General features: G+C 61.7%; 100 protein-coding genes. 49 read left to right on the top strand and 51 right to left on the bottom strand.

The genetic code is table 11. The features are described from left to right. Nucleotides 1-47: 47 nt before the first annotated feature. From abiEi to IE079_RS18555, 3 genes are all read left to right on the top strand, one after another. On the top strand, nucleotides 48-599 hold the full coding sequence (abiEi, locus tag IE079_RS19125; RefSeq protein ID WP_189578572.1) for a type IV toxin-antitoxin system AbiEi family antitoxin: 552 nt from the start codon (nucleotides 48-50) through the stop codon (nucleotides 597-599). Nucleotides 600-769: 170 nt separating this feature from the next. Then, the gene (locus tag IE079_RS18560) at nucleotides 770-1,261 is read left to right on the top strand and encodes a hypothetical protein (RefSeq protein ID WP_189578570.1); all 492 of its coding nucleotides are present in this window, start codon (nucleotides 770-772) and stop codon (nucleotides 1,259-1,261) included. A gap of 20 nt (nucleotides 1,262-1,281) precedes the next feature. Further along, nucleotides 1,282-1,635 carry a hypothetical protein gene (locus IE079_RS18555; protein WP_189578568.1) on the top strand — a complete coding sequence of 118 codons (354 nt, stop codon included), beginning with the start codon at nucleotides 1,282-1,284 and terminating at the stop codon, nucleotides 1,633-1,635. 187 nt (nucleotides 1,636-1,822) lie between these two features. Here the strand turns inward: IE079_RS18555 and IE079_RS18920 are convergent, their stop codons facing one another. From IE079_RS18920 to IE079_RS18520, 7 genes are all read right to left on the bottom strand, one after another. Continuing rightward, a complete protein-coding gene (locus IE079_RS18920; protein ID WP_227712612.1) occupies nucleotides 1,823-2,686 on the bottom strand; it encodes an HNH endonuclease in 864 nt (287 codons plus the stop codon). Between the two features lie 99 nt (nucleotides 2,687-2,785). After that, nucleotides 2,786-3,178, bottom strand: coding sequence for a hypothetical protein (locus IE079_RS18545; RefSeq protein ID WP_189578566.1), 393 nt, complete (start codon nucleotides 3,176-3,178; stop codon nucleotides 2,786-2,788). Nucleotides 3,179-3,524: 346 nt separating this feature from the next. Then, entirely contained in the window at nucleotides 3,525-4,298 is a 774-nt protein-coding gene (locus tag IE079_RS18540; protein ID WP_189578564.1) for an SDR family oxidoreductase, read from the bottom strand. 62 nt (nucleotides 4,299-4,360) lie between these two features. Next, nucleotides 4,361-5,509 carry an acyl-CoA dehydrogenase family protein gene (locus IE079_RS18535; RefSeq protein ID WP_189578562.1) on the bottom strand — a complete coding sequence of 383 codons (1,149 nt, stop codon included), beginning with the start codon at nucleotides 5,507-5,509 and terminating at the stop codon, nucleotides 4,361-4,363. Between the two features lie 10 nt (nucleotides 5,510-5,519). After that, a complete protein-coding gene (locus IE079_RS18530) occupies nucleotides 5,520-6,707 on the bottom strand; it encodes an acyl-CoA dehydrogenase family protein (protein WP_189578560.1) in 1,188 nt (395 codons plus the stop codon). Nucleotides 6,708-6,804: 97 nt separating this feature from the next. After that, the gene (locus IE079_RS18525) at nucleotides 6,805-7,983 is read right to left on the bottom strand and encodes an acetyl-CoA C-acyltransferase (protein ID WP_189578558.1); all 1,179 of its coding nucleotides are present in this window, start codon (nucleotides 7,981-7,983) and stop codon (nucleotides 6,805-6,807) included. A gap of 75 nt (nucleotides 7,984-8,058) precedes the next feature. Beyond that, the gene (locus IE079_RS18520) at nucleotides 8,059-10,152 is read right to left on the bottom strand and encodes a 3-hydroxyacyl-CoA dehydrogenase NAD-binding domain-containing protein (protein WP_189578556.1); all 2,094 of its coding nucleotides are present in this window, start codon (nucleotides 10,150-10,152) and stop codon (nucleotides 8,059-8,061) included. Nucleotides 10,153-10,391: 239 nt separating this feature from the next. Here IE079_RS18520 and IE079_RS18515 point away from each other — a divergent pair, with 239 nt between their 5' ends. Then, the gene (locus IE079_RS18515; protein WP_189578554.1) at nucleotides 10,392-11,012 is read left to right on the top strand and encodes a TetR/AcrR family transcriptional regulator; all 621 of its coding nucleotides are present in this window, start codon (nucleotides 10,392-10,394) and stop codon (nucleotides 11,010-11,012) included. Here the strand turns inward: IE079_RS18515 and IE079_RS18510 are convergent. The 4 genes from IE079_RS18510 to IE079_RS18495 form a co-directional block, all read right to left on the bottom strand. Continuing rightward, nucleotides 11,009-11,878, bottom strand: coding sequence for an alpha/beta fold hydrolase (locus IE079_RS18510; protein WP_189578552.1), 870 nt, complete (start codon nucleotides 11,876-11,878; stop codon nucleotides 11,009-11,011). The two genes, IE079_RS18515 and IE079_RS18510, sit on opposite strands and share 4 nt — an antisense overlap. Nucleotides 11,879-12,060: 182 nt before the next feature. Further along, a complete protein-coding gene (gene mep72 / locus IE079_RS18505) occupies nucleotides 12,061-13,911 on the bottom strand; it encodes a biofilm-associated metzincin protease Mep72 (protein ID WP_189578550.1) in 1,851 nt (616 codons plus the stop codon). 119 nt (nucleotides 13,912-14,030) lie between these two features. Further along, nucleotides 14,031-14,768 carry a biofilm-associated metzincin protease inhibitor BamI gene (gene bamI / locus IE079_RS18500; protein WP_189578548.1) on the bottom strand — a complete coding sequence of 246 codons (738 nt, stop codon included), beginning with the start codon at nucleotides 14,766-14,768 and terminating at the stop codon, nucleotides 14,031-14,033. A gap of 223 nt (nucleotides 14,769-14,991) precedes the next feature. Then, the gene (locus IE079_RS18495) at nucleotides 14,992-15,879 is read right to left on the bottom strand and encodes a DMT family transporter (RefSeq protein ID WP_189578546.1); all 888 of its coding nucleotides are present in this window, start codon (nucleotides 15,877-15,879) and stop codon (nucleotides 14,992-14,994) included. A 102-nt stretch (nucleotides 15,880-15,981) separates the two neighbouring features. Between IE079_RS18495 and IE079_RS18490 the strand changes: the two genes are divergently transcribed. From IE079_RS18490 to IE079_RS18480, 3 genes are all read left to right on the top strand, one after another. Continuing rightward, a complete protein-coding gene (locus tag IE079_RS18490; RefSeq protein WP_189578544.1) occupies nucleotides 15,982-16,908 on the top strand; it encodes a LysR substrate-binding domain-containing protein in 927 nt (308 codons plus the stop codon). Further along, complete coding sequence (locus tag IE079_RS18485) at nucleotides 16,905-17,516, top strand: exopolysaccharide biosynthesis protein (RefSeq protein ID WP_189578523.1); 612 nt, start codon at nucleotides 16,905-16,907, stop codon at nucleotides 17,514-17,516. Before IE079_RS18490 ends, IE079_RS18485 begins: the two co-directional genes overlap by 4 nt. Before the next feature lie 69 nt (nucleotides 17,517-17,585). After that, nucleotides 17,586-18,260 carry a histidine phosphatase family protein gene (locus IE079_RS18480; RefSeq protein WP_189578521.1) on the top strand — a complete coding sequence of 225 codons (675 nt, stop codon included), beginning with the start codon at nucleotides 17,586-17,588 and terminating at the stop codon, nucleotides 18,258-18,260. Between the two features lie 194 nt (nucleotides 18,261-18,454). On the opposite strand, the gene IE079_RS18475 is transcribed toward IE079_RS18480, so the two are convergent. Next, nucleotides 18,455-20,977, bottom strand: coding sequence for an acyl-CoA dehydrogenase (locus IE079_RS18475; RefSeq protein ID WP_189578519.1), 2,523 nt, complete (start codon nucleotides 20,975-20,977; stop codon nucleotides 18,455-18,457). A gap of 207 nt (nucleotides 20,978-21,184) precedes the next feature. Between IE079_RS18475 and ftsH the strand changes: the two genes are divergently transcribed. After that, nucleotides 21,185-23,071 carry an ATP-dependent zinc metalloprotease FtsH gene (gene ftsH, locus IE079_RS18470; protein WP_189578517.1) on the top strand — a complete coding sequence of 629 codons (1,887 nt, stop codon included), beginning with the start codon at nucleotides 21,185-21,187 and terminating at the stop codon, nucleotides 23,069-23,071. Here ftsH and IE079_RS18465 read toward each other — a convergent pair. Beyond that, entirely contained in the window at nucleotides 23,062-23,949 is an 888-nt protein-coding gene (locus tag IE079_RS18465; RefSeq protein WP_189578515.1) for an AEC family transporter, read from the bottom strand. The genes ftsH and IE079_RS18465 overlap by 10 nt on opposite strands. Nucleotides 23,950-24,115: 166 nt before the next feature. Between IE079_RS18465 and IE079_RS18460 the strand changes: the two genes are divergently transcribed. Together IE079_RS18460 and IE079_RS18455 are read left to right on the top strand one after the other, a co-directional pair. Beyond that, the gene (locus tag IE079_RS18460) at nucleotides 24,116-25,288 is read left to right on the top strand and encodes a MalY/PatB family protein (protein ID WP_189578512.1); all 1,173 of its coding nucleotides are present in this window, start codon (nucleotides 24,116-24,118) and stop codon (nucleotides 25,286-25,288) included. Between the two features lie 14 nt (nucleotides 25,289-25,302). After that, on the top strand, nucleotides 25,303-25,854 hold the full coding sequence (locus tag IE079_RS18455) for a macro domain-containing protein (RefSeq protein ID WP_189578510.1): 552 nt from the start codon (nucleotides 25,303-25,305) through the stop codon (nucleotides 25,852-25,854). On the opposite strand, the gene IE079_RS18450 is transcribed toward IE079_RS18455, so the two are convergent. The 3 genes from IE079_RS18450 to IE079_RS18440 form a co-directional block, all read right to left on the bottom strand. Further along, complete coding sequence (locus IE079_RS18450) at nucleotides 25,842-26,768, bottom strand: DMT family transporter (protein WP_189578508.1); 927 nt, start codon at nucleotides 26,766-26,768, stop codon at nucleotides 25,842-25,844. The two genes, IE079_RS18455 and IE079_RS18450, sit on opposite strands and share 13 nt — an antisense overlap. A gap of 66 nt (nucleotides 26,769-26,834) precedes the next feature. Next, entirely contained in the window at nucleotides 26,835-28,241 is a 1,407-nt protein-coding gene (locus IE079_RS18445; protein ID WP_227712611.1) for a succinylglutamate desuccinylase/aspartoacylase family protein, read from the bottom strand. Between the two features lie 135 nt (nucleotides 28,242-28,376). After that, complete coding sequence (locus IE079_RS18440) at nucleotides 28,377-30,023, bottom strand: MBL fold metallo-hydrolase (RefSeq protein ID WP_189578506.1); 1,647 nt, start codon at nucleotides 30,021-30,023, stop codon at nucleotides 28,377-28,379. 144 nt (nucleotides 30,024-30,167) lie between these two features. On the opposite strand from IE079_RS18440, the gene IE079_RS18435 reads away from it, so the two are divergent. Then, nucleotides 30,168-30,593, top strand: a complete 426-nt coding sequence (locus tag IE079_RS18435; protein ID WP_189578504.1) for an acyl-CoA thioesterase — start codon at nucleotides 30,168-30,170, stop codon at nucleotides 30,591-30,593. 16 nt (nucleotides 30,594-30,609) lie between these two features. On the opposite strand, the gene IE079_RS18430 is transcribed toward IE079_RS18435, so the two are convergent. Together IE079_RS18430 and IE079_RS18425 are read right to left on the bottom strand one after the other, a co-directional pair. Next, nucleotides 30,610-31,899, bottom strand: a complete 1,290-nt coding sequence (locus IE079_RS18430) for an MATE family efflux transporter (RefSeq protein WP_189578605.1) — start codon at nucleotides 31,897-31,899, stop codon at nucleotides 30,610-30,612. Nucleotides 31,900-32,067: 168 nt separating this feature from the next. Beyond that, nucleotides 32,068-33,669 carry a class I adenylate-forming enzyme family protein gene (locus tag IE079_RS18425; RefSeq protein ID WP_189578502.1) on the bottom strand — a complete coding sequence of 534 codons (1,602 nt, stop codon included), beginning with the start codon at nucleotides 33,667-33,669 and terminating at the stop codon, nucleotides 32,068-32,070. A gap of 269 nt (nucleotides 33,670-33,938) precedes the next feature. Here IE079_RS18425 and IE079_RS18420 point away from each other — a divergent pair, with 269 nt between their 5' ends. The 12 genes from IE079_RS18420 (at nucleotide 33,939) to IE079_RS18365 (ending at nucleotide 45,785) form a co-directional block, all read left to right on the top strand. Continuing rightward, nucleotides 33,939-34,727: an SDR family NAD(P)-dependent oxidoreductase gene (locus tag IE079_RS18420; protein ID WP_189578500.1), complete on the top strand. Its 789-nt coding sequence runs from the start codon at nucleotides 33,939-33,941 to the stop codon at nucleotides 34,725-34,727. Next, entirely contained in the window at nucleotides 34,727-35,173 is a 447-nt protein-coding gene (locus IE079_RS18415) for a PaaI family thioesterase (protein ID WP_189578498.1), read from the top strand. Before IE079_RS18420 ends, IE079_RS18415 begins: the two co-directional genes overlap by 1 nt. A gap of 41 nt (nucleotides 35,174-35,214) precedes the next feature. Beyond that, the gene (locus IE079_RS18410; RefSeq protein WP_227712609.1) at nucleotides 35,215-36,429 is read left to right on the top strand and encodes an acyl-CoA dehydrogenase family protein; all 1,215 of its coding nucleotides are present in this window, start codon (nucleotides 35,215-35,217) and stop codon (nucleotides 36,427-36,429) included. A gap of 15 nt (nucleotides 36,430-36,444) precedes the next feature. Continuing rightward, the gene (locus IE079_RS18405; RefSeq protein ID WP_189578496.1) at nucleotides 36,445-37,212 is read left to right on the top strand and encodes an SDR family NAD(P)-dependent oxidoreductase; all 768 of its coding nucleotides are present in this window, start codon (nucleotides 36,445-36,447) and stop codon (nucleotides 37,210-37,212) included. A gap of 7 nt (nucleotides 37,213-37,219) precedes the next feature. Beyond that, complete coding sequence (locus IE079_RS18400; protein ID WP_189578494.1) at nucleotides 37,220-38,293, top strand: phosphotransferase; 1,074 nt, start codon at nucleotides 37,220-37,222, stop codon at nucleotides 38,291-38,293. Then, nucleotides 38,290-39,081: a 5'/3'-nucleotidase SurE gene (gene surE / locus IE079_RS18395; protein ID WP_189578492.1), complete on the top strand. Its 792-nt coding sequence runs from the start codon at nucleotides 38,290-38,292 to the stop codon at nucleotides 39,079-39,081. The genes IE079_RS18400 and surE overlap by 4 nt, the downstream gene beginning before the upstream one ends. A gap of 89 nt (nucleotides 39,082-39,170) precedes the next feature. After that, on the top strand, nucleotides 39,171-40,835 hold the full coding sequence (locus IE079_RS18390; protein WP_189578490.1) for a long-chain fatty acid--CoA ligase: 1,665 nt from the start codon (nucleotides 39,171-39,173) through the stop codon (nucleotides 40,833-40,835). Nucleotides 40,836-41,211: 376 nt separating this feature from the next. Then, nucleotides 41,212-42,075, top strand: coding sequence for a branched-chain amino acid ABC transporter permease (locus IE079_RS18385; RefSeq protein WP_189578488.1), 864 nt, complete (start codon nucleotides 41,212-41,214; stop codon nucleotides 42,073-42,075). A gap of 2 nt (nucleotides 42,076-42,077) precedes the next feature. Further along, nucleotides 42,078-43,115 (top strand): branched-chain amino acid ABC transporter permease, encoded by a 1,038-nt coding sequence (locus tag IE079_RS18380; RefSeq protein ID WP_189578486.1) that lies wholly within the window; start codon nucleotides 42,078-42,080, stop codon nucleotides 43,113-43,115. Further along, a complete protein-coding gene (locus IE079_RS18375) occupies nucleotides 43,108-43,875 on the top strand; it encodes an ABC transporter ATP-binding protein (RefSeq protein ID WP_189578484.1) in 768 nt (255 codons plus the stop codon). Before IE079_RS18380 ends, IE079_RS18375 begins: the two co-directional genes overlap by 8 nt. Beyond that, nucleotides 43,862-44,569: an ABC transporter ATP-binding protein gene (locus tag IE079_RS18370; protein ID WP_189578482.1), complete on the top strand. Its 708-nt coding sequence runs from the start codon at nucleotides 43,862-43,864 to the stop codon at nucleotides 44,567-44,569. Before IE079_RS18375 ends, IE079_RS18370 begins: the two co-directional genes overlap by 14 nt. 73 nt (nucleotides 44,570-44,642) lie before the next feature. After that, nucleotides 44,643-45,785 carry an ABC transporter substrate-binding protein gene (locus IE079_RS18365; protein ID WP_189578480.1) on the top strand — a complete coding sequence of 381 codons (1,143 nt, stop codon included), beginning with the start codon at nucleotides 44,643-44,645 and terminating at the stop codon, nucleotides 45,783-45,785. 103 nt (nucleotides 45,786-45,888) lie between these two features. Here the strand turns inward: IE079_RS18365 and IE079_RS18360 are convergent, their stop codons facing one another. Next, entirely contained in the window at nucleotides 45,889-46,347 is a 459-nt protein-coding gene (locus IE079_RS18360; RefSeq protein WP_189578479.1) for a MaoC family dehydratase, read from the bottom strand. Nucleotides 46,348-46,453: 106 nt separating this feature from the next. Here IE079_RS18360 and curA point away from each other — a divergent pair, with 106 nt between their 5' ends. Continuing rightward, entirely contained in the window at nucleotides 46,454-47,467 is a 1,014-nt protein-coding gene (curA, locus tag IE079_RS18355; protein ID WP_189578601.1) for an NADPH-dependent curcumin/dihydrocurcumin reductase, read from the top strand. Nucleotides 47,468-47,513: 46 nt separating this feature from the next. Here the strand turns inward: curA and tpx are convergent, their stop codons facing one another. The 3 genes from tpx to IE079_RS18340 all read right to left on the bottom strand — a co-directional run bounded on the left by tpx (nucleotide 47,514) and on the right by IE079_RS18340 (nucleotide 50,348). Beyond that, on the bottom strand, nucleotides 47,514-48,011 hold the full coding sequence (gene tpx, locus IE079_RS18350; protein ID WP_189578477.1) for a thiol peroxidase: 498 nt from the start codon (nucleotides 48,009-48,011) through the stop codon (nucleotides 47,514-47,516). 121 nt (nucleotides 48,012-48,132) lie between these two features. Continuing rightward, a complete protein-coding gene (locus IE079_RS18345) occupies nucleotides 48,133-49,350 on the bottom strand; it encodes a Bcr/CflA family multidrug efflux MFS transporter (protein ID WP_189578475.1) in 1,218 nt (405 codons plus the stop codon). Between the two features lie 95 nt (nucleotides 49,351-49,445). Continuing rightward, nucleotides 49,446-50,348: a LysR family transcriptional regulator gene (locus tag IE079_RS18340; protein ID WP_189578473.1), complete on the bottom strand. Its 903-nt coding sequence runs from the start codon at nucleotides 50,346-50,348 to the stop codon at nucleotides 49,446-49,448. A gap of 96 nt (nucleotides 50,349-50,444) precedes the next feature. Here IE079_RS18340 and yihG point away from each other — a divergent pair, with 96 nt between their 5' ends. Beyond that, on the top strand, nucleotides 50,445-51,350 hold the full coding sequence (yihG, locus tag IE079_RS18335) for a 1-acylglycerol-3-phosphate O-acyltransferase, YihG family (protein WP_189578599.1): 906 nt from the start codon (nucleotides 50,445-50,447) through the stop codon (nucleotides 51,348-51,350). Between the two features lie 24 nt (nucleotides 51,351-51,374). Here yihG and IE079_RS18330 read toward each other — a convergent pair whose 3' ends face one another. Next, nucleotides 51,375-53,348, bottom strand: coding sequence for a ribonuclease R family protein (locus IE079_RS18330; RefSeq protein ID WP_189578471.1), 1,974 nt, complete (start codon nucleotides 53,346-53,348; stop codon nucleotides 51,375-51,377). Between the two features lie 146 nt (nucleotides 53,349-53,494). Here IE079_RS18330 and IE079_RS18325 point away from each other — a divergent pair, with 146 nt between their 5' ends. Beyond that, the gene (locus IE079_RS18325) at nucleotides 53,495-54,484 is read left to right on the top strand and encodes an FAD:protein FMN transferase (RefSeq protein WP_227712607.1); all 990 of its coding nucleotides are present in this window, start codon (nucleotides 53,495-53,497) and stop codon (nucleotides 54,482-54,484) included. A gap of 57 nt (nucleotides 54,485-54,541) precedes the next feature. Here IE079_RS18325 and IE079_RS18320 read toward each other — a convergent pair whose 3' ends face one another. Genes IE079_RS18320 through IE079_RS18310 form a run of 3 tightly spaced genes read right to left on the bottom strand, consistent with a single transcriptional unit; the run spans nucleotide 54,542 to nucleotide 59,907 of the window. Further along, nucleotides 54,542-56,104 (bottom strand): general secretion pathway protein GspF, encoded by a 1,563-nt coding sequence (locus tag IE079_RS18320; RefSeq protein ID WP_189578469.1) that lies wholly within the window; start codon nucleotides 56,102-56,104, stop codon nucleotides 54,542-54,544. A 27-nt stretch (nucleotides 56,105-56,131) separates the two neighbouring features. After that, a complete protein-coding gene (locus tag IE079_RS18315; RefSeq protein ID WP_189578467.1) occupies nucleotides 56,132-58,615 on the bottom strand; it encodes a LamG domain-containing protein in 2,484 nt (827 codons plus the stop codon). A gap of 26 nt (nucleotides 58,616-58,641) precedes the next feature. Further along, on the bottom strand, nucleotides 58,642-59,907 hold the full coding sequence (locus IE079_RS18310) for a hypothetical protein (protein ID WP_227712606.1): 1,266 nt from the start codon (nucleotides 59,905-59,907) through the stop codon (nucleotides 58,642-58,644). A 295-nt stretch (nucleotides 59,908-60,202) separates the two neighbouring features. Between IE079_RS18310 and IE079_RS18305 the strand changes: the two genes are divergently transcribed. The 14 genes from IE079_RS18305 to IE079_RS18240 are packed head-to-tail and all read left to right on the top strand — an operon-like array spanning nucleotide 60,203 to nucleotide 75,199. Further along, nucleotides 60,203-62,815 (top strand): HzsA-related protein, encoded by a 2,613-nt coding sequence (locus IE079_RS18305; protein WP_189578465.1) that lies wholly within the window; start codon nucleotides 60,203-60,205, stop codon nucleotides 62,813-62,815. After that, nucleotides 62,815-63,597, top strand: coding sequence for an SH3 domain-containing protein (locus tag IE079_RS18300; RefSeq protein WP_189578463.1), 783 nt, complete (start codon nucleotides 62,815-62,817; stop codon nucleotides 63,595-63,597). The genes IE079_RS18305 and IE079_RS18300 overlap by 1 nt, the downstream gene beginning before the upstream one ends. After that, on the top strand, nucleotides 63,567-64,229 hold the full coding sequence (locus IE079_RS18295; protein ID WP_189578461.1) for an outer membrane beta-barrel domain-containing protein: 663 nt from the start codon (nucleotides 63,567-63,569) through the stop codon (nucleotides 64,227-64,229). Before IE079_RS18300 ends, IE079_RS18295 begins: the two co-directional genes overlap by 31 nt. Before the next feature lie 52 nt (nucleotides 64,230-64,281). After that, entirely contained in the window at nucleotides 64,282-64,779 is a 498-nt protein-coding gene (locus IE079_RS18290) for a TlpA family protein disulfide reductase (protein ID WP_227712605.1), read from the top strand. 7 nt (nucleotides 64,780-64,786) lie between these two features. Then, nucleotides 64,787-65,026, top strand: coding sequence for a DUF4266 domain-containing protein (locus tag IE079_RS18285; RefSeq protein ID WP_189578459.1), 240 nt, complete (start codon nucleotides 64,787-64,789; stop codon nucleotides 65,024-65,026). Continuing rightward, complete coding sequence (locus IE079_RS18280; RefSeq protein WP_189578457.1) at nucleotides 65,013-66,164, top strand: DUF3570 domain-containing protein; 1,152 nt, start codon at nucleotides 65,013-65,015, stop codon at nucleotides 66,162-66,164. Before IE079_RS18285 ends, IE079_RS18280 begins: the two co-directional genes overlap by 14 nt. A gap of 53 nt (nucleotides 66,165-66,217) precedes the next feature. Further along, nucleotides 66,218-66,769: an AraC family transcriptional regulator gene (locus tag IE079_RS18275; RefSeq protein WP_189578455.1), complete on the top strand. Its 552-nt coding sequence runs from the start codon at nucleotides 66,218-66,220 to the stop codon at nucleotides 66,767-66,769. 14 nt (nucleotides 66,770-66,783) lie between these two features. Beyond that, entirely contained in the window at nucleotides 66,784-71,412 is a 4,629-nt protein-coding gene (locus IE079_RS18270) for a tetratricopeptide repeat protein (protein WP_189578453.1), read from the top strand. Then, complete coding sequence (locus IE079_RS18265) at nucleotides 71,399-71,977, top strand: tetratricopeptide repeat protein (RefSeq protein WP_189578451.1); 579 nt, start codon at nucleotides 71,399-71,401, stop codon at nucleotides 71,975-71,977. The genes IE079_RS18270 and IE079_RS18265 overlap by 14 nt, the downstream gene beginning before the upstream one ends. 8 nt (nucleotides 71,978-71,985) lie before the next feature. After that, complete coding sequence (locus IE079_RS18260; protein WP_227712604.1) at nucleotides 71,986-72,360, top strand: hypothetical protein; 375 nt, start codon at nucleotides 71,986-71,988, stop codon at nucleotides 72,358-72,360. 6 nt (nucleotides 72,361-72,366) lie between these two features. Further along, entirely contained in the window at nucleotides 72,367-73,068 is a 702-nt protein-coding gene (locus IE079_RS18255) for a MotA/TolQ/ExbB proton channel family protein (protein ID WP_189578448.1), read from the top strand. 34 nt (nucleotides 73,069-73,102) lie between these two features. Next, the gene (locus IE079_RS18250) at nucleotides 73,103-73,624 is read left to right on the top strand and encodes an ExbD/TolR family protein (protein WP_189578446.1); all 522 of its coding nucleotides are present in this window, start codon (nucleotides 73,103-73,105) and stop codon (nucleotides 73,622-73,624) included. Continuing rightward, complete coding sequence (locus tag IE079_RS18245) at nucleotides 73,621-74,148, top strand: ExbD/TolR family protein (RefSeq protein ID WP_189578443.1); 528 nt, start codon at nucleotides 73,621-73,623, stop codon at nucleotides 74,146-74,148. Before IE079_RS18250 ends, IE079_RS18245 begins: the two co-directional genes overlap by 4 nt. A 1-nt stretch (nucleotide 74,149) precedes the next feature. Continuing rightward, the gene (locus tag IE079_RS18240) at nucleotides 74,150-75,199 is read left to right on the top strand and encodes an AgmX/PglI C-terminal domain-containing protein (protein ID WP_189578441.1); all 1,050 of its coding nucleotides are present in this window, start codon (nucleotides 74,150-74,152) and stop codon (nucleotides 75,197-75,199) included. Nucleotides 75,200-75,219: 20 nt separating this feature from the next. Here the strand turns inward: IE079_RS18240 and IE079_RS18235 are convergent, their stop codons facing one another. The 7 genes from IE079_RS18235 to IE079_RS18205 form a co-directional block, all read right to left on the bottom strand. After that, nucleotides 75,220-76,941: a diguanylate cyclase gene (locus tag IE079_RS18235; protein ID WP_189578439.1), complete on the bottom strand. Its 1,722-nt coding sequence runs from the start codon at nucleotides 76,939-76,941 to the stop codon at nucleotides 75,220-75,222. A gap of 204 nt (nucleotides 76,942-77,145) precedes the next feature. Further along, nucleotides 77,146-77,592 (bottom strand): DUF411 domain-containing protein, encoded by a 447-nt coding sequence (locus IE079_RS18230; RefSeq protein WP_189578430.1) that lies wholly within the window; start codon nucleotides 77,590-77,592, stop codon nucleotides 77,146-77,148. Between the two features lie 117 nt (nucleotides 77,593-77,709). Continuing rightward, nucleotides 77,710-80,499: a heavy metal translocating P-type ATPase gene (locus IE079_RS18225; protein WP_227712603.1), complete on the bottom strand. Its 2,790-nt coding sequence runs from the start codon at nucleotides 80,497-80,499 to the stop codon at nucleotides 77,710-77,712. Then, nucleotides 80,492-80,932: a MerR family transcriptional regulator gene (locus IE079_RS18220; protein ID WP_189578428.1), complete on the bottom strand. Its 441-nt coding sequence runs from the start codon at nucleotides 80,930-80,932 to the stop codon at nucleotides 80,492-80,494. The genes IE079_RS18225 and IE079_RS18220 overlap by 8 nt, the downstream gene beginning before the upstream one ends. A gap of 221 nt (nucleotides 80,933-81,153) precedes the next feature. Continuing rightward, a complete protein-coding gene (locus IE079_RS18215; RefSeq protein ID WP_189578426.1) occupies nucleotides 81,154-81,462 on the bottom strand; it encodes a hypothetical protein in 309 nt (102 codons plus the stop codon). Between the two features lie 78 nt (nucleotides 81,463-81,540). After that, entirely contained in the window at nucleotides 81,541-83,793 is a 2,253-nt protein-coding gene (locus tag IE079_RS18210; protein WP_227712602.1) for a putative bifunctional diguanylate cyclase/phosphodiesterase, read from the bottom strand. 173 nt (nucleotides 83,794-83,966) lie between these two features. Further along, a complete protein-coding gene (locus IE079_RS18205; RefSeq protein ID WP_189578424.1) occupies nucleotides 83,967-84,398 on the bottom strand; it encodes a CoA-binding protein in 432 nt (143 codons plus the stop codon). Nucleotides 84,399-84,607: 209 nt separating this feature from the next. On the opposite strand from IE079_RS18205, the gene IE079_RS18200 reads away from it, so the two are divergent. Then, a complete protein-coding gene (locus IE079_RS18200) occupies nucleotides 84,608-85,129 on the top strand; it encodes a 2-amino-4-hydroxy-6-hydroxymethyldihydropteridine diphosphokinase (protein WP_189578422.1) in 522 nt (173 codons plus the stop codon). Here the strand turns inward: IE079_RS18200 and IE079_RS18195 are convergent. Together IE079_RS18195 and folE are read right to left on the bottom strand one after the other, a co-directional pair. Next, on the bottom strand, nucleotides 85,016-85,741 hold the full coding sequence (locus tag IE079_RS18195; RefSeq protein WP_189578420.1) for an SDR family NAD(P)-dependent oxidoreductase: 726 nt from the start codon (nucleotides 85,739-85,741) through the stop codon (nucleotides 85,016-85,018). The genes IE079_RS18200 and IE079_RS18195 overlap by 114 nt on opposite strands. Nucleotides 85,742-85,745: 4 nt before the next feature. Then, entirely contained in the window at nucleotides 85,746-86,315 is a 570-nt protein-coding gene (folE, locus tag IE079_RS18190; RefSeq protein WP_189578418.1) for a GTP cyclohydrolase I FolE, read from the bottom strand. A gap of 239 nt (nucleotides 86,316-86,554) precedes the next feature. Here folE and IE079_RS18185 point away from each other — a divergent pair, with 239 nt between their 5' ends. After that, nucleotides 86,555-87,637 carry a patatin-like phospholipase family protein gene (locus tag IE079_RS18185; protein WP_189578416.1) on the top strand — a complete coding sequence of 361 codons (1,083 nt, stop codon included), beginning with the start codon at nucleotides 86,555-86,557 and terminating at the stop codon, nucleotides 87,635-87,637. A gap of 6 nt (nucleotides 87,638-87,643) precedes the next feature. Here the strand turns inward: IE079_RS18185 and IE079_RS18180 are convergent, their stop codons facing one another. From IE079_RS18180 to pilG, 12 genes are all read right to left on the bottom strand, one after another. After that, nucleotides 87,644-89,089: a CHASE domain-containing protein gene (locus IE079_RS18180; RefSeq protein WP_189578414.1), complete on the bottom strand. Its 1,446-nt coding sequence runs from the start codon at nucleotides 89,087-89,089 to the stop codon at nucleotides 87,644-87,646. A 121-nt stretch (nucleotides 89,090-89,210) separates the two neighbouring features. Continuing rightward, entirely contained in the window at nucleotides 89,211-90,023 is an 813-nt protein-coding gene (znuB, locus tag IE079_RS18175; RefSeq protein ID WP_189578412.1) for a zinc ABC transporter permease subunit ZnuB, read from the bottom strand. Further along, nucleotides 90,010-90,795, bottom strand: coding sequence for a zinc ABC transporter ATP-binding protein ZnuC (znuC, locus tag IE079_RS18170; RefSeq protein WP_189578410.1), 786 nt, complete (start codon nucleotides 90,793-90,795; stop codon nucleotides 90,010-90,012). The genes znuB and znuC overlap by 14 nt, the downstream gene beginning before the upstream one ends. Further along, complete coding sequence (locus tag IE079_RS18165) at nucleotides 90,792-91,283, bottom strand: Fur family transcriptional regulator (RefSeq protein WP_189578407.1); 492 nt, start codon at nucleotides 91,281-91,283, stop codon at nucleotides 90,792-90,794. The genes znuC and IE079_RS18165 overlap by 4 nt, the downstream gene beginning before the upstream one ends. 122 nt (nucleotides 91,284-91,405) lie before the next feature. After that, nucleotides 91,406-91,879 carry a chemotaxis protein CheW gene (locus IE079_RS18160; protein WP_189578405.1) on the bottom strand — a complete coding sequence of 158 codons (474 nt, stop codon included), beginning with the start codon at nucleotides 91,877-91,879 and terminating at the stop codon, nucleotides 91,406-91,408. A 12-nt stretch (nucleotides 91,880-91,891) separates the two neighbouring features. Further along, nucleotides 91,892-92,944, bottom strand: coding sequence for a chemotaxis protein CheB (locus tag IE079_RS18155; protein ID WP_189578403.1), 1,053 nt, complete (start codon nucleotides 92,942-92,944; stop codon nucleotides 91,892-91,894). Further along, nucleotides 92,944-100,788 (bottom strand): Hpt domain-containing protein, encoded by a 7,845-nt coding sequence (locus IE079_RS18150; RefSeq protein WP_189578401.1) that lies wholly within the window; start codon nucleotides 100,786-100,788, stop codon nucleotides 92,944-92,946. The genes IE079_RS18155 and IE079_RS18150 overlap by 1 nt, the downstream gene beginning before the upstream one ends. A gap of 11 nt (nucleotides 100,789-100,799) precedes the next feature. Continuing rightward, nucleotides 100,800-101,699 carry a CheR family methyltransferase gene (locus IE079_RS18145; protein ID WP_189578399.1) on the bottom strand — a complete coding sequence of 300 codons (900 nt, stop codon included), beginning with the start codon at nucleotides 101,697-101,699 and terminating at the stop codon, nucleotides 100,800-100,802. Between the two features lie 28 nt (nucleotides 101,700-101,727). Continuing rightward, nucleotides 101,728-103,806 (bottom strand): methyl-accepting chemotaxis protein, encoded by a 2,079-nt coding sequence (locus tag IE079_RS18140; RefSeq protein WP_189578397.1) that lies wholly within the window; start codon nucleotides 103,804-103,806, stop codon nucleotides 101,728-101,730. Between the two features lie 82 nt (nucleotides 103,807-103,888). Beyond that, nucleotides 103,889-104,434: a chemotaxis protein CheW gene (locus IE079_RS18135; protein WP_189578395.1), complete on the bottom strand. Its 546-nt coding sequence runs from the start codon at nucleotides 104,432-104,434 to the stop codon at nucleotides 103,889-103,891. 20 nt (nucleotides 104,435-104,454) lie between these two features. Next, the gene (gene pilH / locus IE079_RS18130) at nucleotides 104,455-104,817 is read right to left on the bottom strand and encodes a twitching motility response regulator PilH (protein ID WP_189578393.1); all 363 of its coding nucleotides are present in this window, start codon (nucleotides 104,815-104,817) and stop codon (nucleotides 104,455-104,457) included. A gap of 33 nt (nucleotides 104,818-104,850) precedes the next feature. Then, nucleotides 104,851-105,243 carry a twitching motility response regulator PilG gene (gene pilG / locus IE079_RS18125; RefSeq protein WP_189578391.1) on the bottom strand — a complete coding sequence of 131 codons (393 nt, stop codon included), beginning with the start codon at nucleotides 105,241-105,243 and terminating at the stop codon, nucleotides 104,851-104,853. 319 nt (nucleotides 105,244-105,562) lie between these two features. Here pilG and gshB point away from each other — a divergent pair, with 319 nt between their 5' ends. Genes gshB through IE079_RS18090 form a run of 7 tightly spaced genes read left to right on the top strand, consistent with a single transcriptional unit; the run spans nucleotide 105,563 to nucleotide 111,269 of the window. After that, nucleotides 105,563-106,510: a glutathione synthase gene (gene gshB, locus IE079_RS18120; RefSeq protein WP_189578389.1), complete on the top strand. Its 948-nt coding sequence runs from the start codon at nucleotides 105,563-105,565 to the stop codon at nucleotides 106,508-106,510. Nucleotides 106,511-106,562: 52 nt separating this feature from the next. After that, nucleotides 106,563-107,426: an energy transducer TonB gene (locus IE079_RS18115; RefSeq protein ID WP_189578387.1), complete on the top strand. Its 864-nt coding sequence runs from the start codon at nucleotides 106,563-106,565 to the stop codon at nucleotides 107,424-107,426. After that, on the top strand, nucleotides 107,423-107,989 hold the full coding sequence (locus IE079_RS18110) for a YqgE/AlgH family protein (RefSeq protein WP_189578385.1): 567 nt from the start codon (nucleotides 107,423-107,425) through the stop codon (nucleotides 107,987-107,989). Before IE079_RS18115 ends, IE079_RS18110 begins: the two co-directional genes overlap by 4 nt. After that, on the top strand, nucleotides 107,982-108,446 hold the full coding sequence (ruvX, locus tag IE079_RS18105) for a Holliday junction resolvase RuvX (protein ID WP_189578382.1): 465 nt from the start codon (nucleotides 107,982-107,984) through the stop codon (nucleotides 108,444-108,446). The genes IE079_RS18110 and ruvX overlap by 8 nt, the downstream gene beginning before the upstream one ends. 17 nt (nucleotides 108,447-108,463) lie before the next feature. Beyond that, nucleotides 108,464-108,973, top strand: coding sequence for a bifunctional pyr operon transcriptional regulator/uracil phosphoribosyltransferase PyrR (gene pyrR, locus IE079_RS18100; RefSeq protein ID WP_189578380.1), 510 nt, complete (start codon nucleotides 108,464-108,466; stop codon nucleotides 108,971-108,973). Further along, nucleotides 108,970-110,004: an aspartate carbamoyltransferase catalytic subunit gene (locus IE079_RS18095; protein ID WP_189578378.1), complete on the top strand. Its 1,035-nt coding sequence runs from the start codon at nucleotides 108,970-108,972 to the stop codon at nucleotides 110,002-110,004. Before pyrR ends, IE079_RS18095 begins: the two co-directional genes overlap by 4 nt. Beyond that, nucleotides 110,001-111,269 carry a dihydroorotase gene (locus tag IE079_RS18090; RefSeq protein WP_189578376.1) on the top strand — a complete coding sequence of 423 codons (1,269 nt, stop codon included), beginning with the start codon at nucleotides 110,001-110,003 and terminating at the stop codon, nucleotides 111,267-111,269. The genes IE079_RS18095 and IE079_RS18090 overlap by 4 nt, the downstream gene beginning before the upstream one ends. 75 nt (nucleotides 111,270-111,344) lie before the next feature. Here IE079_RS18090 and IE079_RS18085 read toward each other — a convergent pair whose 3' ends face one another. The 4 genes from IE079_RS18085 to yrfG all read right to left on the bottom strand — a co-directional run bounded on the left by IE079_RS18085 (nucleotide 111,345) and on the right by yrfG (nucleotide 115,158). Further along, a complete protein-coding gene (locus IE079_RS18085) occupies nucleotides 111,345-112,949 on the bottom strand; it encodes a phosphoenolpyruvate carboxykinase (protein WP_189578587.1) in 1,605 nt (534 codons plus the stop codon). A gap of 138 nt (nucleotides 112,950-113,087) precedes the next feature. Then, nucleotides 113,088-113,948, bottom strand: a complete 861-nt coding sequence (hslO, locus tag IE079_RS18080) for an Hsp33 family molecular chaperone HslO (RefSeq protein ID WP_189578374.1) — start codon at nucleotides 113,946-113,948, stop codon at nucleotides 113,088-113,090. 51 nt (nucleotides 113,949-113,999) lie between these two features. After that, nucleotides 114,000-114,413, bottom strand: coding sequence for a ribosome-associated heat shock protein Hsp15 (gene hslR / locus IE079_RS18075; protein WP_189578372.1), 414 nt, complete (start codon nucleotides 114,411-114,413; stop codon nucleotides 114,000-114,002). A 43-nt stretch (nucleotides 114,414-114,456) separates the two neighbouring features. After that, on the bottom strand, nucleotides 114,457-115,158 hold the full coding sequence (gene yrfG / locus IE079_RS18070; RefSeq protein WP_308427793.1) for a GMP/IMP nucleotidase: 702 nt from the start codon (nucleotides 115,156-115,158) through the stop codon (nucleotides 114,457-114,459). Nucleotides 115,159-115,343 lie beyond the last annotated feature (185 nt).

Raw genomic sequence — 115,343 nt, 5'->3', positions numbered from 1 at the left:
GGTCAGCGTTTTGTTATACTATCCATAACAAAGCGCGGAGCAAGACCATGCAACCCCTACAGCGCCTCGAGCGATGGCTCATCTCCTCCCAGGCAGAATCCGACGGCCGGCTTTACCCTGCTGCCGCTTTCCGCTCGTTGGTTCCAGATCTGAGTCCGGGGGCGTACCGTGCCCTACTCCACCGCGCCGAGCGGCGAGGGCTGCTTGAAAGGGTATGCCAGGGTGTCTACCAGTACCCCGGTGCCCCAGATCAAAGCGGCCTCATCCTTTTCCATGCTGCGGCCCTACTGCGTGCCCGGCATTTCAATTACATCAGCTTGGAGACGGTACTGAGCGAAGCGGGCCTCATCTCGCAGATGCCGATGTCCTGGATTACCGTGGTAAGCACCGGGCGATCTGCCAAAGTGAGCTGCGGCCGATATGGCACGATAGAGTTCATCCATACAGAACGCCGTATGTCCGACGTGGTAGAACACCTCCACTATGATTCCGCTCGCCACCTTTACAGAGCGGATAATGAGCTGGCCCTGGACGACATGCACCGATTTAACCGCCCGACCCTCGACCTGGTACAGGAGACAACCGATGGCAGTATTTGACGCTCTGGTAGACGAAGCGATTGTCACCTGGGACAGGCGGCCTGAAGCACTGTGTCTCGTGTCGCCTGATTTGAGTGAACATTAACTCTGTCACATCGCGGAACGTATTCTACGTTGCCGACTCTGTGCTATCTTCGGCTGACCAAGGAAACCAATGAAAGGGAGATTTCATGAGTAACCTCGATTGCATGGCTCAAGCCAAAGTAACCATCCTCGGCGCTGGTCTCACCATCAAAAATGCCCCGGTCGGTCTGAATGCCGGAACCGTAGCTTTACTTGGTATCCGGGCAAACAGGTCCGCCCCTACGATCACCTATGGAATCGCCAGTTTCTTCGACGCCGACAAGAACAACGGTTCAATTGTCATCGGGGGTGTTGCCACTGAGTGGTTCTACATCTCGGACGAATCCTTCAAGGCCCTTCAACTGAACAACCTCTCCGGCGAAGGCTACAAGCTGGACCTCAAGATCAAGGGTGTGCTGCTGACATCGGGTAAAGCAGACGTCGAAGCAACCCTTATCAACAGTGTCGGAATACCAACCAGCGTTATCGACTCCCGCGATATCAAGTGCTCCGGCCTTCAGGTATCCGAGACCATGGTCCGTGGCGAGTTGCGGATAATGCCCGGCGCACGCGAATCGGTAGCCAACTGTCAGCCATAGTCAGAGAGCGGGTAAACGAAATGGAAAAAGCAAAGCAGCATAATGGCAATCTGTTCCTCAGATATCTGACGCTGGTCGTCTCTTTACTGATTTGGGCAGGCGCTTGGTCGTTCCCGATTGTCGCTACCGAATGGGCGAGCTTGGCGAACTGCGCAAGCGGGCTCTGCGGAACGGTGACAGCGGTGTACGGCTCCCTGCTGTTCAAGGGGCTGGTAATCGGTGTGCTGGTACTACTGATCGCGAAGGAGTTTCTGGTGAGCGAGCACAGCATCAAGCTCAAGCTGAACCTGGCCTTTTTGCTGTTAGGCGTGGTGGTGACCGCCTTGTTCATCGCGGGGCTGAGTGTGCCTCTTTTGAGCGCTGAGCCTATTTAAAAACTTTCTCCAGCACATAATCTATCACATGGAGCAACTACTCTCTCTTTTTGAGGACAGTCACCTCATCACTATTACTGCCTACCGGAAACTGCCGCCAATAGACCGCTTGAGAGCCGTTGGTGCCTAGTCGAGTGCAAGAATTATCAGGCTTCTTTTGAGAGTGTGTGTCCCAGTCTTCCCCAATTTATTGGACGCCATAATGGAGCTTTCGGTGGCAATTAGGACAGACTGCAATTGCGTTTTTCACAGTGTCTTCGCCGCCTTCTGACAGCATTGCCCTGTGGTGAACTTCAAGATACGGCGTACCATCCTTGACTCTTTTGAAAGGAGCTTCTTTGCCACATTGCTCACACTTTCCCTTTGCTCTCAGAAGCACTTCGGCGATAACGTCAGGATTGCGCCTGAAACCTTTCGCAATGGTCTGAATGGCCTCTGGATATTTGGAGGCTGATTGCAACCTTTGTGTTCGTAATTCTTGTGAATCATTAAGTGACTCCACGACCTTTTGTTTTAAGTCTCGATGGACTGCTTCCTCCAGTGCCGTTTCACGCAACGAACCAACCCATTCCGGAAGTTCTTTAACATACGACCATCCGCCCGATCTACTTCTTGGTTTTAGAGGTTCGTTGTTTGACAGCTTTACGAAACTTGAAACTAGGATCGGTATTTGAAGCCGCTCGACATTTACCACGGAAATTAGGTTTATTGATGGTTTACCGTTGCCACCAACCATGTAGATTTCAGCTTCCCCGGGCTGGTGCTGCTTGATGTGCTGACTCAGTTCTGCGAGTCGCTCTGAGGGAATCGTCTCTTTGTTCTCCCAGCCAATAATTTCAGCTCGGTAAGACACGAATGGCAATGACGAAGTGAGTGAGGCGTACAGTGTAACCGGCTCGCTCTTGGTAGGGGGTGAATCTGCTAACCTAACGATTGTGTCTGATGCGTATGGCTGAAGGTAACACACAAGCTCAGGAACTGCCGCCTGTGCCTTACGAATTTCTTCTAATACGTCTTCATAGACACCATTGATATAAAGTGAGTAAGTCATATTTGAAATCTAACGCCAATATTAAGCGGCGCCCGACTAGGGCGTCCGGTGGACGTCGGCCAGGCCGGGAACGAACTTGAATGCATGGTTAGGCATTTGTCACTCCGGAGAATCAGACTCAGGGATTGCTACCTCTTTAATACCGGTAAAGATGCTTAGAACACCAGCGCCGATAATGAAGCCAAGCGCTAAATGCATAGAAACACTAAATAAAAATAGTGTGAGCGTGATCATTCCCAGCCCTATACCACACCAAGCTGCTATTGCCATTGCCTGCGGCGAGTGTGAAATGATGCGAAAACCCAATATTGACCGTGGCTCAATACGAAATTCAGATAGCCAAGCTCCCCCAATGCACAACGGCATACTGAGACCGAGCATCACGGCTATTCTTGAATGTTCGTCCCACCAATCTGGGGTGGTTGCCATTGTAAGAGTTGCTGCAAAGCACGCTCCGGCTACCGCATACGATATTTGTGCAACTCGCTTCATCCTGATGCGCAATCTCCGATCTCAAATGTGCCTAACAGGTATTAGACTGCGTTCCATATTATTGCGGAAAAAGAGGATTTCACATAACTCCGAGAAACGTCGGATCCTACCAAAAATAAATTGACGAATTATCAATATGTTATGCTACTCGGCCTCGATAACCCCGTAATCGCGTGCTTTCCACATTCTGTGTTTTCAATATACCACTTACAAAACGACATACCACCCCGTCTCGATCTCTGCGCACCACCCAAAGCCAAACACCACCCACAAAAAAGCCCGGTCCATCAACGATGGCCGGGCAAAGGACTGGCACTGGCACCCAGTGCAACCGAGAAGGGTTTTCTTACGAGGAGGTAGTACCACCATCCACAGCAATATTCTGCCCAGTAATATGACGGCCAGCTTCACTGGCGAGCAGCGCAGCCAGGCCTTTCATGTCTTCCTCACCACCAAAGCGGTTCAGGGGAATACGCTCGAGCATCTTCTCGCCCATGGCGTCCAGCAGGCCCTGGGACATCTTGGAGGGGAAGAAGCCGGGGCAGATGGAGTTCACGTTGATGTTGTAGTGGCCCCATTCCGCCGCCAGGGCCCGGGTGAAGTTTACGTTGGCGCCCTTGGAGGTGTTGTAGGCGATGGTCTTCATGTCCTCCGGGTTACCGGACAGGCCGGCGATGGAGGCGATGTTGATGACCTTGCCGTACTTGCGGGGAATCATGCAGCGCTTGGCCACTTCACGGGTGAGGAAGAACATGGCGTCCACGTTCAGGTTCATCACCTTGTCCCAGCCTTCGTCCGGGTAGTCTTCCGCCGGGGCACCCCAGGTGGCGCCAGCGTTGTTGATCAGGATGTCGATGTCGCCGAAGGCTTTGACGGCCTCGTCCACGAAGTCGGCGATTGTCTCGCGCTTGGACATGTCGGCGGTGATGGTTTTCACCTCGATACCCATGTCCTTCAGGTGCTTTTCCGCTTCGTCCAGCTCTTGCTGCTTGCGGGCGCTGATGATGACTTTGGCGCCCAGCTCGCCCAGGGATTCGGCCATCTGCAGGCCCAGACCACGGGAGCCGCCGGTGACGAGGGCGACCTTGCCGGTCAGATCGAATAGTTGTTTAACGCTCATTGGGGGAATCCTCTTGTTGTCGGGTGCCCGGCCATTGTACAGGCCGGGCACCGTTATTGGCTTTACGCGGTCTTGTCGAGCAGGTTATCGCTGACCTGGCCCAGGTGATAGTCCGCGTCACCGAACAGCAGGTTGATCAGGGTCAGCCGCTTGAACAGGTGGGCCGCGAACATCTCGTCGGTCACGCCCATGCCGCCGTGCAGCTGGACACCGATCTGGCCCACTTCCCGGGCACCCTGGCCGATCAGCAGCTTGGCCTGGGAGATGGCCTCGCGACGGGCGTCACGGTCATCGGAGTCGGCCTGGTCGGCCGCCAGAATGGCCATGGAACGGCCCTGCTGGGCGTGGATGAACATGTCGGCCATCTTGTGCTGCAGCACCTGGAACTTGGCGATAGGCACACCGAACTGCTTGCGGGTCTGGGTGTACTCCAGGGTGGCCTCGACCATGGCGTCCATGGTGCCCACGGCTTCCGCGCAGATGGCGGCAGTGCCCTGGTCGATGGCCTTCTCCAGGGCCGGGAAGCCCTTGTCGACCTCGCCCACGATGGCGTCGGCGGTGACCTTGACCTCCTTCAGGCTCACTTCGGCGGTACGGAAACCGTCGTGGGTGGCGAAGTCGTTGATGGTCACGCCGCTGGCGTCCGCGTCCACCAGGAACAGGGTGATGCCGTTCTGGTCACGGGTATCACCGCTGGTGCGGGCGGAAACAATCAGCTGGTTGGCCTGGCCTCCGTGGATGACGGCGGTCTTGGCGCCGTTGAGCACGTAGTCGCTGCCGCTGGCTTCCGCCCTGGTCTTCACGTTGGCCAGGTTGTAGCGGGCGCCGTTCTCGTAGGCGGCCAGGGCCATCAGCTTCTCGCCACTGGCAATGGCCGGCAGGATGGCCTGCTTCTGGGCATCGGAGCCGGCGTCGCGCACCAGGCCCCCGGCCAGTACCACGGTGGCCAGGTAGGGCTCGGTGACCAGGGCGCGGCCGAAGGACTCCATGACGATCATGGTGTCGATGCCGTTGCCGCCCAGGCCGTCGTAGTCCTCGGGGAAGGTGAAGGCCAGCAGGCCCATTTCCGCCAGGGCGTTCCAAGTGGTTTCGCTGGTGCCCTTGCCGGACGCTAGTACATCGCGGCGTTTATCAAAGGTGTACTCGTTGGCCAGGAAGCGGCGCAGCGAGTCCTGCAGCATTTGCTGCTCTTCCGTCAGTTCAAAATTCATGATCCGCTCCTTAAAGCCCCAGCACCAGCTTGGAAATGATGTTGCGCTGGATCTCGTTGGATCCACCGAAGATGGACAGTTTGCGCATGTTGAAGTAGTCACCGGCACCCGGCACGGCGTTGACGCTGCCTACCAGCGGACCAGTGTAGTCCGGCTCCAGGGCCTCCGGGATGTGGGTGATGGCATCCTGACCGGTGGCTTCCATGGCCAGTTCGAACATCCGCTGGCCGATTTCGGTGCCGCGGATCTTGAGGATCGAGGCTTCCGGACCCGGGCCTGAGGCGTTGGTCAGTACCCGCAGTACGGTCAGTTCCAGGGCACGCAGTTCGGCGTCCAGCTGGGCCAGGCGATCGCGGAAGCGGGGGTTCTCGATGATCGGCTTGCCGTCGTCCTGTTCCTGGCGGGCGATTTCCTTCATGCGGCGCATCATGGCTTTCCACTGGCCGACGTTGGCCAGGCCGGTGCGCTCGTGACCCAGCAGGAACTTGGCGTAGGTCCAGCCCTTGTCTTCCTCACCGATGCGGTTTTCCACCGGCACCTTGACGTTGTCGAAGAAGACGTCGTTAATCTCGTGCTCGCCATCAAGCATGATGATGGGCTTGACGTCGATGCCCGGGCTCTTCATGTCGATCAGCAGGAAGGAGATGCCTTCCTGGGACTTCACTTCCTTGTTGGTGCGTACCAGGCAGAAGATCCAGTCGCCGTGCTGACCCAGGGTGGTCCAGGTCTTCTGGCCGTTGACGATGTAGTGGTCGCCATCGCGCTCGGCGGTGGTGCGCAGGGAGGCGAGGTCGGAACCGGCACCGGGCTCGGAATAGCCCTGGGACCACCAGACGTCACCACTGAGAATGCCCGGCAGGTGGCGGTCTTTCTGCTCCTGGTTGCCGAACTTCATGATCACCGGGGCGACCATGCGCAGACCGAAATCCAGCTGGCGCGGTGCACCGGCCAGGGCGCACTCTTCCTCGAAAATCAGCTGTTCCACTTCGCTCCAGCCCGGGCCGCCGAATTCCTTCGGCCAGGTGGATCCACCCCAGCCCTGGGCGTGCAGGATCTGCTGCCAGCGCTGGACCATGTCCTTGGTCGGTCGCAGTCGTTTCTGTACCCGCTCCTGAATATCGGCGGGCAGCTTGTCTTTCAGGAACTGGCGTACTTCCTGGCGGAAGGCTTCCTGTTCCGGGGTGTAATTCAGGTCCATGGCTTGTTCTCGCTTTCGCTTCTGTTACGACGGGGCCCCTGAACGGTCGTCGGGGGCCCCGGATATGGAATCGTAATCGTGGTTACGACCGCGTGGATCAGGCGACCTCGAACAGGCCTGCCGCACCCATGCCGGTGCCGACACACATGGTGACGACCACGTATTTTACGCCGCGACGCTTGCCTTCGATCAGCGCATGACCTACCAGACGTGAGCCGGTGGTGCCGTAGGGGTGACCCACGGCAATGGCGCCGCCGTTAACGTTCAGGCGATCCATGGGGATGCCCAGTTCGCGCTGGCAGTAGAGTACCTGCACGGCGAAAGCTTCGTTGAGTTCCCACAGGCCGATGTCGTCGACGGTCAGGCCGGCGCGCTTGAGCAGCTTGGGTACGGCGTAGACCGGGCCGATGCCCATTTCGTCCGGCTCGCAACCGGCGACAGCGAAGCCGCGGAAGATGCCCAGCGGCTGTACGCCACGCTGTTCGGCGAGCTTGCCGTCCATCAGAACACAGGCAGAGGCACCGTCGGAGAACTGGCTGGCGTTGCCGGCGGTAACCACGCCACCTTCCATGGCGGAGCTGATCTTGCTGACGCCTTCCAGGTTGGTATCCGGGCGGATGCCCTCGTCCTGGGAGACGGTGACTTCCTTGCTCATCAGCTGGCCGGTGGCCTTGTCCGCCACACCGGCGGTGGTGGTGATGGGCACGATCTCGTCGTCGAACTTGCCGTCCTCACGGCCCTTGGCGGCGAGGGTCTGGCTGCGTACGCCGTACTCGTCCATGTCTTCTTTCTTGATCTTGTAGCGATCAGCCACGGTTTCGGCGGTCTGCAGCATGGACCAGTAAAGCTCCGGCTTGTTCTGCATCAGCCAGGGCTCGGCAAAATAGTTCTGGTTGACGGTGGCCTGCACGGTGGAGATGGACTCGACACCACCGGCGACCATGACGGGTACCCGGTCAACGGCAATATGCTGGGCGGCCATGGCAATGGCCTGCAGGCCGGACGAGCAGAACCGGTTGATGGTGGCACCGGCGACGGAGACCGGCAGGCCGGCGCGGATGGCGCCCATGCGAGCCACGTCGTTACCGGTGGAGCCTTCCGGCAGGGCACAGCCCATCAGTACGTCTTCGATTTCGGCGGGGTCGACCTTGGAACGCTCAACGGCGTGCTGGATGGCGTGGCCGGCCAGGGTGGCGCCGTGGGTCATGTTCAGGCCGCCGCGCCAGGATTTGGCCAGGGGCGTGCGGGCGGTGGATACGATGACAACATCATTCATAATCTTTCTCCTGTGTGCCGTGGCCCTCGCGGGCCCCGGCGATCAATTCGTTGGTTCCGGTGTCGCTCGCGCGTCTTACTGGTCGAACCCGCGGCCTTCAGCGGCGCATTTCGCCAGCAGATCGGCCGGTTCCCAGAAGCCCGGCTGGGTGTTGGGGTTCTCGGCAAAGGGCTCCATGTCGCGAACCACGTTGGCCAGGCCAACCTGCTCGGCGTAGTGCATGGGGCCACCGCGGAATACCGGGAAGCCGTAGCCGGTCAGGTACACCATGTCGATGTCGGAAGCGCGCTGGGCGATGCCTTCCTCGAGGATGCGGGCACCTTCGTTGACCAGGGCGTAGACACAACGCTGGACGATTTCCTGGTTGCTGATCTTGCGGGGGGTGATGCCCATTTCCTTGCGGCACTCTTCCACCACCTTGTCCACTTCCGGATCGTGCAGGGGCTTGCGGTTACCCGGCTCGTAACGGTAGAAGCCGGAACCGGTCTTCTGGCCGTAGCGGCCCATTTCGCACAGGCGGTCGGCGATCAGGTTCTTCTTCATGTCCGGGTTTTCCGCGTACAGGCGCTTGCGGATGGCCCAGCCGATGTCGCCGCCGGCCAGGTCGGCCATGCGCAGCGGGCCCATGGCGAAACCGAACTTCTCGATGGCCTTGTCGATCTGCTGCACGCTGGCGCCTTCTTCCAGCATGGTCAGGGCTTCACGGGAGTACTGGTTGATCATGCGGTTGCCGATGAAGCCATCGCACACGCCGGAGACCACGGCAGTCTTCTTGATGGTCTTGGCCAGCTTCATGGCGGTGGCCAGCACGTCCTTGGCGGTCTTGTCACCGCGTACCACTTCCAGCAGCTTCATGATGTTGGCGGGGCTGAAGAAGTGCAGGCCTACCACGTCTTCCGGACGTTTGGTGAAGCTGGCGATCTTGTTCAGGTCCAGGGTGGAGGTGTTGGAGGCCAGGATGGCGCCGGGCTTGCACACTTCGTCCAGCTTGGAGAAGACCTGCTCCTTGACGCCCATTTCCTCGAACACGGCCTCGATCACCAGGTCCACGTCTTTCAGGTCGTCATAGGTGAGGGACGGGGTCAGCAGGTCCATGCGGGCCTTGGCCTTTTCCTCGGTCATGCGGCCTTTCTTCACCTGGCCTTCAAAGGACTTGCGGATGGCTTCCACGCCGCGGTCCAGGCCTTCCTGCTTCATCTCGACGATGGTCACCGGAATGCCGGCGTTGAGGAAGTTGATGGAGATACCGGTACCCATGGTGCCGGCACCGATCATGCCCATTTTCTTTATGTCGCGGGTGGGGGTGTCGGACGGCACATCGGCAATCTTGCTGGTCTTGCGCTCGGCGAAGAAGGCATGGCGCAGGGCGGCGGACTCGGGTGTCTGCATCAGTTGCTTGATGCCTTCGCGCTCGACCTTCATGCCCTCGTCGAAGGGCTTCTTCACGGAGGCTTCCACGGCTTCCAGGCACTTCAGCGGGGCCGGGTAATTCTTGGCCATGGCGCCGATGGTGTTGCGGGCGAACATGAAGAAGCCTTCCGGGTTCGGGTGCTTCACCTTCAGGTCACGGACTTTCTTAAGCGGCATCTTGTCGGCGACCACCTTGCGGGCGAAAGCCAGGGCGGCTTCCATCAGGTCACCGTCAACAACCTCGTCCAGCAGCGGCGTGCCCTGGAACTGCTTGGCCGGTACCGGGGTGCCGGAGACGATCATGTTGAGGGCATGCTCGACGCCGATCACCCGCGGCAGGCGCTGGGTGCCGCCGGCGCCGGGGAGGATGCCGAGTTTCACTTCCGGCAGGGCCAGCTGGGCGTCGGGAGTGGACACCCGGTAGTTGCAGCCAAGGGCCAGTTCCAGGCCGCCGCCCATGCAGTTACCGCTGATAGCGGCGATAACCGGCTTCTTCGCCGTTTCCACATAGTGGATGGCGGTGGTAAGGATCGGCTCCTGCATGACCTTCGGGGTACCGAACTCGGTAATGTCGGCGCCGCCGGAGAAGGCTTTGTCGGAACCGGTAATAACGATGGCCTCGATGGCGCTGTCCTGCTCGGCCTTCTTGATGCCCTCGACAATGCCCTGGCGCAATTCCAGGCTGAGGCCGTTCACCGGCGGGTTGTCCAGTCGGATAACGGCGACGTTACCGTTGCTGTCGTAGTGTGCTGTGCTCATGCTGGCTCCTTTATGGGTCGCTCTGAGACGGCCCGGGGTAAGGCGTGGGGGCCGCCGGTGCACGTGACGAGACGCGCGAATCTTTTCCATACACTGGTGTCTGGGAGTTCCGTACAGTAATGTATGTGCACTGTGGAGGTCAACGACCCTGTGGTTACCGGTCGCTTTTTGTTTCCTGGCGCGTTGAACCCACTGACTTTATTCCTTCTTGAACCGTTCCTGAGGTCCAGCTCCGATTTATGCCGAAAACCTCCGCAAAAGCCCCGAGCCCATCAAAAGCCGCCACCGCGAAAGCCCAGCTGACCCGGGATGACTGGCTGGATGCGGCAGCCGGTGAGGTAGCGGCCGGCGGTTTCAGCAACCTGCGGGTACTCACCCTGGCCAAGCGCCTGGGAGTAACCCGGGGCAGCTTCTACTGGCACTTCCGGGACCATGAGGATCTGGTGGTCAGCTTCCTGGACCGCTGGCGGGACCGTCGCTTTGTCGAGCTGGACTATATGCGTCCGAAAGGAGAGCACCCCGAGCAGGAATTGCACCAGATCCTCCAGCTGCTGCTGACCGATGCGGCCCGCAACATCCGCCGGCTGCAGGTGGAACTGGCGGTGCGGGATTATGCCCGCCGCAACGAACACGCCGCCCACATTGTCGACGAGGTGGACCAGGCCCGGGTAGAGCAGAACAAGCTGCTGTTCCGCAACCTGGGTGTCACGGAAGACCAGGTGGATGACTTGGCCACGCTCATGTACATGGCCACGGTCGGCTCTCAGGTGGTGCAGGCCGGGCGCAAGGGCAACGAAGCGGCAGTGGAACGTATCGAGCAGCTGGTTGCCCGGGTGGCCCTGGGCCAACGACCGGATTAGGCCGTTTCCAGAAAGTTGTTCATGTGTCCGGCGACTTCCTCCGGCTTCTCTTCCTGCAGGAAATGCCCCGCATCCACCTCTTCCACCCGGATGGATTCAAAGCACTCTTCGATGTGGTTCAGGTATTCCGGCAGGATGACCTTGTCCTTGTTGCCGTAGATATACAGGGACGGCACCGTCCACTTGTGGTCTGACAGGGCGGACCAGCGTTTGGCGTCGTCGGAGAAGGCGCGATAGTAATTGGCGCCGGCAGCCGGGGTACCGGGGATCGAGTACATGCGCACGTATTCGGCAACGGCATCCTCGGGAATCGGTTTCACCGCGCCCGTGACAAAGTGCCCTATCCAGACGTCCTCCTTGCCCGGGATCATGCCTTCGGCCAGGCCCGGTTCCTGCTGGAAGTGCTGGTACCAGTAGGATTTGGTGCTGCCGGAGCGCACCTTCTGGATAACCTCCATGTTGCCCTTCAGGTTGTTGATGATGGCGATGTTCATGATGATCATCCGGCTGACCCGGTCGGGTATTGCCAGCGCCACTTCCTGGGCCACGATACCGCCCCAGTCATGGCCGATGAGCTGGAATTCCCTGATGCCAAGCTCATCCAGCATACTGACCACATCCAGTGCCAGTGCCTGCTTGGTGTAGTGCTCCCTGCCTTGGGTACGCTCACTGTCACCCAGCCCACGCAGGTCGGGGGCGATAACCCGCAGGCCATCTTTCAGGTGACGACCGACGTGCTCCCAGCAGTAGGAGCTTTCGGGCCAGCCGTGGATCATCACCACCGGGGCACCATTGGCGTCACCGCCTTCGCGCCAGGTAAACGTGCCGCGTGGGGTGGACAAGGTCTTGGGATCGCTGAGAAACATGAGGGGCTCCTGCCTTTATTGGACTTGATGGAATCAGGTTGCAAAACGAAACCTGATCGTAGACACCAGCGCGGTCGCTTGTCCAGTCAGTTCGTCGACTATAGAGAGGGTAGTACAGGCAGGGGCAGAAAAAAGGAGCACCCGGCCGAAAGGCCGGGTGCTCAACAGGTCGCTGAGTACTTCTACTGCAGACCGAGTGTGAAGTTGTCGATAATGATTCGGCTGGACGTATCCGCACCCATGATGTGGAGTCTCAGCTGGCTGATGGCCCCGGCGGGCTGAATGCTGAACTGGCTCTGGATGGAAGACCAGTTGTTGGTCGCCATCTGGCCCTGCCCCAGCTGTTGCCAGTGCGCGCCCTGGTCATCCACATACCAGGCCCAGAGCTGGGCGCTGTCGTTGGCCAGGCGGCGGTTGCTCAGCATGATGTCGAAGGAGGCATTGTAGGTCTTGCCGGCTTCGATCAGGCCGGAAGCTTCCATCGCCGGACCGGAGTAGATGCTCCTGCGGAACATGGAGGCCAGACCGAAGTTGCCCTCGCTGGCGGTGCGGGTACGGAATACCCAGCTGCCCATGAAACCGGACCAGCCGGTGCCGCCCTGCTCGAAGCCTTCCTCGAATACGATGGTGTTGCCGCCATTGCCGGTGTCACCGTCGTCGCCTTCGTCAGGTGCGTCGGACACTTTCACCAGACGGATCTCGTCGGCCACGAAGTCCACACCCTCGGCCGGGCCGGCGATCAGCAGGCGGGCCTGGCTGATGCCGCCTTCGCTGGATACGGTAAAGGTCTCGTCGTACTCGCTCAGTTCGTTGGCGGTGACGGACAGCTCCGGCAGGTTCTGGTAGCGGGTGCCTTCGTTGTCGGTCAGTTCGATGCTGGCACGGACCGCGTCACGGCCATCGGTGCCGGCGAGGGCCAGTTTGGCGGTTATCCGGTACCGGGCGCCAGCTTCCAGGCCGCCTTCGATGGTCTGTACCGGGCCGCCGTAGTATTCGGTGCGCTCGGTTGCCAGCAGCAGGTTATCGCGGCCACAGCCGGTGGTGATGCTTGCCGTGGTCAGCGTGGCGGCGTTGTTGAAGCTGCTCCAGGATGACAGGTCGTTGAAGTCGGGGCCGCTGATGAGGTTGTTCTCGGCCAGTTCCGGCTTGTCACATACCGGCAGGTCGGGGTCGTTGCCACCGTTGCCCGGGCTGTCACCATCATCGGGATCGCCGCCATTGTCCGGCTCTTCTTCCTCCGGGTCGCCATCATCGATCACCGCGGTGGGCATGAAATCGGCTACCTGGGAAGCCAGACGATTAACGGCGGTAACAGCGTCGGCGCCATTGCTGCGGTTGGCGTCCACGCCGCAGGGCTGACCCTCACAGCGGACCTGGTCCGGGCTGGCGAACTGTGCCAGGTGGTTGCGGGTGCCATAGGACTGTGGATAGGCCATGATGGTGCTGAACAGACCGGATACCCCGTGCCCCCGGCCCCAGGGGAATACCGAGCCGAACGAATTCTGGGCGTCGGAATGGCCCAGCGACATGTTATGGCCCAATTCGTGGACGAAGGTGTTGTAGCCGCAGTTCACGCCGGACATGCTGTAGCCATAGGCGGAGGCATTGGAGTAGAAGGTGCCGGCACCTTCGGAGCCGCCGGGCTGGTAGCCAACACCGCAGACGTAACCACCGGCCGTGCGTTGCGGTGTGCTGATCAGTGCCACAAGGTCCGCACCATATTCCCGCCGCTGGCGGGCGACGGTGCTATCGGAACGGAAGCGCCCGAGAACGTTGCCATCAACGCCGCCGTAGTTGCCCTGCACCCGTTCAGTGCCCACCAGGCGGAGCTGGATATCGATATCACTGTTGCGGTAGGCCTGATTGGCGTGCTCGACAAAGGATACAATGCGGGCATCAATGTCTTCGCCGGAGCTGGTGCCGGCCGCCTCGTCATTGTAATAGACCAGTACATCAATCTGGTTGGCCGCCAGGCAGACAGTGCTTCCCATGGCAAGGGAAAGCCCGGCAAGCCATTGTATGGAGTGTTTCATAACGTCGGTCCCTGATTCAGGATGAATTTTTACCACGGCGGGTACTCCTCTCGCCGTTCTTTACGAGTTACTGCCAGCCGCCACGGTATTGGCCGCCTTACTGCAGAGACTGCCGGGGCTCAGCCGGAAGGTGTGCCGGGCGGGGTCTGATTGACACCCGGTACCGGAATGGCGTCCTGCTCCCCTGCCAGATTGTCCTGAACGTCTTTTTCGCTGGTCAGCACCGCATCGCCGGTACGGTTGTCGATGACCGCCGAGTAGACACCCTCACGAGTGTTCACCACCACGTAGGTGGAGGTGTTGCCCCGGGTGACAATGACGTTGTCTTTTTTGTGGCCGCCGGTCACCGGGCCACGAAAGACCTCGATGTTGTTGAGCTGATTGTGAGTGGTGGTAAGCCGGGCTGTGACGGTGCGATTCAGATCCGGCACCTGCAGCGCTACCTGCTGTCCCACGTGAAGGCCGGCCAGGGCCTGCGGGTCGGCCTTCAGACGGGTGGCGGGGAAACCGTCGACTTCGGTCTTGGTGGGGTTGCTGCCGGCCTGCCAGAGAGACACCAACGGGCGGGCGTTGCGGGCCGGGTTGTCCGGTCTTGCCGGCAAAGCCGAGGTATCGTCCGGGTCCGGCCAGCGGGATACCGGTTCCGCGGGCTTGCTGCTCTGCTCCCCGGGGTTCTGGCCACTGACTGTGGCCTTGTTCGCAGCCGGAGCAGCACGCTCGCTGCCATTGCCGGAGCTGTCGGTTTCGGCCCCGTTGTCGGGGGTTCCGGTTTGCGGGTCAGAGTCGGGGGTAAACAGGACCAGCAGTACAACAATAATGACTGCGATACCTGTGACAAAGGCCAGGGCCCTGGACATGAGGCGCCTCCTGCGAAATGGGTCAGTTCCTTGATAGGGTCCCATCTTGCCCTTATCACCATGGCGACACTAAGTGACAAACCGTTAAATGTCTTAAATTGGGAACCGGTTCAAAATACTGATCGGTAGGAAATTCAGTCAGTTGCAATTGGCGGGTGGTTTTTCAGACTGCCTTGATCCGGCCGCTGGCATCGGAGCTCGCCCTGGCCCGGTCACTGGGACCTTAGCCGGCTCCCCGGGTCAGTGTATCCCGGTAGAGCAACCGGTATTTGCGGCGCTGATTCAGGCCGATCAGTACCAGCGGCACCACAATCATCAGGCTGCCGGTGGCAAACCACAGGTCCGGTATTTCGCCAAACATCAGCCAGCCGATGCCGATGGCCCAGATAAGCCCGGTGTACTCGGCACTGGTAACCTGGTTGGCGTCAACATGGTGGTAGGCCTTCAATACGCTGGCGTTGTACCCCAGGATGAACACTGCGGAGCCCACCGCACTGATAATGATCTCCCAGTGCCAGGGCGCACCCTCCCAGATGGCCAGGGCCAGGCTGGCCGGCAATACCAGCAGCGAGTTGAGGAACAGTTTGTGCAGCGTGGACTGCCGTTTGGGCAACTTGCGCACCATCAGTGCGGCTATCGCCAGGCAGAACGCGGTGCCCAGCGCCGACAGAGACGACAGGTCCAGGGCCACGGGCCGCAGGATGACCAGCACGCCGGCGAAGCCGCTGATTACCGCCAGAATACTCAGTGGCGAAAGCCGCTCCCTGAATAACACCACCGACATCACCATCACGATCACCGGTGCGGCGTAGAACACGGCATTGGCAGTCGCCAGGGGCAGGGTGGTCAGTGCCACCACCATGCAAAGCAGGCCGGCCAGCAGAACGTGAGACCGCACCGCGTGTACCGCGGCACCTTCAAACAGGCGGCGAAATTCGGCTTTTTTCAGCAGGGGCAGCAGCAGAGCAACGGTGATCAGGCTGCGCAGGAAGGCAAACTGGAATACCGGCGCCTGGGGCTCCATCAGCTTGATGAACACATCGGACACGATGGCCATGGCGTTACCGATGACCAGCAGCAGGATGGCGCTATTGATGGTCTTGCCTGACATTGGGTTGCCCTCCTTCGAGCTGATGGCCGGAGCAGGGAGTATAGGAAGCTTCAGGTATCCGATAAAATGATATTTGTTGTCGTGATATGAGATTATTGGATAATGAAACTACCTCCCCTGAAATCACTGCCGGTGTTCGAGGCGGTCGCCCGCCTCAACAGCTTCTCCCGTGCGGCTGACGAACTGAACGTCAGCCAGAGTGCGGTCAGCCATCAGATCAAGCAGCTGGAAACCTTCCTGGGCGAGCCATTGTTCCAGCGCCAGGGGCGGACGCTGGCGCTGACCCGGGAAGGGCAGGACTATCTGGAAGGTATCTCTTCCGCCCTGTTCCAGATCGACAAGGCCACTGGTCAGTTGCTGGGGCGGCAGGACAGCCGCTTGCGGCTGGCGGTGTTCAGCTCTTTCGCTGTGCGCTGGCTGGTGCCCCGGCTGCCGGACCTGCATCGGCAGCACCCCGAGGTTCAGCTGGTGCTGGAAATGACCGGCGAGCATCCGATACTGTCGGGGCGGGTGGCAGACAGTTTTATTACCGTCAATACGGATTCACCGGCGTTCAGTTACGATCTGTTGTACCGGGAACGGCTGTTTCCGGTCTGCAGTCGTCAGTACTGGCAGGACATGGCAACCGACAGCCTGAGCCATACGGATGTGGCCCGCCATCCGCTACTGTCCACGTTCAGCATCTATAATAGAACCTGCGGTGACTGGGAAGCCTGGTTTGCCGAGGTGGGTAGCCCGCTGCCGCCTTCCACACAGGTGCAACATTTCAGCCATATGCTGTTGGCACTGGAGGCGGCCCGGTACCATCAGGGTATTGCCCTGACCAATGACTACATGCTCAGCAACCGGGATGATGCCGGCGACTTCGTTCGCCTGCCGCTGCACAGTGTGGTCACCGGCGACAATTTCTATTTCGCCAGCAAGATCAGCCGTCGCCACGAACCCGGCCTGCGTGCCCTGAGGCAGTGGTTGCTGGCGCGGGCTGAAGACAGCGGATTGTTGTCCGCTGACGCCGGAGGGATACCATGAGCGAAACCCCTGACAAGCCCATACAGCACAAGAACGACGACCTCGATGCCGTGCTGGAACGGATACGTGCCACCGATGGCGATGGCACGGACGTATCGGTGCGAGACATCCTCACGGCGGCCGGCACACGCACCTTCGGGCCGGTGGTCGTGGTGGCCGGCCTGGTGGTGTTGGCGCCGTTGATCGGCGATATTCCCGGAGTGCCCACGCTGATGAGCATGCTGGTTCTGCTGACCGTGGGCCAGCTTCTGTTTCGTCGTCGTCACCTCTGGCTGCCCCGCTGGCTGAGTGAGCGCAAGGTGCCCCGGGACAAGCTGCACACCGGGGCACGATGGCTGCATAAGCCGGCCCGCTTCCTGGACCGGTTTACCCGGCCCCGCCTGACGGTACTCATGGACGGCGGCGGCAACCTGCTGCTGGCCCTGGCCTGCCTGCTGGTGGCTCTGGCGATGCCATTGATGGAAGTGGTGCCCTTCAGTGCCAACGGCGGCGGCCTGGCACTGATGGCGTTTGGCCTGGCGATGATCGCCCGGGATGGCGTGGTGGCGATTATTGCGCTGTTACTGACCGGCGGCACCCTGGGTTTTATCGCCTGGCAGCTGTTGTGAGGGGTGGTCAATCAGTGATGGCTGGGGCAGGATGTGTCCTTCGCAACCGACAACCGGATCAGGTATTCCATGGCAAAACTGTTTATCGTCCGACATGGCCAGGCGTCTTTTGGCGAGGCCAATTACGACCGACTTTCCGAGCTGGGCTGGCAACAGGCCCGCTGGCTGGGTGAATATTTCGCCGAACGGGAACTGGATTTCCACCGGATAGTGGCCGGCGACCTGCAGCGCCAGCAGGACACCGCCAGGGGGGTGCTTGAAGGCATGGCCGGGGCCGGCGCTGACGTGTCCACCCACCCCGGGTTAAACGAGTACGATGGCGAAATGATGTACCGTGCCTTTACCGGCCATGGTGACCAGCACCTGCACCAGAAGCGGGACTTCAAGGACTACTGGCGCACCTTCCGTTCCGCCTACGAAGCCTGGATTGACGATCGCCTGACCGACGTCAGCGAAACCTGGGGCGATTTCGGTAACCGCATTGACGACGCCATCAATCACGCCTGCGAGGGTGCCGGCCGGGATGATGCGGTGCTTGTGGTGACCTCTGGCGGGGTCATTGGCTCGGCTCTCACCAAGCTCATCGAAGGCCCCCAGCGGGGCGCCATCCATTTCAACTTCCAGTTCCGCAATACCGCGTTCTGCGAGGTGATCGTGGGCCGCAGCGCGCGCCGGGTACTGAACTTCAACAACGCTCCGCACCTTGAGCGGCCGGGGCGTCGCCACGCTCTGACGCACGTTTAGAGACGAGAGCCAGCAACGCCGTTAAACTCCCTCTCCCTTGAGGGGAGAGGGCTGGGGAGAGGGTGGAGCGGTTTGGCACTGTGGTTGGACCTGATAGCGCCCTGCGGGCGTCCCCCCTCACCCTGGCCCTCTCCCGCGTTGGGGAGAGGGGATGCAGGGCGCAGGCTCAGATAGCCGTTCCTATCACTGTGTCCCTACGCCTGATCATCAGGCTGGTCATCCCGGGGCGGGCGCTCCACCACCTTACGCTTGCCCTTGGCACAGCGGGCAAGGGCCTTCAGGCCCTCGTCATCGAAGGCATCCACGCGGATGACGTCGTACAGGGCGGTAAGCGCTTCCAGCAGTTTCTCTGATTCGTCCTCCTTGATTACACCCTGTTCAAGGGCCCAGTCCACCAGTTCCTTGCGCTGGTGTCCCAACAGCATGTCGATACCGCCCAGCTCATCCGGATCGCGGTTGCGCAGGGCCTCATGCAGGCGGGCCCGCAGGTCCCGGGTTTCATTGGCCAGCCGATAGGCGTTCATTACCCGGCCCAGCGGATCGTCCGGTTTTTCATTGACGTAGCAGCCCCGACTGATGCGCTGGCGTAACGGCGTGTCCTGAACGATAGTAGCGGCGACTTCTGCCCCCAACCGGTCATCGGGACCGTTCAGGCCGGTGGCCCCCAGCGGGAAGATCAGTATGCGCAACGGCCAGCGCAGCAACGGTACCGGGAAGTTGATCACCGCCTCGCGCATGGCCTTCTGCAGGTCCCGCAGGCAGGTTTGCAGGGACCATTCCACCAGCGGCCGCTGATCGTCCGGGTAGCCTTCCTCATGCCACTGTTTGATCACCGCGCTGGCGTAATAGAGATGCACCAGACAGTCCGACATGCGGCCGGACAGGCGCTGGCGTGCCTTGAGTCCGCCGCCGATGGACAGCAGGGTGACATCGGTCATCAGCGCAAAGGCCGAGGAGAACCGGGCCAGCTGGCGGTAGTGTTTCTGGATATTGCCTTCCCGTGGCACCGGCTCCGCCAGCCCCTGGGTCAGGCCCAGTAACAGTGCCCGCAGGGCATTGCGGGTGGTGTGGGCGATATGGCGGTAGAAGGTATCGTCAAACTTGCGCACCGCCTGTTTCTGGTCCTTCATGCCCGCGGCCTCGATCTCGTCCACAATGAACGGATGGCAGCGGATGGCACCCTGGCCGAACACCATCAGACTGCGGGTGAGGATGTTGGCTCCCTCCACCGTAATGCCGATGGGTACCGCCTGATAGGCCCGGGCCATGAAGTTGCGGGGGCCGGTGATCACGCCCCGGCCGGCCACCACGTCCATGGCGTGGTTGATGACTTCGCGCATCAGGTCGGTATTGCGATACTTGAGCAGGGCGGAGGGCACCGAGGGCCGTACCCCCCGGTCCAGCATGCCGACGGTCAGCAGGCGGGCGGAATCCATCATGTAGGTGTAGCCGGCGATGGGCTCCAGGGCTTCCTGAACGCCCTCGAACTGGCTGATGGAACGTCCGAACTGTTCCCGCACCAGGGAGTAGGAGCCGGTCGCCAGGCCAGCCAGCTTGCCGGCACCGGTGCCCAGGGCCGGCAGCGAGACGGAGCGGCCGATGGACAGGACCTCCAGCAGCATTTTCCAGCCCTTGCCGAGCATGTCCTGACCGCCGATGACCTGCTCCATGGGAATGAACACGTCGTTGCCCCAGGTAGGGCCGTTCATGAACACGGTGTTCATGGGCAGGTGGCGAGCACCGGCATGCACGCCTTCGGTGTCGCGGGGCACCATGACGCAGGTCACGCCGATATTGTCAGTGCCGCCGAGGAGCTTGTCCGGGTCGTAGACCTTGATGGCCAGGCCGATCAGCGTGGCCACCGGCGCCAGGGTGATGTAGCGCTTGTTCCAGGTCACCTTCAGGCCCAGTACTTCCTTGCCGTTCCACTGGCCCTTGCAGACGATACCCTTGTCCGGAATGGCGCCGGCATCGGAGCCGGCCACCGGGGACGTCAGGGCGAAACAGGGAATTTCCTCGCCGCCGGCGAGCCTTGGCAGGTAGTGTTGCTTCTGCTCGTCGGTGCCGTATTCCATCAGCAGCTCCGCCGGCCCCAGCGAGTTGGGCACCATCACGGTTACCGCCGCGGAGACACTGCGGGTGGAAATCTTCATCACGATTTCAGAATGGGCCGTGTTAGAGAAGCCCTTGCCGCCCTGTTCCTTCGGAATCATCAGGCCGAAGAAGCCGTTCTCGCGGATGAACTTCCAGGCCTTGTTGGGCAGGTCGTAATCTTCGTGGGTGATCTTCCAGTCGTCGAGCATGGCGCAGAGTTTTTCCACCGGGCCATCCAGGAACGCCTGTTCTTCACTGGTCAGGTGGGCCGGGCGGGCACCCAGCAGCTTCGACCACTGTGGCTGTCCGGAAAAGAGTTCACCGTCCCAGTCCACGGAGCCCGACTTGAGGGCTTCCTGCTCGGTATCCGAGAGCGTTGGCAACTGCCCGCGTACCCAGCCTAGCAGGGGCTTGCTCAGCTTGTCCCGGCGCAGGTCCCGGGCATGGAGGATGATCAGTGCGAGGGCCAGCAGGCCACCACCGAACAGGATGCTGAGTACGTGCCAGTTGTCCTGGGCCATACCGGCCAGGGTGGCGGCAATCAGCACCACCGTCGCAACGGTGCCGCCAAGTCCCAGATAAATCAGCACCAGGGCACTGATCACAAGAAGCAGAACGCTCATGGGAAGACCTCCATATCGGTGAACGGAATCGGGGATAACTCCGTTTACCATCGGCCAAACCTTGCATGGTTGCAAGTGCCTGGCGGTTCCCGGGGCTCCGGTGGTTGGTGCTAACCTGTTACTTTGACTGAAGTCACCCGTTAGCTTGCGATTGACAGGCTATACTGGGACCCGAAAAAATTCTGCCTTGCCAACAGGAAACGAAACATGCCCACGCCGAGCCCGGACAAGCGCACGCAGTATTCCATCTGGTATTTCGTTGCGGTGCTGCTGTTTCTGTTCCTGTTGCCGGACTGGCTTTCCTCCCAGCCGCAAACCATCCGTTACAGCGAGTTCCGGGCTCTGGCTCTGGCTGGCGAACTACAGGAAGTGACCGTGGCCACGGAGGAGGTCAAGGCCTCTGTGCGGGCGGATCAGCTGTCCCCCTATCTGTCATCGGAAGAGGTAAGCCGGTTGCGCCCATCCGGAGATGATACCGTTCGTATCCGCGCCATTCGTGTCGAGGACCCGGATCTGGTGCAGGTGCTGGAAGAGGCGGGCGTGTCCTATACCGGGGTGCGGGAAAATACCTGGCTCACCTCGATGTTGTCCTGGCTGCTGCCGCTGGCGGTGCTGGTGCTGGTCTGGAGTTTCCTGCTGCGGCGCATGAGCGGCATGGGCGGCGGTGGCAGTGGCAGTATGATGTCCATTGGCAAGAGCAAGGCCAAGATCTATATGGAGAAGGACACCAGGGTCACCTTTGACGATGTCGCCGGCGTGGATGAGGCCAAGGCGGAACTGCAGGAGGTGGTGGACTTTCTCAGGGACCCGGACAAGTACAGTCGGCTGGGCGCCCATATCCCCAAGGGTGTGCTGCTGGTGGGGCCGCCGGGCACCGGCAAGACCCTGATGGCCCGTGCCGTGGCCGGGCAGGCCTCAGTCCCCTTTCTGTCCATCAGTGGTTCCGAGTTTGTCGAGATGTTCGTGGGGGTTGGTGCCGCCCGCGTGCGGGATCTGTTCAACCAGGCCCGGGGCATGGCGCCGGCCATCATATTTATCGATGAACTGGACGCCCTGGGCCGGGCCAGGGGTGCCAACCCCATGATGAACAATGACGAAAAGGAACAGACCCTCAACCAGCTGCTGGTGGAGCTGGACGGGTTTGACCCCTCCAGCGGTCTGATCCTGCTGGCGGCCACCAACCGCCCGGAAATCCTGGATCAGGCGTTGCTGCGGGCCGGGCGTTTCGATCGCCAGGTACTGGTGGACCGCCCCGATCGCATCGGCCGGGCCCAGATCCTGAAAGTTCATATCCGCAAGATCAAGCTGGAACCGTCTATCGATATGGACAAGGTTGCCGCACTGACCCCGGGCTTTACCGGCGCCGACCTGGCCAATCTGGTCAACGAGGCCGCATTGCTGGCCACCCGCCGCAATGCCAATGTGGTCACGCTGGAGGACTTCAACGCGGCCATCGAACGCATCGTTGCCGGTCTGGAAAAGAAAAACCGTATTCTCAGCAAGAAGGAGCGGAGAACGGTGGCCTATCACGAACTGGGCCACGCTCTCGTGGCCATGTCGCTGGAAGGCGTGGACCCGGTGCAGAAGGTGTCTATCATTCCCCGGGGTATCAGTGCTCTTGGTTACACCCTCCAGCGTCCCACGGAGGACCGGTTTCTGCTCTCGGAGCAGGAGTTGCGCAATCGCATGACGGTTCTGCTCGGCGGGCGGGCCGCGGAGCAGCTGGTATTCAACGCCACCTCCACCGGTGCTGCCGATGATATCGAGAAGGCCACGGAAATTGCCCGGGATATGGTCACCCGGTTCGGCATGATTCCGGCACTGGGGCAGGTGACCTACGAGCAATCGTCTCAGAATCACATGCAGCAGCGCTGGCTGGGTAACAGCCGCCAGTATAGTGAAGCCACGGCAGAAGCCATTGATCAGGCCATTCGAGAACTCATCGATCAGGCCTTCAACCAGGCCACCGGGATTCTGGAATCCCACCGGGAGACACTTGAGAACGGCGCCAAACAGCTGCTGGAGGTGGAAGTGCTCAGTGGCGAGGCGCTGCAGAAACTGCTCGGGCAGGAGCAGCAGACGGTTCAGACGTAGCCGGCACTGAACACCAGGCCAAGCACCAGCGGCATCACCAGCAGACTGCCCAGGTTGCTGATCAGCACCAGTGAGGCAACCTTGTGGGGCTCCTGCCGGTACTGCTCTGCCACCATGTAGTTGAGCACCGCCGGTGGCAGAGCGGCGAACACCCACAGGCTGGCCACCTGCAGCCCCGGCAGGTCCAGCAGGGCGATCATCGGCCAGGCCAGGATCAGGCCGCTGGCGGGGCAGGCGATGGCCCCCAGCATGCCCAGTTTCCAGTCACTGAAGTCCACATCCAGCATGCGGATGCCCAGGGTGAACAGCATCAGCGGGATGCAGATGCCGCCGAGCATGTTGAGGGCTTCCATCAGCCAGCCGGGCAGGGCAACCCCACCGATATTGACCGCCAGCCCGGCAATCGTAGCCAGCACTACCGGCACCCGCAGCCTTTTCAGCAGCGACGTGAACGGGTCCAGCATGTACAGGCCCACCGAGAAGTGCAGCAGCATTTCCACGATGAACAGCACGATGGCCGCCGGCAGCGCTGCCTCCCCGAACGCCAGCACGATCAGTGGAATGCCCATGTTGCCGGAGTTGCTGAACATCATCGGTGGCAGGAAGGTTTTCAGGTTCAGCCCCAGGAGTTTCGCCACCGGCCACAGCAGCAGCCCCGACCCGAGCACGATCACGGCTGCCGCCGTTGCCAGCCAGGCATAGTCCGCCAGCGGTGCCTGCTGGTCGGCCAGTACCGCGAACACCAGCATGGGCACGAACAGTTCCATGTTGACGGCGTTCATGCTCTGGATGTCCGTTGACCGGTAGCGGCCGTACAGGGCGCCACATCCGGCAATGAGGAAGACCGGCAACAGGGTCGACAGGATCTGGCCTACCATGGAGTCTCCGGGGCTGACTGGAAAGCAGGGTAAACAGTAGGTCAGCGAATTAACCAAACGGGACACTAGTGTAGAGGATTGCGGGAACTGCCGTCACCTGGCCTTTGGCGCCATGTTAAGCTCGGAGTCGCGTTTTATTCATGTTTGCAGGGGGAAACCAGCGCCGATGAATTTTGATCAGTCGTTTTCCAGGGAAAATACCTGTGCGGTGAAATTTGATGCCCGCAAGGCGGTGTTCGGGCGGGAGGATGTGATTCCTCTCTGGGTGGCGGATACGGACTTTGCCGCGCCGGAGGTGGTAACCGAGGCCCTGGTAAGCCGCGCCCGGCATCCGGCGTACGGTTATACGCTGTTCCCGGACAGCCTGTACGAGGCCATGATTGACTGGTTCCGGGATCATCACCAGTGGACCATCCGGCGGGACTGGATTCGTATGGCCCCCGGGGTGGTGCCAAGCCTTCATGCAGCGGCCATGGCGTTTGCATCCGAAGGCGAGGGAGTGATCATCCAGCCACCGGTGTATCCGCCGTTCTTCAGCAGTATCCGCAAGGCGGGCCGCCGGGTTGTGGAGAACCCGCTGGTGGAACGTGATGGCGGTTACCAGATGGATCTGGAGCATCTTACAGACTGTGCCGCGGATCCGTCGGTGAAGGTGCTGTTCCTGTGTTCGCCCCATAACCCGGTGGGCCGGGTATGGTCGACCGCGGAGCTGGAAGCGGTGCTGGAGATTGCCCGCGCCCACGATGTGGTGGTGATTTCCGACGAGATTCACGCCGACCTGGTCTACCCGGACCGGCCGGGTCACCGCATGCTGGCGACCCTGTCGCGGCCGGACGATCCGTTGCTGACCACCGTGGCCCCGAGCAAGACCTTCAATATTCCCGGTATGGGGCTGTCGGCGGTGGTATCGGAGCGCCAGGATCTGTTACGCCAGCTCAACGACGTGTTCGATTCCCTGCATATGGTGCAGTGCAACCCGTTCAGTATCACGGCATTCGAGGCGGGTTACCGTTATGGCGCCGACTGGGTGGCGGCGATGATGGACTATGTTCGCGGCAACCGGGATTTTGTGCTTGGCTTTGTGGAGCAGCAGCTGCCGGAGATCCGGGTAACGGATCCGGAGGGCACTTATCTGCTGTGGCTGGATTGCCGGGCCCTGGGGCTGGACGACGCCGAACTCAAGCGGTTCATGGTGGAGCAGGCCGGGGTGGGGATGAATCCCGGAATCAGCTTTGGCAGCCAGGGCAGTGGGTTCATGCGGCTGAACCTGGGGTCGCCTTTGGCGGTGATCCAACAGGCGATGGCGCAGATCGAGGTGGCAGTAGCTGCCCGTCGATGACGTGGAGGGTCGTTATGAGCAAAACCGGTTACACGTTAAACGGCATTGAATTCGAATGCACGCAGGGCGATATTACCAATCAGCCGGATCTGGACGTGGTCGTGAATGCGGCCAACGCCCAGCTGATGCCCGGCGGTGGCGTGGCCGGGGCAATCCATCGCGCGGCCGGTCCGGATCTGGCCCGGGCCTGTGAAAAACTCGCCCCGATCCGGCCCGGGGAGGCGGTGATCACCGAGGGATTCGGGTTGCCCAATGCCCACATTATCCATTGTCTGGGTCCGGTCTACGGTGTGGATGAGCCGTCGGACAGACTGCTGGCGGATTGTTACCGCAACGGGGTGCAGCTGGCGGAAAAGCACGGGCTGTCATCCATTGGCTTTCCGGCGATGTCGACCGGCGCCTTCGGCTATCCCATGGAGGCTGCGGCGCGGGTCGCCTTTGCCACCCTGCAGGCCGAGGCGGCCAGTCTGTCTTCGGTGAAACGCATTCGCTTTGTGCTATTCAGCGACCGAGACGCCGAACTGCATCAGCGGGTGCTGGACGAGTCGGTGAATCAGGCGCCGTGATTCCGGGGTGCTGGTGGATTGCGGGTGGTGAGATACAGCCCCACCAGTATCAGTGCCCCGCCGGCCAGGTGATACCAGCCGAGCCGCTCACCCAGAAACAGCCACGCCAGCACTGAGGCGAACACGGGCACCAGGTACATGAAGATGGCGGCCCTGGCCGGTCCCACGGCCCAGACACCGTGATTCCAGAAGGCATAGGCAAGAATGCCGGGGAAGATGGCCACATAGAGCAACGGCGGGATGCTGGACGCCGACAGTGTGAAGCCACCGGACACCAGTAACAGATCGATCAGATACACTGGTATCAAGAGTACCGTGCCCAGGGCGATCTGAAGGGTCAGGAAGGTCATGGCGGACAGGGGAATCGACAGGCGCCGCAGAAGCACGGAAAAGATCCCCCAGCTGATTACCGCGGCCACCATGAACAGATCCCCCGGTGAAAAGGACAGGCTGATCAGCCGGCCTAGCGTGCCCTGGGCAATCACCATCAGCACACCGGCCAATGCCACGGCGATCCCGAGACGCTGAATGGGTCGTGTGCGCTCGCCCAGCAGCAGGAAGGCCAGCAACGCCACCATGATGGGAATGGTGGAATTGATCAGGGCGATGTTGATAGCTGTGGTAGTGGTGGCAGCCACGTAAAGCAGGGTATTGAACGAGGCCACGCTGAACAGGGCCAGCACCAGGATGCGAGGCCAGTGATCACGCACCACCGGCCATTCCCGGCGGACTTTGGGAAACGTCAGTGGCAGCAGGACCACCAGGGCGATGACCCAGCGCCAGAACGCCAGGGACACCGGCGGTATGCTGTCCACCACGCCGCGGGCCACCACGGCGTTGCCGGCCCAGAAAAGCGGGGTCAGCACCAGCCCGGTGTAGGCCAGTGCGAGGGATCGGTTTGCGTATCGTGCCACAGGTCGGCTCCAGACTGTCAGACTATCCCGTTCTTACCATTCGGATGACCCGAAAGGTACACCAGTCTACTCGGCCTGTTCTTCAGTTTCCGCCCTGGATCCCAGATGATAGGCCGCAAACCCGGCCATCACCACCTGATCCACCGCCATGCCGATGACCCGGCCATCGGCATCCGCCCGGATGTGGGACTGCTCGTTGGTAATCGGGTCCGATACCGTGCCCAGAATGGTGCCTTCGGTCACGTAGGCGCCCAGCTCCACGTCGCTGAACAGAATGCCGCCCTGATCAGCCCGTACCCAGTGCGACTGGTAATACACGGGTTCCGGGTCGCCCCACTGGAACAGGCGGGTCGTCATGCCCTGTTTTTCCATCAGGCTGACCAGGCTGTTGACGCCGGCCTTGATCTGCTCCTGCTGGATGCGCATGGACTCGCCCACTTCCATGGTCACCGTGGGAACGCCCGCCTCGGTGGCCGCGGTTCGCAGCATGCCGGGGCCGCCACTGCTGTGGACCACTGCCATCGAGTCGAAGCCCCTGGTCAGTTCGGCTACCCCGGGGTTATCCATGTCAGCGCGCAGCTGTGGCAGGTTGGTGCGCTTCAGGGAGCCGGTGTGAATATCCACCAGCATGTCGCAGTTGAGGATGACCTGCTCGAACAGTGAGTGGGCAATGCGGTGCGCCAGACTGCCGTCTTCGCTGCCGGGGAAGTAACGGTTCAGGTCGCGCCGGTCTGCCAGGTAGCGGCTGCCCTGCTGGAAGCCCTGCAGGTTGACGATGGGAACGCCCACCACGGTGCCGGACAGTTCACCCGGATCCAGGTCGTAGATGACCCGGCGAATGATCTCGATACCATTGAGCTCATCGCCATGGACCGCACCGGTCATGCACAGCGTGGGGCCGGGCAGGCTGCCGTTAACGACCAGCACCGGCGTGGGCTGGGACAGCCCCGAAATCTGGATGCCAGGTGACCAGCCCAGCCGGGCGGTAGTGCCGGGGAGCACTTCGCCGCTCAGCAGCCGGAAGGGCCGGGCCTGGGCGGGTCGGACTTCGGGGATCACCCGGTCAGGTGAGGCTTCCCTGTCGGCTACCTCGCCTTGCGGCTCTCCGTTATTGTCGGTGGCGGGTTTGTCCTTGCGGATGTCGGAGTCCGCAGCGGTAATATCTTCCACCGACTCATCCTCTGGCAGCTCGATCACCAGGGGGGCTTCCGCAGCGGGCCCCTGGCTCTCTGACGCCGAAGATGCACTGCTGCCCGCTGGCCCGGCAATGACCTGAGGCCCGTCATCGTTCAGCCTGACGGGAGCGTGGTCTTGCGTGGGATCGTCGCCAGCCGATCGGGCCGACATGCTGGGAGGCTGGGCGGCGCCCCCGGTGTCAACGGAACCGGTATCCCGGGCCCAGGTCTTGCCAGTGACAACAGCAACCGCCAGCAGGACCGGCAGTATCAGGCGGGACGTTGGACTCAGGCGCATCGGGTCTCCCATTGACAGCAATTGGTACGGCGCCACATGCGAATCAGAGGCGTATCCGTCTCGGCACGGGCCCGGCAAGGCTAACCGATAGCGGAATGCCCGGTACAGAGGCCTGACAAAGGTTTAACCGGGCTGTCACCCGGTTCCGGCGGAGGCCCAGACCTGACCGTTCTCCGTCGCCCGGTTCTCCTTTCGCAACTTGATCAGGTGGGCCAGCAGCGAGCGGGTGGCCAGGCCGTGGATGGCTGGCGGCACATCATCGTAGGCGTGCCTGACCAGTTCCTGAAGTGTGCCGGGGCCATGCTCGGCCAGCGTTCCGGCAATTTTCTTTTCCCGGGTCAGGCGATGGGTGATCAGCCAGTCAATCACCGACTCCACCCTGCCCATAAGGAAGCCGTGGGCCGGAGCAAACCACCGGATATCCTCGTGCAGCAGACGGTCCAGTGAGTCCAGGTAGTCTTTCATGTCGCCATCAGGCGGGTTAATCACCACCGTGGAGCCCTGCATGATGTGGTCACCGGCAAACAGCATTTTTTCCGGTTCCAGCAGAAAACAGAGGTGGTTGGAGGCGTGGCCGGGCGTAAACAGTACCTTCAGGGGGCCGGCGGCGGTATCGATCCGGTCGCCATCCACGGGAACCGAGTCGGGTCGGAAGTCATGGTCCTGGATGGGGTCCTGCTCCGGTGCCGGCATGCCCCGCAGGGGTGCGCCGGTGTGTTCGCGGAGCCAGCTGGCCCCTGGCGAGTGGTCCGGATGGGTGTGGGTGGTCAGCACCTGCTCGATCCGGCCGCCGGTAATCTCCAGGATACGATCCAGGTGGCTTTGCTCGGCGGGACCGGGATCAATCACCGTCCACGCCTGCCCGGGCTGGCCCAGCAGGTAGCTGTTGGTGCCGGGGCCGGTCATCGCGCCGGGGTTGGGACAGGTCAGGCGGGTTACCCCGGCCGCCACCTGTACCGGCTCACCCGGGACGATTTCCGCCAGCGCATGGCCATGCCCTTCCGGGTCCAGCTTGTGAACTTCGTCGAACGGACCGGTCCCGGGCTCCACGGACACCGGCTTGTCCTGCCGTCTGGCGGGCCAGGGCTTGTCCGGTGCCGGCTCTGGTGGCTGTGAGCGTGCGTGGCGGATGATGGCCTCGGTGGTATCGAAGCCGGCGATGATACGCAGGGTCCGCAGGGTGGGTGAGGCGAACAGCCGCGTTCCCTGGCGGTGTTCCTCCATGGCCTGTTGTGGTGTCAGCCAGATATGATCGATGGTTTCCACCCGGTCGTGGTCCGGTTGCTGGCCCTCGGGCATGGCGGCGACAAAAAACCGGGTATCGAAACGCCGCGGAGGTCCCGGTGGGGTAATCCAGTGGGCCAGATAGGCAACCCGGTCCAGGGGCAGGGTCAGACCGTGCTGGTGGCACAGGGCGGCCAGGGTCTGGTCACCGGCGATCATGCCGTCGCGTTCACGGAAAACCGGGTGTTCCGGTGGCAGCGTGTTGCCCTGCTCATCCAGTGCCAGCAGTACGCCGGCTTCCTCGAAGCTCTCCCGGATCGCGGCGATCATGTAATGGCTGCCGCCGATGCCGATACTCATGTCATGGCTGACGGAGCTGTCATCGCCGCCGGTCACGTAGGGCGCGCAGCGCTGGTCCGACTCATCCACGGCGCCACCCGGGAATACATAGAAGCCGGGCATGAAGCTGGCATCCCAGGTGCGCTGCATCAGCAGGACCTGGAGTCCTTCGTCGGAATCACGGGTGATGGCCAGGGTGGCAGCGGGACGGATATCCATGGGGGGCAGACCTTGTTCGGTTACAGTTTTTTGTGTTGCCTCCTAACATAACGGATGCTGCTCCGAGGCTCCAGATGATTTGGGGCGCGGAAGGGCGTATTATTCGCGTCCTTCTTTCTGATCCATCTTTCCGGTAGTTGTGTCATGGCCCGCGTCAAACTGTCTTTTCCCGATGAAGTCTTTGTATTTTCCACCACCATGCCGGTGCGTATCACCGACATCAATGGTGCCAACCACCTGGGTAACGATGCCCTGGTCTCCATGCTGTCGGAGGCCCGCGCCCAGTTCATGGTGAAAATGGGGCTGGAAGAGAAAATTGCCCGGGGAATCGGCATCATCGTTACCGACCTGGCGACCATGTACCAGTCCGAGTCCTTCTTTCCGGAGAGCCTCCGCTTCGAGGTGGGGGTGACCGACCTGAACAAGTATGGCGGCGACTATGTGTTCCGCGTGACCAAGGAAGCCAGTGGTCAGGCGGTGGCGCTGGCCAAGTACGGTTTCGTGTTCTTCGACTTCCAGCACAAGAAAGTGGTGGAGCTGCCGGACTATTTCCGCGAGCGGTTTTCCTGAGCGGGGCTGTTGCGTCTTATCCCGTTGCCGGAGCGTCTTGCCGCTGTAGATGGATCATGCCCTGCCGGTACAGAAGGTAGGCCATGATACCGGCCAGCAGGTTGCCGGCCAGGGCGCCGGACATCAGTCCGGGCAGGCCACCGAGCTGGCCGCCCAGCCACAACAGTGGCAGGTAGCAGGCGAACAGTCGCAGGGTGGAGATCAGCAGTGCCCGCATGGGCAGCCCCAGGGCATTGTTGACCGAGACCATCAGCATGCATACCCCCAGGCCGCTGTAGCTCAGCGGCACCCGCAACAGATAATCACCCAGCACGTCACTCACTTCCCGGTCGGCGGTGAACAGTTCCGCGACCAGACCCGACGCCGCCAGCCAGAGCAGTCCGATGGCCAGCTGCCAGAGCACCACAAAACGTACCGCCAGCCGAACCAGCTTGCGGATGGTGCCAATGTCCCCCTGACCCAGTAGCCGGCCCACCATGGGTGGCATGGACATGGTCAGTGCCAGTACCACCACGATGGAGAAGAACTCCAGCCGGGTACCCAGCCCCCAGGCAGCCACCGCGGCGGAACCAAAGGTGGCCACCAGCGCCGTGGCGAGCATGGCGGAGGCCGGTGGCATCAACTGGCTGACCATGGCTGGTGCCATGATACTGCCAAGCTGGCGGATGGACTTGCCCAGCTCCAGCTGCCCCAGGTCAAAGCCGAGCCACCCCCGTTTCAGCAGCGCCGGGTAGATCACCAGGCAGCCGACGCCGAAGGAGGTAATGGTGGCCAGCGGCGCCCCCGGCAGCCCCCAGCCGAAGACAAAGATATACAGCGGGTCCAGGGCGATATTCAGCAGGCTGGCGGCCATCATCATCAGCCCGGGCAGTTTGGTATCGCCATGGGAGCGGCAGATGCTGTAGCCAAAATACAGCACCGCGCCGGTCCAGGCGGCCACCAGCCAGGGCATCCAGTACAGGCGGATCAGCGGCAGCAGGGACTGCTCGGCTCCCAGCAGCGTCATGATAGTGTCGCGCAGCAACCACAGGCTGATCGCCAGCAGGCATACCAGTATGGCGCCGGTGGTGACGACCAGACCGGCCAGGCGCACGGCCCGCTGTTCATCACCGGCACCCAGGGTGCGGGAGATAATAGCGGTGGTGGCAATACCCAGGCCCACCTGCAGGCCGACAATCAGTTGCTGGATGGGCACGGTAAAGCCCAGGGCCGCAAGCGGATCCCGGCCCAGCTGGGCGATGAAAATGCTGTCAGCGAGCTGGAAGGTCATCAGTGACAGAACCCCGAACAGCATCGGCCAGGTCATGGCGAACAGCTGGCGGGGCAGAGTGGTCGGCTGGTCTGGGTTGTTCACGGGAATCCGTACGTCGATGACTGAAAAACGGGAGAAAGGATTCTAGCAGCCCGAAGGGATATCGGGCGCATGGAGATATCAGAAGCGACCAACTGGCCGCCCCTGAGTTTTCCGGGAAGGTTACTTCTTCTGGTCAGCCCAGTAGGGCTCCCGCAGTTCCCGCTTGAGCACCTTGCCGATGGTGGAGCGGGGCAGTTCGTCCCGGAATTCCACGCCTGCCAGGCGCTGGGTCTTGCCCAGTTTGCCGTTGGCGAAGCTGAGGATGTCTTCTTCCGTGGCGGTTTCGCCCGCCTTGCGCACCACCAGGCCCAGCGGCGTCTCGCCCCAGTGCTCGCTGGGGATGCCGATTACGGCTACATCGGCCACCGCGGGGTGCTCCAGCAGTACTTTTTCCAGATCCACCGCATAGATGTTGAAGCCGCCGGAGATGATCATGTCCTTGCGGCGGTCGAGTATATAAAGGAAGCCATCCTCATCCAGCTTGCCCATATCGCCACTGCGATAGAACACATGGCCCTCGGGGCTGGTCCACAGCATCTCGTTGGTTTGCTGCTCGCGGTGATAGTAGCCCCGCATCATGGAAATGGCACGACCGACGATTTCGCCGATCTCGCCCTGGGGCACTTCGTTGCCGTTGTCATCGATAATCCGTACTTCCGACCCTTCGGTAGGCACGCCGACGGAATCCCACTTGGTAGGGTTGGCGGCGCAGTCCAGGCTGGTGGAAATGCCGCCCTCGGTGAGGCCATACACTTCGCGGATGTTGCCGGGCCAGCGCTTCATGGCCTCGGCAATGACGTCGGACCGCAGCGGCGCGCTGGTGCACAGTTTGAGTTTGAAGCTGGACAGGTCGAAACGGTCGAAGTCCGGCTCGGCCATGATGCGGCTGTACTGCACCGGCACCAGCATGGCATGGGTCACCCGGTGCTCTTCCGCCAGTTCCAGGAAGCGACGGGCGTTGAACTTGCCCATCAACACCAGGGTGCCGCCATGGAACAGCGTGGGCAGGGCGGACACCAGGGTGGTGTTGGAGTAAAGTGGCGTGGAAACCAGATTGATAGCGTCGCCATCCAGGCCAAACCGGGCCAGGCGTTCGAACTGCCGCTGGCGAAACCGGTAATCGTGCAGTATACCTTTGGGAGTTCCGGTGGTTCCGGAACTGTAGATGATGTTGAAGGGATCGTCCGGGGTCACCTCGGCAGGGTTCGGCTCGTCGCTGATGTCGCCCAGCCAGGCATCCAGATCAAGACCGCTGTCGACGTCGGCGGTGTCAATGCCGATACGTTGTGCAGGCTCGACACGGTCGAGCTGATCGCGGATCTCGTTGAACAGGGGCAGGTTCTTTTCCGACACAAACAGGAAACGGCTTTCGCAGTCTTTCACCATCAGCGCCAGCGCTTCACCACTGGCCATACCGGACAGGGGCACCATGCAGCCGCCGGCAATCAGGGTGCCCAGGTAGAGACACATGTAGTCATTGCTGTTTTCCGACAGGCCGGCCACGGTATCGCCGGTCCGCAGGCCATCGGCTCGCAGGCGGTTGGCGATGCGGTTGGCGCGGCTCAGCATTTCCGCCCAGGTGAGAGTGCCCTTCTCGTCCGTCAGGGCGGGCTTGTCACCCTGGGAGCGGGCGAAACCCTGGATGTGGTGACCGATGGGATCCATGGTTTCATGGTCGATCGCTGGAGCGTAATTGGGCATCGCTGCAACGGTTTGTCTCATTTGGGGGCCTCTGTGGTTGTTGTGTTTTGACTAGTGAAATTTATTTCCGAATATATTGACTCAAAACTGGAAGGCGTGACAAATTAAACGCCCTGTTACGCCTTTTGAAAAGCACCCTAACTAGTTTTGAGTGCTCTTTTCACTCAGTTCCTTCGGAAAAAAATGATTCCGGATCAATCTGTTAAGCGTCACCATTACAATCATAAGAATCGGTAAGTCTGCGGCTTTGTTTCGCGCGGGCTTCCGGAAAGGTTAAAGGAGCATAGACTATGATGCGTTTCACTGAGCGGGTCGCCATTGTTACCGGCGCCGGCAGTGGTATCGGCCGTGCTACCGCCCTGAGGCTCGCCCGTGAAGGCGCCCGGGTGGTCCTCGCGGACTGGTCGGAAGAAGGTCTTCTGGAAACCGCCGCACAGATGCCCCCCGAAGCTACCCATATTGAGCGCAAACTGGATGTGTCCGATGAGGATGCCGTCAAGACGTTGGTGTCTGAAGTCAAGGAACAGTTTGGTCAGATCGATATCCTGGTCAACAACGCCGGTATCTCCGGTGGCAGCTATCCCCCCGTGACCGAGAACGAGAAGGCCGACTGGGAGAAGATACTGGGCGTCAACCTGATCGGCGCCATGCTGATGATCAAATACGTGGCGCCGCACATGCAGGAGCGCCAGCAGGGTGCCGTCGTGAATACCGCCTCGGTAGCCGGTATCCGTTCCGGTGCTGGCGGCAACCCCTATAGTGCTTCCAAGGCCGGGGTGATCAACCTGACCCAGACCGCGGCATGCGACCTGGGGGGCTTCAATATCCGCGTTAATGCGATATGCCCCGGGCTGGTGGAAACCGGCATGACCAAAGCAGTATTCGACTATGCCCGGGCCAATGAAAAGGAACACAAGCTGGGTGCCCGCTGCGAACTGCGCCGTTACGGCAAGCCGGAAGAACTGGCTGCGGCCATCTGCTTCCTGGCCTCGGATGACGCCAGCTACATCACCGGGCAGGCGCTGCCCGTGGACGGTGGCAACACCGCCTCACTGAACATGCCGGGAATGAAAGTGTAATGAGTGAAGCAGAACAGAACCTCCACATCACCGGTGGCAAGGATCTGCCCGGCTTTCACAACATGCTGGGATACCGGCAGGTGTCCTGGGAAGAAGACAAGGCCGTTATCGCTCTCGACCTGAGGCCGGAGCACCTGAATCTCGGGGGCGTGATCCACGGCGGGGTGCTCAGTTCCCTGCTGGATATTGTCATGGCAGAGGCCGGTACTCATTGTCCTTACCCGGGGCGGATGCGCAAGGCCATCACCCTGACAATGACCACCACATTTACCGGCCAGTGTTCCGCTGGCACCATTACCGTCACCGGCATCAAGCGTGCTGGCGGAACCCGTATTTTCAACAGCACCGGCGAGATCCACGATGACAAGGGCAACCTGCTTGCCATTGCCGAAGGTACGTTCAGGATCCGATCCGGCAGCGAAAAACCCGAGGGCGTTCCCATCTGAACGCGCGTCCCTCCAACCAATAAATACAGAGAGGCACAACGATGTTGTACGAACCGTCTGACCGAGCAAAGCAACTGCAGAAAGAACTCCACGAGTTCATGGATGCCTACGTCTACCCCAACGAGCACAAGTATCACGAGCAGGTAGAACAGGCGGAGAACCGCTGGGCGCCGACCCAGATCATGGAAGAGCTGAAGGCCAAGGCCAAGAGCAAGGGCCTGTGGAACCTGTTCCTGCCGGAGAGTGAGCGCGGCGCCGGCCTGACCAACCTGGAATACGCCCACCTGTGCGAAGTCATGGGCCGCTCCCACATGGCGCCGGAAGTGTTCAACTGTGCCGCGCCGGATACCGGCAACATGGAAACCATCGAGCGTTACGGTAGCGAAGAGCACAAGGAGAAGTGGCTGAAGCCCCTGCTGGAAGGCGAGATCCGCTCATGCTTCTCCATGACCGAGCCGAATGTAGCGTCTTCCGACGCCACCAATATCGGCACCGAGATTCGTCGTGAGGGCGACGAGTACGTCATCAACGGCAAGAAGTGGTGGTCCTCCGGTGCCATGACCACCACCAGCAAGATCGCCATCGTGATGGGCAAGACCGATCCCGGTGCCGAGAAGCACAAGCAGCAGTCCATGATCTTGGTGCCGCTGGACGCGCCGGGTGTGGAAATTGTTCGTGCCCTGCACGTGTTTGGCTATGATCACGCGCCCCACGGTCACGCCGAAGTGCATTACAACAACGTACGGGTGCCGGCATCCAACATCCTGCTGGGTGAGGGCCGTGGTTTTGAAATTGCCCAGGGTCGCCTCGGGCCAGGCCGTATCCACCACTGCATGCGCACCATCGGCGTAGCCGAGCGTGCCCTGGAACTGATGTGCGAACGTGCCAATGCCCGTGAGGCCTTTGGTCGTCCGCTGGTGGAATTCGACTCTATCCGCAAGGACATCGCCCGTTCACGCCTGGAAATTGAACAGGCTCGCCTGATGACCCTGAAAGCGGCCCACATGATGGACACCGTGGGTAACAAGGTGGCCCGTCAGGAAATCGCCATGATCAAGGTCATCGCACCGAGCATGGCGCTGAAAGTGCTGGATCGTGCCATCCAGGTTCACGGTGGTGCCGGCGTCAGCCAGGACACCTTCCTGGCCGCGGCCTGGGCCAACGTGCGGACCCTGCGTCTGGCCGACGGTCCGGATGAGGTGCACCTGGATTCCATCGCCAAGCTGGAACTGAAGAACTATCCGCGCACCCACTGATCCCGGAGCCGATTCATGACAAACCCATTGTTTGATATGACCGGCAAGGTGGCCCTGATTACAGGGTCCACCAAGGGTATCGGTCGGTCCATCGCCGAAGAGATGGCCCGCCTGGGGGCAAAAGTGGTGATCTCCAGCCGCAAGGCGGACGTCTGTGAGCAGGTGGCCGGTGAGCTCAAGGAGCAGGGCTTCGAGGCCATCGCCATTCCCTGTCATGTGGGCAAGAAGGATCAGCTCCAGAACCTGGTGGACAAGACCATTGAAGCCTGGGGCCGGATCGATGTGCTGGTGTGCAACGCGGCCACCAACCCGGTCTACGGCACCACGGCGGAGATGACCGACGAAGCCTGGGACAAGATCATGGAAACCAACGTCAAGGGCACCTTCTGGCTCGCCAATATGGTGCTGCCGGGCATGGCCGAGCGTGGCGAAGGGGCCGTGGTGCTACTGTCCTCCATTGCCGGCATCCGCGGCAACACCACCATCGGCACCTACGGCGTGTCCAAGGCGGCGGAAGCGGCCCTTGCCCGTAATCTGGCGGTGGAGTGGGGGCCGAAGGGTATCCGCATCAACAGCATTGCCCCGGGCATCATCAAGACCGACTTCGCCAAGGCGTTGTGGGAAGACCCGGTGCGCATCAAGCGCGCCGAGGAAAAAACCCCGCTACGCCGTATTGGCGACCCGGTCGATATCGCCGGTCTGGCGGTGTTCCTGTCCACCAAGGCCAGCGCCTACATCACCGGTCAGGTGATCGTGGCGGATGGCGGCGAAACCATTTGCTGAGGTTTTTATGAGTACTGGACCCAACCTGGTGGACGTCCTCGACGCCCACCGGTTTGACGAGGCAGCCCTGCTGAAGTGGCTGCAGAAGGAAATTCCGGAGTTTGGCGACGACCTGCAGGTCAAGCAGTTCCAGGGTGGTCAGTCCAACCCCACCTTCCTGCTGACGTCCGGCGGTAATCGCTACGTGCTGCGCAAGAAGCCACCCGGCAAGACGCTGCCTTCTGCCCACATGGTGGAGCGGGAGTACAAGGTCATCCGTGCCCTGTCCGACCATACTGATGTGCCGGTGCCAAAGGCCCGGGTGCTGTGTGAAGACAGCGACCTGATCGGTACGCCATTCTATGTCATGGACTTCATGGAAGGCCGTGTGCTGAGCCACCCGGCGCTGCCGGATCTGGACAAGGCGGAACGTCGCCCGGTGCACGAGGCCGCCATCGATACCATGGCAAAGATGCACGCGGTGGACGTCAATAAGGTCGGCCTGGGGGACTTCGGTCGCCCGGAAGGCTATGTGGCCCGTCAGGTCGCCCGCTGGTCCAAGCAGTATGAGGCCTCCAAGACCGACGATATGCCGGCGATGGATAACCTGATGAAGTGGCTGCCGGAGAACCTGCCCCGGCACGACGAGACGGCCATTGCCCATGGCGACTACCGTCTGGGTAACCTGATGCTGGCGCCGGACAAGCCGGAAGTCATTGCCATTCTGGACTGGGAACTGTCCACCCTGGGCCACCCGCTGGCGGATCTGGCCTATTACTGCCTGCCCTATCACCTGAGTTCCGGGTTCGAGGGTATGCGTGGTGTTGTTGGTGAGGACCTGGACGAGATTGGCATTCCCACCGAGCAGGAAGCCATTGAACGTTACTGCAAGGCGTCCGGCCGGGACGGCATCGACGACTGGCATGTATTCGTGTCCTTCTCCCTGTTCCGGCTGGCGGCCATCGTGCAGGGCGTCTACGCCCGTGCGCTGGCAGGTAATGCCAGTAACTCCGATGCCCTGGAAGTGGGCAAGCGCGCCAGCATCCTGGCGGAAGCTGGCTGGTCCGTGGCCCAGAAGGGCAGCAAGGGCATAAAGGTATGAGTCAGGTTGTCGCGGCGGACCCGATGGTCCGCCGCATTCTGATCACCAACGATGACGGGGTCGCGGCGCCGGGGCTGAAGGTCCTGGTGGACATCGCCCGCCGTCTGGCCGAGGAAGTCTGGGTCGTCGCCCCCGAGCATGATCGCAGCGGTGCCGGGCAGAGCATTTCCCTGCATGATCCGCTGCGGGTGTACCGGCATGGCGAACGGCATTTCGCCGTGTCGGGCACGCCTGCGGACTGTGTGCTATATGCGCTGGCGGAGTGGTTTGGCGAGACCCCGCCGGACCTGGTGCTGTCCGGTATCAACGCCGGCGCCAACATCGGCGATTCGGTGCAGTATTCCGGCACCGTGGGTGCGGTGCTCAGCGCCGAGCACCTGGGGATCCCGGCCATCGCCCTGAGCCAGGCATTCGCCAACCGTGAGCAGATTGACTGGTCACCGGTGATGGAATTGGGTGAGGCTGCCATTCGCGCGCTGTGGCCTGCTGCCGGAGACGGTAAGTGCTGCTGGAATGTGAATTTCCCCGCCTGCGATGTGGGCCAGGTCAGCCACATGGAGTATGCCGGGCAGTCGGCCGGGTCCATTGCCAGACCCAGGCTGTTGCCGGGGCAGGACAGCCGGGGGCTTTCGTATTGGTGGCTGGGATTCGACCGTCACACCGATCACGACGTGCCGGACGATTCCGATGTCGCCGTGCTTCGGCGTCGTGGCGTCGCGGCCTCACCCCTACGGGGTGACCAGGGGTTGCCGGGCAACCGGACGTCCGTCCCCCTGCGGAAGACATGACAGAACCGTCCGGGCAAGCCCTGCTGTTCAAGGTAAAGGGTCTGCCCGGACGGTTGCCGTCTGCAAGTTTGTTAACGGGAGAGCACTGAATGTTTACAAGACACCATACGGTCTGGCCCCGAGAGCTGCCAAAGACCATGACCTTGCCGCAAACCAGCCTGGTCACCAACCTGGACATTTCGGCCCTGCGGTATCCGGATCATACCGCCATCATTTACTACGATACCAGGATCACCTATCAGGAACTGCTGGATGAAGTGGAAGCCCTGGCGGGCTGGCTGCAGGAAAACGGGGTCGGCAAGGGCGATCGCGTACTCCTTTACATGCAGAACTCTCCCCAGTACGTGATCAGCTACTACGCCATATTGCGGGCGGATGCCGTGGTGATCCCGGTTAACCCCATGAACCGGGCGTCCGAGCTGGAGCACTATATCTCCGATACCGGTTCCACGGTGTGTCTGGCGGGCATGGAGCTGGCAGGGTTCATCGCCCCTCTGGTGGGCAAAACCTACCTGGAGCATGTCGTGGTCGCGGCCTATGGCAACTATGTGCGCGAGCCCACTGACCTGAACCTGCCCGCGGAAGTGGCGGCTGAACCGAAGCCTCTCGAGGCGCCGGGAATGATCTCCTGGGAAGATGCCCTGAATGCTGGCCACGCTCCGGCTCCGCATACCGCAGGGCCGGACGACCTGGCGGTGATTCCCTACAGCTCCGGCACCACCGGCCAGCCCAAGGGGTGTATGCACGTTCACCGGGGGCCCATGGCCACCGCGGTCCATCGCGCCTTCTGGAATATCAGCGCCAGCGACTCGGTGCAGTTGTGCACTCTGCCGTTCTTCCACGTGACCGGTATGACCGGCTCCATGAACAGCCCCATCTATGCCGGATCCACCATGGTCATCATGACCCGCTGGGACCGGGATGTCGCCGGAAAGCTCATCGAGCGGTACAAGGTCACTGGCTGGACCAACATCGTCACCATGGCGGTGGACTTCCTGTCCAACCCGGATCTCGATAAGTATGACATCAGCTCCCTGGTCACCATCGGTGGTGGCGGTGCCGCCATGCCGCAAGCGGTGGCCAGCAAACTGAAGAAGCTGACCGGTCTGGACTATATCGAGGGCTACGGCCTCTCCGAAACCATGGCGGCCACCCATATCAATCCGCCCAACGATCCCAAGGCCCAGTGTCTGGGTATTCCGGTCTTTGATGTGGACTCCCGCATTATCGACGTGGAAACCCTGGAAGAGAAAGGTCCGGGCGAGGTGGGCGAGATTGTCTCCAACGGGCCCCAGGTCACCGTGGGCTACTGGAACCGGCCGGCGGAGACCGAGGCCGCCTTCGTGGAACTCGACGGCAAGAAGTTCTTCCGTACCGGCGACCTGGCCTATTACGACGAGGATGGCTACTTCTTCATGGTCGACCGGGTCAAGCGGATGATCAACGCGTCCGGTTTCAAGGTATGGCCGTCGGAAGTGGAAAGCATGATGTACCAGAACCCCGCCATCCATGAGGTCTGCATCATCTCCGCGCCCCACGAAAAACGGGGCGAGACCGTCAAGGCGGTTGTGGTGCTGACGCCCGAGGCGGATGGCACCACCACCGAGGAAGACATCATCGACTGGTGCAAGGACCAGATGGCCGCCTACAAGATTCCTTCTGTTGTAGAGTTCGTTGATGAACTGCCCAAGTCGCCCACCGGCAAGCTGATGTGGCGTTCGCTCCAGGATGAGGAGTGGAAGAAAGAGGGTTGATGCTGGCGTTCCGTCTGACTAACGAATTCGTCAGACGGGACACTGGTGACTGCTCCACTGGCTACCCTGGTCAGTGGGGTGCCTGACCCGGTGCCGGGTCCCGTCCTATCATGGGGCGATTCGGAAACCGGCCACGATTTCATTTTAACCATTGAAATTGCCAATCAGGTCCGCATGGCGAAATCACATTCTGTCTATTGACAGTATATGCTCGCAGTGTACTCTTGTGCATCGGCGTGAGGCGTTCTGCCAATACGTCTGAATACAAAAGAAAACCAAAAAAGCAAAACACGATAAACGAAACCCAATAAGATCAATGACAGTGTTGCGGTAACGGCAACTCTACAAAAACAACGTCGCCACGGGAGGGGCCGGTTTGACTACATTTCTCCAACAGGTTTTCAACGGGTTGACCCTGGGCAGCATCTACGGTCTCGTAGCGCTCGGTCTGACCCTTGTTTACGGGATTCTTCACATCCCGAACTTCGCACATGGTGCGCTCTACATGGTAGGCGCGTTCATGTCGTACTTCTTCATGGTGGACATGGGTGTTCACTACTGGATTGCCATGGCGGGTTCCGCCGTGGTTGTGGCCGTACTGGGCATCATCTGCGAGCGTCTGGTTTTCCACCAGCTGAGAAACTCCCCTCCGATTCACGACAAGATTGCTGCCATCGGTATTCTTCTGTTCCTGGAGGCCATGGTGCACATGTTCTGGGGGTCCGAATTCCGCCGCATGTCGTCGCCATTCGGCGGGGTGATGAATCTCGATGGTGTATACCTGCGTGAACAGGGCATCCTGATTATCGCCTCTACCGTGGTGCTGGTGGTCGCCCTCAACCTGTTCCTGCGCAAGACCATGGTGGGCGCGACGATTATCGCCATGGCGCAGAATCGTGAAGGGGCCTTTCTGGTGGGCATTGATGCCAACCGGGTCGCCATGATGACCTTTGCCATCTCCGGCGGACTCGCGGCTATCGCTGCAACCCTTTACGCGCCCCTCAACCTGGTTTACCCGGCCATGGGTCACCTGGTGATCATGAAGGCCTTCGTCATCATCATTCTGGGCGGAATGGGCAGTATCCCGGGGGCCATTGTCGGCGGCATGATCATTGGTTTTGCCGAAGCCTTTGGTGGCTACTATATCTCCACCGCCTATAAGGACGTGATCGCCTTCAGTCTGCTCGTGGTGATCCTGTCTATTCGTCCACAAGGTCTGTTCGCCAAGGGGGCCCACTGATCATGATGTTCAAACTTGGAGCTCTGCTAATGCACCCGGCCAGCAAGTACGTGCTGCTGGCCGTCGCCCTGCTGTTCCCGGCACTGGCCTCGAACGAATACCAGGTCTATGTGATGGCGACTGCCTTCGTCTGGGCCATCGCGGTCTACGGTTTCAACGTCATCACCGGGTTTTGCGGCCAGCTTAATCTGGCTCACGGTGGCTTCTTTGCCATCGGTGCCTACACCGTAGGGCTGCTGACATCCGATGCCGGCTGGAATTTCTGGCCTGCCTTTATTGCTGCCCTGTTCATGACGGCCATTCTCGGCTTTCTGGTGGGCGCGGTGTCATTGCGCCTGAAGGAACACTACTTTGCCATTTTCACCCTGTGTGTCGGCTTTATCATCTACCTGCTGCTGGACAAGTGGGAAGAGCTGACCCACGGCGCAGTGGGTGTGCGGAACATTGCCGCCCCGGACGGGTTTGGCCTGGTGAACTTCCGCGAGACCATGCCGGTTTACTATCTGGTGCTGTTCTTCCTGGTGTTTATCATCTGGTTCACTGGTCGTATCCAGAAATCGCTGGTGGGTCGTACCTTTATCGCCATCCGCAATGGTGACGAACTGGCCGAGTCCCTGGGTATCAACCTGATGAAAACCAAGATCCTGGCATTCGTCATTTCCACCACCTATGCGGGCCTTGCCGGCGCGCTTTATGCGGGCATGATCCGTTTCGTGGGTCCGGAAGATGGCAATATCCTGCTCACTTTCAACATGATCATGTACATGCTGGTGGGTGGTATTGGTACCCTGTTCGGACCGCTGATCGGCACCGTCGGTATCGTGTGGCTTACCCAGTCGCTGCAGTTCCTGGAAGAGTACCGGATGATTATCTTCGGTCCGCTGCTGGTGCTGCTGGTGATCTTCTTCCCGCTGGGTGTCTGTGGCTCGTTCCTGACCTGGATGCATCGCAAGGCGCAGGCTCTGGGCCTGGGGCCGAAGAAGGCGAAATCGGAAAGCAAGGTGACCACGAGCGATCAGGAGGCCAAAAACAATGCTTAAGGTAGAACATCTCACCAAAATGTTCGGCGGCCTGGCTGCGGTCAATGACGTGTCCGTGGACTTCGGCGCGAACCAGGTGAACGCGATTATCGGCCCCAACGGGGCCGGAAAGAGTACCTTCTTCAACCTGATTTCAGGAATGTACCAGCCAACGTCCGGCAGAATTCTGCTGGATGACAAAGACGTGACGTCGATGCGGTGTGACGATGTCGCCAGACTGGGCGTGGGTCGTACCTTCCAGACAACCAACCTGTTCGAGACAGCAACGGTTCTTGACAACCTGATCGTGGGTTATCGGCTGCGTACCCGGTCCGGTCTGTGGGATGTGCTGATCAATTCCAAACGGTTGCAGGCGGAAGAGAAAGCTGCCCGCGAAAAGGCCCGCGAGGCGCTGGATTTTGTCGGCCTGAACCATGCCGAAAATCGATATATCGCGGACTGCACCCAGGAAGAGCGCAAGCGCGTGGCCTTCGCCCTGGCCCTTGCCACAGACCCCAAGATTGTGCTGCTGGACGAGCCTGCGGCAGGTGTTAACCCGGAAGAGACCGAAGGTCTGGCTGACCTGATGAGGAAGATGGTCAAGCACGGCCTGACGGTGTGTCTGATCGAGCACAAGATGGACATGATCATGGGCATTGCTGACAAGATCATGGTTCTTGATCATGGCGAGAAGATTGCCGAGGGCACACCGCAAGAAGTGAAAAACAATCCGCTGGTCATCGAAGCCTATCTGGGGAGTGATCACGATGCTGCAGCTTAAGAACGTCGACGGCCATTACGGTAGCTTCAAGGCCCTGAACAACATCAACATGACCGTTGATACCGGCGGGCTGGTGGTTCTGCTTGGTGCCAATGGTGCCGGCAAATCTACCCTGTTCAACACCATCAGCGGCCTGATCAAGCCTACAGCCGGGAGTGTCGAGTTCGAGGACAAGATCCTCAACGGTATGAGGCCCAGCGAGGTGGTGAATTCCGGTGTGGTCCAGTGTGCGGAGGGGCGTCAGCTTTTCCCGCAGATGAGCGTCCACGATAACCTGATGCTGGGTGCCTACGTGCACCGGCGGGATAAGGAAGGTAACCGGAAGCGCCTGAACGAGGTTCTGGAATTGTTCCCGATCCTTGAAGAGAAATCTCACCAGCCGGCAGGTTCCCTGTCCGGTGGGCAGCAGCAGATGGTGGCCATCGGCCGGGCCATGATGAGCCGACCGCGCCTGCTGATGCTGGACGAGCCATCACTGGGTCTGGCACCTTTGGTGGTCAAGCAGATGTTTCAGACCATCCAACAGATCAACAGCCTGGGCACCACGGTGCTGCTGGCTGAACAGAATGCCTTTGCGGCACTGAAAATTGCCACCTACGCATACGTCATGGAGAATGGTCAGCTCGTCATGGACGGTGACAGCAAGGCGATGCTGGGTAATGAAGAAGTGCGCAAAGCATACATCGGGGCCTGATGGTCCCGGCTCGCTTGTAAAGAGACCTGACAAGCGTCTGCCTTGCAGACGAAACAAAAACCAGGAGAAAACAATGAAAACAGCGAAGAAACTTGGACTGGCAGTTGCTGTAGCAACCACAATGGGAATGAGTTCCGCGGCGATGGCCGAGGAAGTGAACATTGGCTTCTCGGGCCCGCTTTCCGGCGGTGCTGCGCTTTACGGTGAAAACGTACTGTCCGGTCTGCGTATGGCAGCCGACGAAATCAATGCTGCCGGTGGTTTCGATATTGATGGTGAAAACCATACCATCAACATTGAGGCGCTGGATGACCAGTATTCGCCGGCCCAGGCTGCGACCAACGCCAAGCGTCTGGTTCAGGAATCCAACGTTCCGGCCATCTTCATCCCGCATTCCGGCGGCATTTTTGCGCTGATGGACTTCAACGTTGAGGATGACTTCCTCATCATGGCCTACACCAGTGTGCCGACCATCACGGAGCAGGGTAACCCGCTGACCGTACGTATTCCGCCGACCTTTGACGGTTACGTCAATGCATTCACCGACTACGCCATCGAAAACTGGGGCACCAAGCTCGCCATGGGCGGTGCGACTCACGAGTATGCCAAGATCTGGGCGTCCATGATCGAGAAGGCCTGGACTGCCAAGGGTGGTGAAGTGGTCGCCAAGAATCCGATGGACTATAACAAGTCTGCGGACTTCTTCACCGGGGTCAGCCGTCTGGTCTCTGAAGAGCCCGATGTCATGTTCGTCGGTGGTGCCTCCGAGCCTACCGGCCTGGTCATGCAGCAGGCCCGTCAGCTTGGCTATGAAGGTGCCTTCATCATGATGGACCAGGCCAAGATCGGCGAAGCTGCCAATGTTGTCGGTGGTCTTGAGCTGCTGGAAGACACTGTTGGTGTTATGCCCCTGGGTGCCTATCAAACCGATGCTGCCCAGAACTTCATCAAGCGATATGAAGAGGAATACGGCAAGACACCGGGCTCTGAGGCGGCCTTCAACTACCTGGCATTACACGGTCTGGTAGAGGCGATGGAAGAGGCGGACAGCATGGATCCGACTGTCGTTCGTGCCGCTCTGGGTGACGCCATTGGCAATATGGATGTCGGCAAGAATCCTTACGAAGTCGAGGGTGTTGATGAAAAGGGCGGTTTCATTACCGCGCCGACCATGGCGATCGTCAAAGACGGCGAGATCGTGGAAAAAGAATTCTGATTCCGAGAATTCCAAACCACGCATGAAAAGGGGGCTTCGGCCCCCTTTTTCGTTCTGGCTCAAAAGTTAAGCAGCATGAGCCACGTCCAGTCTGTACGGAAACTCAGGGCTTGACGTACATGGCCAGGTTTTCCGCCACAACGGCCGGTTTATCCTCACCCTTGATCTCGATAACCGTCTTGTAGGTGGCCAGCACCCGCTTTTCGTCCACGTCCTGCACGTCCAACAACTCCACGGTGCTGCGAATGTCCGACCCGGACTTGACCGCTGCGGGCAGGCGGACTTTGTTCATGCCATAGTTGATGGTGGCAGCTGGACCTGTCACGGTCATTGCCTGCTGGTTCAGTTGCGGAATCAGTGACAGGGTCAGGAAGCCGTGGGCCACGGGAGCGCCCCAGGGTGCTTCTTTTTTGGCCCGCTCTACATCTACATGTATCCACTGGTGATCGCCGGTGGCATCTGCAAAGGCCTGAATGATGTCCTGACTGATAGTTTTCCAGGGGCTCTGGCCTACAATCTTGCCTTTATGGTTCGGCAGGTCTTCGAGTGCGATACTTGTCATTGTTGTCTCCTGGGTTCCATTTGGCGGAAATGTATTTCGTAAGCTATTCTCATGCACTTAACCCTCCGGTGCAACAATAAAAAACCCCCGAACAAGGAGCTTTATGATGACCATGAATCAACGCTATATCCTGGCCGAACGTCCCACCGGAATGCCCGATGAAGACCACCTCCAGCTTGAGGAAGCAGCGATGCCCGAGGCCGGTGACGGTCAGGTGTTGCTCAAAACCCGCTACCTTTCCCTGGACCCCTACATGCGCGGCCGGATGAATGATTCGGCGTCCTATGCGACGCCGGTCGCCATTGGCGAAGTGATGGGCGGAGAGGCCGTCAGTGAAGTCATCGAGAGCCACCATCCGGACCTGTCACCGGGGGATCTGGTGAAGGGCCGCACTGGTTGGCAGACTCACTCCGTGGCCAGCCCGGATGCCCTCTATAAAATTGATACCGGGCTGGCACCGCCGAGCGCGTGGCTCGGTGTGATCGGGATGCCCGGTTTCACCGCCTATGTCGGGCTGCGGGAATTCGGTCAGCCCAAAGAGGGCGAAACCGTGGTGGTATCCGCCGCCTCCGGTGCCGTGGGCCAGGTGGTCGGCCAGATCGCCAAAATGAAAGGTTGCCGGGTGGTTGGCGTCGCCGGTGCCGACGACAAGTGCCAGCATGTGGTGGAGCATTACGGTTTCGATGTCTGCGTGAACTACAAGGATGACGACTTCGAGGACCAACTGAAGGCCGCCTGTCCGAAGGGCATTGATGTGTATTTCGAGAATGTGGGTGGCAAGGTTTTCGATGCCGTCATGACGCTGGTAAACGATTTTGCCCGCATCCCGGTCTGTGGCCGCATCGCCCACTACAACCAGACCAGACTGCCGGAAGGCCCGGACCGGCTGATTCCCTTCATGCAGCAGATTCTGGTCAATCGGTTGATGTTCCGGGGCTTTATCCAGTCCGATCACAACGAGCTGTTGCCGGATTTCCGTCGGGACATGAGCCAGTGGCTCAAGGACGGCAAGGTGACCTACCAGGAGGATGTAGTGGAAGGTTTCGAGAATACCCTGACGGCGTTCCAGGGGCTGTTGCAGGGACGCAACCGGGGCAAGCTGGTGGTGAAGGTGTCCTGATGATGCCGGAAGGCGAAGGGCAGCCCGGCAAGGCCGCCCTTTCCGGTTACAGTACCGCCAGTGCGGCGTCGTAATCCGGCTCGTTCTTGATTTCATCCACCAGCTGGCTGTGGAGGACCTTGTCATTCTCATCCAGCACGACCACCGCCCGGGCACACAGACCTGCCAGGGGGCCGTTCTGCAGGGCAACGCCGTAATCCTGCTGGAAGCTGTAGTTACGGAAGGTGGACAGGGTCTGCACACCCTTGATGCCCTCGGCACCACAGAAGCGCCCCGCCGCAAATGGCAGGTCGGCGGATACCACCAGCACTTCGGTGTTATCAAGGCCGGCGGCCTTCTCGTTGAACTTGCGGGTAGAGGTGGCGCACACGCCAGTATCGATGCTGGGAATGATATTGAGAATCTTGCGCTTACCAGCGAAGTGATCGAGGCCGACGTCCTTCAGGTCGCCGGTGGTCAGGGTGAAGTCCGGTGCGGTATCTCCCGGCTGGGGGAATTCGCCACTGACTTCCAGCGGGTTGCCGTCCAGAGTGACCTTGCTCATGGGGTTCTCCTTGCTTGTTGGTTGCGGGCGTTGGATTGCGCCAGTTAAACCTATTTTACGTCTCCGGTCGACCACAAGTTCAGACCCGGTGACAACAAGGTTCGGGGCCAGGCACTATCGGCTATTTTGCCACCTCGGCGGGCTCGAAGCCTGGAGCGGGATAGCGCTGCACCAGCAGCAGATAAGTGGCCAGTGCTGCCACCGAACAGGCCGCAATGACGCTCGCCATGACCAGCGAGGTGCCGGCATAGAAATGCCCTACCAGTGCGCCGACGCACGCGGCCAGCGCCATTTGTCCGAACCCGAACAGAGCGGAGGCTGAGCCAGCCATCGTTGGGAAGTTGGCCAGGGCCCCTGCCATTGTCTGTGGCAGCGTCATGCCCACGCCCATCATCACCACTGCCTGGGGAATCATCACTGCCCACACGTTGTGCACTTTCAACATGGCGAGCCCTGCCATTGCAACACCGCCCGCCACGCTGATCAGCAGCCCGCGCAACAGTATCTGGTCCGGGACCAGGCGCCGCCCGAGGCGAACCGAGACAAGGTTGCCTGAGATATAGCCGGCCACGACGCAAGCGAAGTAGAGACCGTAATGTTCCGGCGCCACACCGAGGAAATCGATCAGCACAAAGGATGAACCCGACAGGAAGGCAAACAGACCGGAGAAGGCAAAGGCGTTGGTGAGGGTGTAGCCGATAAAGCTGGGGTCCGTGCCGATATGTCGGTAGTTCCGGGACAGGTTGCGTAGTTTGAGTGACTGACGGTTGGCGGGTGCCATGGGCTCTGGAATGCCAAACGCCACAACCACCGCCATGATAAGTCCATAGACTCCGAGGGTGATGAAAATGGATGGCCAACCAAAGAACCCCAGAAGGAAACCACCCAGGGTGGGCGCGATAGCCGGGGCCAGCGCCATGATGCTGGCAAGAATCGCCATGATGCGTGCAGCATCCCTGGGTGTGTAGATGTCTCGAATGGCTGCGCGTCCTAACACCGGACCAGCAGAGCCTCCAAGGGCCTGCAGAAAACGGTTCAGCATGAGGGTTTCAACATTGGTGGCGAGGGCGCAGCCAACGCTGGCCAGAAAAAATAGCAAAAAGCCGGTAATCATGACCGGTTTGCGCCCAAAGCGGTCGGCCAGTGGCCCGCAGAATAGCTGGGCCAGGGCAAATCCGGCCATGTACAGGCTGAGAGTCAGTTGCACCTGATCTGGTCCTGCCGACAACGCTTCGCCCATGGACGGCAGTGCCGGCAGATACATGTCTGTGGCCAGCGGGCCCAGGGCAACTGCAGCAGCGAGCAGGATTGTGGTCCAGATACTGGTCAGTGCAAGCATGGAACATCCGGTCAGGTAATGAAGTTGGCAAGTTTACGCGCCTGACGCGCGAAGATAACGGCCTGACTGGTCATATAATCCATGAACAAAGTCGATTAATGAGTCTGGGCACGCGCCACCCGGGCCAGTTCGTTGCGTAACCAGCGGTGCCCGGCGTCGGTCTGGTAGCGTTGGTGCCAGATCATCAACAGGTTAACTTCCCGGTACTCGAAGGGTAGCGGCGCGGTGGCAAAGCCCCGCAGCAACTGATGTTGCATGCCTAGTGGCGCCGAAGCCAGCAGGTTGGTTCCGCGCAGGAACTCTGGCAGTCCGGAAAAGTTTGGTACCGTCACCACGATGTCGCGACTCAGTCCTCTGCCCTGAAGCGAGTTTTCCAGGCCTGTGTGTTCACCGCCGCTGAAAAGCACATCCACGTGCCGGGCCCGGAGGTATTCCGCCAGATTCCCGGGGGGGTGTCGTTGGGAGGCATCGTAAAAGATAACCATGCGGTCCCGTAACAGGCTTTTCTGGACGATGTCCGCGGTATCGGGGGCATGGGGCGTGATAATCAGGTCGCAGATATCGTCCCGGAGCATGGCCGGGCCGGGGATGCCGGACGGTATGACCTGCAACCGGATACCCGGCGCCTTCTCCGAGAGGCTTCTCATCAATGCCGGCAGCAACAGGTCGCGCTGGTAATCGTTAGCGGCAATGGTAAAGGTAAAAGTTGCGGTGGCTGGCTCAAAAGGAGGACCCTGGGACAGGGATTGCAACTCATCCAGTATCTGGCGCACGTGGGGGCCGGTTTTTATCGCGTAACGGGTAGGGGCAATACCCCGGCCGGACTTGACGAACAGCGGGTCTCCCAGTGCCTTGCGCAGTCGCTCCAACGTATGGCTGACGGCGGACTGGCTCATGCCAAGAGTGTCAGCCGCCCGGGACACGCTGTTCTCCTTCAGCACGGCAAGAAACACCTCGAGAGAGCGGGTATCCATATTGAATTGATCAACAGATTTCATGAGTCAAGTGTAACATGCGGTTGGCTTACAGGTGTTCGCCGGAACTGACTGAACTGCTATCATGCGCCGCTAAGACCACGAACGATGGAAGTCATGATGTTGGGATTCCTGCCGAAACCGGTTATCGGCGTTATTGCGACCACGCTGTTGATTCTGAACACCCTGGTCTGGGCCTTTTTGCTCTACATTCCCGCCCTGCTCAAGCTGATCATTCCCCACCAGGGGTTTCGGGTCCGCTGTACCCGGTTGATCATCTGGGTGGCGGAAAACTGGGTCGCCGGTAACAAGGCCTGGATGCGACTGACCCAGCGTACACGCTGGCAGGTGACGGGTGCCGGGGAGCTCGAACGCGAGAGCTGGTACCTGGTGCTGAGTAATCACCAGAGCTGGGTCGATATCCTTGCCATGCAGTGGGTGTTCAACCGGCGGGCGCCATTCCTCAAGTTCTTTCTGAAAAAGGAGCTGATCTGGGTGCCGGTCATCGGTCTTGCCTGGTGGGGGCTGGACTTCCCGTTCATGAAGCGGCATTCCTCGAAATACCTGCTCAGGCACCCGGAAAAGCGCGGGCAGGATCTGGCCACCACCCGTCGGGCCTGCGAGAAATTCCGCTATACCCCGGTGAGCGTGATGAACTTCGCGGAAGGCACCCGCGCGAGCCCGGAAAAGATCCGGCAGCAGAAATCGTCCTATCGCCACCTGCTGACTCCCAAGGCGGGGGCTGTCGGTTTTGTGCTGGATGCCATGGGTGACGCCATGGAAACCCTGGTGGATGTCACTATCGCCTATCCGGGCGGCGCCCCCAGTTTCTGGGATTTCCTGTGTGGCCGCGTGAGCGAAATCCGTATGGAAATCCACACGCATCCGATTCCGGAAGAACTGAAAGGGCGGAATTACGCGACGGATGCGGAGTTCCGGCGTCAGCTGAAGGACTGGCTGGGCAACCTCTGGCGAGAGAAGGACGAGCGCCTGGAGCGGATGCTGAAGGAAGCCGACAGGGACTGAAACGGCCGCTGTCGGCTTCCTGCCTCAGCTCCCGGTTGACTCGGGACTATCTGCCACCAGTTCAAGATTGATCTGGCGCCGTTCCTCATCGATACCTTCGAGCTTTACCGTCACGGCCTGGTCCAGCTGGAAGACACGGGCTCCTTTGGTGGCCTCCAGGCGCAGGGTGACCGGGTCAAAGCTGTACTTGCCGGACAGGGTCTTGCAGCTGACAAAACCTTCCAGGCCATTGGCATCCAGCCGCACAAAGAACCCGGCGGGTACCGTGCGGGTGATGACACCGGTGAAGGTGGTATTCGTTCCAAGCTGACGTGCATAGTCGCTCTTGAGCCAGTTCTCCAGGCTATTGGAGGCCTGGCGCGCCTGAATCTGGGCTGACTGCAGCTTTTCCAGCCCCCCATTCTCGAGTGACTGGTGTTTTTCGTCCCAGAGGGCTGCCTTGATCTGCCGGTGGACATGGAAGTCGACGTAGCGGCGCAGCGGTGAGGTAAAGGTGGTGTAAGCAGCCAGCCCCATACCCTGATGAGGCGCTGCTTCGAAGGCCATTTCCGCCCGCGCCAGCTGGCGCGCAATGATGGTCTTGACCGGCACTTCGGCATCCAGTTCAGTGGTGCGCACCATCAGCTCGCGGAAACCTTCCGGCGAGGATGGGTCGATGGATGCCAGCTCCGGGGCGTAGCGCTCCAGCAGGGTGCGGATGTTGTCCGCGCGGTCATCCCGCACGCCAGGGTGAGTCACGAACAGCCCCCGGCCCCTTTCCGACAGGAAACTGGCCGCACATCGGTTGGCGGCTACCATGCACTCTTCCACCAGGCGGTGGGCCTCGCTCTGCACGGCCGGTTCAATGGTGCGGATACGGCGGTTCTCATCCAGCCGCAGGCGGAATTCCGCCCGCTCGGTGTTCAGCAGGGCGTGTTCGGACCGCCACTTGCGCAGGGCCGTGGCGGCCTGGTGCAGCTGGTCGAGGTTGTTGGTGATTTCCGGTGCCAGGGCGTCGGTTTCCTCGCTGTGGCGATCCTCCAGTAGCTGGCTTACCAGCTCATAGCTGAGCTTGCCCCGTGAGCGGATCACCGCCTGATGGAAACTGAACTCACCAAGGCTGCCATCGTTGTTTACCTGGAGGTCGCACACCAGCGCCAGCCGGTCGGTCTCCGGCATCAGCGAGCAAAGGCGTGTGCTGATGGCCTCGGGCAGCATGGGCCGGGGTTCGCCGGGAAAATAGATGGCTGTGGCCCGGTTGCGGGCTTCAACATCCGCCGGGGAGCCTTCGGGCACCAGGGCGGTGGGGTCGGCAATGGCCACGGACAGGCGCCAGCCGGTGGCGTTGGGCTCCACCAGCAGGGCGTCGTCCATGTCCTGGGTGCCGGGGCTGTCGATGGTGACATAGGGCTGGTCGGTACGGTCCTCGCGGCCTTCCCGCAAGGGCGTGATCGACGCTTCGGCGAGGGCATCCGCCTGCTCGGTGACGGCTTCGGGGAACTCATCGTCCATGTCGAAGCTGGCGAGCGTGAAGCTGCGCTCAATGCCCGGGTCACCGGCCTTGCCGATCACTTTCAGGACCTGGGCCTGACCTTTGCCGTCGCGGATCGGGTGGCGCAGGATGCGGCAATAGATAAAGTCGTCCGGCTTGGCGTCCAGGCGCTCCTTCGGCGGCAGGAAGATCCAGCGGCCGACGCCGGGAGTTTCCGGTGCCACGAAATGACCCTTGCCGCGGATCAGGTAACGGCCGACAAAGGTGGTCAGGCTGGTTTCCACCAGTTCTTCCACCAGCCCCTGGGTACGGCCTTTCTCGCCGGGTACTTCGGAGACGGTGACCCGGTCGCCGGGCAGTACCTTCTGCATTTCCTCGGGTGGCAGGAATACATCACGGCCTTCGTCCAGTGCTACAAACCCGAAACGACCGTTGGTGGCCTTGACGGTGCCGGGGTAGACCACCTTTTTCTCTTCGATGTCGGTTTTGAGCTGGCGCAACTGGCTGAGCGCGTCGGCATTAAGCATGAAAGAAACCTGGCTGGTAAAAGTGACTGTTGGCCGGAGTATACCGGTTATGGCCGCCCGCGTCAGATGGTCTGTGGGTGAGATTCAGTGCCGGTAACGGGTCGTTTTCAGTGGCACAATAGCCCCAGTTTTTTCGGGAGAAAACAATGTCGATCCGTATCCTGGCGAAAACCCTGGCATTTGTACTGGCGGGACTGTTGGTCACGACCCCGGCCCGGGCCGAGTGGTTCCGTTTCAGCGACAATGCCATGACCACTCTGGTGTCCCTTGAGGTCTGGGCTGATAGCCGGCAACAGGCCGAAGCCTTGTGGCAGTCGGTGTTCGCGGAGTTCACGCAGGTGGATCAGGTCATGAGCCGTTACCGGGACGACTCGGAGCTGTCCCGGGTTAACCGGGAAGCAGCCGATCACCCGGTGCCGGTCAGCCGGTCGCTGTTCGAGGTGCTGACAAAGGCGCGGGAAATCTCGGAGATGAGTGATGGCGCGTTCGATATCAGCTTTGCCTCGGTGGGCTATCTGTACGATTTCCGTGAGCGCCGACAACCGGATGACGAGGCGGTGAAGGCAGGCCTGGATCGCATCAATTACCGGGACATCCTGCTGGACGCGGACGACCTCACGGTGCGTTTTCGCAAGCCCGGCCTGATGCTGGATCTGGGCGGCATCGCCAAGGGTTACGCTGTGGATCAGGGTATCCGGGTATTGCAGCAGGCGGGGGTTGGCCATGCCCGACTGAGTGCCGGTGGTGACATGCGCCTGCTGGGGGATCGCCGGGGGCGGCCCTGGGTGGTGGGGGTGCGGGATCCGCGACACCGGGACAGGCAGGCAGTGGTCATCCCCGTGAGCGACACTGCCATCTCCACCTCTGGCGACTACGAGCGTTTCTTTATCGATGAGGAAGGCGAGCGTGTCCACCACATACTGTCGCCGTCCACCGGTCGTCCGGTGGGCGAGGTGCAGAGTGTGACCATCATCGGCGATAACGCCATGACCACGGATGCCCTGTCCACCGCCGTGTTCGTGCTGGGTGCGAGAAAGGGCCTTGCGCTGATCGACCAGCTGGAGGGCATTGACGCGGTGATCATCGACGGCAACCGCCGCATGCACTATTCGCAGGGGCTGATGTCCGGCGAGTAGGAAAACCCGCTCCGGTCCGGGTCCGTCCGGACGGGGCGGATATACCGCAGTCAGGTGTTAACTGACCTTGCCGTTGACGATCGGCGCCAGCCCCAGCAGCCGGTCCCGTGAGGCGCTGTCGCCGAGGCCATGGCCGGCAAACTGGTCACCAAACTGCCCTTGCTCACCATGCAGGGCCATGTAGTTCAGCAGCACGGTCTGCACCAGCTGATTGACGTTATTGGCGGCAGGGCTGGAGGAGGTCTCCACATTGCCATCCTCCCGCATCCAGCCGATCTGGTTGCGGATGGCGTTGGGCCGGCCATTGGGGTTGTAGACCAGGTAGAAGGATGCCGCCGTCTGCTGGTTGTCTGAGGTCCACTCGCCCTTGCCGCGTCCGTCCATGGAGTCGTCGATACGCCCGTTGCTGGACACGGATCCGTCACTGAACACATACAGCATCAGCGGCATGCCGACCCGGGCGGCGTATTCCAGACAGGCACCCATGCAGCGCCCCGCCAGCAGGTCGCGGCGCTCGCCGGTAGCCCGTTCGCCAGTGTGGTAGTCGTAGCCACCCATGGTCACCGTACCGGCACCGGCAAAGCCGTTCATGACCAGTTTCATCACCGAGGCGGTCTTGCGGAATTCCCGCTCGCGGTTGAACTCGTCGGTGGTGAAGATGCCTGAAGCACCGACAATATCCGTATCCAGTTCCGGGTCCAGGGTGGACGGGGTGCCAAACCGGTCCGCCAGATCCGCGGTCTTGACGTAACCGCACCGCACCAGGTCCTTGATCACTTCCTCGCGGGTGATACCGGTACGGGTGTCCATCCGTGCCAGCTTCTGGTCGCTGATACGCTGGATCGACTCCATCACCGCCACCGCATCGGACTGGTCCAGCAGGCCCACCAGGTTGCCGGTATCCACCAGGCCGGTGACATCGCTGGGGCGGTCCACCTTGGTGGGGCGCACCTGGGGATTCATCAGGTCCATGGGGGCCATGGAATTGCCGCCGGAATCGGAAGTGCTGGAACCAATGAGTGTCAGCAGTTCACCATCGGCGCCGGCCCGGTGGATGCCATACATGGGATTGTGGGGGTTGTTACCGGTGTCGTTCTCGGACCGGGCCGCGATGATGGCACCGTTGATGGCGGCGCGGGTTCCGGCGGTGGTGCTTTGCTGGATGCCCCGCAGAAAGCCACTGTCGGAGTGGAAGGCGAGCCCCAGCTCTGTGTTAATGAACGCGGGGTTGTTCGGCAGCATGTCCCCCGGCAGTCCCTGGCGGTTGTAGCCCCGGGTGCCGAGAAAATCCAGCTGGCCCCCGGATTTGCCCACCAGCGCATTGGAGCCGGCCATGCTGGCGCCGCCCGCCAGGTCAAAGCAGATGAACGGAATCTTGCCGGCCCCCTGTACCGCGATGCCGCAGCTCTGACGCAGGGTTTCCAGATCCGGGGACAGGTCGGCGGAGGCTGCCCGCGGGTTGGCGAACAGGCTCAGTGTGGAGGCGCCGAAGACGGCGGCGGTGCCCGCCTTCAGACCCTGTGAGATGAACTCCCGGCGGGTGCGGGGGCGGGCGTGATCGCCGTGAAACAGGGGCTCGTGGTTGGCCAGCGGCCGCTTCCTTGACGTCTTGATAAACATGATCAGTTCCTCTCGTGGCGGCCGTGGTCAGTGAATCAGCGTGGTCGCGCTGCCCAGCACGGCGGCGCAACCGGACTTGACCACGGTTTCGGTGCGGTCGTTCGGACAGCTGCCACCGCACGCGGTCAGGGTCTCTATAAGCTCGTCCAGCTCGGTTTCCAGCTCGGCTACCCGGGGCTGGGAATCCAGGTTGCGGCCCACCATGGTGTCGATTAGCGGATCCACCACCAGGTCCCGGCCGGAACTGTCGAAGGCCGCGTTGGCAGACTGGCTGAAATCAAAACCGGGGAAGAACTCCGTACGCAGGCCGTTGTCCTCCACCAGGGCATCGCAGTAGCCAATGGCCAGTTGGGTAATGGCCATCTGCTGAGACGCCAGGAAGCCCTCGATGTTGGGTGACGACGGCAGCTGCTGACGGATTGTGGTGAAGGTATCCCGCACCGAGCTATTGGATACGGACACACCAGTGAGTCGCGACATGGAGGCGTTAATGGCGTCGAAGTTCTTGAGGCCGATATCCGCAGGCGCCGTTGGCGGGTCAGTCGGTGGTGGCGCCGACGGCAGCGAGCCTTCTATGACCACGTTCTGGTGATCGCCCAGGCGCTCGAAGCTGAGGAAGAACTCATCCGCTTCCGGACCGCCCTCCTGCGGAATAACAGTCCCCTGGCTGGATAACAACTGTCCCCGGCCGGCGACATAGTCACTACGGTTGAGTGTGGTCTCCAGCAGTGTCCAGGCCTGTCCGGTGAGGGTCTCGCGGCCGTTGACGCCCAGTTTCATGCCTTCCAGTGCGATACCGCCGGGGCTGGCATCGTCGTTCAGGCTGATAAAGAAGGGTTGGGTGAACAGATAGCTGTAGTTGTCGAACTGGCTGACCTCGAACACGATGAAGGCCTCGGGCACGTCAACCAGATGGGACACGCCGAACAGCAGGTAGTATTTCTGTCCCACACCCGCCTCGAAGTTGGTGCGGATCTGTGCTGGTGACAATGCCCGGTTATGGAAGGCCACCAGTCGCAGGGAGCCCTCCCAGGGGGAGTTGCCATCGGTTTCGTTGCCCAGTACCAGCGCGAAGTTGTCGTCCCATTCGCTCAGCAGGCCGCCGGGGGCCGGGTCCACATCATCGGTGGGTTCGCCGTTGATAAAGATCTTTCGGCCCTGATCCGGGGTGAAGTTGACCACCACATGTTGCAGGCTGGCCTGCAGGCGGTTGGCGCCATCCTCGGTGCTGAACACCGCGTTCTGGTCGGTGGTGGTACTACGTTGCAGAACCTCGTAGTTCTGCAGGGTCTGCCCCAGGGTCAGGTTGCGGGCCGTAGCCGAGCCCGAGTAGGTGACGATACGGGCATCTTCCTGGGTCACGTTGGCGGGCACGACCCAGGCTTCCAGACTGTACTCGCCGGAGGCGGTCAGCAGGTTGTGGAGCTTGCGGCTGTTGCCGGTGGTGGCCTGAGCCTTGCCACTGCGCTTGCTGTTGCCGCTATCGTCGGTAAAGGCCGGACCGAAGTTCAGCCCATAGCCGCCTACCCATTCCACATTGCCGGACAGGGTCAGGTGCATGGACGGCTCAATGCCCGAGGTGTCGAAAGCCGTGATACCGTCGCCGGTCTTGAACTCGTACAGCGCGACGATGTGGTCCTCATAGCGGCCGCCGGAGTTGGCGAGCAGGCCGTCGCCGCCCAGGGTCAGTGCCTTGCTGGTGACCAGCTCCGGGTCCGGGGCGCTGGGTGTAACGGAGCCGGCGAGGGCGTCTATTGCCGCTTCCATTTCATTGGCAGAGGCTTCACAGCTGTTGTTCCAGCAGTTGTGGCGGTCATCCCGCAACCGCTCCACCAGTCGTGAGCTGAACGGGGCGGTCAGACTCATACGGCTTTTGGCCGAGTCATAGGCGGTATCCACATTGCCGCTCGCCAGGTAGGGCCGGGTATCGCCGTCAGCGTGACAGTTACTGCAGTAGCTGGTCAGCAGTGGATAAACCGTGGTGGAGAAAGTGCCGCTACTTTCCGGGAACGGCAGGGTGCCGCCCGGGTCCCGCAGGGCAGGGGCCTGCAGTTCGATACGGTTGACACTGCCGGAGCTGCCCCCGGCCCAGCTGCTGATCATGCTGGTAATGGCGTCGGCACAGGCCTGGTCGCTGCCCAGCCAGCAGTTGTGGCCGCCGGCTACCTTGGAGACCAGTGGTGAGCGTGCGGGCTCATCCAGGTTGACCACGCCATTGGCCTGGGCGTAGGCCACGTTAACGTCGCCTTCATGAGCGAAGCGCGGTGACTGGCCGCTGCTGTTGTGGCATTCGCCGCAGCGGTTGGCCCGGGACAGGTTGTCCCAGACGTTGATCTTGAAGGCCTGGACATCGGCGGTAGCCGGAGGCGGCCCGCTATACTGGCTGGTTCCCGGTGACTGCGTGTTCGGCAGGCTTTCCGTGGACTCGCCGGTCTTGCAGCCGGTCAGGGTGACCAGGGCCAGCAGCATCGTAAAAAGCAGGGGCTGGTGAAGCCGTTTGGTGATTTTCATGGTGACCTCGTATTCCTTTATCGGGCTTAATCACCCATGCAATAGGCGGCTGATTCGGCGTAGACGCGTTTCAACTGGTACCCGCTGCTTTCGAAACTGCTGACAATGTTTTCCAGTTCGCTCCGGTCGGCGGCGTTTGCCGGTTCCCGCAGGCACACCTGTTCGAACACCTGACGGACCTTGCACTGGGCAAACGCATCGGAGTGGGCCAGTTCGCGGCCCAGGGATTTTGCGCCTTCGCCGTTGCCCGGCAGTGTTCCGTCCCAGCCCAGGCGGCGGTTGTCACCCATGCGCCAGTAGTTGTCCCACTGGTCATTGCGGGTGATGTAACCATGTTCGAAGTTGCTGGCGTTGATCAGGTACTTGCCCTGCACCCGGGTGCCGGTTTCCGGGTCGGTCATGCCCGTCGAGTTATAGACCAGCTCGCCCAGCGTTCCTTCCGGGTCGGCATCGCTGTTGTACTCGTAGTCGTAGTAGGCGAAAGCCTGGGCCATGGGGTCCATGCCGGTATGGCAGCCGGCACAGTTATTGAGGAACACGCGGCTGTCACCACCGGGGCTGCGGGATACATCCTGGCGGATGCGATCCACCGGCAGGGTGACGTCCGCCACCTGTTCCAGATCGTTGCAAAGATGGTTCATCAGGGTGAAGCGGAACATCGCCCGGTTGGTACCGTCGATAAAGAAGGCTTTCGCTGCCGCCCGGGTGGTCATGACACCGGCAGTTGCCTGAGACGGCAGGCCGGTATACGTGGACTGGCTGACCCTGCGAAGGGAATCCGCTAGGGGTGCGCCGGTGGCTTCCAGCGCTTCGTAATGGCGGTTGTCGTCAGTGTTGTAGCCGGGCAGGCCGCTGATATCACCGACATACAGCACGTTGTCGTAAAGCACGCTGCGGAAGTCGGCCTCGTCACGCACCAGCCCTATCACCGTGGCGGTGTAGTCGTTCAGCGGCACAAACGCGGTCATCGCCTCGTTGGTCCAGGGGGCCGCCAGATTCTTCACGGTGACGTTGTAAAAGGCCGGGTCGTCCATGGCGACATAGGCGGCGGCAACCGGATCGCCGCCGGCGATTTCCGCTGCCATCTGTTGCAACAAGGGTTCCGACGGCGGTACCCCGGTCAGGCGGCTGTGCATTCTGGCCGCCTGCTCCCGTTCGCCGGCCATCAGCAGTGACGGCGTCAGCACCATCAGGGCGGCGAGAACCGTCAATAACAGACGGCCGGGCGAGGTGATCAGGGGAACGGTTGGCGAATTTGCTCTCATCAGGAAAGACCGACTACTGGCGTCCATGACGCATATCCTTTGCAGGTTTCCATTGATATTGGTCACTCCATGTTTCCGTCATGCCGAAAAAGGTGTGACATGTTTAACAGGACTTCGATTTTACGGCAGGAGTTATAACTATTTTGTGTACTGCTCCACGATAAAAGAAACGGGGCATATAAACTTATTGGAGTGTGAGCAATAACCGGAGATACTTAAAAAGACAGGAGCCCGGTATATTGAAGGATTATTGCTTGTGAACTGCGTCTCGGAATCCATAAATCATTTAATTAAAAGACAGGCGCATTTGTCGGTTGTTCTTATGGTTGTCCTGATAGTGGCCGGTTGCAAAAGCGGTGGTGGAAGTCAGGATCCTGACCCGGTGGTGAACGAGCAGGCCGTCGCCTATATCCAGCGTCCCCTGGTGTTGAACGAGGGTAACGCGATGCCCGTCGCCCGTGACCGCCGTGAACCGGACAGTTTCATGCCGGGCGCCCGCCTTTTTATCAAGGAAAGCGCCGCACCCTCGGCGCCATCCCGGGACGTGACATCCCGGGTGTTTCGTGGCGAGGAATTTCTGGATGATGATGGTCGCCTGCGTTATGACGTCCGTGACCTGGCGGTGTCCTACGATGGCCAGCGACTGCTGTTTGCCATGCATGCCCCGGTGACCGGCGACGAAGAGGTGGAGCCCACCTGGAACATCTGGGAGTACGACCTGGGCTCGGGCTCCCTGCGACGCATCATTACTTCCGATATCGACGCGGATTCCGCCCACGACATTGCCCCCGCCTACCTGGCTGACGGCAGCATCGTGTTTTCCTCCACCCGCCAGCGGGCCTCCCGGGCCATCCTGTTGGACGAGGGCAAGGGCATGTTTACCGCCCGGGACGACGCCCGGCGCTCGCCTGCTTTCGTCCTGCACATCATGACCGCCGGGGGTGACGATATTCGCCAGATCACCTTCAACCAGAGCCATGACCTGGATCCGGTGGTGCTGGACGACGGACGTATCCTGTTTAGCCGCTGGGACAACGCCGGCCAGACCAGAAATAACGGTTTCAACCTGTATCAGATCAATCCGGACGGCACTGGCCTGGCCTATGTCTTCGGTCGTCACTCCCATGATGTGGACGACAGCAATCTGCATTATTTCCGCCCCATTCAGACGGATGATGGCGACATTCTCGTGCAGGCCCGTGGGCTGGGCAATAACGACCTCTCGTCTTTCCCCAGCCTGGTGGATATCAATCGGTTCGTGGAGTACAACCGCACTCTTGATGGTGCCACTGGTGACGCCCTGGCGCCGCTGGTGCCCGGTCAGTCCCGGGATGGTTCCGCCAGCCTGGCGGGCAGTTTTGATTCGGTGACGCCCCTGTTTGATGGCTCCAGCCGTTACCTGATCAGCTGGAGCCCCTGTCGTGTGCGCGAGGTGGTCGGTGGCAGTAGTGCCGGCCAGCCCAATCTGCCCTGTACAGGGGAACGCCTGAACTCCGACAATTACGAGGTGGCACCGCCATTGTTCGGCCTCTGGCAGCGCGACGTCGGTAATGATACCCAGCTCCCCATTGCACCGGCCCGGGAAGGCCAGCAGATTTCCGAAGCCGTGTTGATGAGCTCCCGTCCGCTACCCACCTACCTGCCACCGGCTGTGAACAGCGGTGCGCTGGCCGAAGACGCCCGGGAGCTGGTGACCGAGGGACTGGGTATCGTACATATTCGCAGTGTCTACGACATTGACGGCGTCGATACGACCCCTGGCGGCATTGCCGACATGGCCAATCCGCAAAGGACCCCGGCGGACCAGCGTCCGGCCCGATTCCTGCGGTTTGAAAAGCCGGTTTCCATCCCCGATCCCGACGTGCGGGCCGTGGACAATGCCGACTTCGGCATCAGCCGCGCCCAGGGCATGCGGGAGATTCTCGGCTACGTACCGGTGGAGCCGGACGGGTCCGTGCGGGCGGCGGTGCCCGCCAATGTGGCCTTTGCCATCAGCGTGGTGGACGCCCGGGGGCGTCGCATTTCACCCCGTCACCAGAACTGGCTGCAACTGCGCCCGGGCGAGACCCTGACCTGTAACGGATGTCATACCCTCAACAGTGAAGTGCCCCACGGTCACTACCGTGCTGACCCGGCCCCGGCAAACAACGGCGCGAGAACCACCGGCATTGAGTTTCCCGGCACCGACAGCACCCTGTGGGCCGAAATGGGCGAAACCATGGCAGAGACCTGGAGCCGCCACAATGAGGTACGCCGGCTGTCGCCGGATGTGGCGTTCGAGGACCAGTGGGCCGAAGCCAGTGAAGCCGCGCCTTCGTTCGCCCTGCGCTACGAGGACCTGGATACTCCGGCGCCGGTGTCAGCGTCCTGCCAGTCCCGATGGAGCGCCTTCTGTCGTTCGGTAATCCACTATGAAACTCATATCCATCCCCTGTGGAGCAAGGAGCGGCTACTGCTGGATGACGACGGCGTGGAAGTGGATAACTTTACCTGCACTGGCTGTCATTCAGGCACCGATCAGGACGGTGCCTTGCAGATACCAGCGGCCCACCTGGATCTGAGCGACGGCGCTTCTCCCGACGAGCCCCGCCAGTTCGAGGCCTATCGCCAGTTGCTGACCACCCGCTTTGAGCAGGAGGAGGTGGACGGTGTGCTGGTGGACCGCCAGGTAGACACCGGCGAATACGTGCGGGACGAAGTGGGCGAGCTGATCCTCGATGACGACGGCAATCCGATCCCGATCCTCGAACGGGTTCCGCTGCCCTCGGTCATGAGTACCGCAGGTGCGCTTGCCAGCGAAGGATTCATGGAGATGTTTGCTGCCGGTGGTGGCCACGAGGATTTCCTCAGCGACGCGGAGTTGCGCCTGGTCAGCGAGTGGCTGGATCTGGGGGCGCAGTATTACAACAACCCCTTTGATACGCCGGAGAACTGATGGGTCTGCGCAGTCTGGCCCGTCAGGGGTTGCTGGTGGTGTGTTGTCTGCTCTGGAGCCTGCCGCTGCGGGCCGGAGTGCTGGACTGGTTATGGTCCTCAGGCGAGGGGCCCGCTGAGGTGGTGGTGACCGCTCCCTATGTGGAGTGGCGCACTGGCCCGGCCATCGGCTACCCGGTCTTCCATGCCAGTGAAAAGGGGGAATGGCTGACCCTGCTCAAGCAGAAGACCCGCTGGATCAAGGTGCGGGATAGCCGGGACCGCGAGGGCTGGGTACTGCAGGACGATCTGTCCACCGGCACCCTGACAGCGGACGGGCAGGTAGCCATTGGTCCGCGACCGGACCGGGACGACTTCACTGACCGTGGTGGCGAAGTGGTTGCGATGATGGGGGACTTCGAGGGCGCGGCCGCCATCAGTGCCGCCGCCAGCTGGCAGTTCACCCACAATCTTGCGCTGGAAGTCCAGGCCTCACAGGTACTTGGCAGCCGTTCGGAAATCCGTCTGGCCAACCTGAGCATCCAGCACCAGCCGTTCCCGGGCTGGCGGCTGACGCCCTATCTCACCATGGGGGGCGGCTATGCCTGGATCAGCCCCAAGGCGACCCTGGCGCAGACCGAACGCCGCCAGAATCCCACAGCCCACATCGGCCTGGGGCTCAGGTACTACGTGGCGGATCGCTATTTCCTGCGGGCGGAAGTCCGCGACTACAAGGTCTTCACCGACCGGACAACCAACGAAGAAGTGACGGAATGGAAACTCGGACTCGGTATTTTCTTCTGAAAGTGATCATTGCGAGCGCCTTCGCGTTGGCCATCGTGGCCACGCCGGAGGATGCCCTGGCCCAGTCGGAGCGCGAGCCCCCGCTGATTGAACCGGATGTGGAACCGCAACCGGTGGAGCAGGCCCTGGTGGACAGCGAGAACTTCGAGGTAGCTGCCGTGGCCGGCTGGCTCAACATCGAGGACTTCGGCTCCTCGTTCATGTACGGCGGCCGGCTGACCTACAACATCAGCGAGTCGTTCTTCGTGGAAGCCGGCCTCGGCTTTGCCGAGGCGGAGGACACCAGCTTCGAACGCCTGGCCGGCGACGTCCAGTTGCTGCCGGACGATGACCGGGATTACCGCTGGTACAACCTTAACCTTGGTTACCGGCTGCTGCCCGGTGAGGCCTTTTTCCCCGGCGGTTATGTGTTCAATACCAATTTCTATTTGACCGCCGGCGCCGGAGCAACGGATTTTGCCGGCGATAACCGGTTCACTATCAATTATGGCGCCGGTTATCAGATGTTATTTACCGATAGTCTATCAGCGCATATTAATGTCCGGCAGCATCTTTTCGACAGTGACATTCTTGGCGAAGACAAGACCTTTGTTAATACAGAAGTCAGCGCTGCTATTTCGGTTTTCTTTTAAATGGATCACATATATAACGTGATGCGGTTAATGGTAAATGAGGAGTTATAACGTGAAGGCTTCAACCTGGGTAATAGCATTGTGTCTGGGGCTTGGGATGCTGATGTCGGCCTCTGCCATGGCCGAAGTGTCCGGTACTGCACCGGATTTCACCCTCAAGAGCCGCAGCGGTGACAACCTTCGCCTGGAAGATCTGCGGGGCGAGGTCATCATGCTCAATTTCTGGGCCTCCTGGTGTGGCCCCTGCCGTCAGGAAATGCCCCACATGGACGCCATTGAAGAAGAGTTCCGGGACTACGGCTTTCGTGTGCTGGCGGTGAACGTGGACCAGCACCGGGATGACGCCGAGCGCTTCCTGGACTCGGTGCCCGTGGATTTCGCCATCCTCTGGGACCACGACAGCACCGTCAGCGAGCGCTATGACGTCCAGGCAATGCCCACCACGGTGATGATCGACCGCAACGGCGAGGCCCGTTACATCCATCACGGCTACCAGCCGGGGTATGAGGATGACTACCGCGCCCAGATACGCGAACTGATCCGGGAATGAGGCTGCCATGACGACCCGTCTTCTCGCGCGCCTTCCGTTGTGTATCCTGCCGGCAGTCCTGTTACTTGCAGGCTGTTCCGCACCGGAGCCCTGGGTCAAGCCCTACCAGAGGGCCAATCTCGCCGACCCGGTGATGCTCGACAGCCGCAAGGGCAAGGCCGGGGAATACATCCAGCACGTCTACGGTGCCCGTGAATCCGCCCGCGGTGCCCAGGGCAGTTCAGGAGGTGGTTGTGGCTGTAACTGACCGCCGCTGTGCTGCCGTCGCGTTGCTGATTTTGTTGGTGGTGACCGGTACCGCCCGGACGGCGACCCTGCCCGAGGACAAAGTGGACGCCTTCTACCACCGCTACGAGGGTGGTGGCATGACCATCGATGGCCCCTCGGTGCTGGTCCGCAAGGGCATGGGTAACCAGGTGTCCGTCAGCGGCCAGTACTACGTGGACTCGGTCTCCGCCGCATCGGTGGATGTTATGGCCACCGCCAGCCCCTATACCGAGGAACGGACCGAATACACCCTGGGTGCGGATTATCTTGAAGGTAATTCCATCCTCAGCCTCAGCTACACCAACAGTACCGAGAACGACTATGAGGCCAACACCCTCTACCTGGGCATCAGCCAGGAGTTCTTCGGCAACATGACCACCGTATCCATCGGTTATGCCCGGGGCTGGGACACGGTGATGGAAGTGGGCAACGACAGCTTCGAGGCAGAGGCGGACCGCCAGAACTACCAGCTGGGCGTGAGTCAGGTGCTGACGCCCAACAGCGTGATGGGTCTGGATCTGGAAGTGGTCACCGATGAGGGATTCCTGGAGAATCCCTACCGTCAGAACCGCTATATCGACCCGTCGGATCCCACCAACTACCTGTACCAGCCGGAGCGCTACCCGGAGACCCGCACCAGTGTCTCGGCAGCGGTCAGTGGCCGTTATTACCTGCCCTGGCGGGCATCAGTGAGAGGGCGTTACCGCTACTTCTCCGACTCCTGGGGCATTGATGCCCACACGGTGGAAATGGGCTACGTCCACACCCTGGGCACCAACTGGACCCTGGAAGGAGGCGTGCGCTACTACACCCAGGAACAGGCCGACTTCTACAGCGACCTGTACGACTTCGGCAACTCCCAGACCCACCTGGCGCGGGACAAGGAAATGAGCACCTTCTCCGGGCTCACCTTCAGCGCCGGAGTTGAGTACCAGTGGCAGCGAATCCCCGTGCCCGGCATCGACCGGCTGCAGCTGGGGCTGCTGGTGGACTACCTGGACTTCAGCTACGACAACTTCCGGGACGTGACCGCCAGCGGTGACTACCTGCCGGGGCAGGAGCCCCTGTATGGCTTTGATGCCTGGGTCACCCGGGCGTCCATCCTGTTTGAATACTGAATGATTCGTGTCTGGCCGCGCAGGCTGGACCAGCGGAATTTCCGAGGCCCGTTATGACAGCAAACCAACCTTTCCCCCTCTACCGGCTCCCGCTATGGGCAGTTGCGCTGATGCTTTGCTGGGCCCCGCTGGCCCAGGCCCAGGATGACACCGGTGAGGCGGGCTCCGTGGCCATGAGCGTCGAGGAACTGCGCAAGCAGGTGATCGAGCTGAACCGCGACCTGTTCGTACTGGAGGAAGACCTGCTGTTCCCCGCCAGCACCCAATTTGCGGTGTTCCTGAGCGTGGAGACCGGCGAGTTCCTGTCACTGGATGCGGTCAAGCTCAAGGTGGACGACGAGGTGGTTGCCAGCCATCTGTACACCGCCCGCCAGGTGGATGCCCTCCGTCGCGGTGGCATGCAGCGCCTGCACATGGGCAACCTGAAGACCGGCGAGCACGAGGTAACCGTGTTCGTGGACGGCATTGGCCCGGAAAACCGTCCCTACCGCAAGGCCGCCACCTACCAGCTGGACAAGGGCACCGGCACGGCCACCCTGGAAGTGCGCATCCGCGACCGTTCAGCGGACTATCAGCCCGCGGTTGAACTGGTGGAATGGGAGTAACCGTGGGACCAGCCATGAGCCGCAACCGGCTTGCCCTGCGTATCCGCCAGGTCACCCTCGGCCTGATGCTGGGTGCCTCCCTGGGGGCGTCCGCCGACAAGGGCGATCCACCCACCCGTGCCCAGGACCCCGCCTGGGGCGAAGTGCTCTACGACTATTACCAGGGTAACGCCCTCGATGCACTGACCAGACTGGCGGTGGCGCGACAGCAGGGCGGCATTGACGGCCATGGCCAGCATCCGGCGCTGGTGGAAGGTGGTCTGATGCTGTCCTGGGGCATGCTGCGGGAGGCCCGGGACCGGTTCGAACAATTGCTGGACGAATCAGTGGAGGTGCGCCAGCGCAACCAGGCCTGGTTCTACCTGGCCAAGGTGTTCTACCTGGAAACCGACCACGACAGTGCCCGCAACGCCCTGGCTCAACTGGACCAGACCGTGTTCCGGGAGCAACAGCCGGAACTCTACCGTGAATCCCTCTACCTGCAGGGTCAGATCGCCCTCAAGGACCAGGATGCCGGGGAAGCCCCGGAACTGGCGGGTATCCTGGACGACCTGCCGGACGACAGCCTGTTTGCGGCCTACCTGCGCTACAACCGGATACTGGTCGCCAATGCCGGTAATCGGGAGCAGGCCCTCGAGTCCCTGGCCAGCGACCTGGACGATGACGACTGGCAGGACGTTCGACAGGGCGAACGCCAGGCCCTGCAGGACCGCATCCGCCTGACCCTGGCGGCCTTGCGCTATCAGTCAGGAGAGCACAGTGAGGTGCCGGAGATCCTGGCCGATATCGCCGATCAGAGCCTGTTCGGGGCACGGGCCCGGCGGCTGGAGACACTGTCCGCAGAGGGCAAGGATGCCGAGCAGGTTCTCGCCCAATGGGCCGCCATGGAAACTGGCGAGGCGTCACCACAGCAGATGGCCCTGGTGCGCGGCGTTCTCCACGAGCGGGCCGGGCGCCGGGAGCAGGCTCTGACCGCCTACCGGGAGGCCGCATCCTACTGGCAGAATCGTTACGACGGCGCAGCCGGCGGGCTGGTGGCACCCACCGAGGACGACCTGCTCGCCGCCGTGGTGTTAGCCTCGGACGAGCAGGGCGAACAACGCTGGCTGCCCGGGCCCACCTTGCTCGAATTTCCCGAGGCGATCATCACAGACCCCTATGGGCGCCCGGAGGTCATGCCGGCCCCGGGAGCCGGTGAGGACGCCGCCGGTCTGGCGGAACTGGTGGCCGGCGAGAGCTTCCAGCGTGCCCTCAAGGATTTCCATGAACTGAACCAGATGGCCCGCCTGCTGGAATCCGGAGATCAGAAGCTGGCGTCCTTCAACCTGATGCTGGAAACCCGTCGCCAGCAACGCGAGGAACGTATCCGGCAGACCCGTGAGAACCTGGCAGGCATCGAAGACGACCAGTGGTTCCAGCGCCAGCAAACCTTCCATGAACAGGTGAAGCGGGCCGAATCGGAACAGGACGCGGCCTTCTTCATGACCGCTGAGCAGCGGGCCCTCGCTGAACGACTGGAGCGCGCCCAGGCGAGGCTGGCCCGGTTGCCGGATGACGAGCGCACCGTTAAGCAGCGTCGCAAGCTGGAACGGGTTGCCGCCGCCCTGACCTGGCAGCTGGTGGACGACTATGGCCCCAACCGTTGGCAGGTGCGCAGTGAACTGAACCGGCTGGATGCCGCCCTGGACGAGCTGACCAAACGCAAGGCCCGCCTGGAACAGGAAATGGCCAGCCCCGGCGCGGTGGGAGAACTGTCCACCCGGGTGGACGACAGCCACGATCGCCTGCGTGGGCTTACCGGCGCCATTGCCGATGCCCGGAGCAATGCCCGCAACCAGCTGCTGGCACAACTGCGTGACTACTATCGACGCGACCAGCAACAGGCCCACCGCTATCTGCTGGCGTCACGGCTGGCGGAAACCCGCCTGCTGGATCGGCGTTACCGGGAAGATCGCGATTCCCTGGAGGCTGCGCCGGAACAGCTGGCCGCCACCCTCGACCAGCTGATTACCCGCTACCGGGAACTGCTGGTGCTGCTGGACGACCCGGAAGCCCTGCATGCCACCCGGTACCGGCTCCACGACCTGATGTTTATCGAGGCCGAGGGGCTCTATGCCGACACCGCCGAAGACACCTTCGACCCGGTGATCAGCGGTTACCGGGCGTTGCTGGACGACAACCCGGGCCATGAGGACAACCACCGCATCCGTTACCAGCTGGCGCGCATCTACGATCTCCGGGGTGACCGCGCCGCCCAGCGGCGGGAACTGGAAACCCTGATCGAACAGCACCCGGACTCCCCGCTCTGGGTGGAAGCCCAGTTCCGTCGTGCCGAACTCTTGTTCATCGAGGGCGACTACCCGGCGGCGGAAACCGGCTACGCCGCCGTGATCCGCGCCAGCGACGGCTCCGAAGACGAACGCCAGCAGACCTTTGCCAGCCACGCCTTCTACATGAAGGGCTGGTCCGGGTTCCGCCAGGGCGACTATGACACCGCCGTGGTCAGCTACAGCCATGCCCTGGACCGCCTGTTGCCGGACGACGCCACCCCGGGGGATCTGGACCGGCAGCATCAGACCCTGGTGGAGGACCTGTTCCGGGTGCTTGGCCTGTCGTTCTCCTACCAGGGTGGGGCGCCGGCGGTGGCCGACCTGTTTGAACGCATCGGGCCCAGGCCCTGGGAGCCCGTTGTCTATGAGCGCTACGCCGCTCAGCTCCAGGACCGGGAACAGTACACCGACGCCATTGCCGTGTACCAGCAGTACATCGACGCCCATCCGTTCAGTGAACAGGCACCCCATTACGCCATTCGCATCATGGACATCTACCGTGACGGCGGCTTCCCCGAGGCGGTGCCACCGGCCCAGGCCCGGTTCGTGGAGCAGTATGGCTTGCGCAGTGCCTACTGGCAGCAGGCACCGGATACGGTACGGGGCGCCATCCGCGACCAGCTGATCGTGCTGCTGCCGGAGCTGGCCAACCGCCACTACCTGCAGGCTCAGGACGCCACCGATCCGGCGACCCGTGACCAGCAATACGATAGGGCCGCCACCTTCTATCTGGATTTTGCCGACACCTTCCCGAACCATCCGAAGACCCCGGAAATGCTCTTCCTGCTGGCGGAGACCCGTCTCGCCCAGCAGCAGTGGGGGCCCGCCATCGAGATCTTCGAGCGGGTGGCCTACGACCATGGTGATCATGACCGGGCAGCCGAAGCGGGCTACGCCGCCATCCTCGCCTACCGGGAATCCGGCCTGACCGACAATGCCGACAGCCCCTGGCCGGATCTGGAGCAACAGAGCCGGATACGCTTTGCCAGCCGCTTCCCGGATGATGAACGGGCCGAAGCCATTCTCTACAGCGCCATCCAGTACGAGGCGGCCGCTGGTAACCATCGCGGTGTGCAGGAACTGGGCGACCGCCTGTTGTCCTGGCAGCCGCTGCAGGATCCGACCCTGGCGCTGGAAACCCGTCTGCTGCAGGCCCAGAGCTATTACGACACCGGCGATTACCGCAGTGCCGAGCAGGCCTATACCGGCGCCCTGGCGGATATGCCGGCGGACGACGAGCGCCGCGCCCAGTTGCAGGACAGCCTGGCCGCCTCGGTCTACCAGCAGGGTGAGCAGTTACTGGAAGCCGGCGAGAAGCAGGCGGCGGTCACCGAATGGCTGCGGGTGGCCCAGTCCGCGCCCGGCACCGAAATCAGCGCCCGCGCCCGCTACGACGCGGCAGGCCTGCTGCTGGAGGTGGGCGATTACGATGACGCCCTGATGGTGATGAATGACCTGCGGGCGGACCAGCCCGACCACGAGCTGACCGCGCAACTGCCCGCTCGCATGGCCCTGGCCTACCGGGAGACCGGGCAATGGCAACGGGCGGCGGAAGAACTGACCATCCTGGCGGACCGCAGCTCCGACCCGGAAACACAACGGGAAAACCGCTGGTTGGCGGCGGAGCTGTATGACCGGGGCGGCAGTGAGGCCGAGGCTATCGACGCCTATCAGCAATACGCCGAGCAGTGGCCAGAACCGGTGGGCCCCTATATGGAAGCCGCCAACCGGCTGGCGGAACTCCACTCCAATCGGGGCGATAGCAGCAGTCGCCAGTACTGGCTGGAGCAGCAGATCGCCACCGCCGACCGTCTGGGGGATTCCGCAACCAACCGCACCGCCATGCTGGCCTCGGAAGCCGCAATAACCCTGGCCGACCAGGCGCGGGCGGATTTTGAGGCAATCCGTCTGACCCCGCCGCTACAGGACAACCTGCGGGCCAAGATGGGGGCTCTGGAAGCCGCCGCCGATGGCTACGAGAAGGCCGCCGCCTATGGCCATGAGGACTACCACAGTCAGGCGGGTTATCGGCTGGCGGAACTCTACCGCATCCTGGCCAACGACCTGATGGCGTCCGAACGCCCCGCGGGCCTGAGCGACATGGAGACCATGCAGTACGAACTGCTGCTGGAGGAGCAGGCCTATCCCTTCGAGGACGACGCCATTGCCATCCACGAACAGAACATCAAACAGACCCGGGATGGCCATTACGATACCTGGATCCGCCGCAGCTTCGAGGCCCTGGGCAAGCTGTTGCCGGTCCGCTACCAGAAGCCGGAACAAGCCGGAGGTGCTGTCCATGAACTGGAATAAACCCTTGCACCTGAGCCTGATACTGGCGGTCACGCTGGTGGCGGGCTGTGCCACCGCGCCGGACAGGGAGCGCCGGGAAAGCCGTGGCGAGTCCGCCATCACGCCGGAGTTCCGCAACCGGTTCCAGCAGGCGGTGACCCTGATGGACCAGGATCCGTCCCGGGCCCGGCAGGCACTGCAGCGCCTCCATCAGGCGCAGCCGGACCTGACTGGCCCGCTGCTGAATCTCTGCATTCTGGACTATCAGGACGATAACACCGGGGCCGCCCGGGCCTGCTTCGAACAGGTACTGGAGCGACATGCGGAGCAGCCGGATGCCCTCAACCACCTGGGGGTGATGGCCCGCAAGGCGGGAGAGTTTGGTCTGGCGGAGGACTACTACCGACGGGCCCTGACTGCTGATCCGGACCATCTGCCCAGCCTGCGCAACCTGGGCATCCTGCTCGACCTCTATCAGGGGCAGCACCGTGAGGCCCTGGGCCTGTACGAGCGATACCAGGCGTTGCTGCCGGAACCCGACCCGATGGTGGCGCAATGGGTAGCCGATCTCAAAAACCGACTTTGACAGCCATTATGAGTGACATGACCAGCTTCAGAACACAAAAGCGGGAAACCCGGCACAGTCAGCGGTGGCGGTTGTCGTTAACCTTGCTGTCATTGACGGTGCTGGTTGCCGCGCCCGCCTTCGGCCAGGGAAACGGTAATCAGGACCAGGTAGTGACCATTGAAGGTACCCGCATCCAGGGAGAACAGGAGCTGCCCACCGTGCTCTACCTGGTGCCCTGGCAACCGGTTGCCAGTAAGGGCCCGGCCCCCATGGAACGTCGCCTGATGACCGGGCAGGCCCCGGCGCTGCAGGAACGGGAAGACTTCCGGCGGCGACTGCGCTACCACCAGACTCAACCAGAACTGACATCAGACCAACGATCACAGGACACCCAGGAGTAACCCACCATGATCGAATCCTTTGCTGGCTTCTTCCAGGACGGCGGCCCCTTCATGGTCGTTATTGCCGTGGTGCTGCTGATCGGGCTGATTGTCTCGGTAGAGCGGTGGCTGTATCTGACCACTCAGAAGCATGTGAACCGGCGGGATTTCCGCAAGCTGCACGAGATGCTGCACCGCAAGGACCTCAAGGGCGCTCTCAATTACGCCCGGGATTCCGGCAGTGCCATGGCCACCATGATTGGCGCCGGCCTGCTGCGCATGGCCCGCAAACAGCCGCGGGAGGATATCGAGTACGCCATGGAGGAAGGGCTGCTGGAAGTCATGCCCCGGCTGGAGAAACGCACCCAGTACCTGGCCACCCTTGCCAATGTGGCGACTCTGTTGGGTCTTCTGGGCACTATTTTCGGTCTCATTGATGCCTTTACCGCCCTGGGTGGCGAAGAAGCCGCCGGCAATCGCCAGGCGATGCTCTCCAGCAGTATTTCCCTGGCCATGAGCACCACCGCGTTCGGCCTGATTGCCGCCATTCCACTGCTGTTGATCCATGCGTTGCTGCAGACCAAGACCAACGAGATCGTGGACAGCTTTGAAATGGCCGGCATCAAGGTGCTCAACCTGATCAGCGACGCCAACAACCCGGCTGCGGCCCCCGTTTCTGCACCGCCGCGCAGCCCCCAGCCGAATACCGCCGGCTCCCGTTCCAGCTGAGAGTGACACGGATGTTACCCGTCAGGAGAAGGCCATGAGGCGCAGACATCGCCGGCTGACAAGTGAAGCGGATCTGGACGTTACCCCGTTCCTGAACCTGATGATCGTGCTGGTTCCGGTGCTGCTGATGAGCGTCGTTTTTGCCCGCACCACCATTATCGAGCTCAACTTTCCCCGCAGTTCCGGTGTCGCCGCCGAGGAACAGGTGGTGCGACCGGTAGTGATCGTTACCGGCCGGCAGATGACCGTCACCGATAGCGACGGCCATGTGTTGCGCGACATTCCACCGGTAAGCGGGGAGGACGGGGAGGAAACGACGCCGGACTACGACCAGCTGCAACAGGTCATGAAGCAACTGAAGAAGCGCTGGCCGGAACAGGAGGACATTACCGTCAAGGCCAGCCCGGACACCCACTACCAGACCCTGATTGCCGTAATGGACACGGTGCGGTCGTTCCACGCCGTGGAGGTGACCAGCCTGGTGGAGGTGAAGTTGTTCCCCAACATTTCCGTGGGTGATGCGCCGGGCAGCCGGTCAGGGGAGGAGGCACCGTGAAGGAATCGCCAAGGGCGCGCCGGCTCAGGCGTCATCATCGCCGCACCAAAACCCAGGGCAAGCTGAACCTGGTGTCGCTGATGGATATCTTCACCATCCTGGTGTTCTTCCTGATGGTGAATTCCTCGGCGGACAACCAGCTGATCAGTGACAACCCCGGGATCGTGCTGCCGGAATCCACGTCTCAGCAAGTGCCGGAGGATGCCCCGAATCTGGTCGTCACCGAGCATAACGTGTTTCTTAACGGCCAGCTCATCGCAACTCGGGCAGCACTGGACGCCACGGAAACGGCAGCGGTGCCGGCGCTTACCCAGGCATTGTCGGCGTTAGAGGTTCCAGGCAGAACCGGGGCCGGGACGGTATCCCGGAGCGAATCCGGCGCCGCGCCCGGCTGGCCGGTGAATATCCTGGCTGACCAGGAGCTGCCTTACCAGGTACTGCGCAAGCTGATGGCGTCCTGCACCGAAGCAGGCTATTCGGCCATCTCCCTGGCGGTTACCCGGAAGACTCCGGAGGGCGTGTAGTATGGCGACCCGCCGCTACGGACTGCCCTGGGAAAAGAGCGCCAGTGAACGCCGGCGCCTGCGGATCATCAGCTGGATACTGGCGCCGCTGTTCCTGGTCGCGGTTGTGGTACTGGAATTCATGCCGGTTTCCGAGCCGCCGCCGAAGGAGAAGGAAGAACCGGTCCAACTGGCTGAGCTGATCCTGGAGCCGGAACCTGAACCAGAGCCAGAGCCGGAACCGGAACCCGCACAGGCAATTGCAGCACCGGAGCCAGCACCACAACCCGAACCGGCGCCAGAACCGGAACCCGAACCTGAGCCGGCACCCGAACCAGAGCCCGAACCAGAACCGGAACCCGAACCAGAGCCCGAACCAGAACCGGAACCCGCTCCGGCGGAGCAGACTGCTGCCGCCCCCGAGCCGGAGCCCCCCAGCCCGCAGCCCACGGAAGAGGAACAGGCCCGGGAGACCGCCCGCAATACCGGCATCATGGCCATGAGCAGTGAGCTGTCGGCCCTGCGCGAGCGCTCCGGCAACACCTCGCTGCAGGGACCGAGGGCGCGGAGTGACGAGCCGGCGGCGACCAACACCGATCGTGTGGCCCGGCAGGCCAGTCGTGACCGTTCCCGGGGCACGTCAGACCACCAGGCGTCGACCCGGACACGGGACGTGGCAATGCAGGAGCGCCAGCAGGCGCAGGTCGAGGCACCGCGAGAGATCGCCTCGCCGGAACCGTCGCCGCAGGCGCAACCGGCACCCAAACCCGGCCGGCAGGTCAGTCGGAGCCGTGAGGAACTGCGCCGGACCATGGACGCCAACAAATCAGCGGTGTTCAGCATCTACAATCGGGAACTGCGCCGGAACCCGTCCCTGCGCGGCACGGTGACGCCAGAGCTGGTGATCGAGGAGAGCGGGGCTGTATCCAGTTGCAAGGTGGTAGAGTCGTCCCTCGGCCAGCCGACCCTGGAAGCGAAAATCTGTGCCCGCCTGCAACTGGTGAATTTCGGCGAGAAGGATGGGGCCGGACGTTCCACCATCCGCTATCCTATCGAGTTATTGCCGGGATAGGGGCCCGGGAAAACCGCCGGTCAGTCGGTGGTTTCGGTGTCCCGCTCATCCTGGTCACTGGTGACCAGCCGGTTGCGACCACTCTGCTTGGCCCGGTACAGGGCCGTGTCCGCCTGCTTCAGGATCTCGTCCAGGGTTTCCCCGGGTCTCGCCAGGTGACCGCCGACACTGATGGTAACCGGCATGCCCATGGCGCTGCTCTGGGTTTCCACGTGGCTGCGAATACGCTGGCCGATGTGGTTCAGGGTATGGCTGTCGCAGGGTGACAGGATTACCACAAACTCGTCGCCGCCCCACCGCCCGGCCTGGTCATAGGGGCGCAGGCTCGCCCGCAGCCAGTGGGCCACGTCGCAGAGAATGGCATCGCCGCTCTGGTGGCCCTGCTCGTCGTTGATGGTCTTGAAGTGATCAATGTCCAGCCACAGCACACCAAAGCCGGTGCCCTGACGGTGGGCCCGTTCAATCTCGCTGGCAAACAGTTCATCCAGGGCGCGGCGGTTACCCAGGTCGGTCAGCGGATCCCTGCGTGCCAGCCGGTGCAGTTCACGGGTGCGTTCGTCCACCTGTCCCTGAAGGTTCTCGGTGGAGTCTTTCAGGGTGGCGGTCATTTCCTCGAAATGACTGCTCAGGTGACCGATCTCATTATCGGGTTTGGGCAGTGGCGGCAGCCGGAAGTTGCCCTCCCGGACCCGCTTGACGGCCTCCTCCAGCGCCATGACCGGGCCAAGCACCCGGCGGCTGATCAACAGGTGGAACAGCAGCAGGGTGACCAGCAAAGTGGCCAGAAAAACGCCCACCAGTGGCCACAGGTAGCTGACCGGTAGCAGTGTCTGAAGATCCAGCAGGGTGATTTCGAACCAGCCGATGGCGGGCAGGTAGGCTACGCCGGCCAGGTGCTTGCGACCGTCCACGGTGACGAAGCTGCTGGCTACCTTGCCCTCCTCGCCGCCGCTGTTCTTGAGCATCTGCAGCATGCCCAGTACCTTTTTCTGGTCGTCCGGTTTATCGAACAGCAGGTCGACGGTGTTCTTCTGACCCTCGGGTTTGATGATGCTGGCAAAGTCGATGTAGTTGCGGTCCCGGTAGAGCTGGATGGCGCCGTTGTAGTCCACGAACAGGGTGGTAATACCCTCCTGGTTGATGTCCACGATGTCCTGCAGAAAGCTGTCCAGCTCCAGCCCGGTGCCCACCATGCCCAGTATTTCGTCATCGGGCCCGCGCATAAGTACGTCAATCCAGAGCTTGGTGACGCCCAGTTCGGTGTCCGGGTTGACGTTCAGGTGGAAGTCGCGGCCCTCCTCGATCAGCTGGTAGAACCAGGCATCATCCGGATCCTGCGGGTCCAGCACGTAGCGGAATTGGTCGCCGGCAAATTCATTGGCGGTATTGTTGAAGTAGTAGTGGCCATTCTCGCGCAGGGCAACGAAATAGCTGTTATCGCGGAAATTGTCGCGGAAGCTCTCCATCTGGCGGATGGCCGCGGCTTCCAGTGCCGGGTCGACGGGTGACCGGGCCCACTCGATCAGTGTGGAGGAGTCCGCCATCTGGCGGGCCAGGCCGATCTCCCGTTCCAGTGACTGCAACAGCCGGGCGCTGTCATAACGGACCTGGATCTCCGCCACCTGCTGGCCCCAGCGCTCGATGATGTCCTCGGACAAGGCCCGGTATGACAGCCAGGTAGCCAGTGAGGCCACCAGAATAAGTGCAGAGACGAGGCCCAGAATGCGTGTCTTGAGGCTCAAGGCGGTTTCCTTGCGGATTGGACGAAGCACCCGGTCAGTTCAGGGAAGTGATCAGACGGGCCACAGGGAGATCATAAACCACTCCCTGGTCAAATCGTAGTCGCTGTTTTCCTCGCCTGCCACGTATCGCACTCCGACCCGGCACCGCTGACGGGTGCCGGGTGCCGCTCATCCTCCGCTACCGGCTGATAATGGGCCGGGCGATCAGTTGTGCTCTGCAAACACCCGGGTCTGACCGGCTTCATTGAACAGCAGCACCTGGTAGTGGTCCTTGCGGTCGCCGATGTCCATCCCCGGCGAGCCCATGGGCATGCCGGGAGCGCTCAGGCCATGGGCGTTGGGCTGCTCTTCCATCAGACGCCGGACGTCGGCGGCGGGCACATGGCCCTCGATCACGTAGTCACCGACAAAGGCGGTGTGACAGCTGGCCAGTTGCGGGTTCAGACCGGCGTCCATCTTCACCTGGTTCATGTTATTGGTGTCAGTCACGTCCACCTCGAAACCGTTCTCTTCCATGTGGTCCACCCAGTCACCGCAGCAGCCGCAGCTGGGTGATTTGTAGACCTTCATGGTCAGGTCATCTTCCGCCCAGGCCGTCTGACCGGCGGTCAGGGAGACGGCGAGGCCCAGGGCCATGGTCAGTTTTTTCATGTTGTGTTCCTCAGTGGTGATTGTGTTGTTGGTCGGAAGTGCCGTTGCCGGATAGCCAGAACCACCAGACGATAGCAACCATTAGTCCAAGTCCTGCAAGGTTGACCAGTACTGTTGTCATCCGTTCCCCTCCTGTGATGCGCTTTTGTGACCGGGTTTGAAGAACCTCAATCGGTTGGCGTTGGTCACCACTGTAACCGACGACAGGGACATGGCTGCCCCGGCCAGAATCGGGCTCATCAGCATTCCCCAGGCCGGGTAGAGCACCCCGGCGGCGATGGGAATGCCCAGGGTGTTGTAGATAAAGGCGCCGAACAGATTCTGGTGGATATTGCGAATGGTGGCCCGTGAGATCTGGATGGCATCGGCCACCCCGTGCAGGGATCCCCGCATCAGGGTGATGGCGGCACTCTCGATGGCGACATCGGTGCCGGTGCCAATGGCAAAGCCCACATCCGCCGCGGCCAGGGCCGGCGCGTCATTGATGCCGTCGCCCACCATGGCCACGGTATGACCCTTGCGTCGCATTTCCTCGACAATGTCCGCCTTGTCCTCCGGCAGCACTTCCGCCCGGATATCGTCGATTCCGGCCTTGCGGGCAATGGCCTCGGCGGTGGCCTGCACATCACCGGTCACCATCATCACCCGGATGCCGGCATCATGAAGGCGGCGAATGGCCACTTCCGAGTCTTCCTTGATGGCGTCAGCCACCCCGATGACACCCAGAGCCTGATTGCCCCGGGCCAGAAACAGCGGCGTTCCGGCTTCGCTGGTGATGGTGTCGGCGGCCTCGTCCAGGGCGGACAGGTCGACGCCTTCCCCTTCCAGCCAGCGGCGGTTGCCCAGTCGCAGGGGCTCGCCGTCCAGGTCGCCCTGTACGCCCTTGCCGTTAAGCGCCTCAAAGCCGGTGACGGAACGCTTCGGCTCCCCATCCTCTTTGGCCCGGGCAAGGATGGCCTCGGCCAGGGGATGTTCCGAGTGTTGCTCCAGCCCCGCCGCGAGGGCCAGCACCTCGGCCTCATCTCCCTCAGCGGCCTTTACATGAGTCACGGCCGGGTGGCCCTCGGTAATGGTGCCGGTCTTGTCCAGGATCACCAGGTCCAGCTTTCCGGCGGTCTGCAGGGCGTCCCCCTGGCGAATGAGGGCGCCATGTTCCGCCGCCTTGCCCACGCCCACGATCACCGACATGGGGGTCGCCAGGCCCAGGGCACAGGGGCAGGCGATGATCAGCACGGTGGTGGCGGCCACCATCATGTGGACCACCCGGGGGTCGGGGCCCACGTTAAACCAGACCAGGGCGGTCACCACGGCAATCAGCATCACCGTGGGCACAAATACCGCCGAGATCTTGTCCGCCAGGCGACCAATGGCCGGTTTCGAGCCCTGCGCCTTTTTCACCAGCCGGATGATCTGCGCCAGTGCTGTCTCGCTGCCGACGCGGGTGGCCTCATAGACGATGGAGCCATGGGTGTTGAGGGTGCCGGCGGATACCTCGTCGCCGTCCGCCTTGCTCACGGGCATGGGTTCGCCGGTAAGCATGCTCTCGTCGATGCGGGTAGTTCCTTCCACAAGGAAACCATCGACCGGCAGCTTCTCGCCCGGGCGCACCCGGATATGGTCGCCCTTGCGCACCTGTTCCACCGGGATATCCTGTTCTTCCCCGTCGCGGATGACCCGGGCCGTCTTCGCCCGCAGGTCCAGCAGGCGGCGTACGGCCTCGGACGTCTTGCCCTTGGCGCGCAGCTCCAGCGCCTGCCCCAGGTTGATCAGGCCGATGATCATGGCGGACGCTTCGTAATAGACGTGCCGGGCCATGTCCGGGAAAACGTCCGGAAACAGGGAAACCACCATGGAATAGATCCAGGCGGTGCCGGTACCCAGGGCAATCAGGGTGTCCATATTGGCATTGTGGTGGCGGAAGGCCTTGGCAGCCCCGGTAAAGAAGTGCCCACCGGTGAGTGCCATGACGGCGATGGTGAGAATGCCCAGACCGATCCAGGTAACCTGGTTGGCCTCGCTGACCATCATCGAGCCAAAGCCCATGCCATAGGCCATCAGGCCGATACCCAGCGACAGGCTGACGGCCATCTTGATCAGCATGTTGCGGTACTGCTTGCGGTCCTGTGCCTGTTTCTGCTCATCGGCCGCGTCCGGGTCCTCGATGACACTGGCGCCGTAGCCAGAGCTCTCCACCGCCTGCACCAGGGCTTGCGGGTCGGCGTCACCGGTTGCCGTGGCGGTATTGTCCGCCAGGTTCATGTGGGCGCTGGTCACGCCGTTCACGGACATCAGGGCCTTTTCGATGGTGGCGACACAGGAGGCGCAGGTGGCGCCGGTGACCGCAAGCTGGATCTGGTCGTCATCGGTATTGCCGGCGGATGCTGACGGTTCCGGGGCTTGGTCACCCTCCGGCGCCTGAGTCGGCGTTTCGGACTGGTCGCTTTGGGTTTTCGGAGGGGCTGGAGTATCTGAATCCTCGTCCAGTGGCCGGGCCGGGTAGCCGGTCTCGGTAACCCGTTCTGCGGCCTGCTCACGGTCAACATCCGGAAAAAGCCAGACGGTCTGCTGTTCGAGATCCACGTGAGCGTGACCTTCGTCGCCCGTGAGGGGCTCGAGGGCCTGGCGGATCTTGCGGGCGCAGCCCTGGCAGGTGGCCCCGGAAATGGACAGGGCCGGCTTCCAGAGCGGTTCCGCGGGATAGCCCGCTTCAGTCACCCGTTTGGCAGCGTCGTCGAGATCAATGCCGTCAGGCAAGGCCACGGTCTGGTGCTCCAGGTCCACCTCGACCTGTTCCGTACTGCCGGTCAGGGGTTCCAGGGCCGTGCGGATCTTTTTGGCACAACCCTGGCAGCTGGCCCCGGATATGGAAAGCGCGGGGCTCAGGGTGGCGGTATCAGTTTCAGCCATGGTTGCAGCCTCTCTTGTGAGCAGGTTGGTCATTGTCCCAGTGTTCGATCAGCTGGCAGATGGTGTGGCCATCCGGGGTGCCGTCGGGCATGGCCTGCCAGGCGGTAAGGGCGCTCTTCATGCGTTCCCGCAGTTGCTGAAGCTGGGCGATTTCTTTCTCCACTTCGGCCAGGCGCTCTTCAAACACTTCCCGGACCATGGGGCAGGGGGAGTGGTTTTCGTCTGCCTGATCCAGGATGGAGCGGATTTCCGGCAGCGAGAACCCGAGCTGACGGGCCTTGCGGGCGAACCGCAGCCGGCGCAGGTCTTCGGCATCGTACTGCTGGTAGTTGTTGTCCGGATTCCGGGTCGGGTTCAACAGGCTTTCCCGGGTGTAGAACCGAACCGTGTCCGGCTTTACCTCTGCCGCTTTCGCCAGGTCGCTTACTTTCATGGTGCTTCCCATTATGGGCTTATAATAAGCTTACACTAGAACCTGTGAGTTGCTCATAGGTCAAGAGTTTATTGGATTTTGGCTGGCGGGGGCTGAATGTGAGGTCTGAACCGGGGGCTGGTCCGGTGGGCAGTGGGGGCCTTTCTTCGCCGCAATACAGGGGCCGTCCCGGATACCCCAGAGCCAGGCACCCAAACCAGCAGTCTTAGAAACCATGACAACTAAAAGCGGGACCGGAGAAAAACACCACAATGCCGACACTGATCCGGCGCCATCAGTTTGGCCTGCCAGCCGATGGAGTGGCCGCAGGCAGGGCATTTGAGGCGGAGCTGGAGAACGATAATGGGGATAACCAGCAGCGCCAGAAGAACCCCCAAAGGCCCCCAGCTGCTGCCACTGGACAGGCCCAACTGGCTGCTGAAAACCAGAAGCACGATCAGTGCCACAAACGCAAAGATGAAATAGCCCTTGTTTATGGTTTCCCAGCGGCGAAGGCGCTGGTTCTGTTCCGGAGTCAGATAGCTGGCCATGGATATCCTGTCAGATTGGCTTGAACAAGGTCGGACTGTTCAGAGTTTACCATGTGCGACGGGAGCGCCCGAAAGCGGTTATGCAGAACGTACGGGCAACAGACCCCGGGCGATCACTGCCGGCAAATCACCGGCGGGCACCGGGCGGCTCATATAATAGCCCTGGGCCATATCACAATGGTGCTGCTTCAGGAACAATAGCTGCTGCTCCGTTTCCACACCCTCCGCCACTACCCGGATGCCCAGGTTATGGGCCAGATTGATCACCGCACGGGTAATTACCGCATCATCATGTCGCTCGGCGACATCGGTAATGAACGAGCGGTCGATCTTCAGAAGATCCACCGTGAAATCCCTCAGATAACCCAGTGAGGAATAGCCCACACCGAAGTCATCAATCGCCAGGTGCACACCCAGATCACTGATGCGCCGCATCTGCTGATGGTTGTGCTCGACATTCTCGATAAACGTCTGCTCGGTCAGCTCGATTTCCAGCTGTTGAGGCTCAACCGAGAATTCCCTGAAGCAGCGTGCCAGGTAGTCCGTCAGATCGGCCTCGCCCAGCTCACGGCCGGACAGATTGATCGCTATCCGCATGTTTTCCAGCGGGGTGCCGCGCCACTTGCGAATCTGCTGACAGGCAGCACGGATCACCCAGCGTCCGATTTCCGTGATGCGACCGCTTTCTTCGGCCAGCGGAATGAACTCCACGGGCGGTACCAGGCCCCGTTGCGGATGATTCCAGCGGATCAGTGCTTCCACGCTACAGGCCCGGGACGTGACCAGGTCCAGTTGTGGCTGGAAGTAAAGCTCGAACTGGTTGCGGGCCAGAGCTTCGCTCAGATCATGGTCCAGCTCCAGTCGACGAACCTCCCGCTCCTGCATACCCTCGGTATAGAACTGGTAGGTATTACGGCCCTGCTCCTTGGCCCGATAGAGCGCGATGTCGGCGTTGCGCAGCAGGATATCTGCGTCCATTCCGCTCTGGGGATAGACAGCGACGCCCATGGTTGCGGTGACGTGATGTTTCTCGTTATCGATTTCAAACGGTTCGGCAAAGCATGCCTTGATCTGGCCCAGCAGGTTGATCACATCGTCGATGTCCTCCACATGCTGTTGGCAGATCATGAACTCGTCGCCGCCGGAGTAACCTACCATTACCCGTTCGTCGCTTAACCGGTTGAGTCGCTCTGACACCATCACCAGCAACTCATCCCCGAACTGGTGGCCCAGGGAATCGTTCAGCATCTGGAAACGGTCGAGGTCCATCATGATCAGGCCGACCTGACGCATCTGCCTTTCCGCCTGCAGCAGGGTGTGCTCCAGGTCTTCCATGAAGAACCGGCGGTTGGCCAGGCCCGTCAGTGGGTCGGTGGATTTCAGGTGGGCCAGGTCCTGCTGGACAGCAATGCGCTGGTCGATCTCTTCCTCGAGATCCTGTCGGGTTCTCAGCAGAGCCTGGTTGCGCTTGAGTACCACCTGAGCCAGCAGGGTGCTCAGGGACACGAGCAAACCCAGCGCCACCATGCTGATGAAGGTGGCCCATGGCCAGTTGCTACGGTATTGGTCGATCCACTCATTGGTGGGGACGGCTCGCAATGACCATTGTACCGTGGGCAGGTTGGCTGCCGTGGTGTGGCTGAAATCGGTGTTGGTGGCAGTCCGGGCGGGCAGGCTGAATGCCACTTCGCCATCTTCTATCAGAGCGAGGGAGAAATTGCCGTGGACTCGGGGAGCAATCAGCGCATCGGCCAGCTTTTCCATGCGGAAAACGCCGGCGATGAAGCCACGGTTATCGGCGCCGGATCCTACCGGGGCATAGGCTACCAGGCCGGTGCCGCCCTGGGTCAGGTTGATCACCCCGGAAATATCAAGCCGACCCAGTTGCCGGGCCCGCTCCAGTTCCTCTCTCCGTTCTTCGGAAAAGGCGACATTGTAGCCCAGTGCATCGGCATTGCCTTCCACAGGCTCGAGCCAGCGAATGACAAAGTGGCGGTCAATCCACTCGATAGCCTGGAATGTCTGGAAATCCTGCAGGTAGTTGCGGGCGTCTTCGCGCCAGACAGCTTGCGGCATGTCCGGTTGCAGGGCCAGACGGTCGGCCATCCGGCGCAGGGCAATCAGGTGGTTGAGGAAGTCCTGCTCCAGCTGGCGGACCAGGGAGTCGGTGTCGGAAGCCAGTGTCTGGCGGATCTGGGCGTCTTCTTCCGAGTCCAGCCCCAGCTTGAGTCCGGTCGCGATCACCAGAAACGTCAACAGGATGATCGCCGGAAACACCGGCTTCATCAGCTGACGGGCAAGGACAACAGATAGCGGGCGTTTCAGGCGCACACAGCTCTCCGGAAGCAGGATGTTAGAGTTATGTCGTTATTATTCTGTTAGCGGCGACCAAGCCTACAGTATGAGCGATCGGGTGACTAATCGGTCACATTCGCAATCGGTATGTTATGCAATAGGTGACTTTTTTACCAAACGATGAAATTACCCGTGCATAAAAGCTGCCGTCAGGCTGCTACTGGTGGAATTCCCAGCCGCGGTATTTCCTGCTTCGGGCACCGGTCCATGACAACCCTGGCGCCGGCGGCTTCGGCACGCTCGGCACCTTCGTGATTGATAACCCCGATTTGTAGCCAGATCACCGGAATATTCCGGGCAATGGCGGCATCGATGACCGGGCCGGTCCGTTCAGGGGCAAGAAAAAGGTCAGCCATGTCCACCGGCCCCGGTACCGATGCCAGATCCGGGTAGACGGTCTCACCCAGCAGGGTTTGTCCGGCCAGTCCGGGGTTTACCGGAATCACGCGATAGCCCCGCCCCTGCAGGTAGGCCATGACCTCGTGGCTGGGTCGATGGCTTTTTTCACTGGCGCCGACAAGTGCAATGGTACGAACGTCGCCCAGAATCTTTCGGATTTCTTCGGGGTGCTGTATTGGCATAGGTCATCTCCGGTCAAGGGTACCAAAACAAGGGCATATTAACGGCTGGAGCTTGTGTGTGCCTACCGGGAATTGCAGGGAAAGTTGATCGAGATCCAGTTTCATGGTTCAACGGTCAGGCAACACACTGGGCCGTATGCAGACCCGGTCCGTACTGCTTGTTGAAGATGGCAGCACCAATCAATAGAGCAACAACGTGAGAGACCGGTATGTGGTATCTGTGTGGACTGGGTAGCAACATTGATCCGGAAAGGAATCTCCCCCGGGCGCTGGCACGGCTGGCACGGCGGTTCGGGCCGGTGTCACTGTCGCCGGTGGTTCGCACGGCACCACAGGGGATGGACTCGGAAAACAGCTTCCTGAATGCGCTGGCGGTGTTTCACAGTGATCTGCAGCCGGATCAGGTAAAGCAGCACCTTAATGAACTGGAAGAGGCGCTCGGCCGTGACCGCTCTGATCCTTTCAGTGGTGTGCGCGACAGGCCTATCGACGTGGACATACTGGAAACCTCTGGCAACCCGGCGTTTACCGGCAATGCGATTACCGAAACCTACTACCGGCAGTTGCTGGCGGGGGAACCTGTCTCCGGCGAACGCCTGCCCTATCGGGGCCGGGTCCTAGGCGAGGCGCCGGCCACCATCGACTGGAATCAGGGCGCCGGTCATGAACTGGTTGTCCAGCAGGGCGATAATCTGCTGGACCACGCTATCAAAGCCGCCCTCCCGGGCTAACAGGGTTTCCGACAGTACGCGGGCCTGTTCCTCTTCGGTATGATCCGGCAGAAAGCCGATCGGGCCGGGCATGATGGCGTTGACGCGCACTTCCGGCGCCAGCGAACGGGCATAGCTGAGAGTCAGGTTACTCAGCGCCGCCTTGCTGGCGCAGTAGGCGGCAAATGTCGGGTTGGGCTTTTCCACGAAGATATCGGTGATGTTGACCACCAGCGTGGGTTCGGCAGGGGACGTGCAGCCGGCACGGAGACAGTTGCTCAGTCCGGCCATCAGCATCATCGGTGCGATGCTGTTGATCTGGAACAGGCGTGCGGCCTGGCGTGCCAGGTCAGCTTCTTCCTCTTCATCCGCCGTGAACTCGGAGGCGTTGTTCACCAGCAGATGCACTTCAGGGGTCCGGGTGCGGATGGTTACCAGTGCCTGGTCAACGCTGGCGGGGTCGGCCAGGTCCACGGCCACGGGCGTGGCGCCCCTGGCGGCCAGCTGGTCGATCTCGCCGGTGGTGGTACGATACAGGGCAAATACACGGTAACCGAGGTCCAGTAGCGCCTGGCAGGTGTAAAAGCCGAGCCGGCGGCCGGCACCGGTGATGACGGCGACGGGAGTGGTCACGGCGTCAGTCCCTTGCGGCGACAAGTTGCAGGAACTCGGTGCGGGTAGCCTGGGACTTGCGGAAGCCACCCAGCATCATCGAGGTTTTCATGATCGAGTTCTGTTTCTCCACGCCGCGCATCATCATGCACATGTGGCGGGCTTCGATAACCACCGCGACGCCCGCGGCGCTGGTGACCTGTTCCACGGCTTCGGCAATCTCCCGGGTCAGGTTTTCCTGGATCTGCAACCGGCGGGCGTACATGTCCACGATGCGGGCAAACTTCGACAGACCCAGAACCTTGCCGTCGGGAATGTAGGCGATGTGGCACTTGCCGATGAAGGGCAGCAGATGATGCTCACACAGGCTGTACAGTTCGATGTCCTTCACCAGCACCATTTCGTCCATGGCGGACTCGAACACGGCGCCGTTGACCAGTTCCGCCAGGGACTGATGATAGCCCCGGGTCAGGAACTGCATGGCCTTGGCAGCCCGTTGCGGTGTGTCCTGCAGGCCTTCACGGTCCGGGTTTTCGCCCAGGCCTTCAATGATGCCCCGGTAATGGGCGGAAAGGGAGTCGAGAGTGTCTGTCATGATGCTTCCCGTTGCGGTACGGCGTGACTAAACCCGCCATTGTAAGGCAAGTTACCTGTTAACAGTACTGGTTACGTGGCCTGTGCCCAAAAAGACCAGTGACTGGCCTGGTTATAGTCGTGCCCGCGGGAGTTCGATAAACTCGCGACCGAATTCCCATGCCGGCGTTGCGTTCCGCTGCCGGTTACAGGGCTCCGGTGCATAAGCCGTAGCGTCATACTTCCAGGGAGGTATCAGCCATGCCAGCCATCCACAGCCGCCCGCCGGCTCTGACCATCAGGGCCGGGAGACGCGCCATGGCGCGGGTCCGGGAAACCGGGCTGAAACCGGAAGACGTGCATGTCATTCCGGGCGCGGCGGGCGGCCCCAAGGCCCTGGGGCTGTCCGGTCTGGACCGGGCAATCTTTGGCGACTGGCTGTTGCGGGCTCCCCAGGAGCGCTCGCTGATCGGGTCCTCTATCGGCAGCTGGCGGTTTGCCGCCGTGGCCTCCTCCGACGACCCTGCGGCCCAGCTGGCGAAGCTGGCGGAACTCTACACCTGCCAGCGGTTCTCCAGGGGCGTCAGCCCGGCCGAGGTAAGCCGCAAGAGCACGCTGTTTCTGGAGGAGCTTCTCGGTGGACGGGAGCAGGCCATTCTCGAGCACCCCTGGTACCGGCTCAATATTGTCGTGGTGCGCAGCATGCCGGGACTGGAAGACGATACCCGTGGCCGCCTGGCCATGGGGCTGATGAAGGCTATCAGCGCCAATACGATCAGCCGCCGTCACCTGGGTCGCTTCTTCGAGCGGGGCATTATCCATGACCGGCGACTGGCCACGCCATTGGCGAAGCTGGTGGACTTTCCCAGTCATGATGTGGCCCTGAGCCGCGACAATCTGATTCCTGCCCTGCTGGCGTCGGCGTCCATCCCCCTGGTGATGTCCGGCGTCCGCAATATTCCCGGGGCCCCGCAAGGGGTCTATCGGGACGGCGGTTTGCTGGACTACCACCTGGACCTGCCCTACCGGCAGCCGGGGGTGGTGCTGTACCCCCATTTTACCGACCGGGTGGTTCCCGGCTGGTTCGACAAGAGCCTGCCCTGGCGTCGCGGCGACGCCAACCGTCTGCAGGATGTCCTGCTGGTGGCCCCTTCCCGCGACTACCTGCATTCATTGCCGGACCGTAAATTACCGGACCGGAAGGATTTCGAGCGGTTCGCCGGTGACGATGCCGGCCGCGAGCGCACCTGGCGCACGGCGATTGCCCGCAGTGCGCGGCTGGGTGAGGAATTCATGGAACTGGTGGAAACCGGGCGCATAAGGGATGTGGTCCGACCCCTATAGCCTTGATTACTGCCGTGGCGTCAGCGACACACGGAAGCCGGAACAGCCGCTGAGAGGGTCTTTCAGGGCCTTGATTCGCAGAGCAACCGGAAGCGCCGTGCCGTCCCGGTTGATGATCTCGGTGTCCAGACGCTGGATGGCATGGTCCTGTCTGGCGGCGTCGAAGGCCATGGCCAGGTCCATCTGGCTGTTCCCGCTGAACAGGCTGTCCAGGCGCTTGCCCATCAGGTCTGTAGAAGGAATTTCCAGCAGGGTGGCTACCTGTGGCGAGATGTATCCGATCAGTCGTCCCTCATCCACTTCCGCGAAGATGCCGGCGCCCAGTTCGATCAGGTCCCGGGTCCTGCGGTCGCTTTCCTGCAGTGAGTGGTGAAGGATGTTCTTCTCTACCCGCGTGTTATCCAGTTGCTGACCCAGGCGCCGTGCCCGGCGGGTGCGCCGGCCCAGCAGGCGTTCGGTCCGCAGGGTCAGCCAGACGGCCCACAGGGTCAGGGCGCTGGCCAGCAGGGTGATGGTCAGCCCGGTCAGCCAGGCGGGCCATAGCACCTGTTGTTTCATGTTTTCCAGCCAACCGGCCGCGGGTATGGTGCTGAGCATCCACTTCCGGTCCGCTACCGACAGGGTAGAGCGGGTGGGAGCGACATCGCTGGCAACCATACCGGCCGCAGGCATTAAAGCAATGGGGTGACGTGCATGCTGGCTGATGTCGTGGAGTTCCACCTGCCAGCGAGGGTCGTGCAGATTTGCCAGGTTTTGATGGAGCCAGGCTTCCGGCCGCAGCACCAATGAGACCAGCCGCGCCTCTTCTGTCTGCGGTGGCCTGGAAGCAGGCACAAATACCCGCAGGGCGGTCTGGTCGTCGCCATTGCGGTGCAGTTTGGTCAGGGTGGTGGCGGCGGTGCGGTTTTCATCCAGCGCCCTTTTCAGGGCGCCGCGCCAGTGGGGCACGGACGTGGCGACCAGCCCGAGACTGGAATCCGCTGATCCGGTCTCCGACTGGTAGCGGGCACGCCGGATAATCAGATACTGGTCGGACACGTCCGCGACCCCGGTGGCAAAGCGGTCATCCCGGGTGGCAAAACGGACAAGCTGCCCGCTCTGCTCACTGAGGCGCTTCTCGATCATGGGGCGCCGGGCATGACTGACCTGGGTCAGCAGCTCCAGCCCGGCCACATCGGGAAACCGCTCCAGCAACTGGCTGGCCTTGTCCGGAAAGGGCGCCTCATCGGCACCGGCCAGCTCCTTTGTTGCTGCCAGTGTGTCGGAGATCCGCCGGCTCAGGGCACGGTTGAGTTGCTCATGATGGGTGGCCGACAGATCGTCGATCAGCCGCTCTACTGTCAGCAAGCTGCGGGGCGCGATCAGCGCGGTCAGAATGAGCCCGCTGAGCATCACCAGAACGGGTAACAGCCACAGGTAGAAGGGTCGTCCTGACGTTTGTTCGGGGTCCATGGAAGCATCCTGTCCGACAGTATTCCGGTCGGGGCAACCGGGTTGTGGTGTGCCCTCCGGGGCATGCGTCACACCGGGAGACTAGCCTTCACTCTAGACCAGGCAACCGGGAGCTGCCAGCTCAGGCCCTGGCCCGGCGGATCACCCCGTAGATCAGCAGGAATACCACGAAGGCGGCCACCACAATGGAGGGACCGGCGGGGGTGTCCAGGTTCCAGGACATGCTCAGACCGGAGGCAACCGCAATCATGCCGAAGCCGATGGCCATCAGCACCATTTTTTCCGGACTGCTGGCCAGCCTCCGTGCGGTGGCTGCGGGGATGATCAGCAGGGCGGTGATCAGCAGAACCCCGACCATCTTCATGGCGACGGCGATGACCAGTGAAAAGATCAGCATCAGTACCAGTTGCAGGCGTTGCACCGGGAACCCCTCCACCCGGGCCAGTTCCTCGTGGATGGTGGCCATCAGCAGGCCCTGCCAGAGCCAGTACAGCAGGGCGAGTATCACAATGGCACCGCCGAAAATCCAGGCAAGATCCTGCCGGGTCATGGCCAGCAGGTCGCCGAACAGATACCCGGTGAGATCCACCCGTACATCCGGCATGAAACTCAGGGCCACCAGGCCGAAGGCCAGAGCGCTGTGGGCCAGTATGCCCAGCAGCGTGTCGGTGGCCAGTGCCTGGCTGCGGGACAGCGACACCAGAACAATGGCCAGCAGCACGCAGGTGGCCGCCACGCTCAGGTTCAGGTTGGTCTGGAACAGGAAGCCGAGGGCCACACCCAGCAGCGCCGAATGTGCCAGGGTATCGCCGAAGTAGGCCATCCGTCGCCACACCACAAAGCAGCCCAGGGGGCCGGCGACCAGGGCGATCCCCAGGCCACCCAGCAACGCGCGCCAGAAGAAGTCATCAAGAACCGGATCAAGAATGGACATGGTGCTCAACGTGCTCCGGATGCTCGCCGTCCACCACATCTCCGTGGAGGTCATGGCTGTGGTTATGGTGATGATGATAGACCGCCAGGCTCTCCGCCACGGGCTGACCGAAGGTTTCCACGAACGCCGGGTCGTGGGAGATATCGGCGGGGTAGCCACTGCAGCAGACATGCTGGTTCAGGCAGATCACCCGGTCGGTGGCCGCCATCACCAGGTGCAGGTCATGGGAGATCATGATCACGCCGCAGGCCAGTTCGTCGCGGACGTCGCGGATCAGCTCGTAGAGTGCTGCCTGGCCATTGATATCGACGCCCTGGGCGGGTTCGTCCAGTACCAGCAGGTCCGGTTTACGCACCAGGGCACGGGCCAGTAGCAGGCGCTGCATTTCACCGCCGGACAGGTGATGCACCGACTTGCGGAACAGAGGGCGGATGCCGGTCCGCGCCAGCGCTGACTGGCACTCCGTTTCCGGGGCGCCGGTAAGAGCCATGAACCGGCGCACGCTCAGCGGCAGGGTGGGCTGCAGCTCAAGGTGCTGAGGCACATAGCCGATCAGCAGACGGTGGGCCTTGTGGATGCGACCGGCGGTGACCGGCTGTATACCCAGCACCGCCTTGATCAGTGTGGTCTTGCCAGCGCCGTTGGGGCCGATGATGGTGACGATATCGTTGCGGCGAACTTCTAGGCTGACCCGGTCCACCACTGGCAACTCGTTGAAGGATACCGAGACCTGGTCGAGCCGGACCAGGGGTTCCGCGTCTGTTGTGGTCATGGTGCTGCCTGCTGCGCCTGGCAGCGGGGGCAGAGTCCCGCTACTTCGATGGTGGTCTCGACCGGCCTGAACCCCTCTCTGGCGGTGGCCTGCGCCACGGCCCCGGAGACCTGGTCGGAGGTCAGTTCAGCGACATTGCGGCAGCCCTGGCAGATCAGGAACATGCCGGTGTGGCGCTCGCGGGCGTGATTGCAGCCGGTAAAGGCATTCAGGGAGGCAATGCGGTGTACCAGGCCATGCTGCTGCAGGAAATCCAGCGCCCGGTAGACCGTGGGCGGCGCCGCGTTATGCCCTTCCTGTGCCAGCATACCGAGCAGGTCGTAGGCTCCCAGTGGCTTGTGGGACTCCCAGATCAGTTCCAGTACCCGTTGGCGGATGGGCGTCAGCCGGGCGCTGCGGGACTGGCAAATGGCCCGGGCTTCGGCCAGGGCGTCCCGTACGCAGGCGTCATGGTTATGGGGGCGGTAGGGCAGTGCGCTGGCAGACATAACTGGGCGTTCCGGCAAATAATGCAACAGTATAACATTAATCTGCAGGCGTTAAAAAACCCCGTACCCTGACACGGTCGAGGTGCCCGGGTCGATAGGGGATTCCCCACCCGATACCGGATTCAGGCGCTCTTGAGGGCCTCGATGCCCAGCTTTTCAAGGTATTCCAGGTCGGGAATCCACACCGGCTCGCCTTCCACTTCTACCTGCATCAGGTCGGCCGGGCCCTGGTCAGAGTCTTCCCGGCCATGGACCTGCTCCGCCTCGAGGCGGGTCTGGCTGGGGATACCCTGGGTCACGATGGCGAGGAAGGGCAGTTTGTCATGATTGGGGCCAATGGTGTTGAGCACCACGATGCGGCCGCGACCAGCGCCGGGAATCACGACTTTCTGTTCATTGGCTCCCTCGTAGGAGATCACGGGCAAAGTCTGGCCGCGCCAGTCCAGGTATCCGGCCAGCCAGTCGGGGCCTTCATCCCCGGACAAGTGGGTGTCGTGGTCCACCACTTCCGCTATGGACACGTTGGGCAGCAGCAACTGTCGGTGGTTCATGGGAATGAGCACACAGTGCAGCGTTTGCGTGGTGGTATCGGTCATGATTCTTGGTCCTCAGGTTACATCCTGCGACGATGTCTGTTTCAGCAGGGCCGCATCGGCCAGTGTGCGCACCAGTGACCTCGCCAGTACTTCCGGAGAGCCGGACAGGCTGGTACAGCCGGTGGCCGCTACCGCTTCGGGCATGGCACTGTTGGCGCAGGTCTCGCTGGTCTGCACCCAGATATTACTGCCAAAGGCCCTCAGCATGGGTGCGGCGACGGCACCATCGTTACCCATGCCGGAAAACACGATGGCATGGCAGCGGGCCCCGAAATGGTCGCCAAAATTCAGCAGTACCTGGTCGATGGACGGCCCGTAGGGTCCTGGCCAGGCATTGCTTTTCTCTGTCAGTGCGCCTTCCGGGGTCAGGCTCCACTCCCGCTCCACCGGTATCACCGTGACATGGCCGCAGGCGGGGCGCATGCCCTCTTCAGCCCGCTGCAGGCGGTAGTGGGCGTGACGCCCCAACACCCTGGCCAGCACCTCGGTAAAATTGCCATCAATGTGCTGGGCATAGACGAAGCCCACCGGGAGCCCGGGGGGCAGGTGATCCAGAAAGGCCTTCACGGCCGCCGGCCCGCCCAGTGAGGCCCCCAGAATCCAGATTTCCTCGGCTACCTGCCCCGGTGCCGCCGGCGTGATCCAGGGAGGCATGTCCACCGTTTCCGGTCGCTCGGGAGGCGTCGCGCCCAGTTCTTCCAGGGCCTCCTGGGATTCGGTCTGTTCCAGGGGGCCCAGCTGTTGTTCCAGCTTTCTCAGCAGGCGTCGTTCCCAGCGTACGAAATCCCGGGTTCCGGGCTTGGGCGCCGGATCAATCCCGAACAGGATGGGCGCCTCGGTCTGGTCCAGCAGGTGGTCGAACAGGGCGGGGTGGTCCGCTTCATCTTCCAGCGTGACCAGCCACAGGTCCACCTCCGGCAGCAGCTCATAATCCAGGATTCGCTCCGGGGCTCCCGAGAATCCCGGGCGTATGCCGAAGCGACTTGTCGCCTCCTGTAAGCGGTGGCGTTGCAACACGTCGTCAGAGACGATCGCGACGGCAGGCCGCCCGCCTCCTGTCGACATCAGTCGTCCCCAGCTCCGATTGTCTCGCCGGTCAGGCGCTGAATGGTTTCAAGCAGCTCGGTTTCCTGGAAGGGCTTGCCCAGGTATTCGTTGACCCCCAGACCCAGGGCCCGTTCCCGGTGCTTGGCACCGGTACGGGAGGTGATCATGCAGATGGGCACCTCGCTCAGGGTGTCGTCGTGGCGAACGAAACTGGCCACTTCGAAACCGTCCATCCGTGGCATCTCGATGTCCAGCAGGATGATATCCGGCCGGTGGTCCTGCAGCTGGGCGACCGCATCGAGGCCGTCCTTCGCGGTGACCACTTCCATGCCGTTGCGTTCCAGCAGTCGGGAGGTCACCTTGCGCACCGTCACCGAGTCATCCACCACCATTACCAGGGTGGGGCGATCCTCCCGGTATTGCTGCTGCAGGGCAGCCTGTTCCGACAGACGCTGGCGCTCGGACAGGATGTCGGAGCGGATCATCGCCGGCAGATCGAGGATGACCACCACGTTGCCGTCACCCAGAATGGTGGCGCCGGACACGCCCCGCACGGAGCTGAACTGCGGCCCCAGGGATTTGACCACGATTTCGCGGCTACCCAGCAGGCTGTCCACCTGCAGGGCCATGGGCTGCTCGGAACCACGCACCAGTATTACCGGCAGCGGCAGCGCCTGACCCTGCAGCTTGGGCCGGTGTTCACTGTGCAGCAGGCCACCGAGGTACTGCAGGCGGTATTCCTGGCCGGCATATTCATACAGTGGCGCCTCGGGCTGGTAGTATTCCTCCAGCTCCCAGGTACTGACCCGCACGATACCTTCGATGGTATTCAGCGGAATGGCGTAGAAGTCCTCGCCGGTGGACACCATCAGTGCCCGGTTCACCGAGACGGTGAAGGGTAGGCGCACAGTGAAGGTGGTGCCTTCGCCAACCCTGGAGTCGATATCCAGGCTGCCGCCCAGTTGCTTGATTTCGCTGGCGACGACGTCCATGCCCACGCCACGACCGGAAATCTGGGTCACGGCCTGGGCCGTGGAGAATCCGGGCTGCAGGATGAACTGCAGGATTTCCCGTTCGCTCAGGTCTTCCTGTTCGCCCAGCAGGCCCCGCTCAATGGCCTTGCGGCGAATCACCCCGCTGGGAATGCCAGCGCCATCGTCGTGCATTCGCAGGACCACTTCACCGCCTTCCCGGGTCAGGTTCAGGGAGACCTGACCGGTTTCCGGCTTACCGGCCCTGGCACGGTCGGAGGGGCTCTCGATGCCGTGATCCAGGGCGTTGCGCAGCATATGCTCAAGGGGGGCGATCATCCGCTCCAGGATGTTGCGGTCCAGCTCGCCTTCGGCGTTGTGAACGTCGAACTCCACCTTCTTGTCGAGCTCGCCACTGATCTGCCGAACGATCCGCCGCAGCCTCGGCACCATGGAGGCGAACGGAATCATGCGGGTCTTCATCAGACCTTCCTGCAGCTCGGTATTGATCCGCGACTGCTGGACCAGCAGGGTGTCGGTATCCCGTACCCGGTCGGACATGGTTTCGCGCAGGTCGGCAAGGTCCGAGGCCGACTCGCTCAGGGCCCGGGACAGCTGCTGGATGGAGGAGTAACGGTCCATTTCCAGCGGATCGAAGTCCTCGGTGTAGTCCGGGCCGTGCTCCTGCTCGGCCCGGAACAGGATCTGCGCCTCGGTTTCTATGTCCATGCGCCGCAACTGCTCGCGCAGACGCTCGATGGTGGCGGCCATTTCGTCCAGGGTATGGCCGAAGTCACTGTTCTGCTGTTCCAGGCGGCCACGGGTAATACTGGTCTCGCCGGCCAGGTTGACCAGATCATCCAGCAGCGGTGCGGAGACGCGGATGGTTTCCTGGGCCGCCCGGGCGCTGTCCTTGCGGCGCTGTTCAATGGCCTTGCGGGCAGGTTGCGGCGCCTTGCTGGCAGACTCCTGCCTGGCAGGGGGCTGGTCGCCGGCTTTTTCGGCCGTCTCGGCGGGCTGTTTCGCTGGCGGTGTTTCGGCCTCCGTGGGGGCCTGGCCGGCCAGGTAGTGATCGAACGACTGGCGAACCTCGCCAACCGAGGCAATCAGGCCATCGTGGTGCCGGGTGATCTTCTTCCAGTCATCCGGCGTCGGCGCCTGCTCGCCCAGATCGGTGAGCAGGGTTTCAAAATCGTGGGCCAGGTCCCCGAGCTTCGGTTGTTTTGACAGGCGTGCGCCGCCCTTGAGGGTGTGCAACGCGCGCTGGGCTTCATTGCTGAAGTGCTGGCTCTCGGGCTCCTGGTACCAGTCCGCCAGCAGTTGCTCCAGCTGGTCGAGAATTTCCTGGGCTTCTTCCAGGAAAATTTCCAGTACTTCGGTATCCGGTTCATCCTCGTCGGCTGCGGTGGTTTCTTCCGCAGCCTGGTCGGCGGACTCGTCCCGGTGGCTGGCCGCTTCCCGCAGCAACCGTAGCAGGCCGTTATCGGGCTGTGGCCGGTTGCCTTCCTCCAGCTCGCTGAGCATGGTCCGCAGGCCTTCGTTGGCCCGCTCACTCAGGGACAGCACCAGGGGCTGGTTGCCGGAACCTTCCAGCAGTGGCCCCAGGCCGTCGGACCAGGCCTCGGCAAGGTCAGCCACGGCATCGATATCCGCCAGGCGGGCACCGCCCTTGAGGGTATGCAGTTCCTGCTGCAGCTGGGTAATACCACTGAGCTGCTCAGGGTCTTCACGCCACTGAACCAGGCTTTCTTCAATGGTTTCGCAGATGTCCAGGCCTTCTTCCAGGAACATGCCGGTAATTTCGTCGGCACTCAGTTCCGGGCCGGTATCGTCTTCATCGGTGTCTGCGGTATCGACGTCCTCGGGTGAACTTTCTGCGGCCGGCGTATATTGGTCGTCGTCCGCTGTTGCCGTGGTCGTATCGCTTCCGGTCGGGTCTGGCTTGCCGTCGATGATGGCACGAACCCGGCTGATCAGTTCCGTGGCGGGTGCGCAGGGACGGGAGGTGGCCACCTCGTCCACCATGTTGGCCAGCCGGTCATGGCAGGCGAACAGCAGGTTCAACATGTTCTGGTTGGCACTGATGCGACCGTCAGCGACCCGCTCGAACAGATCCTCGAGTACGTGGGTCAGGTCGGCGATGGGATCAACGCCGGCCATGCGGGCGCTGCCCTTGAGGGTGTGTACATCCCGCTGGAGCTCGCCGGCCAGGGTGGTGTCGTCGGGGTTTTCACTCCAGCTGTGCAGGGCACTGCCGGTGGAGTTGACCAGGTCGTAGGCTTCCTCCAGGAAGATGGCGACAAGATCCGGGTCAAGGTGTGACAGGTCGAAGGTCCGGGCGGTTTCCTCCGGCTCGGCGCCGGTACCGGTTTGGCCGGCTTCGGCCGTGTCGCCGGTGCTGTCGGCAGCAGGTTCGTCCGGAACCTCGCCAATGTCTTCATGGAGCTGCTCCAGCTCATTCTCGAGATCGCTGACATCCAGCCCGGACAGGTCCTCATCGTCCGACTCGGTGCGGGCGTCTTCCAGATTGGCCTCTTCGCTGCCTTCGATCGGCTCGTACTCAACGGCGTCGGACGCCTCTGTGTCCGGTGCCTCTTCACTGAACTCTTCACCGATCTCCTGATTGGTGTCTTCGCGGGTTTCCTCTTCGGCAGCGTCCGGTTCATCGACAGGCTGGTCGGGTTCTGCGTCCGGGGCCTCGGTATCTGTCTCCGATGTGGCATCGGATTCCTGGTTTACATCGGTGACCGGCCGGCTGCCACTGGCGGTGCCCATATAATGGCGGATATCAGCTTCCAGATCCTGCGCGGGTCGCGGTGGTTCGCCGTTGGCGAGCGCGTCCACCATGCTGGCGAGACGGTCATGGCAGCTGAACAGGAGGTCGGACAGTTCCCCGGTCACACCCAGGCGGTGTTCCGCCAGGCCTTCGAACAGGTTCTCCATCTCATGGGCCAGGTTGCCAATGGCATGGATTTCGGCGAGGCGTGCGCCTCCCTTGAGGGTGTGCAAATCCCGCTGCAGCAGGCGCAGCAGTTCACTGTTGTCCGGGCGCGCCTGCCAGGATTCCAGGGCATCGGCGGTGCTGGCGATCAGATCTTCGGCTTCTTCCAGGAAGATGGCCGCCAGTTCGTCGTCCACCTCGTCGTCAGACTCGTCCGCCGTGGTTGTGGCCTGCTCCTCGTCCACCTCTGCCGTCGGCAGCGGGTAACTGTCATATTCGACATCTTCGGCCAGGTCGTCGGTTGTGGAGAGGGAGTCTGCCAGTAGCTGCAGCTCGCTTTGCAGGGTGTGGTCGGGTTTGGTGGCAAGGCCGGCAGCGACCTGATCCATCAGGTTGATCAGGTGCTCATGGGCCGATTGCACGGTTTCCATGAACCACTCATCGGGTCCTTCGGTGTGGGGCAGGGCGTTGTGATAAACCCCGGCCAGTGCGCCGGTGAGTTCGGCCACATCCACCAGACCGGCTTCCCGTGCGCCACTGGTCAGTTGTTCAAGCTCATGGGAGAGCCGATCCATGTCGTCGGTCCTGGCGGGATCTTCCGCCCACTCGGACACGATGCGGTCGGCATCCAGCAGTACGTCGAGCCCGTCACTGAGGAACAGGCTGACCAGCTGCTGGTCCTGACTGCCGGCGGCTTGCGGATCATCATGGTCGCGGCGCCCCAGGGTGCGGGCAGACACGTCTGCCAGTTGTTCGAGGTAGGCTTCGGTGCCGTCCAGTGGCTGCTGGGGCGTGCTGTGGAGCTGGTCGAGCCCGGACTTGAGGAACTCACAGCACTGGTGAATCAGGTCGATAACCTCGGCATCGGCACGGCGGTTCTCGGCGCGAGCCTGCTTGACGAACTGCTCCAGCGGCGTGACTACCCGGGCAATGGGCTCGATGGCGGCGGTGTTGGCGCTGCCCTTGAGGGTATGAAGTGCCCGCGAGACGGCATCGGTGTAGGTGACGCTGCTGCGGTCGCCGGCGTCCTCCAGAAACTCTTCCAGTGCCGCCAGGTGCGTGCGGGCCTCACTTTCAAAGATCTCCACCAGAATCGGGTCGACCAGATCCTCTTCATCAAGGTTGGTCTCGGCAAGCTCGTCAGCGATCGATGGCTGTTCCGGCGTTTCCGGGGTTTCAGTATCCGCCGGCTCGACGGTCTCATCCTGTGCTTCTGCGGCCGGCATCTCCCGGGTATCCGGGATTTCGCCATTGGCCAGAGCGTTGGCCCGGTGCTCCAGCGCGGTGGTGTCTGTCGAGGCTGGCCGGCGGGCCTCAAAGTCGGCAACCAGGGCCGGAATGGTGTCGGCCACATCCCGCAGCAGCGTGGCGATGTCGTCATTCATGAACACCGTGCCATCAATGACCCGGTTCAGCATATTCTCGACGGACCAGGCCAGCTCACCCACGACACTGGCACCGACCATACGCCCACTGCCCTTGAGGGTATGAAAGGCGCGGCGTACTTCCGCCAGGGCACTGCGGTCATCGTACTGACGCAGCAGCATGGGCAGGTATTCATTGACGGTGCCCAGTACTTCGCCGGCTTCTTCCACGAAGATCTCGATGATCTCATCATCGATCAGATCATCCTCGTCCTCGAAAGGTGTTGCCTTGGCAGCTTCTTCGGCGGGAGCTTCCGCCTGGTCCGGTTCGGCACCGTCGGCGACCTCTGTTCCGGTTTCCGCGTCGGATTCCCCGACGGCACTGTCATCCTGCCCGGTCTTGCGGGTATTGGCCATGGCTTCCGCCTGCTCGATCAGAGCGGTCACATCGCCGGTGGCGTGGCCGGTACGGAACTCGTCGATCAGCCCCGGCAGGCGGTTGTTCACCTCGTCCACCAGCTGGAACAGGTCCTCACCGGGCCTCAGCGTCTGGTCGAGCACCCGGTTGAGCAGGTTTTCGATGGACCAGGCCAGCTCGCCGATGCTGGTGGCGCCCACCAGACGACCGCTGCCCTTGAGGGTATGGTAGGCGCGGCGGACTTCGGTGAGTGCTTCCCGGTCGTCGTGGTTCTGGCGCAGCCGGGGATACCAGTTGTGGATGGTCTCCATGACTTCGCCGGCTTCCTCGACAAAGATCTCCAGGATTTCGTCGTCCACCAGATCCATGTCGGAACTCTTGGCGCTCTGTTCCGGGGCCTCCAGCGGGGCCTCTTCGGTGGCTGTCGCCGCGGGTTCGCCAGCCGGTTGGTCTTCCACCCAGGTGGGTTCCTCGCCGGGAGGGAATCCGAGGCTGCGCAGGCTTTCCTCGGCCACCCGCAGTACCGATTCGTTATCGGAGATGCCGTCGGCCAGGCGCTCCATGTAGTACTCGACACTGGTGATGGTGTCCGCCAGGGTGTCCAGTTGTTTCCAGTCCGGGATGCGCTTGCGCTCCAGCAATACCTGCTGGATATAGTCGCGGGCGGCGTCGAGGATGTCGGCCGGCCGCTTCAGGGGGATAACTTTCAGGCCGCCCTCAATGCTGGCGAGCATCTCGGGGACATGCTCGATTTCCCGGGGATCCCACTGTGAGGCGATGAAATTGACGACCGCGCTCTTGACCTGTTCCAGGGCATTGCGGGATTCCCGTAACAGGGCGGTATGGGCATCACCAAGCTCCTGGGCGCCGGGGCCGGCGTCATCGGAAGCGGTGTCGGCCCCGGTCTCGCCCCGGTTCAGGTGTTTGTCCCGGTCCAGTCCGGAAAGCGTCGCCTCCACATACAGTAGTGCCCCGGCGATATCCAGCAGGGTGCCGTCATCGGCGGTTTCACTCTGCGCCAGCAGGCGTTCAACCGTTTCAATCTGCTCGCCGATGATGCGCCGGGGGTTGCCAAGGCCAATTACCGCCAGGGTATTGGCAACCTGCCTCAGGCCGGGCAGCAACTCCTCCAGATCCTGGTTCTGGCGACTCTGGTCACGGACAAACAGGTCCAGCTGGTCTTTCAGTCTCGCCACTTCCTCGTTCAGGGCGAGAACAACCGACTGGATGGCTTCACGACCGGGTCCAGCGCCGGTTTCGTCAGCCTCGTCACCGGGCAGAGCCTGGTCCAGACCATAGCGATCGCGCAGGTCGGTAATGTACGGCGAGCCGGCTTCCCTGGCCTGTGCCACGTAATAAAGCAGATTGCGGAACAGGGTTTCCGGTACCGGCTGACGCAGGATGTCGTTGGGCTCGCGGGTGAGGCGGTCAATCTCGTCGTCCAGGTCCTGCAGCAGTGTGCGGGTGGCCGGGGCGAGGTCATTGATCTCCTGCTGCAGGCTTTCGATAAAGCCGCCGGCGGCGCGCCAGAGCTCTTCCCGGGGAGTGCCGGTGCATAGCTTGACCAGACGCTGGATGACTTTCTGCAGGTTGTCGTAATGGGTGCTGTTGTCGCTGCCGGGCCGGGTGCTCTCCACCGCCCGATGGAACATCTTGCCCAGTTTGGCCACATTGGTCAGGATTTTCGGGTCCTGCAGCAGGCGGGCAACCCGCGGGGAGGCCTCGAAACGGGCCTCGGTCATGTCGGGCCGGAACAGGGACAGATCAGACAGCAGGCCTTCACCGCGAGCGGCGCGCAGGTCGTTGAGCAGCGGCAGCAGGGTCAGGGGCAGGTCGTCGTTGCTGGAGCGCAGGCCTTCCAGGTAGCGGGGCAGGCGCAGCATTGCCTCCATCAGGATGTCGACGGCCTGTTCCGGGTTGTCCACCTGCTCCTTGAGCACGCTCTGGGTAAGCTTTTCCATTTCTTCGGTGAGCAGGGCAGCGCCCTGCAGCTCCACCATCTGCAGGGTACCGTTGACCTGGTGCAGGTAGTTCAGACAGAAACGCAGGCGGGCCGTATCGTCGCGGTTCTCGACGTAGGCTTCCAGCGCCTGCTGGCCCTGTATCAGAGTTTGTTCTATTTCGCCGCGAACCCAGTCCAGGGCGATGCTGTCATGGTTGTTGCCCATAACCACTCCGGTTATTCGTCGTCTGACTGGCGGCGTATCCACGCCAGCACATGTTCCGAGGGAACCCGCTGCATTCCAGGTGGGTGCCAGCCGGTGATCTCACCCTGGCCCAGCACCAGCAGGCCGCCGGGAGCCAGATAGCCTGCCAGTCGGCTGATGATTTCCCGCCGGCGCCAGCGGCGGAAGTAAATCAGCAGATTCTGGCAGAAGATAATGTTCATCCCCTGCATGGGGGCCCGTTTCAGGTCCAGCACATTGAGCCGGGTGAAACAGACACGTTCACGAATTCCCTCTGCAATTTCTGCACTGTTACGGGCGCCTGCCCGGAAATACCGCTGTCGGAGACTGTCATCCATGCCGTTCAGGCGGCGGGGATTGAATAACCCCTTCTGCGCCTTCTCCAGAGCCGGCTTGCTGATGTCAGAACCGGTGACTCCATACAGCGGGGGCAGCCCGAGCTGCTCCATGCTTTCGTTCAGCAGGATGGCCAGGGTGTAGGCCTCCTCACCGGTGGAGCAACCCACGCTCCAGGCCTCCAGCGGACGCCGGCGCAGCTGCTCCCTTGGCCGCGTCATGACATAGTCAGACACCAGCCGGAAGGCATCCGCATCCCGGAAGAAGCGGGTTTCCTGAACGGTAAGGCGGTCCACCAGAGTGGCCCACTCCACCACGGCTTCCGGTCCTGCCACGATCTTTTCGTAATAGGCCTGGAAACTGCCGCATCCGATTTCACGCATGCGGATCCCGATGTTGGTTTCCAGGAAAGACTTGCGTTCAGGTGCCAGGGCCATGCCGGTCCGGTGTTCCAGCAGTGTTTTCCACTGGTGGAACTGCGCCTCGTCCATATCGGGAAGCGGGCGCAGCGCCCAGGTTCCGGAGCCGGGTGACAGGTTGCGGGGTGTTTCAGACATAAACCGTCATCGCCCCAGGCAACGGTGGTCAGCTGACCACCGGAACGTTGCTGTCTTCCTCGTTCTCCATGGTGTCGGTAGCGTCTTCCTCCGGCAGGGTGAAGCCGGCAACGGAAGACCGCAATTCGGAAGCCATCTCTGCCAGGTTTCCGATCGACCGCGCGGTGGCGTTGGTACCGGAGGATGTCTGCGAGGTGATTTCCTGGATGACGTTCATGGTGTTGGAAATGTGGGCTGCCGAAGACGCCTGCTGGCGTGCCGCGTTGGAGATGTTCTGGATCAGTTCCGCCAGACTCATGGATACGTTTTCGATTTCCTCCAGGGCGACACCGGCGTCCTGCGCCAGGCGGGCACCACGCACTACCTCGGCGGTGGTGTGTTCCATGGAGATAACCGCTTCGTTGGTATCCGACTGGATCGTCTTGACCAGCGCCTCGATCTGCTTGGTCGCTGCGGAGGAGCGCTCCGCCAGGCGCTGAACCTCGTCGGCAACTACCGCGAAGCCCCGGCCCGCGTCACCGGCCATGGAGGCCTGGATGGCGGCGTTCAGGGACAGGATGTTGGTCTGGTCGGCGATGTCGTTGATCAGCGATACGATATCGCCGATTTCCTGGGACGATTCACCCAGACGCTTGATCCGTTTGGACGTTTCCTGGATCTGTTCACGGATGTTGTCCATGCCGCGGATGGTGTTCTGTACCACTTCCGCGCCTTTCTTGGCGATGGCAACCGAGCGCTCCGCAACGGCGGTGGATTCGGCGGCGTTGGAGGATACCTGGTCGATGGATACCGCCATCTCGTTCACCGCTGCCGAGGCGCCGGCGATTTCCTGGGCCTGGTGCTCGGAGGCGTCGGCCAGCTGCATGGCCGTGGACTGGGATTCCTGGGCCGCGGAGGCAACCCGTACTGCCGTACCCCGGATGGCCTGTACCAGGCCACGCATCTGGTCGATAGCGTAGTTGATGGAGTCGGCGATGGCACCGGTGAAGTCCTCGGTAACCGTGGCCTCCGTGGTCAGGTCACCATCGGCCAGGTCGGCCAGTTCGTCCAGCAGTCGCAGGATCGCGTTCTGGTTCTGCTCGTTCTGGGCCTGGGTCTGGGCCAGACGTTCCTGGGCGGCCCGGTAGAGCACCACACCGATGGCAACAACGGTGGCCACCATCAGGGCCAGGATCAGGTAGGCCAGCAGCGGGCTGATAATCCGTGAGTCGGCCTGGCCGGCAAAGCTGTTGGCCAGGGCGGAAATTTCCTGCAGCAGCACCTGCGAGTTCTGGAAAATGCTGTTGGATGCTTCACGAACGCGCTTGAGGTAGGGCGAGGCGTTGAGGATGGCATCAATGTTCTGGGAAACGAACTGGAATTGTTCCTCGATGGCTTCCAGGCCGTAACGGGCTTCCTCGATGTCGATGCGGGAGATGTCCTGGGCCGGGTTGCCTTCCAGTTGTCCCTGAAGAATGCGCCCGAATTCGGTGGCATCGCGACCGAACCGGTCAGCCGCCACTACCGCGTCCTCGTCACCGGACAGTACGCTGTTGACCGCCCTGGCGATACGTTCCGCCAGCAGGGACTGACGTTGGGCCAGGGCCACTTGCTGGGCCGGTGCGCCGTTGTCCAGCAGTACCGTTACGATATCCCGGTAGTCCCGCTGCAGGTTGGGAATGGTATCGTTGAGCCGGCTCGCAACTTCGTGCAGGGCGAGCACGTCCTCGCGGGTGTTCACGATACGGTCGGCGTTGTCGCGGACGGTATTCCAGTAGGGCTGAACCTCACTCCGGGCAGCCAGTTTACTGGCCGGGAGGCCGGTTTCCGGGTTGCCTTCCAGAATGTAGCCCCACAGCTGGGAAAACTCGTTGCGGCTGCTTTGCAGCTGGTCGAACGCTTCCGCGTTACCGTCAGCAGCTTCGGTGGCGTTACTGGTGATCTCCTGGGAGAGCACCCGCAGTTCACCGGCGTAAGCGATATATTCCTGATCGTTCTGGCTGTTCTGGTTGACGATGAACAGAACCACAACGAGCAGCACGGTAAGTGCGATCAGCGTTGCGATCAGGCCGGCAACAAGCTTGTTGGCGCCCTGTCCCATGCTGAATCTTCCGGCTTTGTTTTTCATCTTTGGCTCCCGGCCTCTCTTCTTTTTGGCAAATAGGTTTCAGAGGGTAAGTCGGCCAGCGATGCCGGCACGGCCGTAAACATTACCACTGTGACACATCCAGAAAGCGCTCATCATCGATCAGCGCAAAAGTTGAGAACACGTTCCACGTTTCCTCATCACGGACGTAGCCGCCCTGTACGAACGGCTGGACCGCCTCATGCACCTCACCCGGATGAGCCTGAAAGCTGTCTTCGGCGAAGTACTGCATGCCCGCCACGTCGTCGACCACCAGACCGGTAAAGATGTCGTCCTGTTCGACCACCAGGATACGGCGATCCCGGTTACTGCGGGCACCACGTGGCAGGCCGAGAAACTGGGCCAGGTCGATCAGTGGCAGCAGCCGGCCACGCACGTTGGCCACGCCCAGCATGAACGGACGAACCCCCGGCACATGGGTGTAACGAGGCACATGAAGGATTTCCACGACTTCGCCCATGGGGGCGACGAAGCGCTGGCCGGCGAGCATGAAGCCGATGCCGTTCCAGAGGGCGACGGCCTGCTGCTGTTCCGGCAGGCCGGCAGCCAGAGACCGGCTTCGCCGGGCAATATCCGTCAGTACGGCAAAGGGGGCGGCCTGGGCAGACATGCTTACTCCACGGGACGGAATCAGGAAACGAGGCTGTCGATGGTGCTGATCAGGTCGTTCTCGTTGACCGGTTTGACCAGATAACCCTTGGCGCCCTGACGGGTGCCCCAGACACGGTCGGTTTCCTGGTCCTTGGTGGTGACGATGACCACCGGGATAGAGGCGGTTTCAGGCGCGCGAGTCAGCTGCCGGGTGGCCTGGAAGCCATTCAGTCCGGGCATGACAACGTCCATCAGGACCAGGTCCGGGTTTTCGGCCCGGGCCATGGCAACGCCGTCGGCGCCGTTGTCGGCTGTCAGCACCTCGTGCTTGTGTTTCTCCAGCAGGGTGGAGATCTTCTTGAGTTCGGTGGGGGAGTCGTCAACGATCAGAATACGGGCCATGTTATCCTCAATGGTTCTCTTTATGGAACGAACTTACTGTTCCGCCTGGGGAACATACTGGCGAATCGTGTTTAGCAGCTCGTCCTTGCTGAATGGTTTGGTCAGGTACTGGTCTGACCCGACAATACGCCCCTTGGCCTTGTCAAACAGTCCGTCCTTGCTCGACAGCATGATGACTGGCGTCTTGCGGAAGTCGGAATTGTTCTTGATGAGGGCGCAGGTCTGATAGCCATCCAGGCGTGGCATCATGATGTCCACGAATATGATGTCGGGATGGGAGTCGGCTATCTTGGCGAGCGCGTCAAATCCGTCGGTCGCGGTGATTACCTCGCAGCCCACTTTTTTGAGCAGCGTCTCTGCGGTGCGACGAATGGTCTTGCTATCGTCAATCACCATGATTTTCAGATTCTCGAAGTTGTCGTCCATTGTGCAACTGCCTTGCGCTCTGCGGGTGTCGGTATTCAGAGAGTTGCTTTTTAACACACAAACCAGGGGTGTTCTATCAAGCCTCTCCATTTATAGGTTATTCGTGACCGGCAACAAAGTTTTAGATTGTGACGTATTGTACACGCGCACAGTTTGCGTCCACTGACGCGACAGTTTTTTGGCGCCTGGCCGCGGCGGCGCCAAAGGCGGGTGCATTCCGGCGCCGGGTGCAATAACATCTCTTGCTCAGCATAGCACCGTTTAACAGGCATGCTCTGTAGACGGGTTCCTGTTTTTCATCAATTGATCGGGAGGCTCGATGGCTCTCAGAATCGGCGTGGTAATGGATCCGGTCCAGGACCTTCATTTCAAGAAGGATACCTCCCTGGCCATGCTTTGGGCGGCCCGGCAGCGGGGCTGGGAGATTGAATACATGGAGCTGCCGGACCTGTACATGAAAGGTGGTCAGGCGCGGGCACGGGTTCGCGACCTCGATGTGCGTATGGATCCCCGGGACTGGTACACCTTCGGCCGGGAGTCGGACGTCGCACTCGGCGATCTGGACGCCATCCTGATGCGCAAGGACCCCCCGGTGGACCGGGAGTTCCTGATGTGTACCCACATCCTGGAAGCCGCCGAACGCCAGGGTGCCCTGGTGGTCAACCCCACCCAGGCGCTGCGGGACTGCAACGAGAAGCTGTTTGCCACCCAGTTCGAGGACTGCACGCCGCCCCTGCTGGTAACCCGCTCCGCCGATCGCCTGCGTGAATTCTACCGGGAGCATGGCGACGTCATCATGAAGCCGGTGGACGGTATGGGCGGCAAGTCCATCTTCAGGATCCGCGAGAACGACTTCAATCTGGGTGTGATTATCGAGACGCTGACCAACGACGGTCAGCACCAGTGCATGGCGCAGAAGTACATCCCCGAGATCACCGAGGGCGACAAGCGCATTCTGCTGATCGAGGGTGAGCCGGTGCCCTACGCCCTGGCCCGTATTCCATCCGTGGGCGAGAACCGGGGCAACCTGGCGGCCGGCGGGCGTGGTGAGGGTCGCGAATTGACCGCCCGTGACCGGGAAATCTGCGACCGGGTAGCGCCGGTGCTGAAAGAGAAGAATCTGATCTTTGTCGGCATCGACGTGATCGGCGACTATCTCACGGAAATCAATGTCACCAGCCCTACCTGCGTCAGGGAGCTGGATGCGGCGTTCGGCATCGATATTGCGGGCCAGCTCATGGATGCCATCGAGCGTCGTCTGGGATAATAGTCCGGCATTGATGATCCTCTGATACAGGCAACCCCGGGAAGTGGCAGGAATGGCAGCACAGGTCACGGCGAATGATCGCCTGATGTTTACATTGTTCATGGCGCTTGCACTGCATGCGGTGGTGCTGCTGGGGGTGACCTTCGCCCCCGAGGAGCCGGCCACCAGTGCTTCCACCATGGAAATCACCCTGTCCCGGTTCGATGATGAGCAGGCGCCGGATGAAGCGGATTTTCTGGCGGCCAGCAACCAGCAGGGCAGCGGCGAGGCCGAGGAGAAGCTGGAACAGACCACCACGGAAGTGGCCGATGTCAACGCTCGCGAGGTAGAACAGGTGCAGCCGGTTCAGCCCACGGTGACCGAACGCCAGCCCCGGGAAGAGCGGGAGGTGGTGCAGGCGGAGGCCGCGTCAGAGGAGGCGGAGGTCCGTGAGGAAAATCCGGAACCGCCAGAAGAAGACCTGCCGGTGGCCGAAAAGAAAAGCCTGATGGAGCGAAGCCTGGAGATCGCCAGCCTGGAAGCGCGACTGGATGCCCAGCAGCAGGCCTATGCCCGTCGGCCCCGGGTCACCCGGGTGACCGCCGCGTCCACCCTGCAGTCGTCCAATGCCTGGTATGTACGCCAGTGGATTGACAAGATTACCCGCGTCGGTAACAGCAATTACCCTCAGGAGGCCCGCAGCCAGGGTATCTACGGTGACCTGCGTTTGCTGGTATCCTTGCGCAAGGATGGTACCGTCAAGGAATTGAGCATTCTCGAATCTTCCGGCAGCTCGGTGCTGGACGACGCGGCTATCCGCATTATCCGTCTGGCGGCACCGTTTGCACCTTTCCCGGAATCCATGCGGGAGAAAACCGATGAGCTTGAAATCATACGCACCTGGTCTTTCCAGCGCCGGGGGCTGACATCAGGATGAGTGAACGCGAGCAGCAGGGCCAGAATCTGAAGGGCCAATTCCTGGTGGCATCACCCTGGCTTGGCGACCCCAATTTCCATGGCGGGGTTATCTATATCTGTGATCATGACGCCGATGGCACGTTCGGCCTGTTGATCAATCAGCCGCTGGACGTGTCCCTGGGAGAAATTCTGGAGCAGCTGGATATGGACGGCGAGCATCTGGATCAGCCGGTTTACGGCGGCGGCCCGGTGCAGCAGGAACGGGGTTTCGTGCTGCACCCCCTCGACCGGGAGTGGCAGAGTTCCGTGGCGGTCAGCGACCGGCTGCAGATTACCACCTCCCGGGATATTCTCCAGGCCATTGGCAACGAGCTGGGACCGGAGCGCTACCTGGTGGCTCTGGGGTATTCCGGCTGGGGTGCCGGTCAGCTGGAGGAAGAGCTGGCCGGTAATGCCTGGCTCACCTGTCCGGCCAGTGATGCTGTTCTTTTCGATACGCCATGGCAGGATCGGTATCGAACCGTGCTGGCACAGATGGGCATCGACCCCGGTCAGCTGGACCAGTCGGTGGGTCATGCCTGAAGCGGATTCCGGTGCGGCCCGCCAGCGCCGGGTGCTGGCCTTTGATTTCGGCCTGCGCCGGATCGGCGTCGCCTGCGGCCAGGAGCTGCTGGGGTCGGCGCGCCCGGTCACCATGATCCCCGCCCGGGATGGGGTCCCGGACTGGAGCCGGATTGAAACCCTGCTCAACGAATGGCGGCCGGACCTGGTCGTTGTCGGCCTGCCCCTCAATATGGATGGCACTGAAAGCGATATGTGCGCCCGGGCGAGAAAGTTCGGCAAGCGTATCCATGGCCGCTTTCACGTGCCGGTGGAGATGATGGACGAACGGCTGAGCAGTTTCGAGGCCAAGGAAGCGGTGCTGGCTGACGGCGGCAGCAGCGATTTTGGCCGCCATGGCGTGGATGACCTGGCGGCGGTTCTGATCCTGGAGAGCTGGTTCAATCACCAGCAGACCCGTCCCGACTCATTGATGTAGCGGAGGCAGATGCCACCATGACCAACTTGCCCGAGGTTCCCGCCTTGCTCGATACGCTGGAGCAGTCGCTTCGCCGCTATCTGAGTGACCGGGGTATTGCCGATCCACTGCTGGTGGGTATCCGCACCGGCGGTGTCTGGATCGCTGGTGAGCTGCACCAGCGCCTGGAGCTGGAGGAGCCCTTCGGTCAGCTGGATATTTCCTTCTATCGGGACGATTTCAGCCGTATCGGCCTCAACCCCAGGGTGACCCCTTCGCACCTGCCGTTCGAAACCGAGGGCCGGGACCTGGTGCTGGTGGATGATGTGGTCATGAGTGGCCGTACCATCCGTGCCGCCATGAACGAGCTGTTCGACTATGGGCGGCCCAGCTCCATTACCCTGGTGGCGCTGATCGACCTGGGCGGGCGCGACCTGCCCATCCAGCCGGACGTCGTGGCCCACCGCCTGGCGTTGCCGGCCAGTCAGCGGGTCAAGCTGGTGGGGCCGGATCCCCTGAGACTTGAATTGCGGGAGCTGAAACCATGACCGTGTCGGCCCGGCTCAGCGCCCATGATCAGGCCTCCCGGCACCTGCAGCTGACCGATGAGGGCCAGTTGCGGCACTTTATTACCCTTGATGGCCTCGACCGGGCCATGCTGACCGATATTCTCGATACCGCCGATTCCTTCATTGAAGTGGGTGAGCGCACCATCAAGAAGGTGCCCCTGTTGCGGGGGCGCACCGTGGTCAACCTGTTCTTCGAGTCCAGCACCCGTACCCGCAGCACCTTCGAACTGGCTGCCAAACGCCTGTCGGCAGACGTGCTCAACCTGGACATCAACACCTCCGCCACCTCCAAGGGCGAATCCCTGTCCGATACCCTGCTCAACCTCGAAGCCATGGCCAGTGACATGTTCGTAGTGCGCCATTCCCAGAGCGGCGCGCCCCATTTCATTGCCGAATCCGTTACTCCGGACGTCGCCATCATCAATGCCGGTGACGGCCGCCACGCCCATCCCACTCAGGCCATGCTGGACATGCTGACCATTCGTCAGCACAAGCAGCGCTTCGAGGGCCTGAAAGTGGCGATCGTGGGGGATATCCTGCATTCGCGGGTAGCCCGCTCACAGATCCGGGCGCTGCAGACCCTGGGCGCGGAAGAAGTGCGGCTGATCGCGCCGGGTACGCTACTGCCTGCCGATGTGGACAGTCTCGGCTGCACGGTCGAATTCGATATGACCAAGGGGATGGCTGACCTGGATGTGGTGATCATGCTGCGCCTGCAAACGGAGCGGATGGAAGGCGCACTGTTGCCCAGTGAGCGGGAGTTCTACCGGCTTTATGGCCTGGATTCAGAGAAACTGGCATTGGCCAGGCCGGATTGCATCGTCATGCATCCCGGGCCTATCAACCGGGGCGTGGAAATCGAATCCGCCGTGGCGGACGGGCCGCAATCGGTGATCCTCAATCAGGTCACCAATGGCATCGCCATCCGCATGGCGGTGATGTCCATGGCCATGAGTGGCCAAGTGGCTGAACGCGCCACCCGGACTCGGCAGCCGGGAGGTGCGCAATGACCAGCAGCCTGCGCATTGACAATGCCCGTTTATCGGGTGAAAGCGGCGCCGTTAATCTGCTGGTGCGGGACGGCCTGATCCGGTCCATGGGCCGCGATGTCATCCGTGACCCTGCAGACCTGGAAATAGATGCCAGTGGCCTGACCCTGTTGCCGGGCTTCGTGGACCTGTGCTGTAACCTGCGGGAGCCGGGTAACGGTCAGAAGGGCAACATTGCCTCGGAAACCCGGGCAGCGGCGCGGGGCGGGTTTACCACCGTATGCGCGTCACCGGACACCTCACCGGTGAACGATTCCGGTGCCGTTACCAACCTGATCCGCGATGTGGCGCGAACGAAGTCGGCGGTCCGGGTGCTACCGGTTGGCGCTGCCACCCGCGGCCTGGCCGGCGAACTGCTCAGCGATATGGTAGGCCTTGCCTCTGCCGGCTGCGTGGCCTTCAGCAATGGCAACAATGCCATGGCCAACGCCCGCATCCTTCGCCGTTGCATGGCCTACGCCCGTACCTTTGATATCACCCTGATGCTGCAGCCGGTGAATCAGGCGCTGGCGGCAGATGGCTATGCCCATGATGGCAGGGTGGCGGCCCGGCTTGGTTTGCTGGGCGTGCCTGAGGTGGCGGAAACCGCAGCGGTCATGGAAATGCTGCTGCTGGCGGAAGAAACCGGCGTGCGGATACACCTCGGCCAGCTGTCCTGCGCCCGTAGTGTGGGGATGGTGGCCGACGCCCGGGCCCGGGGGGTTGCAGTCACCGCTGATGTGGCCATGCACCAGCTGTTGTTCACCGAGGAGGCCCTGTCCGGTTTCGACAGCCGCTACCACGTGGTGCCACCGCTGCGCAGGGAATCGGATCGCAAGGCCCTGCTGCAGGGGGTGGAAGATGGCGTGATCGATGCCATCGTCAGCCAGCACCAGCCCCACGATACCGCCGCCAAGCAGGCACCACTGGGCATCACCGAGCCGGGGCTGTCCACCGTGGAAAGCGTGTTCTCCATGGGCCTGTCACTGGTGGAGCGGGGCGAGCTGACCATGAACGCCCTGCTGAGAGCCCTGACGGAAGGCCCGGCCGCTGTGATTGGCTGGTCCGCCGGAATCGAACAGGGCGCCCCGGCCAGCTTCAGCCTCTGGGATCTGGAGAGTCAGTGGCAGGCTCACCCGGACACCATGTTATCCCGGGGGCTTCATGCACCCGTGTCGGGACAGGACCTGAAAGGCGTGGCGCACTGGACCGTGTGCGAAGGGCAGGTCGCGTACCGGCCGGGTTGAACCTTGTGACAATCAGCAGAGCGCAAAAAAAGCGCCGTGCCGTGAGGCAGGGCGCTTTTTTCTTGCCGGGGCCGATTACAGCTTTGGGCCGGCTGCGACGATGGCGTCGGAGACTTCGAATTTCTTGAAGTTTTCCACGAACTGGCCGATCAGTTCCTCCGCCTTGGCGTCGTAGTCTTCCTTGCTGGGCCAGGTGTTGCGCGGGTTCAGCAGGTTGCTGTCGACACCCGGAACCGCCTTGGGAACGTCCAGATTCAGGGTGGGCAGGTGTTCGGTTTCGGCGTTGTCCAGATCGCCATTCTGGATCGCGCTGATAATGCCCCGGGTGGTGGGGATGCTGAAACGCTTGCCGACACCGTAGGGGCCCCCGGTCCAGCCGGTATTGACCAGGAATACCTTGCTGCCGAACGCGTCCATCCGCTTCATCAGCAGCTCAGCGTAAACGCCGGCCGGGCGCGGGAAGAAGGGTGCGCCGAAGCAGGTGGAGAAGGTGGACTTCAGCTTGGAGGAGGAACCCATCTCGGTGGAGCCCACCAGCGCGGTGTAACCGCTGAGGAAGTGGTACGCCGCCGCTTCCTTGCTGAGGATGGATACCGGCGGCAGTACGCCGGTCATGTCACAGGTCAGGAAGACGATGTGGGACGGCTCGCCGGCACGGTTTTCCTCAACGCGCTTCTCCACGTGCTCCAGCGGGTAAGCGCAGCGGGAATTCTCGGTAAGGGAGACGTCGGTGTAGTCGGGCTCGCGGGTGTCCGGGTCAATGACCACGTTCTCCACGATGGCGCCAAAACGGATCGCGTCCCAGATAATCGGCTCGTTCTTGCGGCTCAGGTCGATGCACTTGGCGTAGCAGCCACCTTCAATGTTGAACACCGTGCCCGGGCCCCAGCCGTGCTCGTCGTCACCGATCAGGTAACGATCCGGGTCGGCGGACAGGGTGGTCTTGCCGGTGCCGGAGAGGCCGAAGAACAGGCAGGTGTCGCCGTCGTCGCCCACGTTGGCGGAGCAGTGCATGGGCAGCACGTCCTGCTCCGGCAGCAGGAAGTTCTGCACCGAGAACATGGCCTTTTTCATCTCGCCGGCGTAGTGCATGCCGGCCAGCAGCACCTTGCGCTCGGCGAAATTGATCATCACACAGCCGTCGCTGTTGGTGCCGTCCCGCTCGGGAACGCACTCGAAGTTGGCGGCATTGAGAACCTGCCACTCGTCCTTGTCGGACGGGTTGTAGCTGTCCGGGCGGATGAACAGATTGCGGCCGAACAGATTCTGCCAGGCGGTTTCGGTGCGCATCTGCACCGGCAGGTAGTGTTCGGGGTCCGAGCCCACGTGCACATGGGACAGGAAATGCTCTTTGGCGGAAAGGTAGCTTTCCACGCGATCCCACAGGGCGTTGAACTTGTCTGCATCAAAGGGCCGGTTGATCGGTCCCCAGTGAACGGTGTTTTCCGTGCCAGGCTCCTGGACAATGAACCGGTCCATCGGTGAACGCCCGGTACGCTTGCCGGTCTTGACGACCAGCGCGCCGTTGGAGGCCAGTTGACCTTCTTGTCTTTCCAGTGCCAGCTCGACCAATCGCGCTGAGCTCAGATCCGTATAAGTTGTGCTCACTTCGACCTCGCCCTCAAGATGTCTTTGGACTGCTCTGCCCGCGTGCCCCGGGACAGCAGCGGGTTGGCGGATTTATGAGCAGTCGGGTCAATTCAGGCGCGCTATTATGCCAGAGGCGACCTGAAAAAACGACAGCCCGACAGGCCCCTTTACGGGTAGCTTGCGGGCTGATGTTCCGTCCGTTCGGACGGCAACCGTGAATGTCGTTGGTCAGTGCAGCGTATGCCCCGAAAACAGCTGGTCGATATCGATTCGCTGGAACTGGTAGTGGGCGTGGCAGAACTGACAGTCCATCTCGATGCTACCCTGTTCTTCCAGAATGTCATAGCACTCATCCTTGCCGAGGGACTGCAGGGCAGCCAGCGTTCGTTCACGGCTGCAGCTGCAGCGGAAAGCGACGGGCTCCCGGTCGAACAGGCGTACTTCTTCTTCATGGAACAGGCGGTGCAGAACCGTTTCGCTGTCCAGGGTCAGCAGTTCCCCGGCACTGATGGTGGCCGCCAGGTGTTCCACCCGCTCCCACAGCTGATCGTCTTCCTCGGTGGCACCGGGCAGGCGCTGTAGCAGCAGGCCGGCGCAATGCTCGCCGTCGGCGAACAGGAACAGGCGGGTGGCGAGCTGTTCGGAGCGCTCGAAGTACTCTTCCAGGGCGCCGGCAAGGGTATCGGCTTCTCTCGGCACCACGCCCTGATAGCGCTGCCCCTGATCCGGCGTAATGGTGATGGCCATGCGGCCCTGGCCCAGCAACTGGTTCAGGGTTTCCCCTTTTGGCTGCGGTCCCTCTTCGTCAACGCGGGCGATGCCGCGGATAAAGCGGTCGTGACTGCATTCCGCCAGTAGCGTGGTAACGGGGCCTTCGCCATTGGCCTGGAGCGACAGACTGCCATTGAACTTCAGGGTGCTGCTCATGAGCACGCTTGCCGCCAGTGACTCGCCCAGCAGATGGGTGACCGGTTGCGGGTAGCTGGTCTGCGACAGGATCTCGTTATAACTGTTGCTCAGGTGTACCCAGGCACCCCGGATCTGGCTGTGCTCGAAAAGGAACTTGCGGAACTGGTCACTGGCTTGCATTGGGGGTCCTGTGTTGGTGGAGCCTGGGAATCAGGCGCACGGCAGGCAGGGTCAGAGGCCCTGCTGCTCGCGGAATTTCTGCAGCTCACGCCGGTCTTTCTTGGTGGGCCGGCGGGCCGGGGGCAACTGGGCGGCCTGCATGGTCTTGCGCTGCCATGCCAGGTCTTCCCGTTTGCGGATGCTGTCGTCGGTTTCGTGGTAAAGGGTCTGGGCTTCCGGAGCGCCCCGCCTTTTATCTGTTATAGCGTCGATAACCACGATCCGTTCCTGCCAGCCCTGGCGGAGTTTGACCGTGGCTCCGGTTTCCACGGTCTTGCCGGGCTTGCAGCGCTGCTCGTTGTAATGGACCTTGCCGCCCTCGATGGCTTCCTTGGCCAGGTTGCGGGTCTTGTAGAAGCGCGCGGCCCACAGCCATTTGTCGAGGCGTACCTGGGATTTGCCGGTGTCCGGACGTTTCTGGCTCATGATCCTCCGCAGGGTATGACGGTGTCTCGTGTCTGGTTGTTTATTATACCGGTCCTGTTTCCCCGATGGCAGGGGCATTCGGCTGAAGGGCGTCCAGTACCTCGGCGAAGTGCGAGACGGCCGGGATGTCCGGGTGCGGGTCCCGGTCCGGCTGGCGGCTGTCCGGAGACAGGATCGCCAGGCACTGGCCGATGCCGGCACGGCGCGCACTCTCCAGTACCGGAAAGCTGTCGTCCACCATGATGGCCTTCCCGCCATCGTAGGGGTGCCGATGGGAAAGCCCCTGCCAGAAGGCCTGGTCCTCCTTGGCGGCGCCGAGGTCATGGCTGGAGATGATGTCGTCGACCAGCTGATCCAGCCCGGTGCGATCCAGCTTCAAGCGCAGGGGGTCCGGGTGGCAGTTGGTGAGGATGACCGGCTTCAGGTGGTTGCGCCGGAGGGCCTGCAGGAACTCCCGTACCTGGGGGCGGTAGGCAATGCGATCACCCACTTCCGCCTTCAGGGCGGTGATATTGAGGCCCAGCCGGTCACTCCAGTAGTCGGTGCAGTACCAGTTCAGGGTGCCGCGCTCGGCCATGATCATGGGCACCACCAGGTCCCGGGCCTGATCCGGTGTCATCCGGTGCTTTTCGGCATAGCGCCGGGGCAGGTGCTCCAGCCAGAAATGGTTGTCGAAGTGCAGGTCCAGCAGTGTTCCGTCCATATCCAGGAACACGTGGTCTGCACGGGACCAATCGATCATCATGTGTTGCCCTGTATTGAGTGATTGTTCAGGGTGCCGCAGATCTCCGGGCACTGCAATCCGGGCTTGTCCGGACGAACGCTAGTGTGCCGTGCGGTTAATTCGCTGACCTACTGCGTGACGCTGGGGCTTCTGGCCAAGGCGCCAGTCCGCCGGTGTGGTGGTTCCACATCAAGGACTGGCAACAC

Source organism: Marinobacter zhanjiangensis (assembly GCF_014651935.1).
In the GTDB taxonomy this organism is placed as follows: domain Bacteria; phylum Pseudomonadota; class Gammaproteobacteria; order Pseudomonadales; family Oleiphilaceae; genus Marinobacter; species Marinobacter zhanjiangensis.
This window is presented reverse-complemented; position numbering and strand designations above follow the sequence as displayed.

Coding starts and splice junctions, on each gene's coding strand:
- IE079_RS18430 (WP_189578605.1), bottom strand. CDS start 31,899: ATGACCTGGCCGATGCTGTTCGGGGTTCTGTCACTGATGACCTTCCAG.
- IE079_RS18330 (WP_189578471.1), bottom strand. CDS start 53,348: ATGCTTAATGCCGACGCGCTCAGCCAGTTGCGCCAGCTCAAAACCGAC.
- IE079_RS18425 (WP_189578502.1), bottom strand. CDS start 33,669: ATGAGACAAACCGTTGCAGCGATGCCCAATTACGCTCCAGCGATCGAC.
- IE079_RS18555 (WP_189578568.1), top strand. CDS start 1,282: ATGGAAAAAGCAAAGCAGCATAATGGCAATCTGTTCCTCAGATATCTG.
- IE079_RS18485 (WP_189578523.1), top strand. CDS start 16,905: ATGAGCGAAACCCCTGACAAGCCCATACAGCACAAGAACGACGACCTC.
- IE079_RS18560 (WP_189578570.1), top strand. CDS start 770: ATGAGTAACCTCGATTGCATGGCTCAAGCCAAAGTAACCATCCTCGGC.
- IE079_RS18375 (WP_189578484.1), top strand. CDS start 43,108: ATGCTTAAGGTAGAACATCTCACCAAAATGTTCGGCGGCCTGGCTGCG.
- folE (WP_189578418.1), bottom strand. CDS start 86,315: ATGACAGACACTCTCGACTCCCTTTCCGCCCATTACCGGGGCATCATT.
- IE079_RS18320 (WP_189578469.1), bottom strand. CDS start 56,104: ATGTTTATCAAGACGTCAAGGAAGCGGCCGCTGGCCAACCACGAGCCC.
- IE079_RS18265 (WP_189578451.1), top strand. CDS start 71,399: ATGAACTGGAATAAACCCTTGCACCTGAGCCTGATACTGGCGGTCACG.
- abiEi (WP_189578572.1), top strand. CDS start 48: ATGCAACCCCTACAGCGCCTCGAGCGATGGCTCATCTCCTCCCAGGCA.
- IE079_RS18475 (WP_189578519.1), bottom strand. CDS start 20,977: ATGAGCGTTCTGCTTCTTGTGATCAGTGCCCTGGTGCTGATTTATCTG.
- IE079_RS18155 (WP_189578403.1), bottom strand. CDS start 92,944: ATGTCGACAGGAGGCGGGCGGCCTGCCGTCGCGATCGTCTCTGACGAC.
- IE079_RS18180 (WP_189578414.1), bottom strand. CDS start 89,089: ATGGACCCCGAACAAACGTCAGGACGACCCTTCTACCTGTGGCTGTTA.
- znuC (WP_189578410.1), bottom strand. CDS start 90,795: ATGACCACAACAGACGCGGAACCCCTGGTCCGGCTCGACCAGGTCTCG.
- IE079_RS18390 (WP_189578490.1), top strand. CDS start 39,171: ATGTTTACAAGACACCATACGGTCTGGCCCCGAGAGCTGCCAAAGACC.
- IE079_RS18520 (WP_189578556.1), bottom strand. CDS start 10,152: ATGAGCACAGCACACTACGACAGCAACGGTAACGTCGCCGTTATCCGA.
- ruvX (WP_189578382.1), top strand. CDS start 107,982: ATGCCTGAAGCGGATTCCGGTGCGGCCCGCCAGCGCCGGGTGCTGGCC.
- IE079_RS18205 (WP_189578424.1), bottom strand. CDS start 84,398: ATGCCAATACAGCACCCCGAAGAAATCCGAAAGATTCTGGGCGACGTT.
- IE079_RS18220 (WP_189578428.1), bottom strand. CDS start 80,932: ATGAAAGTAAGCGACCTGGCGAAAGCGGCAGAGGTAAAGCCGGACACG.
- IE079_RS18435 (WP_189578504.1), top strand. CDS start 30,168: ATGGCCCGCGTCAAACTGTCTTTTCCCGATGAAGTCTTTGTATTTTCC.
- IE079_RS18510 (WP_189578552.1), bottom strand. CDS start 11,878: ATGTTTCTCAGCGATCCCAAGACCTTGTCCACCCCACGCGGCACGTTT.
- IE079_RS18525 (WP_189578558.1), bottom strand. CDS start 7,983: ATGAATGATGTTGTCATCGTATCCACCGCCCGCACGCCCCTGGCCAAA.
- IE079_RS18515 (WP_189578554.1), top strand. CDS start 10,392: ATGCCGAAAACCTCCGCAAAAGCCCCGAGCCCATCAAAAGCCGCCACC.
- IE079_RS18360 (WP_189578479.1), bottom strand. CDS start 46,347: ATGACAAGTATCGCACTCGAAGACCTGCCGAACCATAAAGGCAAGATT.
- pyrR (WP_189578380.1), top strand. CDS start 108,464: ATGACCAACTTGCCCGAGGTTCCCGCCTTGCTCGATACGCTGGAGCAG.
- znuB (WP_189578412.1), bottom strand. CDS start 90,023: ATGTCCATTCTTGATCCGGTTCTTGATGACTTCTTCTGGCGCGCGTTG.
- IE079_RS18110 (WP_189578385.1), top strand. CDS start 107,423: ATGAGTGAACGCGAGCAGCAGGGCCAGAATCTGAAGGGCCAATTCCTG.
- IE079_RS18540 (WP_189578564.1), bottom strand. CDS start 4,298: ATGAGCGTTAAACAACTATTCGATCTGACCGGCAAGGTCGCCCTCGTC.
- IE079_RS18315 (WP_189578467.1), bottom strand. CDS start 58,615: ATGAAAATCACCAAACGGCTTCACCAGCCCCTGCTTTTTACGATGCTG.
- IE079_RS18345 (WP_189578475.1), bottom strand. CDS start 49,350: ATGCTTGCACTGACCAGTATCTGGACCACAATCCTGCTCGCTGCTGCA.
- IE079_RS18135 (WP_189578395.1), bottom strand. CDS start 104,434: ATGTCTGCCCAGGCCGCCCCCTTTGCCGTACTGACGGATATTGCCCGG.
- IE079_RS18230 (WP_189578430.1), bottom strand. CDS start 77,592: ATGAAAAAACTGACCATGGCCCTGGGCCTCGCCGTCTCCCTGACCGCC.
- IE079_RS18285 (WP_189578459.1), top strand. CDS start 64,787: ATGACGACCCGTCTTCTCGCGCGCCTTCCGTTGTGTATCCTGCCGGCA.
- IE079_RS18465 (WP_189578515.1), bottom strand. CDS start 23,949: ATGGTAGGCCAGATCCTGTCGACCCTGTTGCCGGTCTTCCTCATTGCC.
- IE079_RS18530 (WP_189578560.1), bottom strand. CDS start 6,707: ATGGACCTGAATTACACCCCGGAACAGGAAGCCTTCCGCCAGGAAGTA.
- IE079_RS18115 (WP_189578387.1), top strand. CDS start 106,563: ATGGCAGCACAGGTCACGGCGAATGATCGCCTGATGTTTACATTGTTC.
- IE079_RS18325 (WP_227712607.1), top strand. CDS start 53,495: ATGTCGATCCGTATCCTGGCGAAAACCCTGGCATTTGTACTGGCGGGA.
- tpx (WP_189578477.1), bottom strand. CDS start 48,011: ATGAGCAAGGTCACTCTGGACGGCAACCCGCTGGAAGTCAGTGGCGAA.
- gshB (WP_189578389.1), top strand. CDS start 105,563: ATGGCTCTCAGAATCGGCGTGGTAATGGATCCGGTCCAGGACCTTCAT.
- IE079_RS18370 (WP_189578482.1), top strand. CDS start 43,862: ATGCTGCAGCTTAAGAACGTCGACGGCCATTACGGTAGCTTCAAGGCC.
- IE079_RS18215 (WP_189578426.1), bottom strand. CDS start 81,462: ATGGCCAGCTATCTGACTCCGGAACAGAACCAGCGCCTTCGCCGCTGG.
- IE079_RS18420 (WP_189578500.1), top strand. CDS start 33,939: ATGATGCGTTTCACTGAGCGGGTCGCCATTGTTACCGGCGCCGGCAGT.
- IE079_RS18300 (WP_189578463.1), top strand. CDS start 62,815: ATGGGTCTGCGCAGTCTGGCCCGTCAGGGGTTGCTGGTGGTGTGTTGT.
- IE079_RS18295 (WP_189578461.1), top strand. CDS start 63,567: ATGGAAACTCGGACTCGGTATTTTCTTCTGAAAGTGATCATTGCGAGC.
- IE079_RS18165 (WP_189578407.1), bottom strand. CDS start 91,283: ATGTCTGCCAGCGCACTGCCCTACCGCCCCCATAACCATGACGCCTGC.
- ftsH (WP_189578517.1), top strand. CDS start 21,185: ATGCCCACGCCGAGCCCGGACAAGCGCACGCAGTATTCCATCTGGTAT.
- IE079_RS18365 (WP_189578480.1), top strand. CDS start 44,643: ATGAAAACAGCGAAGAAACTTGGACTGGCAGTTGCTGTAGCAACCACA.
- pilH (WP_189578393.1), bottom strand. CDS start 104,817: ATGGCCCGTATTCTGATCGTTGACGACTCCCCCACCGAACTCAAGAAG.
- surE (WP_189578492.1), top strand. CDS start 38,290: ATGAGTCAGGTTGTCGCGGCGGACCCGATGGTCCGCCGCATTCTGATC.
- IE079_RS18490 (WP_189578544.1), top strand. CDS start 15,982: ATGAAACTACCTCCCCTGAAATCACTGCCGGTGTTCGAGGCGGTCGCC.
- IE079_RS18495 (WP_189578546.1), bottom strand. CDS start 15,879: ATGTCAGGCAAGACCATCAATAGCGCCATCCTGCTGCTGGTCATCGGT.
- IE079_RS18225 (WP_227712603.1), bottom strand. CDS start 80,499: ATGGCTGAAACTGATACCGCCACCCTGAGCCCCGCGCTTTCCATATCC.
- IE079_RS18240 (WP_189578441.1), top strand. CDS start 74,150: ATGGCGACCCGCCGCTACGGACTGCCCTGGGAAAAGAGCGCCAGTGAA.
- IE079_RS18145 (WP_189578399.1), bottom strand. CDS start 101,699: ATGTCTGAAACACCCCGCAACCTGTCACCCGGCTCCGGAACCTGGGCG.
- IE079_RS18445 (WP_227712611.1), bottom strand. CDS start 28,241: ATGCGCCTGAGTCCAACGTCCCGCCTGATACTGCCGGTCCTGCTGGCG.
- IE079_RS18340 (WP_189578473.1), bottom strand. CDS start 50,348: ATGAAATCTGTTGATCAATTCAATATGGATACCCGCTCTCTCGAGGTG.
- IE079_RS18400 (WP_189578494.1), top strand. CDS start 37,220: ATGAGTACTGGACCCAACCTGGTGGACGTCCTCGACGCCCACCGGTTT.
- IE079_RS18545 (WP_189578566.1), bottom strand. CDS start 3,178: ATGAAGCGAGTTGCACAAATATCGTATGCGGTAGCCGGAGCGTGCTTT.
- IE079_RS18255 (WP_189578448.1), top strand. CDS start 72,367: ATGATCGAATCCTTTGCTGGCTTCTTCCAGGACGGCGGCCCCTTCATG.
- mep72 (WP_189578550.1), bottom strand. CDS start 13,911: ATGAAACACTCCATACAATGGCTTGCCGGGCTTTCCCTTGCCATGGGA.
- IE079_RS18160 (WP_189578405.1), bottom strand. CDS start 91,879: ATGACCGATACCACCACGCAAACGCTGCACTGTGTGCTCATTCCCATG.
- hslO (WP_189578374.1), bottom strand. CDS start 113,948: ATGCAAGCCAGTGACCAGTTCCGCAAGTTCCTTTTCGAGCACAGCCAG.
- hslR (WP_189578372.1), bottom strand. CDS start 114,413: ATGAGCCAGAAACGTCCGGACACCGGCAAATCCCAGGTACGCCTCGAC.
- IE079_RS18260 (WP_227712604.1), top strand. CDS start 71,986: ATGAGTGACATGACCAGCTTCAGAACACAAAAGCGGGAAACCCGGCAC.
- IE079_RS18405 (WP_189578496.1), top strand. CDS start 36,445: ATGACAAACCCATTGTTTGATATGACCGGCAAGGTGGCCCTGATTACA.
- IE079_RS18410 (WP_227712609.1), top strand. CDS start 35,215: ATGTTGTACGAACCGTCTGACCGAGCAAAGCAACTGCAGAAAGAACTC.
- IE079_RS18480 (WP_189578521.1), top strand. CDS start 17,586: ATGGCAAAACTGTTTATCGTCCGACATGGCCAGGCGTCTTTTGGCGAG.
- IE079_RS18250 (WP_189578446.1), top strand. CDS start 73,103: ATGAGGCGCAGACATCGCCGGCTGACAAGTGAAGCGGATCTGGACGTT.
- IE079_RS18310 (WP_227712606.1), bottom strand. CDS start 59,907: ATGGACGCCAGTAGTCGGTCTTTCCTGATGAGAGCAAATTCGCCAACC.
- yrfG (WP_308427793.1), bottom strand. CDS start 115,158: ATGATGATCGATTGGTCCCGTGCAGACCACGTGTTCCTGGATATGGAC.
- IE079_RS18270 (WP_189578453.1), top strand. CDS start 66,784: ATGAGCCGCAACCGGCTTGCCCTGCGTATCCGCCAGGTCACCCTCGGC.
- IE079_RS18185 (WP_189578416.1), top strand. CDS start 86,555: ATGCCAGCCATCCACAGCCGCCCGCCGGCTCTGACCATCAGGGCCGGG.
- IE079_RS18415 (WP_189578498.1), top strand. CDS start 34,727: ATGAGTGAAGCAGAACAGAACCTCCACATCACCGGTGGCAAGGATCTG.
- IE079_RS18535 (WP_189578562.1), bottom strand. CDS start 5,509: ATGAATTTTGAACTGACGGAAGAGCAGCAAATGCTGCAGGACTCGCTG.
- bamI (WP_189578548.1), bottom strand. CDS start 14,768: ATGTCCAGGGCCCTGGCCTTTGTCACAGGTATCGCAGTCATTATTGTT.
- IE079_RS18440 (WP_189578506.1), bottom strand. CDS start 30,023: ATGGATATCCGTCCCGCTGCCACCCTGGCCATCACCCGTGATTCCGAC.
- IE079_RS18090 (WP_189578376.1), top strand. CDS start 110,001: ATGACCAGCAGCCTGCGCATTGACAATGCCCGTTTATCGGGTGAAAGC.
- IE079_RS18200 (WP_189578422.1), top strand. CDS start 84,608: ATGTGGTATCTGTGTGGACTGGGTAGCAACATTGATCCGGAAAGGAAT.
- curA (WP_189578601.1), top strand. CDS start 46,454: ATGACCATGAATCAACGCTATATCCTGGCCGAACGTCCCACCGGAATG.
- IE079_RS18305 (WP_189578465.1), top strand. CDS start 60,203: ATGGTTGTCCTGATAGTGGCCGGTTGCAAAAGCGGTGGTGGAAGTCAG.
- IE079_RS18140 (WP_189578397.1), bottom strand. CDS start 103,806: ATGAAAAACAAAGCCGGAAGATTCAGCATGGGACAGGGCGCCAACAAG.
- pilG (WP_189578391.1), bottom strand. CDS start 105,243: ATGGACGACAACTTCGAGAATCTGAAAATCATGGTGATTGACGATAGC.
- IE079_RS18380 (WP_189578486.1), top strand. CDS start 42,078: ATGATGTTCAAACTTGGAGCTCTGCTAATGCACCCGGCCAGCAAGTAC.
- IE079_RS18455 (WP_189578510.1), top strand. CDS start 25,303: ATGAGCAAAACCGGTTACACGTTAAACGGCATTGAATTCGAATGCACG.
- IE079_RS18275 (WP_189578455.1), top strand. CDS start 66,218: ATGACAGCAAACCAACCTTTCCCCCTCTACCGGCTCCCGCTATGGGCA.
- IE079_RS18920 (WP_227712612.1), bottom strand. CDS start 2,686: ATGACTTACTCACTTTATATCAATGGTGTCTATGAAGACGTATTAGAA.
- IE079_RS18095 (WP_189578378.1), top strand. CDS start 108,970: ATGACCGTGTCGGCCCGGCTCAGCGCCCATGATCAGGCCTCCCGGCAC.
- yihG (WP_189578599.1), top strand. CDS start 50,445: ATGTTGGGATTCCTGCCGAAACCGGTTATCGGCGTTATTGCGACCACG.
- IE079_RS18460 (WP_189578512.1), top strand. CDS start 24,116: ATGAATTTTGATCAGTCGTTTTCCAGGGAAAATACCTGTGCGGTGAAA.
- IE079_RS18150 (WP_189578401.1), bottom strand. CDS start 100,788: ATGGGCAACAACCATGACAGCATCGCCCTGGACTGGGTTCGCGGCGAA.